We start from the raw sequence: 114,873 nt of genomic DNA, 5'->3' as shown, positions 1-114,873 counted from the left end.
CTGTGACGCTGGGCGATTTCATCAAGGCCTACGAGAATGTCCCCGCGTGAGATTGTTGCGCTGCGCAACTATCTCGCAGCCGGCCTGAGCGACCGCACGCTCTCCGATGGAACCGACACCCTCGCGATCGGCGAAATCGCGTACGCCACCGCGCTCGGCGGCCGGCTGGCCGAACTCGCAGGCCGATCCGTGGTGTTGTCGCTGTCGACGCAGCTGATCAGCGGCGTCGCGATGATCGAGATCGACGGCGTCGCGCGGCAGATGCTGCTGTGTCCGCCCGATTTCGACATGAAATACGCCCCGACGCTGATCGCCGATGCGCAGATCGACGCCATCGTCACCGACGATCCGGCGCGCTGGCAGGGGCTCGGCGTCGACCTGATCGTGCCGGCACGCCTCCCGCTGCAGCCCGCTGCGCCGGTCGACCGGTTACATACGACACACTGGCTGATGCTCACCTCCGGCACCACCGGCGCGCCGAAAATCGTGGCGCATACGCTGGCGGCGCTGACCGGCGCGATCGTGGCGGATGCACCGGCGAAAGGCGCGCCGCCGACCTGGGCGACGTTCTACGACATCCGCCGCTATGGCGGACTACAGATCTTCCTCCGCGCCATCCTGGGCGGCGGATCGATGGTGCTCTCCACGCCGGGCGAGTCGATCGCCGATCATCTGGCGCGGCTCGCCGCACGCGGTGTCACCCATATCTCGGGCACGCCGTCGCATTGGCGCAAGGCGCTGATGAGCGCCGCACTCTCGACCTTTCGGCCGAACTACGTTCGGCTATCCGGCGAGATCGCCGATCAGGCCGTGCTCGACAGTCTGCGCCGCGCGTTTCCCGAGGCCTCGATCGGCCATGCCTATGCGTCCACCGAGGCGGGCGTCGGCTTCGCTGTGAATGACGGCCGCGAGGGCTTCCCCGCGGCGATGATCGGCGCCAACGCCAACGGCGTCGACATGAAAGTGATCGACGGCTCGCTGCGGATTCGATCCGGCCGCACCGCCCACACCTATGTGGGGCGTAGCGCGCCGCAATTGACCGACGCGGACGGCTTCGTCGATACCGGCGACATGGTGGAGCTTCGCGACGATCGCTATTACTTCGTCGGCCGCCGCGACGGCATCATCAATGTCGGGGGCCTCAAGGTGCATCCGGAAGAAGTCGAAGCCGTGATCAATCGCCACCCGGCGGTGCGGATGTCGCGAATTCGCTCGCGGCGTAGCCCGATCACCGGCGCGCTGGTAGTCGCCGACGTCGTGCTGGCGAGCGTCTCCGACGCCGGTCGTACCGCGGAGATCCGCGAGGCGATCCTCGCCGACTGCAAGCAGTCTCTGCCGCCGCACAAGCTGCCGGTCATGATCAGCTTCGTCGAAAAGCTCGACGTCACCGCCTCCGGAAAGCTGGCCCGCCATGCGTAGGGTCGTGGTCACCGGCGGCAGCCGCGGTATCGGGCTTGGAATTGCGCAGCGGCTCGCCGCAGCGAGCTATGGGGTGATCGCGGTCGCACGGCGCGAGAGCGAGGAACTGACGGCGGCGATCGCGGCGGCCGCGCCCGGCCCCGGCGCGATCGCCTTCAAGGCGTTCGATCTCGGCGAGATCGACGCCATTCCCGACTTCGTCAAATCGCTTCGACGGGAGTTCGGCTCGATCTACGGACTGGTGAACAATGCCGGGATCGGCACCGAGGGCGTGCTGGCGACGATGCACAACACCCAGATCGATGCGCTGGTGCGGATCAACGTGACCTCGCCGATCGTCCTGACCAAATACATCGTCCGGCAGATGATGGCCGACGGCGGCGGCCGCATCGTCAACATCTCGTCGATCATCGGCTCGACCGGCTACAACGGGCTTTCGGTCTATGGCGCGACCAAGGCCGCCGCTCTGGGCTTCACGCGCTCGTTGGCGCGCGAGGTCGGCCGGCTCGGCATCACCGTCAACGCGATCGCGCCGGGCTTTATCGATACCGAACTGACCAAGGGCCTCGCCGGCGAAGGCCGCGACAAGATCGCCAACCGCAGCGCCCTGCGGCGACTGCCCGAGATCGATGACGTCGCCCGCATGGTCGAGTATCTGCTCGGCGACGGCGGCCGCAATATCACCGGCTCGGTGCAGACCATCGACGCGGGGAACACGGCGTAATCACGCAGCGATTAATTCCCTCTCGTCATTCCGGGGCGCGCGAAGCGCGAACCCGGAATGACCGACGCAAGCCTTCTTACAGCCCCAACGTCTCGCGCACCGACGCCGGCCAGGATGCGAGATCGATGCCGTGGGTGTGGAACAGCGCCACCGCCAGTCTGTCCATGCCGAAAGCGACGCAACCGGTGTGGGCGGGTTTGCCTTCGGCATCGTCGATGCCCCAGGTCACGCCGAAATGCTCACGGTGATAGTTGAAGCTCATACACGCGGTCGGCTGCTCTTCCGAACGCAGCGGCACCAGCAATTCGAATTTCAACGCCTGCTGAACCTGACTGATCGCTTTCATCTGACCGACCCGGCCGAAGAACGGATCGGACGCGTGATCGACCTTGAACGCGAGACCGAGATCATGCGCGATCGCCTGGGCCTTCACCATCCAGCGCTCGCGGAACTCGGCGACGTCCTGCGGCGTGCCGATGCAGACATATTCGCGCATCCGGAACGACTGCAGACGATCGAGCTGCTTGGACGGTTCGCGGCGGAAGCAATCGGCGGCGACGTCGAAACGAAGGCCGCCCACGGGCAGCGGCCCGCGGCTCGCAGCGATCGGATACACCGGGTAACAAGCCGCGGGCGACAGCACGAGATCGGCCGGCGACAACGATGTCGTCCAGTCGCCGCCGGCATCGAACCGGCTGATCGCCGAATTGATCTCCTGCTCGGTGCCGTGCAGACCGCAGACGCAACCCAGCAAGTTCGGGAAGCTCTTCAGATAACCCGACTTCTCCAGCTGACTGCGGCTCATCACCGGAGGGAAACGCATCATCTCGGTGCCGGCTTCGCGATGACTCGAGATCAGCGCCGCGAGCTTCTCGACCACCCCCTCGTACAACGCGGTCCGGGCATAGACGCCATCGGCGCCGAGGCGATGGAACAGATGCTCGGCGAGGTGATCGAGCGGATCGATCGGTTGAGCGTGGGTCTCGGACGGGACATTGCGGATCGCAACGTTCATGAGGTGGCCTCCTCGGTGGTTCGTTGACGCTGAATTCAGTCGCGCAGGCTCGACGGCACCGCGCTCATCAGACTGGCGGTCGCGATGTTGGCGAGGATGCGATCATTGTTGATCATCAGCGGCGCGGACAGCAGGTCGCGCAGGTGACGCCCCACGGTGAAATCGCCGTCGTTGCGATAGCCCGACAGCCCGCAGGCCCGCATCGCGCTCATCGCCGTCGCTACGGCGAGATCGGAGGCTTCGACCTTCAGCAGATTGATCGCCGACTGGAACTCCAGCGAGCCGAGACCGCGATCGTCGTATTCGTGCGCGGCGTAGGCGTCGAGATTCGCGGAGATCAGCGCACGCAGCTTCAGCAGCGACATCTTCGCGCTGTTGTAGTGGGCCGCGCCCGGCGGCATCTGGCCGTCCGCGCCGCGCGCCGCCTTGCGGATGAACGCCTGCGCGCGCTCGACCGAAGCCGCCGCGATCCCTGCCCAGGCCGACGACCAGGACAGATGCGCAACCGGCGTCATGGTCTGCGCGTGAATGCGATCATACGGCTCCGCGAACACCTGACCGACGACACCGTTCGCCTTCAGCTCGAAACCCGCGCTGCAGGTGCCGCGCATACCGAGCGTTTCCCAGCCGAGCGTCGGCGTCAATGTGTAGTCGTCCTTGGTGAACACGACCAGCACCTGATCCGACGCAGAAGCGTCTGACGCGCGGCGCGCGATCGTCATCACGCCGTCGGCCTCGGCACCGTAGGAAATCACTGTCGCATTGCGTACCAGCGACACCCCTTCGGCGGTCACCTCGATCGCCGCGGCGCTGGCGCGGATGTTGCCGCCATTGTTGCCTTCGGTGGTCGACGACGCCAGCAGCATCTGCTCGCCGGCGATCCGGCGCATCAGTTGTTCATGCCAAGCGCTGCCGCGGCCGTGCCGCACCAGGCAGGCGACTTTGGTTTGATGCATCGCCACGATCATCGCGGTCGAGGCGCAGGCCCGACCGAGCGCGTAGCACATCTCGGTGATGTCGTAGATCGAAGCGCCCTCGCCGCCGAACTCGACGGGAATCTGAGCGCCCAGCAAACCGTGCTGGCGCGCCGCGTCGAGCGCGGCACGCGGAAACCGCGACTCTTTGTCGACGCTGTCTGCGTCGGCAGAGGCGATGGCGGCAACCTGTGCCACACGCTGGGACAACGGGACAATATCGTGCCGGAGCGGGACGGCCGCAGCCGGGGTCATATCGCGAGCACTGCTATCGGTGACGATCGCCATGGCGTCCAAAGCTCCTCGGTCAAGCACGGTACTGACTGAAATGATGCGGCGATGCGCGTTATCGCCCGTGCTGATAGTTGTCGGCAAATTGCAAGTGAGAAGCTATGGAAAGGAACCCGGTGCGTCGAGCAGTTTCAAAGTGAATCAATTTGGATTCGAATTCGACGGTTAATCCGTGATTGCGGGATTACCGAAGATTTTCGGATTTCCCGTTAGCGTTAAGATTCAAATGGGCGACGTGGACGAACTGCCGCAATTGTTTCCGCAATCTTTCTGCGATTACATCGCGACTGATAGAACGCGCCGTCGACGTCAATTAGTTAAGACGCCGGATAACGACAAACGATACGGAGGCTGCAATGCAGGCTGGCTCTAACGCCGCGGTTCAAACCAAAATCCTCGCGCTGGTCGAGACGATCCTGGCGCAGAATGCGATGGCGGGCGGCGTGAAACCCGACACCCGCCTTGCCGACGCCGGCCTCACCTCGATGGAAATGGTTAATCTGATGCTCGGAGTGGAAGCCGCGTTCGATATGACGCTGCCGCAATCGGACATCACGCCGGAGAACTTCACATCCGTCGAAACCATCGAGCGCCTCGTGCTCAAGCGCCTCCAACTGCAGGCCGCCTGATAGATGCAGGCTGCCTGATCGGATCATCAGTCTTCGCCCCCATCACAACACGCGTAGCGCATATCACCAGGAGCCGACCCGATGTCCACGAACCTGATCCTCACCTCCAAGACCGATGTCGAACTGAAGCCGGCGCCGATCGAGCCGTCGTGGATCATCGAGGGCACCCCGACCGCGACCAACGCGACGCTGTCGCGCAGCGCCGATGGCATGGCGTCGACGATCATCTGGCAGTGCACCGAAGGCAAGTTCAACTGGCACTACGACATCGACGAGACGATCTGCATCCTCGAAGGCTCGGTGGTGATCGAGAGCGAGGGCATGCCGGCGACCCGCTACGGACCGGGCGACGTGATTTTCTTCAAGGACGGGGCCAGCGCGCGCTGGCATGTCGAGGGTCACATCCGCAAGATCGCGTTCTGCCGTCGCACCCAGCCGAAGCTGGTCGGGTTGGCGCTGCGGGTGTTCGCCAAATTGCGATCGTTGCTGATGCCGTCCCAACAGCGCCCGACGCAATCGCTGCTCGGCGCTAATTGAGCTTCTCGACGCTCCGGCCTTCAATGGCGGGCTGAACAAACAGCCCGCCTCGTCTCGCTCGACAACGAATCGCCGAAACGGACGTTGTTGCAACGCCAACCCGCGTATCTGCAGTCTTTCCAACGCCCGGGCTGCGACGCGACTGGGATTGATTTGCCGCAAAGCCGGGGCCCGCTGATTCTGGCATTCGATTATTCGAAAGTCGTATCGAAGCGCGGCGGGGACAGTGATGGGGCCCAATTTCGGCAGGTCTGGCAGACCTTCAATACTCGGTGTTGTGTATTCGGATGGCGCCGCCGCCTGCCGCATGATTTCCGATCTCGGCTATCGATTGCGGGACGCTGGCGCGATGGTCGCGGGAATCGTCCCGTATCACGCGACGCGTGACGGCACCCCGCGTTGCGACATGGAAGTCGAGGAACTGTCCTCGCGGATCATCCTGCAGCTCGCCGAGGACCAGACTCCGCAAGCTTCCGGCTGCCGGGTCGATCCCACAGCGATGCAGGACGCCGCCGCACTCATCTCGGCCGCGTTTCAGAAATGCCCCGAGCTGCTGATCATCAACAAATTCGGTCGACTCGAGGCCGAAGGTTACGGCCTCGGCGAGGTGATCACCGAGGCGGTCGACCTGGGCATTCCGGTGCTGATCGGCGTTCCGGAGCGCCACATCAAGCAATGGCGCGAATTCAGCAATGGCCTCGCCGAGGAAGCGATGATCGATTCGCCGCGCGTTCAGCAATGGTTGGCGCGGCGCGGGTTCGTGTCTCAGCGGAACCGAGTCGGACTGGAGCGCGCGCTCAACACGGCGGCCTGAGCTGATCTCCGAAGACGATCTCGAGCCTGGTCAGGCGTGGCAACGGAGTCGCCACGCTCCCTGCGTTTGATATCCGGCGATCAGCCGAACTTGAACAGCACGCCGTAGCCGCCGCGCGGGTAGTTCCATTCGATGTCGCCGGAGCCCTCGGCGATCACCCTGCAGGTCCCGCATTCGACGCAGCCATCGGGCGTCAGCTCCACCTGACCGTTCGTATTCAGCTCATAGCAGTGGGCAGGACATACCTTCAACAGCGCAAGTAGCGCCGCCGACGGCTTGGTATGCGGCTTGACCTTGATATGGGCGTTACCGACATCGACCAGATAGCGGTTCTGGAACAGCTTATCCTCGACCCGAATAGGAGCTTCGGTGGTCATGATTTGAGTCTCCGCGCTTGAGATTTCCGATGTTGCCCGCTCACCGCCAGGCCCGTGCGAAGCGGAAGGCGTCGCCGAACAGGCCGCCCCACGATCGGGCCGACACGAATGATTTGATCGTGACTTTCTCCTTGTCGACCTTGGGCGTGCCGTCGACCCGCACGAAATTCTGCAGCGCCTTGTTGACGAGTTGCGGATAGGTCAGGAAAAAGTTCTTCGACTGGATGTGCAACAGATCGGGCATATCCTTGTATTTCTTCAGATCCTTGATCACGAAAGAGGCGTCGAGCATCTTCTTGTAGAGCGCGAGATTTTCCTTGGTCATCGGATCCTTGCGGGATTTGACCTGAAAGATCGCCTCGCCGGCGATTCGGCCGGAGGTCATCGCCAGGTTCGAGCCTTCGCGATGCAGCGCATTGTTGAGCTGCGCCGCGTCGCCCACCACAACCCATCCATCGCCATAAAGCTGCGGGATGGCCTTGTAGCCGCCCTCGGGAATGAGATGGCCGGCATATTCCTTGACCTCGGAGCCTTCGATCAGCGGCGCGACCGAGGGATGCTTCTTGAAACGCTCGAGCAGACCGTAAGGCGTCTCACCAGTCTTCTGGAAATCGGCCACCAGGCAACCGATCCCTACCGAGATCGACTCCTTGTTGGCGTAGATGAAGCCCATGCCGGTCATGCCGTGCGAGATGGTGCCCGCCGCCTCGATGACCACGCCTTCGTCGCCCTTCAGGTTGAAGCGCGCCTCGATGGTCTCGCGCGGAAGGAAGTGCATCTCCTTGACCGCGAGCGCGACGTTCTCGGCCGAAGGCCGCTCGCGCAGATCCGCCTTGGTGCCGAGCAGACCGTTGACGCCTTCGGCCAGCACGACGACGTCGGCGTGAACCTCGCCGCCGTCACGATCGGTGAGCACACCGATCACCCGGCCATAGGCGTCCTTGACCAACTCCTTGACGGTGGTCTCGCACAGCACGATTGCGCCGGCCTCCTGCACCTTGCTGGAAAACCACTTGTCGAACTGGGCGCGGATGATGGTGTAGCGGTTCGGCTTCTCTTCGTTGAAGTCATCCGAGCGATAATGCAGGCCGGTGTGCGCCCTCTCGTCCATCATCCAGAACCGCTGTTCGACCAGATGCCGCTCCAGCGGAGCATCCTCACGGAAGTTGGGGACCAGCTTCTCCAGCATCTCGGCGTAGAGGATGGCGCCCTGGACATTCTTCGAGCCGGGATACTCACCGCGCTCGATCTGCAGCACCTTCATGCCGCGGTTGGCCATTGTCAGCGCGGCGGCGTTTCCGGCCATGCCGGCGCCGACCACGATCGCATCGAAACGTTCCTCGATCATGGCGAGCTCCTTCAGCTTGCGATCCGGTCTCGGGTGTGCGGCGACAGCCGCTTGCGGAATGCTTCGGTCAGCGCCGGCAACAGCCGGATCGCGTCGGTGACGATCGCCAGATGCGCGAAGTCGAAGATCGGCGCATTCTTGTCGGTGTTGATGGCGACGATCAGATCGGCGCCGTCCACGCCGACGCGATGCTGGATCGCTCCGGAGATGCCGGCGGCGATGTAGAGCTTCGGGCGGATGGTCTTGCCGGTCTGGCCGATCTGCCGGTCGGCCGAGACCCAGCCCTTCTGGACCAGCGGCCGCGAGCAGCCATATTCGGCGCCGAGCACCCCGGCGAGCTGCCGAACGAGCTGGAAGTTCTCCGGCGAACCGAGCCCAATGCCGCCTGCGACGACGATGTCGGCGTAAGCCAGGTTCGAAGTCGCCTTGTCACGGTCCGGCACGAACGCCAGCACCTTGGTGACGATGTCGGCTTCGACCATGCCGAGCGGAAATTCGATGATGCGGCCGACCGGCTTCTCGACGCGGTCCGGCATCTCCATCACCCGCGGCCGCACCGTCGCCATCTGCGGCCGGAAATTCAGCGTGTAGATCGTGCAGAGCAGCGAGCCGCCGAAGGTCGGCCGGGTCGCGGCGAGCGAATTGTCGGCGTCGACCTCGAGTTCGGTGCAGTCCGCGGTGAGTCCCGTCAGCAGCGTGGTGGCGACGGCGCCGGCGAGGTCCCGGCCGAGCGTGGTGGCACCGAGCAGCAGGATCTCCGGCTTGTAGGTGTTGACCAGATCGGTCAGCGCCTTGGTGTACGATTCGTTGCGATAGTCGGCGAGCACGTCATCGGCGACGATGTAAGCGAGATCTGCGCCGTAGCAGAACGACTCCGCCGCCGCGACGCGTGTGGCGTCGCCGGCGGGCCCGATCACCACCGCCGCGAGTTCGACGCCGAGCTTGTCGGCGAGTCGGCGGCCGGAACCCATCAGTTCCCAGGAAACCGGATGGACGTGGCCTCGCTCCTGTTCGACGAACACCCAGACGTGTTTGTACTGCTTGAAGTGTTCGGACAGCTCTTTCTTGGCGTTGGCGCGTCCGGCGGGCTGCGGGGCAGGCTTGGCTGGCTGGCTCATCGAAGCGGCTCTCTGTTGGTGTTGTCAGAATCCACGCGCAAGCTCGAACATGTCGGCCTCGAGCTTCGGCCGGACCTTGAAAATCTCGTCGATCAGCGCGTCCGCCGGCGGCAGACCGGCCGGCTCGACGACGATGGCCTTCTCGGAACGGGCCGTCGGTGCGAATACGCGCTTCACCACGGTCGGTGATCCGCGCAGGCCGCATTTCGAAATGTCCTCGACGCCGGCGTCCTGGGCACTCCACTTCACCACCTCGGCGCGCGCGGCGTTCAACGCATTCAGCATCGAGCCGCGGCGCACTTCATTGGTGCCTTCGAGCATGGTGATCAGGCAGGGCAACCGGCTGCGCAGCACCTGCACGCCGCCTTCGGACCGACGCTCGACCTCGATGGTGCGGCCGGCGAGATCGAGCGACGCCACCTTGGAGACGTAGGTGAGCTGCAGGAAGTCGAGGCGCTTGCAGATGCCCGGGCCGACCTGGGCGGTATCGCCGTCGATGGTCTGCTTGCCGGTGAACACGATGTCGGCCTCGCCATAGGTCGCGCCGATCTTGCGGATGGCGGAGGCGAGCGCGTAGCTGGTCGCCAACGTATCGGCGCCGGCAAAGAAGCGATCGGTGAGCAGCACTGCGCGATTGGCGCCGAAGGTGAGCGCCTTGCGCAAGGAGTCCTCGGCCGAGGGCGGCCCCATCGTCAGAACGGTGACTTCGCCGCCGAATTTGTCGCGCAGCCGCAGCGCCTCTTCGAGCGCGAACAGATCATAGGGATTGATGATCGTCGGAACGCCCTGACGCATGATCGTGTTGGTGACCGGATGGACGCGGATCTGCGCCGAGTCCGGGACCTGCTTGATACAGACGACGATGTGCATGGTGTGCTCCGCGCTTGCTGACACCAGAACATCAGCAAGCCTCGTACCAACTTTCGATCAGGAGAAATTTTGTCGACGAGGCAATGGCTTGGGCGCCATCGCCGAGCTTGCGCTGTTGGCGGCGCTTGAACGCGACCCGACAAGTCGAACACTTGTCAGGAAGGCGACAGCGCACCGGCGAACAGGTGATTTCGACGTCTGAGAGAAATGTTCAGGTCATGTGACGCGCATGCCAGAAAGCAACCTCGGCCGACCGCGTGGCGGGCCGAGGTTGCGAAACGATCGATGCGGCAGGAAGCGCGCGAATTACTTCAAATTGTCGAGCGAGACAAAAGCCGGCCGACGCGGCGATTTCGGCGCGACCGCATCCTTGAGGACCTTGAAGACGCGCTGATCCAGCGGCGACGATTCCACGAAGTCCGCGTAGGCGCGCTCCAGCACTGTCTTGCAACGGGCCTTTGTCTCCGCCACCGGCAGACCGTCGAGATCCTCGCTGGCGAGATACTGCCCCATGCGCTTGAGGATATGCAGCCGGGCGACGTTGACGACCTTCGGATCGAAGTCGACGTCGAGCAACTCGAAGAAGTCTTCGGCCGAGGCCGCGCGTTGCAATTGCCCGACGATGTCGGCGGGTTCTGTGGTTTCCAACTGGGACGCGCTCATCTCGATCTCCTTCGCATCTTGTTCGCCGCGCAGCGTCGCGTTGCGCTCAGGCGCAGTTCGGCAGCGCGCGGTCACGAACCTCACGCCAGATTGCCGTCAATGTCTCGTTTCCGACCGCGCCCTTGTTGGCGACCGCATGAATCCGCACCCGCGCCAGAACGCCCTGCGCCTCCTCCGCCGTCGCCGGCAAATTGAGCTTGGCCAACGATGACGTGATCGCCGACAGGCCGGAATGCTTACCGATCACGATGCGGTTGGAGCGGCCGAGCAGCCGCGGATCGAGCGACTGATAGGTGCGCTGGTCTTTGAGGAGGCCGTCGACATGAATTCCGGACTCGTGGGTGAAAACGTGCTCGCCGACGATTGCCTTGTTGAGCGGAATCGTGCGCGCCGCGGCCTCGGCGACGACATCGGCGACATGGCCGAGTTCAGACAACACGATTCCTGTGTCGCGCCCGTAGAGCTGCTTCAACGCGACGGCGACCTCTTCGAGCGGGGCGTTGCCGGCGCGCTCGCCGAGCCCGATCACGGTCACCGAGGCGTGGCTAGCGCCGGCCTGCAGCGCAGCCAGCGTGTTGGCGGTGGCGAGGCCGAGGTCGTCATGACCGTGAAATTCAAGTTCGAGATCGGTAGTCGCGCGCAACGACGCCAGCAATTTGTGGCTGCTGAAGGGGTCGAGCACGCTGAGCGTGTCGGCGATCCGGAACCGCCGTGCGCCAGACTCCTTCGCCGTGGCGATCACCTGTGCGAGGAACTCCGGATCGGCGCGCGAGGAATCCTCCCCGCCGACTGCGACCTCGAGACCCTTGTCGCGGGCATAGCCGACCACCCGCTTCACCGTTTCGATGGCGTTGGTGCGCTGGCCGCCGAGCTTGGCCGCGATCTGCACATCCGACACCGGCACCGAGACGTTGACCATCGGCACCCGGGCCGCCAGCGCCGCGTCGACGTCTTCGGTGCGCATCCGGCACCAGGCGATCGTCGTCAGCGGCAACCCGGCCTCGACGATGGCGCGGATCGCGGCGATCTCGTCGGGACCCATCGCCGGCGTTCCGGCTTCGATCTCCGGGACGCCGGCCCGCGCCAGCGCGCGGGCGATCGCGAGCTTCTCGGCAGCAGAGAACGCGACGCCCGGCGCCTGTTCGCCATCGCGCAGCGTGGTGTCGTTGAGCACGATCGACTTTGCCGTCGAGGTCGTCGTGACTGGGTCGCGTGGGGTGATATCAAGCATGGGAACGCCCGAGCAATGGTCCTGCATCGGCATCGAACGGCGAGATTGCGCGCAGCTTCGCGACCACGCCCGGGATCACGGCGAGCGCCCGATCGACGTCGTCGTCGGTGTTGTCGCGCGACAGCGAGAACCGCACGCCGCCGCGGACGGTGTCCTCCGCGACTTTCATGGCCATCAGCACATGCGATGGCTCGAACGAGCCGGTCGAACACGCCGAACCCATCGAGGCGGCGATGCCGGCGCGGTCGAGCAGCGTGACGATGGCCTCGCTGTCGATGAAGGAGAACGCGATGTTCGACGTGTTGGGCAGCCGCTCGGCCCGGGCGCCGATCGCCACGCAATGGTCGACCTGCGCGAGGACCCCGCGCTCCAGCCGGTCGCGCAAGCCTCGCACCCGGATGTCCTCATCGGCCATCGCTTCGGCGGCGAGTTCTGCGGCCATGCCGAGACCGACGATGCCCGGCACGTTCTCGGTGCCGGCGCGGCGGCCGCGCTCGTGCTGGCCACCCTTGATCTGCGGCTTGAAGCCGACGCCCGTGCGGACATACAGCGCGCCGATGCCCTTCGGCCCATGCAACTTGTGTCCGGACAGCGACAGCATATCGATCGCGGTGGATTGCAGGTCGATCGGACATTTGCCGACCGCCTGCACCGCATCGGTGTGAAACAGCGCTCCGACGTCCTTCGCAAGCTCGGCGAGATCGGCGACCGGCGCGATCACGCCGGTCTCGTTGTTCGCCCACATCATCGAGACCAACGCGACGCGATCCGACAGCGCCTCGCGATAGGCGGCGATGTCGAGGTGGCCGTGACGATCGACCGGGATGACGTGGACGCGGATGCCCTTGGTCTTCTCGAGCCAGGCGCACAGCGACAGAACGGCGGGGTGTTCGACCGCGGTGGTGATGATCTCGCGCCGCCGAGGTGCTACTTCCAGCGCCGACAGGATCGCCGCATTGGCGCTTTCAGTGCCGCCCGAGGTGAGGATCAGTTCGTGCGGATGCGCAGCGCCGAGCAGCGCCTGCAATTGCTCGCGCGCACGCCTCACCGCCATCGCGGCGTGGGCGCCGAGCGCGTGCTTCGACGACGGATTGCCGAAATAGCCGGAGAAGAACGGCAGCATCGCATCGACCACCCGCGGATCGGTGCGCGTGGTGGCGTTGGCGTCGAGATAGCAAATATTCGCCGGCTGCGGCGGGACGCGGGTCTGGTTCATGGCACGGGCACCACACGCAGCGGCCGGCCGAGCCTGTCGGCGAGCCTGGCCTGAACGCCGGACAGCGTCACCGATGACAATTGGCAGCCGACGCAATTGCCCGACAGCCTGACGTAAACGACATTGCCCTCGACATTGACGAGTTCGCAGTCGCCGCCATCGCGCTTCAAATGCGGCCGCAGCTCGTCGAGCGCTTCGGCAATCAGCGTCGTCTGCGACGGCGCATCGACCCCGACCGCGGCAGGCGCAGGTGCCGGACGCGACGGCGCGCTCTTCGGCGCGGCGCGCAGATGCGCCGGCGCGGCCTTGGCGGCAAAGATATTGGTCGCCGGCTGCGGCGCGCCGTGCGGCTTCAGATCGATCGCGCGCGGCGACGTCGAACCGAGCTGATAGGCGTCGCCGGGCCCGATCAGCCCATCCTCGGCCATCTCGGCATTGACCCGCGCCAGCAGGCCTTCGACCTGCTTGAAACAGGCGCTGCAACTGCCGGCCGCCTTGGTGTGGTGGGTCACCTGCTCGACGCTGGTCAGCCGATTGAAACGGATGGTGCGCTCGATCATCATCTGGCTGACGCCGAGGCATTTGCAGGACGGCGCCGCATCGGCTTCGCTCAGCTCGGCCTCGCCGCGATAGGACCCGATCGCCTTCTGCAGGGCCTCATAGGTCATCACCGCGCAGTACATGCGTTCCAGCGGCAGACCGCCGAGATAATCCGCGATATCGGCAGCGCTGATCCCGACGGCTTCGTCGAGCGTCCTGCCGGTGATCATCTCGGTAACCGCCGAGGACGATGCGATCGACGAGCTGCACCCGAAGGTCTGAAACCGCGCCTGTTCGATCCGATCGGTTCGCGGATCGACTTGCAGCATCAGTTTGACCGCGTCACCCCAGCGGATGGCGCCGAACGAGCCGACCGCATTGGCGTGCGGCAGCACACCGGCATTGCGCGGGCTGGAGATGTGTTCGTCGAGCCTATCGAGATTGTCGAGCATGACGACGCTCCGTGGCTTGCAGGGGGCCTCAGCCGAATGACTTGCCGCAGCCGCATTTGTTCTCGGCGTTGGGATTGTCGAAGGTGAAGCCCGAGCCCTCGAGACTCTCGACGAAGTCGATCGTCATGCCGCTCAGCAGCGGCTGCGAGTCGGGATCGACGAACACCCTGACGCCAGCCGCTTCGACCACCGCGTCGTCGGACCGCGGCTCGGGGTCGAGCCCGATCAGATATTTGTATCCGGCACAGCCACCCGCTTCGACCATGACCCGCAGGCCAGCTTCAGTCTTGCCAGCGCGGGACATCGCAGCCTTGACGGCGTTACCGGCTTGTTCGGTCAGGATGATCATGATCGGCCTCCGTGGATTGGGTCCGACATGAGGGTTTGCAACCGCTGTGCCATTCTTCGGTAGAGCAGCAAGACACTGAATTTACTAATTAAATTGAACCATTGGGAAATGTAGGAGTTGCGACATGGTCGCTAACGCGACGGTTTCCGACAACCGCTCGCAGCTCACTCTTCACCCTCCCCTTGAGGGGGAGGGTCGGCGGGTAACGCGCGAAGCGCGGTGCACGCCGGGGTGGGGTGAGCCGCGGGCACGGCGGACAAACTCTTCGCCACCCCACCCCGCTCGCTACGCTCGCGACCCTCCCCCTCCAGGGGAGGGTGAAGCCCGTCTTACGACACGCCCGCCGCGCGCTGTTCGATCTCTCGCCGGCGGCCGGCCATCCGGCTTTCGCCGCTCTCGTCGCCGAAGCATTCGGCGAAGTCGTTGCACTGCGAACACACCGGCGCGCTGCACATCACCATGCCGTCGTCCTCGCAGAGCTTGCGATAGAAGAACCGCTTCCAGCGCATGTTGCGGGTGTTGTCGCGCGCCAGCGGGCCGAAGTGCCGCATCAACAGCCGCGTCAGCTCGGTGCGGTCGCGCAGGCCGAGATCTTCCCAAAGGTGATCCGGCTCCATCGCCCGGCGCGCCACCATCGTGGCGAGCCAGCGTCCGACCTCGCCCGGCGTCGAGCGATGCGCGAGCAGGAGGTCGCGCACCATCGCGGCCTCCTCGTCGACGTCAGGCTCGCCCGAGGCGAGCACCGACAGCAGCACCGAAATGTGCGGGAAGAACGACGTCACCAGCGCGACGAAATCGTCGGCGCCGAGGCCGCAGCGCGCGTTGATCGGGCCGGGCTCGGCCATCGCCGCCGACAGGATCGACGCCAGCACGTGGCGATCGAACGCGTGGTCGTCATCGATCAATGCATCGGCCGGCAGGCCGCCGGTCAGCGCCCGATACACGATCGCCGGCGACGACGCGAAGCCGGACGCCGCGACGCGCAGCGGCAGCTTCGCCGCCGACGCCACGCCTGCCTCCTGCTTCGCCGCGCCGATCATGATCGCTCCTAGAGCCCGAGTTCGCTGGCCTTGACGTGGGTCTGACAATCCTTCGGACAGACCCGGTTGCAGGCCGAACAGCCGATGCAATTGCCGGCCTTGTCGAGCACCATCACCTTGCGGACGAATTCCTCGTCGTCATCGTCGTCGTTCTCGAGGCTGCAGCCGACCAGTTCGCCGTCCTCGTTGACGCCCATCAGGTGCATCACGTCGCGCGAGCAGACCTTGTAGCAACGGCCGCAGCCGATGCACTTGTCGCCATCGATCGCGGTGATGTAGGTCGGTTCCCACGGCTTGCCGTCGCGGCTCGAAAAGATCGTCATCGTCATCGCTCCTGGCGCGGCCTTCGCCGCGCGGTTCGGACTGGCGCTGCGGCCGCTTAGGCGGCCTTGTCACGCAGCCTTGGCTTCCAGTTCCTTCAAGGTTGTTCGCGCGGCTTCGAGCGCCGCGAAAGCATCGTGGGTCTGCTGCGCCACCGTCATGATGGTCTGCCAGTTGATCGGCAGTTCCTCCGACAGATCGTGTAGATTCATCTTCATTGTCGTCGCGCGCGCGGACAGCTTCTTGATTTCGGCTTTCAGCGTGTCGATATCTGACATGGTGATTTCCTTCAGAGCGCCGCGACCTCGGGAAACTTGCGGATCATCTCAACGCCGGCGTTCACCAGTCTGTCGCCGTCCTCGGCGAGCTTGCCGAGATTGTCGAAGCCGAAGCGATGGACGTCGCGCATGTGCTTGTTGACGACGATCAGCCGGCCGGCGCTGAGGATCATCCGGCCGAAGCCTTCGTGATGCATCTTCATCATCGGCGACACCATGATCTTGGTCTCGCGCTCGATCGACAGCGCCACCGCGTTGTAGAACAGCTCGAGCCGCCACAGCGTCTCGGGATCAGGATCGCCCATCAGCGGGATCTCTCGGCGCTTCGCCTTGTCGATGATGAACGGCTCGAGCAGCTTGAGATCGGACTTGCTCTCCCAGACGCCGTGGGTGTCCTGGGCACGGAGCTGCTTGACCAACTCCTTGACGAACAGCGAGTCGATCGTAGCGTCACTGGCGGTTGCCGTTGCGTCGGTCATCTCACACCTCATCCGCGAAATCGAACTTGCGCTCTTCGCCTTTCAACAGCGCCTTGCGCAGCCACGGCGGCGGCGCGCCGCGCAGCACGCCTTGCAACTTGACGATCAGTTCGGTGATCGGCTCCGGCTGTGCGAGCTTCAGCGGGTGCACCTGCGCGGCGACCACGCGCGCCGCGCCGGAGCCGCCGATCGCCGCGCAATACACGATCGCGCAATCCCGGATCGCATCGATCTTCGCCGCCAACTTGTCTTCGTTACCGTCTTCCTTCTCCTCGGCGAACTGCACCGCCTCAATGAAGCGATAATCCTCCGCGGTGACTTCGTAGATGGCGATGTTCCTCGCCCAGCCGAAATGCGCGTCGACGCGCTTCATATCCTGAGTGGCAAAAGCGACCTTCATGCCGCGCCTCCGTTGTTGTGCATCGACGCTCTCCTTCGCTTCCGTCTTAATGAGTCGTAACCGACGCATCGACTTGATCCGGACCGCCAGCAGCGGTGCTGCGCCAAGTGTCGACGTCCGGTTCCTTGATGTTGGAAATGAACAGATTTCCGATCGCGAAGATCAGATCGCGGGTGCCGCGATAGCCGACCGCGACCTGATGCGCGGCGCCGAGCCGGTCGAACATCGGCAGCCCGACGCGGAACAGCGGAACGCCGAGCCGTTCCGCTGCCTGACGACCATGCGAATGCGTCACCAGCAGATCGCAATCCTCAGCGCGTTGCTCCAGATCCTCCAGATCACCAATCAGCACGTCGTCAGACGGCGCCTGCGCGAGCGCCGGCGAGTGCGTCGTGGTCACCGCAGCAGCAATGGTGCACCCCATGTCGGCGAGCCAGCCGCCGATGTTGAGCAGCATGTCGGGCTCGGCGCCGATCGCGATTCTCTTGCCGCCGAAATAGAAGTGGCCGTCGAGCATGGCGTCGACGAGCTGGCTGCGCTGGCGGCGATACTTCGGCGGCACCGGGCGGCCGCTGATCCGCGCCAGCGTCGCCATCAATTCGTCGCTCGGCGCAAGCCCGGTGAGGCGCTGCAGCAGCGTGAACGGCACGCCGACTTTGGCCTCGAGCGCGGCCGCCGCCTTGCGCATCTGTTCGCCGAGCGCGAGCGTGTGCGCCGCGCGCCCCATCGCCGCGACCTCGGCCACCGACACGCCGCCATGGGTGGTCGGGGTGAAGTCGTCCGGCAGATGGCCATCGAGCGAGCCGGAAATGTCGGGAAGAAACGTCGGCTGCAGGCCGAACGCCTCGATGATGTCGCGTAGTTCGTCGATATCGCCCGGCGTCAGATGGCTGCCCGCCAGCACGTTGAGCTTCGCCGGATCGCGCGCAACGCCCGCCGCTGGCGCCTCGACCAGTGTCTCGACGATCTTCGCGACCGTCGTCGCGAAGCCGTCCTCGAATGCGCCCTTGAAGTCGGGCGTCGACACCGGCACCAGCGCCACATTCGCGAGTTCGGGATGCTTGCCGCGCACCAGCTTGATGAAGCCGTCGAGGTCGTCGCCCTTGATCTCTGTCACGCCGGTTGTGCAGATCCCGATCACGTCGGGCTTGGTGCGGCCGACGATGTTGACGATCGCCTGTTCGACATTGTCGAAGCCGCCGAGCACGGTCGCGACTTCGCTCATCGCCGTGGTCTGCAGCGGAATCTGTTCGCGGAAATGGCGCACGAACAGCACCAGGCCGAACGAGGTGCAGCCCTGCGAGCCGTGCAGCAGCGGCATCGAATTGCGCAGCCCCATGAAGGCCAGCGCCGCGCCCAGCGGCTGGCTCATCCGCAACGGATTGACGGTGCAGGATTTTGTCGATGTCACCACCTTCGCCATCTCACGCAACCTTTGCGGCAGGCGTCGCCTCGGCGGCGCGCTGCGCGTCGTCGGCCGCATTGGCGGCGTCGGCGCGGGTTTCCCAGCTGATCTCCTCCCACGGCGGGGCGGAGCGGACCTGCTCCCAGATCGGGTTGAACAGCGCCTTGTCGATCTGCCGCACCATTTCGACAATGCCGACATAGCCGCAATAGGCGTAAGTACGCTCCTGGTTGATGTCCATCCAGGGCATCCGCGCCTTCAGCGCGACGAATTGCGAGCGCCCGCCGGACAGCATGATGTCGGCTTGCGCCTCTTTCAGCATCTTGTACATTTCGCGCGGTCGCAGATCGTCGATCAAATGGACGTCCGGGCTCATCTCCTTGAGCCGTTCCTTGTCTTCCTTGGTCGATTTCTTGACGCTGGTGCCGACGATAGTCAGGCCGGCCTCCTGCAGCGCCAGCACCACCGACCACGACTTCACACCGCCGGTGATCAGCAGAACCTTCTTGCCTTCGAGCCGCGGCGTATAGGCCTTGATCGCGGCCCAGGCCTTCGCCTCCTCGCGTTCGATCAGCGCCTCGGTGCGGCCCATCAATTCGTCCGGCGCGCCGCGCGCGATCAGCAGCCTGGCGATCTGGCGCAGCGACTCCGAGGTGTCGGTGATGCCGTAGAACGAGCCTTCGAAATACGGAATGCCGTAGCGGTCTTCCATCTTGCGGGCGACGTTGATCATCGCGGTCGAGCACACCATCATCGCCGCGCGGGCGCGATGCGATCGCGCCACTTCGTGGTAGCGCGAGTCACCCGACAGGCATGACAGAATGCGGATGCCGAGTTCGTCGAGCAGCGGCTTCACCTGCCACAATTCGCCCGCGACATTGTATTCGCCGATGATGTTGATGTCGTAAGGGGTGGTGAAATCCGGCTCCTGGGTGCCGATCACGTAGTCGAGCATCGCCTCGCCGGCGAGCTTGTTACCGAGGTTCTTCGGGCCGACGAAGCCCGGCGCGATGATCGGAACGCAGGGCGTGCCGAGCTTCTCGGTCGCCACCTTGCAGACCGCGACGATGTCATCGCCCATCATCGCCGGCACGCAGGTCTGATACACGAACACCGCGGGCGGATGATACTTTTCGATGATCTCCCTGATCGACCGGAACAGCCGCTTCTCGCCGCCGAACACCACGTCGTTCTCGCCCATGTCGGTGGTGAAGCCGGTGCGATACAGCTTCGAGCCCGACGACTTGGTGCCGCGATTGTCCCAGGACGAGCCTTCGCAAGCGATCGGGCCGTGCACCAGATGGGCGACGTCGACGATCGGCTGCAGCGCGATCTTGGCGCCGTCGAAAGCGCAGCCACCGGCCGCGCCGCCGGGCTGCAGCGGTTTGCTGCAGCCCTTCTTGCGCTGTTTCTCGGACTTGGCCTGATTGTCCGCGCAGCCGGGCTCGTTGAAGACATCTTGAATCTTGTCTGCGAGGCGGCTCATGCGGCGCTCCTGAGGGTCAGGTGGTCCGAGACTTTGGTATCGACTTCGGCATCAGCGGATGATGTCGAAGGAGAGGTCGGTCTTGCCGGCGATGTTGGTGGCCTTGTCCATCTCGTCGAAGATCTTGTCGAGGATCTTCACCAGGACGTTCATCGTGCCCTGATATCCCCAGATCGGCGAGCGGTGGTGATGGTGGCGATCGAACACCGGGAAGCCCATGCGGATCAACGGCGTGCCGGTGTCGCGCTCGAGATACTTGCCGTAGGTGTTGCCGATCATGAGGTCGACCGGCTCAGTGAACAGCAGCGAGCGTAGGTGCCAGAGATCCTTGCCGGCGTAGACCTTGCAGTTTGTGCCGAACGGCGAGGACGCCAAGAGCTGGTTGACCTTCTCCTCCCAGTTCTTGTTGCCGTTGGTGGCGAGAATGTGGGTCGGTTCGCCGCCGAGCTCGAGGATGAATTCGGCCAAGCCGTAGCACAGGTCCGGATCGCCGAAGATCGCGAACTTCTTGCCGTGGATGTGCGCGCTCGAGTCGCCGATGGCGTCGACCAGCCGGCCGCGTTCCTTGGTCAGCGCTTCGGGGATCGCCTTGCCGGTGATCCGCGACACCGCCTGCAGGAAGCGATCGGTGCCGGTGATGCCGATCGGTGAGTTGAGCGCGACCACTTCCTGGCCGTGCGCCGCGATCGTCGCCAGCGTCTTTTCCGTGCAGAATTCCTGCATCGAGATCGTGCCCTTGGCGTGGATGGCGTTGGCGGCCTGCTCCAGCGTGGTGCCGCCGTCATACATCCGGAACTCGCCGTCGGCCGGGGTGTCCCAGACGTCGCTGTTGTCGCCGAAGATGGTGTAGTCGACGCCCATCAGTTCGAAGATCCGCTTGACCTCGCGGATGTTGCCGACGGTGTTGCCGTCGAAGCCGCCAAGGAAGTTGATCGAGCCGTTGGGCTGGCGCTCGAGCTTCGGCACGGTGCCGGACTTGCCGTCCCAGAAGTGCTCCACCACGCCCTTCATCGTGTTGTCGTAGCCGGTGATGTGGCTGCCGACGAAGGCCGGGGTGTGGGCGTAGGTGACGTCGAACTCCTGCGGAACGGAGCCCTTCTCCTTGGCATTCTTGATGAACGCGTTGAGGTCGTCGCCGATCACCTCGGCCATGCAGGTGGTCGAGACCGCGATCATCTTCGGCTTGTACAGCGCGTAGGAATTCGCCAGGCCGTCGATCATGTTGTTGAGGCCGCCGAACACCGCGGCGTCTTCGGTCATCGACGAGGAGACGCAGGAGGTCGGCTCCTTGAAGTGCCGTGAGAAGTGGCTACGATAATACGCGACGCAGCCCTGCGAGCCGTGCACGAACGGCAGCGTCTTTTCGAATCCGACCGCGGCGAACACAGCGCCGAGCGGCTGGCAGGCCTTGGCCGGATTGATGACCAGGGCTTCACGCGCAAAGTTCTTGTCCTGGTATTCCTTGGTCTTGGTCCAGTCCGCCACGCGCTCGACTTCGGCTTCGCCGACGGCGTTTTCGAACTGCTTGCGCTTGTTGTCCATCATGTCCGCGTATTCGGGCTGATGGAAGAGATCGAAATGATCCCGGATCTTTTCTACGGTCTCGGTCATGTTGATGTTCTTTCGCAAGGAATTCGGGGACACGGCGCTTCCGGTGGATCGCACCGGAAGCCCGCGTGACGAGTGGGCTCAGCTCCGAACTTCAGCTCCAAGGTGCCTTGGTCAGCTTCCAGATCGGGGCGTTGATGGCGATGTCCATGTCACGGGCGAAGATGGCGAAGCCGTCATAGCCGTGATACGGGCCGGAATAGTCCCACGAATGCATCTGGCGGAACGGCACACCCATCTTCTGGAAGATGTACTTTTCCTTGATGCCGGAGCCGACCAGATCGGGCCGCACCTTCTCCACGAACTTCTCGAATTCGTAGCCGGTGACGTCGTCGTAGATCAGCGTGCCGTCCTTCACGTAGTGGGTAGTTCGCTGATAGTCGTCGTTGTGGCCGAATTCATAGCCGGTGCCGACCACTTCCATGCCGAGGTCTTCATAGGCGCCGATCACGTGGCGCGGACGCAGGCCGCCGACATAGAGCATCACCTTCTTGCCTTCGAGGCGCGGACGATAGCGATCGACGATCGCCTGCATCCGCGGCTTGTACTTGGCGATGACGCGCTCGGCGCCTTCCTTGATCTTGTCGTCGAACTTCGCGGCGATCTCGCGCAACGAGGCTTCGATCTTGGTCGGACCGAAGAAATTGTACTCGACCCACGGGATCCCGAACTTCTCTTCCATGTGCCGCGTGATATAGTTCATCGAGCGGTAGCAGTGCAGGATGTTCAGCTTCGCTTTTGGAGTGTTCTCGAGCTCGGCGATGGTGCCGTCGCCGGACCACTGCGCGATCACGCGGAGCCCCATCTCCTCGAGCAGGATGCGCGAGGCCCAGGCATCGCCGCCGATGTTGTAGTCGCCGATGATCGCGACGTCGTAGGGCGTCGATTCGAACGTGGCGACCTTGTCGCCGGCCTTGTCGAACACCCAGTCGCGGATCACGTCGTTGGCGATGTGATGGCCGAGCGACTGCGACACGCCGCGGAAGCCCTCGCAGCGTACCGGGATGATAGGCTTGCCGTCATACTGTTTCGTCTTGGCCTTGGAGACCGCCTCGATGTCGTCGCCGATCAGACCGATCGGGCATTCCGATTGCACCGAGATGCCGCGGTTCAGCGGGAACAGGTCCTGAATTTCGTCGATGATCTTGCCGAGCTTCTTGTCACCGCCGAAGACGATGTCCTTCTCCTGGAAATCGGAGGTGAACTGCATCGTGCCGAAGGTGTCGATGCCGGTGACGCCCTTGTAATAGTTGCGGCGCGAGCCCCAGGAATACTGGCCGCAGCCGACCGGGCCGTGGCTGATGTGGACCATGTCCTTGATCGGACCCCACACCACGCCCTTCGAGCCGGCGTAGGCGCAGCCGCGGATCGTCATCACGCCCGGGATCGACTTGATGTTGGACTTGACCGAGCACTCGGCCTTTTCGGCCTCATAGGTGTTGAGGTGCTTGGCGCGGCGCTTGGCGGACTTGTCCGGATAGGCTTCCAGGACTTCGCCGATCAGCTGCTTGTTGCGTTCCTTGAGGTCCGCGGGAGATTCTGCGACTGCGGTGCTCATCGTTGTTCCTCGTTTAAAGGGGCCGCCGGGGAGCCGGCCGCGTGAGGCGGCCGGCCCGGCTGATGGATCAAGCGGTGGCGGCCGCCGCCTTGGCGGCTTCCTTCTCGGCGAGTTCGGCGAGCGCCTGCTCGTCGGTCTTCATGATGCCGAAATCGAGCAGCATGCCTTCCAGCTCTTCCATGGTGATCGGCGTCGGGATGGTACCGTTGCCGGAGTTGGCGTGGATCTTATTGGCGAGCTGCCGATATTCCTGCGCCTGCTGCGAGTCGGGCGCGTATTCGATCACGGTCTGGCGGCGCAGCTCGGCGTGCTGCACGATGTTGGCGCGCGGCACGAAGTGGATCAGCTTGGAGTTCAGCCGGGCAGCCAGCGCTTCGGCGAGGTCGAGCTCGCGGTCGGTCTGGCGCTCGTTGCAGATCAGGCCGCCGAGGCGGACGCCGCCCGAGGAGGCGTATTTCAGAATGCCCTTGGCGATGTTGTTGGCGGCATACAGCGCCATCATCTCGCCGGACATCACGATGTAGATTTCCTGGGCCTTGTTCTCGCGGATCGGCATCGCGAAGCCGCCGCAGACCACGTCGCCGAGCACGTCATAGGAGACGTAGTCGACGTCTTCATAGGCGCCATTCTCTTCGAGGAAGTTGATCGCGGTGATGACGCCGCGGCCTGCGCAGCCGACGCCCGGCTCGGGACCACCGGCTTCGGTGCACTTGATGCCCTTGTAGCCGATCTTCATCACGTCTTCGAGTTCGAGATCCTCGACCGAACCCGCTTCAGCAGCGAGGCTGAGCACGGTGTCCTGCATCTTGGTGTTGAGGATCAGGCGGGTGGAGTCCGCCTTGGGGTCGCAGCCGACGATCAGGATCTTCTGACCGAGCTCGACCAGCGCCGCGAGGGTGTTCTGCGAGGTGGTCGACTTGCCGATGCCGCCCTTGCCGTAAAATGCGATTTGCCGAAGTGCCGCCATGTTCTCTCTCCGTTGATCTTGAGCCGTTGATCGATTTGCGCGAACCGCGCAGTCTCATTGCGTTAAAACCGTCGCACGGCTCAGAAGCGGATGTTGCCCTTCGCAATCATTGCTCAGCCAAACATCCCTCGCCTTGCTGATCCCTGTTTTGCAACGACCGTGCCAATCTCGGCTCCGACCGAAAAAGTGGGCGTTTACTTGCGGATAGCGCCAAATCGGGTGGTCGCAGGGAGATGTTTCAAATCCGACATCACGGCTTCGCGGCCGACATCGCGGGGCATGGCTGTTGCAAACGAAACAACTGATACCGTCAGCAAGAGGTCGTGGTCGCAGCGGCCTCCGACTGCGCGCGCAGACTTCGTCATTGCAAACGCATCAAAGCAATCGAGGACGCGCGGAGCTCCGGAATTGATTCGGCCGCGGAGCCTTGCTCCGACGGCGCGGAGCGCCGATCCGGGCGCTCCTCGCAATCACGATGTGCCGGCGCAGTGAAGAAAACGCGTCAGAACAAAAGAGAGCTCCGGTTCTGGTCGATCAGAACCGGAAAAGCTCTAAGCCGGCAGGCTCTGGCACTGCAGCATCGGGGCAAGAGACGCAACGAACTTCGACAGCGGCCATTCGATCCGCTGGATGTTCTGCTCTTCGAGGAAGCGCTCTTCGTTGCGGGTCAGCGTGTCGGGCAGTACCGCCCAGTGCCGCGCGGACGAGCGCTTCATGATCTGGCGTGCGAACAAACGATCAAGCTGGTTGTCGAAGCGGCAACCGAGGAACAGGAAATGCCGATCGCGCCGCAGTTCCTGGACCGACAGCGGAATCGGCGTCTGGATGTCGATCTCGGTCAGGACTTCGACAAAGTCGCTGTCGGACACCAGATAGTTCGCGGCCGGCGCGACCGAGCCCAGAGGCTGATACAACAGCGTCGCCCAGGCGCGCGCCTCGTCCGGCGTCGCCGCGAACAACGGCATTTCATCGGCGACGATGCTCGGATCTGGTTCGGTCACTTCGCTGCCGTCGGGGCGATAGTAATTCACCCATCGACCGTGATGCTCGGTCTGGCTGACGCCCTGCGCCATGCCCCAATCGGCGCGGCCCGCGAACGCTCGTTGCGGCACGTCGTCGTACCAGGCATGGACCAGCAGCGGCAGCTTGGGGAGAGCCGCCAGCATGTTGTGCAGGTCGTTCGGCGCGGCCGAAGCGCGGAATGCTTCCGACATCAGCGACGACAGCGTCTTGCGATGCTTGAAATTCTCGATGTACTGCGCCGCGCCGGTGAGATTGGTGCGAACCTTGTGCGGCACCGTCGTCTTCGCGGTCAGACGCGCAACCAATTCGATCGGCGACGCCGGAATCGGGCCGCTCCCGCCGCCGAGCGCGAGCGCGCCGCAGCCGAGATAGGGAATGACCTTCGCCTGCGCGAAACCTGCGGCAACGTCCTCGAGCAGTTGGGCCGGCATAGCGGTCTCCTTCACGACGCCAGGGATGTCGCGGCGGCTTTGTGGTGCGCGACGACGAGACCTGTCGCCTGGGCAGGATTGCCGGTGATCGCCCAGCAATGATCGGAACGGTCGACCAGGTAAACGTTGAACCGCGGATAGATCCGAAACGGCTGTTCCTGGTCGATATCGGACGCATCACATTGCGTCAGTGACAGGCCGGGAAATTGCTGCCGAATCAGCGACAGCGTTCCGACATGCGCATCGGCACCGCCGAGCAGCGCATCGAGCTTGGTGAGATCATCTGTGGAGAGCGGCATCGTCAATCGCTCAGCTTGCGGGCTTCGACGGTGATCGGCAGCCTCGTGTCGGCCGCCATCGCCGGCAGTTCGAGCTGCCAGCCATTGGCCAGCGTGATCTTGCCTCCCCACAATTCGGGGTTCTCCATCTCGACGATCGCTTCTTCGAGATCCTTCTTGGCGACATAGGCCGAGAGCTGGCCCTGATCTGATTTGCGGATCATCACTTTCATCGGATCGAGTCCTTACGGTTGGCCGGCGAGCGACGGCTCGACCGGCGCGATTTCGTCCTCGAGACAGCCGACGACGCGATGGCTTGCGAATTCCACCAGATAGATCGGGCGGTTGGTTTCGGTGTGCAGACCGATCCGAACGATTTCACCGGGATCGCCGCGCTTCACCAGCAGCGCGTCGAGCGGCTGATCCGGAAAACTGCCGTCGTTGAACAGGTCGATCTCGGCGAGGACCGGCTGGCCCCATTGATATTTTGGCTCCGGCGTCATCACGCGACCTCCCGCGAGACGGGCTGCTCGACTTCGGCCGAGACCAGCTCCTTCCGCTTCATGCCGACGATGCGGCCTTGGGCGACGAAGTCGACGCCGTAGATGTAGAACTGCTGCAGGAAGGTGCCGATGCTCACGACGTACCCCTCATCGCCCTTCTTCACCAGCACATCACCGATTTCCTTACCGGGAAAGGTGCCGTCGTTACGGACATTGATCCGCGCCCGCACCTTCTGGCCGTATTCGAACGCCGGGGGACCGTCGAGTTCGACGATATCGCTGTCACGGCTGATATTCATGGTGATGACTCCGTCACGGGCTTTTTATGGGGACCGGTTGAAACTGACCGCGCCGGTCCGGTGAAGCCGGTGCGGCTGCGGACCAGCTCCCGAACCAGCGGATCGGGATCGTCCAGCAATCCGCACAGTTCGTAAGTGTCGACGCGGCTCGCCGCTTCGTAGCGGATGCGCCAGTCGGGATCGTCGATCATTGCCAGCAGACGGCCGGGCGACATTCGCCGCGCCGCTTCGAGGCGGACGTCACCATCTTTGTCCATGGCTATCTGCGCCAGCCATTCGAGGCCGATCCGGCGCGCGACCTCACGGCGGACGCCGCTGTCGGGATCGAGCACCAGCAGCGGCAGCAGGCCGGGCGATGCTCGCTTCGCCACCACTTGGCGGACGTAGTAATCCTCGTCATTGACCATCGGGCGCAAATCTTCATCCGCGAGCACCGAGGCGATGCGGATTCGCACCTCGCGATGCGGATCGGCGCGAAGCGGCAGCAAATAGCGCTTCGGCAGCCGCCGCGCCGCGCTCCAGCGCACGGTCTCGTCGGGATCCTGCAGCAGCCGCGGCAGCAGAAACACGGCGGCATAGCCCGCCGCCACCGCCCGCACCTCGAAGTACGGATGTGTCAGATAGTCGTCGGCGAGAGCTCGATTGCGCTGAAAGAAGTGCTCCAACCGCCGCGCATAGCGATCCTGCACACAGGCTTTCTTCAACTCGCAGCGACCGGCCGACAGCAGCTCGCGATGCGGGCAAGACGCGCAATCGACCTCGTTGCCCTGCCAGTCGCGGGCTTCGTCGATGTCAGTCGTCATCGACTTGCCCTATCCGTCGCCAGACGTCGTGCAGCACGCCGGCATTGACCTTGTCGGAGGGATCGAGCTCGAGCAGCTTCTCGATCGCAGCATGGCCCTCGTCGATGTCGCCAACCCGCATCCGCAGATAGGCATAGGCCTTCAGGGCGAACAGATAGAACCGCGGCAGGATGGCGGCGAAGCTGGAGAACTCAGCGTCGCTGCGCCGAACCTTGCGCCAGTTGGCGTCGAGACCATTATCGCGCGCGGCTTTCGTCAGGCAGATTTCGGCGACCCGCAACGCCTCATCGAGGCGGCCTTTGTAGAAATAGAAGCGATACAGGCCGATCAGCACCGCGGCATGATCGGGCGCCAGAGACTGCGCCTCGCGCAGATGTTGCTCCGCGAGTGCATCGCTCTGGAAGTCGCGGCCGGCGAGTTCCAGATGACGCTGCGCCTCGGCCGGCAGGCCCGCACCGAGCAGCGCGCCGCCGAGCATGGACTGTTCGGGTCCGGACATCGTCAGTTCACTGTGCAGGACATGCGGCATGTCAGAAATCCCGCAACTGATGCAGGTTGGCTTTAGGCGCCTCGGCGGTACCGCCGGAGCATTGGCAGCTCGACGGCCTGGGATCGTGAAAGATGAATCCGCTCGATGTCGGCGTCTCCATGAAGTCGATGGTGACGCCTTCCAACAGCCTGCAACTATCTTCCGGGACGAACAGCCGGAGGCCCCCGTGATTGATGACCCGATCGCCAGCACGCGGCAGCGCCTCGATATCGAACGCCGCCGAGAGGCCGGAACAGCCGCCGGGCGTCACCGCGAGACGGAAACCGCCGGCGCCGCCGCTGAACTGCACCATACGGTGGATGAACTTCTCGGCCGAGGGCGTCAGGATCAGATCCATCATCTCACCTTATGCCGCGCGAGCGCGTGGGACGGAATTGTCGATCACGCAGGTGCCGTCGACCGGACACACCGCAACACATTGCGGCCCGTCGAAATGGCCGAGGCATTCGGTGCATGTCGACGGGTCGATCATGAACACGCCGCGCTTCTCGGTGATCGCGACGTTCGGACACTCGGGCTCACAAGCCGAGCAGGAGGTGCATTGCGACGCGACGATCTTGTAAGCCATGGTCTGTGCCCGCCGCTTCGGCCTCAGCTCGTGACGAATGCGCCCTGGCGAATGTCGGCATCGCCACGCTGGACGTGACTGATCTCCGATTTTCCAACGCGTTCGAGGTAGTCCTTGAAATAGGCAATCACCGATTGCTCGATATAGTCGAAGGCATAGGTCTCGACCGCCTCGATGCCGGCGCCGGCTAGCGAATCCTTCGGGCAGAGGCCGATCTTGGCGACCAGCACCGCGGCGCAGTCGTTCAGCGCCTTGAGAATCGGCTCGATCCCTGCGTCGCTGGCGTAGCCGCCTTCGCAATACAGATCGACGCGGCGATGGCCGATGAACTTGGCGCCGGCGGTCGAGACCTCGTAGATCTGGAATTCATGAGCATGGCCGAAGTGCTCGTTGATCACGCCGCCGCCCTTGGTCGCGATCGCGACTTGGATCTTGATCGAGGCGGTCTTATCGGCGAGCGTCGCCATCTCGCGCTGCTTGGCGACAGCGATGGCGTCGCGCTCGGCCTCGACTTTGGCCTGATAGGCCTGGCGCGCGGCGAGATTGTATGTGACCTCCATCTCCATCACCTTGTCGGTGGTGAATTCGGCGCTGCGGTCTTCGCCGAGCAGGCCGACCGCGTCGGCGCGGCATTGCCGACAATGCCGCATCATGTTCATTTCGCCCTCGCAATCGTCCTGCAGCGCTTTCAGCTCCTGCGCGGACGGGCCGCGGCGGCCTTCGAGGCCGAACACCGTGCCGTGCTCCGGCGCGGAGATCAGCGGCATGATGTTGTGCAGGAAGGCGCCGCGCGATTTCACCGCTTTGTTGACCTCGATCAGATGCCGATCGTTGATCCCCGGGATCATCACCGAGTTGACCTTGACCAGGATGCCGCGCGCGGTGAGCATCTCGAGCCCGAGCAATTGCCGCTCGCTGAGGATCTTCGACGCCTCGACGCCGGTGATGCGGCGATGGTCGTAGAAGATCCACGGATAGATCTGCGCGCCGATCTCCGGGTCGATCATGTTGATCGTGATGGTGACGTGATCGACTTTCATCGCGACGATGCGCTCGACGTGATCGGGCAGCGTCAGGCCGTTGGTCGACAGGCACAGCTTGATGTCGGGCGCCGTCTCGGACACCAGTTCGAAGGTCTTGAAGGTTTTAGCCGGGTTTGCGAGCGGATCGCCCGGGCCGGCGACGCCGAGCACGGTCATCTGCGGAATCGTTGAGGCGACCGCGACCACCTTGCGGGCCGCCTGCTCTGGCGACAGCTTTTCGCTGACCACGCCCGGACGGGATTCGTTGGCGCAATCGTATTTGCGATTGCAGTAGTTGCACTGGATGTTGCACGCCGGCGCGACGGCGACATGCATGCGGGCGAAGTGGTGATGCGCCTGCTCGCTGTAGCAGGGATGGTTCTTCACCTTCTCCCAGACGTCGGGCGGCAGGTCGCCCTGGCTCGCCGCCGAGCCGCAACCGGACTTGCCGCTACCACCCGTGCTGCTACAGCCGGACTGCGCGGCGCTGCGCCGCAATTCATCGAACGACGTCGCACCTGGGGCGCCGAAATCGTGCAGCGTGAGAAGTTTCTTTTGCATGTCCGGCCCTCGTTCGAGCGCCGCGCGACGGGCGCGGCTGTCCGTTGGAGACTGCGCATTGACCGAGCCAGCAACAGATCTGGCGCGGCGATCAATTGGCGAGGGCAGATGCCGCCGCCGCCGTGACGGCAGCGGCCGCAGTGCCGTCGTCATCCTGTTCTGGATGTCGCTTGATAGCTTCGATACGGAAGGCGAACCGCGACATCGAACAGGTCGATCAGGCCGGCACGCAGGTGTTGTCGACCGGGCACACCGCGACGCATTGCGGCTTGTCGAAGTGACCTTCACATTCGGTGCACTTGACTGCGTCGATCACATAGGTGCCGCGCTTCATCGCGATCGCGGCATTCGGGCACTCGAATTCGCAAGCGCCGCAGACGGTGCACTGAGAGGTGATGATCTTGTAGGCCATGTGGAGCTCCTGGGTTCGCAGACGTTGCGCTGAGCAACTGTCTTTCAAGCCCCGTGCCAATTGGCCTTGTAGTTGATTTTGAAGGGTTATCGCTCGGAAGGGGAAAACTGGCGGTGTCGCGGGACTGACACTTGTCGCAAGTCTGACAGGCCGGGCCGAAGCCGAACCGGCCTGTCCTCGAGGCTAAAAATGCTTGAGTTCGATATCGTGCTTCTTGAGCGCGTAACCGATCTGACGCGGCGTCAGTCCGAGGAGGCGTGCGGCCTTCGCCTGCACCCAGCCGGATCGTTCCATCGCGTTGATCAGGCGCTCACGCTCCGGCATCGCAGCGTCGTTCGACGCGGCCCGCACCGCGGTTTGGTCCGGCTCCGTCGGTGCAGTGAATACCTCGCGCGGCGTGACGACCTCGACCGGGACCTTGCGCGGCAACACCTGCAGCGGGATTTGTGGCCGCGGCCGCTCCGGCGGCGGCTCGGCGTGGCCTTTCCAAAGGATCGCGGACAGGCACTCGTCCTGGTGACAGGCGAAATCACTGTCGTTGATGGCCGGTCCCGCCGCCAGCGTCGCCGTTCGCCGCACGCAATTCTCGAGTTCGCGAACGTTTCCGGGGAACGAGCAGGCCTTCAACAATTCCAGCGCGTGCGGCTCGAATGCCAGCTCGCGATCGTTTTCCTTGTTGAAGTTCTTCAGAAACTCGGTCGCCAGCAACGGAATGTCGCTCGGCCTGTCGCGCAGTGGCGGCAGGATCATCGGCACGACGTTGATGCGATAATACAAATCGGCGCGAAACTCCTTGCGCGCCACCGCTTCCTCGAGGTTGCGGTTGGTCGCAGCAACGATGCGGACGTTGACCTTGATGGTCTGGTTGCCGCCGACCCGCTCGAACTCCTGCTCCTGCAGAACGCGCAGCAGCTTGGCCTGGAATGCGGGGGAGATCTCGCCGATCTCGTCGAGGAACAGCGTGCCCTTGTCGGCGAGTTCGAACCGGCCCTTGCGCGAGGCGATCGCACCGGTGAACGCGCCCTTCTCGTGCCCGAACAATTCCGATTCGAGTACCGATTCGGGAAGCGCCGCGCAGTTGATCTTGATGAACGGCCCGTTGCTACGCGCCGACAATTCATGGATCGCCTTTGCGATCAGTTCCTTGCCGGTGCCCGACTCGCCGCGCAGCAGCACCGGTGATTGCGATTTGGCGATGATGCTGACTTTGGCAAGCAACGTACGAATCGCCGGACTCTCGCCGACGATGCCATCGACGCGAACGCGCTTGCGCTCGCGCTGAGGCTTTAACTCGGACAATTCTTTCTGCAGGCGATGACTTTCCGCCATCAGCCGTTCGCGATCCCGCGCCACTACGCGGTGCAGTTTCACGGTTTGCCCAATCAGATTGGCAACCATGGTCAGGAAACGCACATCGGCGTCCATCCTGAAGTTCGACTGCCCGTCGCGAAGCCGGTCGATCGTCAGCGTCCCGACCACGCGCGAGTCGATCCGGATCGGCACGCCGATGAACGACACGCGGGTCTCGTCGGTCGCGCCGAGCGCAAGAGCGTCCGCTGCAGAGAACATCGGATGTGTGGACACATTGTCGGCGACAAGCGGAACCGAGGTCGCGACGATCTGGTCGATCGCTTTTTGCGGCAGCCTTGCGCGATAGCGGTTGTCGCTGCCCTCGTTCCAGCCGACCCCGACCGTGATGTCCGGAACGCTGTCGTCAGCCAGTAGTGAAACGACACCGTTGCGCATCTGCAGAAAGGACTGCAGCAAATTGACCACATTGGCGAGCGTGACTTCGAGGCGCGCCGGCGCGGTGAGGATCTTCGAGATTTCGAAGATGCCGGTGAGCGCAATCTCACTCAGCGGTATCGGGTTCTGGTTCATCGGCTGCCGCGATTGCTCGCTCTCGACAAGACGTACTTCGCGCTGAGCCATAGCTATCTCCATCGCTCCTGAGACTTCCCCCCTTAGTTCCGGAGCATTACGAGATTGTGTATGATCCTCAACCAGATGTCGTGCTCAACTTGGCTGCATCACTGAGGAAGTTGATAGCGTTAGCTGCACAGTTCGTCGCCAGAGCAGAAGTGTCTGAATATGCACTGATTACTTAGTTACCAGCGAAAACGGCAACGTCTCGCATTGATGCAGCGCAAAACAACCCGATGAAAAGACACGCAGTTAGGCTCGGCTGACGGCATCTCAGATCGGACTAATTGCGAACTATTCGCTAGACCCGCTGCCCGCCATTGATGTGAATTTCTTCGCCGGTGACGTAACTGGCGGCATCCGAGCACAGGAAGAACATCACCTTGGCGACTTCTTCCGGTGTCCCGATACGGCGCATTGGAATTGTCGGCGCCAGCATCGCCTCCGTTTCGGGCGAGAGAATATCGGTCTTGATCTCGCCCGGCGCGATCGCATTCACCCGGATGCCATAGGGCGCGTAGTCGTGCGCCATTTCGCGGGTGAGGCAGGTCAGCGCCGCCTTTGACGTCGCATAGGCGCTGCCGGCGAACGGATGCACGCGTGAGCCGACGATCGAGGTGACATTGACAATCGAGCCGCTGCCGGCGCGCAGTTCGTCGAACAATCCCTGCGCCAGCATCACGGGCGCCAGCAGATTGACGTGAAACACGCTCATCCAGGTCCCGACCGGCGTATTCAGCGACGTCAGTCGTTCGCCTTCCTGGCTCTTCGGGGAGATCGCCGCGTTATTGATCAACGCGCTCAGCGGGCCGCCCGCCAGCTTCTCCTTGAGTTCGTCAATCGCACGCGGCAAGGCCCGATGATCCGCCAGTTCGACGGCGACGTGGTTTTCGACGCCGGTGCTCCACGGGCAGCGATCATCGGCGAAAGGCTGGCGTGAACAGGTGATGATTCGCCATCCGGCATCGGAGAACAGCTTCCCGGTAGCGTGACCGATGCCGCGGGAGGCGCCGGTCAACACCAGTGTCTTCTGCTTGCCGGAACGAGCCTCGCGCTGATCGTTGTGAAACGGACAGGCGCCACCGGAAGCCGGCATTCCCGGCCCGTGGCTTCCCGGTCCATCGTTTCCCGGTCCATGGCTTCCGGGATGTCCTGGCCGTTCCGCCTGCAACGGCTCGCTATGCACTGGCGATCTCCATCGCTTGTTTCAATCAGGAGACCTGCAGGAAACGGGCCAGCGCGCGCTAATAGCGAACTAACGATGGTTACAGCCATGTCACGAGTTTCGGCTGCCAGCGAATGTCATGTGCCCGACACCGCTCCTGACCGAGCCGACAAATCGTGACCTTCCCGACACCGCCGTTCGAATCCGGCGCTGCTCACCGACGATTCCGGCGAATTCGCACATGGTCCAAGCCTTGCTTGGCTGTCGAAAGGTCAACCCTTGCGACAGTCGAGATCCGGATGCATCAGCCGACCGACCTGAGCCGACGCCGCTTCGCGATCGTGCTCGGAACCAGCGAGATTGCGTCCGCCGTTGCGGTGCATCTGCATCGCGACGGCTACGGCGTGGTGATGTCGCACGATCCGTTTCCGCCGGTAATCCGACGCAAAATGGCGTTTCACGACGCGCTGTATGGCGATCAGGTGTCAGTTGATGGCATTGCCGGCGAACGGGCCGATGACGGCGTACAGATTCTCAAGGCGCTTCGATACTCACCCGCGGTCCAGGTGTCGTGGCTGTCATTGACTGATCTTCTTCCGGTCGGTTCGGTCGATGTTCTCGTCGATGCGCGGATGCAGAAGCAACGCATCACCCCGGATCTTCGCCGGCTGGCGGGATTGACCATCGGGCTTGGTCCGGGCTTTTCGACGCGGATCAATTGCGACGTCGCGATCGAGACCCGTCCCGGCCGCAGCGGGCTGGTGGTCACGCAAGGCTGGACTGACGCCGCCGACGGCGTCGCCAATCCTCTCGGCGACGCCGGAGCGGAGCGCTTCCAATACTCGCAGGCGAGCGGCCGCTGGCACACCGCGGTGGAGATCGGCAGCCGGGTGTTCAAGGGCTTCATGCTCGGCCACTTGTCCGGCGATGCGGTTCGCGCGCCGTGCGACGGCATCGTTCGCGGCATCGTTCGAGACGGCTGCGAGGTGCCGGAAAAAGTGAAGCTGCTGGAAATCGATCCGCGCGGTCGCCACGCGCAATGGACCGGGATCGATGGCCGCGGCAGGACGATCGCCAATGCGGTCTGCCGGGCGATCGCAGCTCACGCGCCCTCGCAAACCGACCATGACGTCGGTCCGTTCCAGCCGGTGTGAGGCGAAGCCTCAGCCTGCGCCGAACGCGACCGCCACGTTGTAAGTGATAAGGCTCGCCACATAGGCCAGGGCGAACATGTAGATGAAGGTGATGCCCATCCAGCGCCAGCTTCCGGTCTCGCGCTTGATCACCGCGAGCGTCGAGGCGCATTGCGGCGCAAACACGAACCAGGCCAGCAGCGACAGCGCAGTGGCGAGGCTCCATTTGGTGGTGAGCATCTGCCCGATCTGCTCGGTGGCTTCCTTGCCGCCTTCGATCGCATAGACCGTGCCGAGAGCGGCCACGGCAACTTCGCGCGCGGCCATGCCGGGAATGAGGGCGACCGCAATCTGCCAATTGAATCCGAGCGGCGCCAGCACCGGCTCGATTGTATGGCCGATGATCGAGGCCAGGCTGTAATCGATCGCCGGTTCAGTCGCGCCGGCCGGCGGACGCGGAAACGAGGCCAGAAACCAGATCAGCACCATCATCGAGAAGATCGTGGTGCCGGCGCGCTGCAGAAACATCTTGGCGCGGATGTAGATGCCGATCGCAACGCTGTTCAGCCGTGGCAGCTTGTAGTCCGGCAGTTCCAGCATGAACGGCGCCGGCTCGTAATCGCGCCACATGAAGAACTTGATCAGCGCCGACACCGCGAGCGCGCTGACGATGCCCGCGGTGTACAGGCCGAACATCACCAGGCCCTGCAGATTGATCCAGCCGAACACCTGCCTCGCCGGAATAAAGGCGGAGATGATCAGCGTATAGACCGGAATCCGCGCAGAGCAGGTCATCAGCGGCGCGATCAGGATCGTCGTTAGCCGGTCGCGGCGATTGTCGATCACCCGCGTCGCCATGATCCCGGGGATCGCGCAAGCGAAGCTCGACAGCAGCGGAATAAAGGCGCGCCCATGCAGGCCGGCGCCGCCCATGATGCGGTCCATCAGGAACGCGGCGCGGGCCATGTAGCCGAAATCTTCCAGAAGCAGGATGAACAGGAAGATGATGATGATCTGCGGCAGGAACACGATGACGCTGCCGACGCCGGAGATCACGCCGTTCTGCAGGAAGCTCTGCAGCAGCCCTTCCGGCAGGATGGTGTGGACGAACGCGCCCAGCGCGCCGAAGCCGTCCGAGATCAGTTCCATCAAGGGCTGCGCCCAGGTGAAGACTGCCTGGAACATCACGAACAGAATCAGCAGCAGGATCGCCAGGCCGGCGACCGGGTGCAGGACGACCGAATCGACCTTTGCCGTCACCGTATGCGGCCGGGCCGGCAGGCTGACGCAATCGGCGATGATGCGGTCCGCCTCGCGCTGAAGCGCGCGCAGTTCGGCGGTGGTCAGCGGCCGCCAATTGTCGGCGGCGGACGTGACCGGCGTGCGCGCCGCCATTTCATCGGTGCGCTTCAACAGATCGGCGGTGCCGCCCTTGCGCACCGCGATCGAGGTGACGACCGGGACGCCGAGCTGTTCCGACAGCTTGTCGACATCGACCTCGACGCCGCGCCGCTTCGCGATGTCGTACATGTTCAACACCAGCATCAGCGGTCGGCCGGTCGCCTTCAGTTCGAGCATCAGCCGGAACGTCAGCCGCAGATTGGTGGTGTCGGCGACGCACAGCACGAGGTCGGGAACGACCTCATCCGGATAGCGGCCGAGCACGATGTCGCGGGTGATCTCCTCGTCAGGGCTGCGGCCGCGGAGCGAATAGGTGCCCGGCAGATCGACCAGGCTGACCGTGCGGCCGGCCGGCGTTGCAAACACGCCCGCCTTACGCTCGACGGTAACGCCGGGGTAATTCGCAACCTTTTGGCGGCTCCCGGTCAGCGCGTTGAACAGCGAGGTCTTGCCGCTGTTCGGCGTTCCTACCAGAGCGAGATTGAAGGGCTGACTTTCGATAGAGCTCATCGGGTAACCGTCACATCAATACGACGGCCATCGCCTCGCGTCGTCGGACCGCGATCGTGATGTTGTCCACACGCACGGCGATCGGATCGCGCCCGATGATGCCTTCGTGCAGAACTTCGACTTTGGCGCCTTCGACGAAACCCAGCTCGATCAGCCGGCTTTCAAGCTCCACCGGCTGCAACGCGGAGGCCACCCGCTGGGAGTCGATCGCCTGGACGATGCCGCGATAACCGCGCCGGGCGTTGCCGAGCAGGATGGGCTGGTGGCCGTTGTGATGCAGGTTTGAAGTCATTGGCTGTTCTTCCAATCGTCGCCGCGGAGGTCAAGAGATTCAGCACTGCGCCGATCGGAAATTAGAACGATTGTAACAGGCGCTATCAATTCGCATGTAAGACGGAATCGATTGCAACAGGTTTGATCTGGCACAAAATCCTACGGCCAGCTTTCATCATTCTCTGCAGCGTGGCCGGCGGGTGTCAGTAGAGGTTTGCTGTCGCCCTGGCGCAGCCGCCGTGCGGCCGTCAATGCAGCCTTCAATCGGGGCCTCGGGGCGGAAACTCGTAAACCATGCGTAGTGAATACGAATGGGCGGCCCGCCACATTAAGATATCCAACAGCCGGGCATGCGAGATTTGAGCGAAAGCGGGCAAACTTGCCCGCAACGCGCGCCGCCTAGCAATGCGGCGGGGTGTTCACTCAATCAAGGCCTGACATGACGTCGAAGAAGCCGGCTCCTCAGAACCGACGAAAGGCTGCGCCTGCTGTGGAACACGCCACGTCGCTGGCGATGGTGATCACACAGAATCTGGCGAACATGGCGACGGTGTTCGCATCGTCGGGATCGGTGCTGCTCTGCTTGCTGATCGCCAAACGATTCTGAGAGATTCGCTACGCGACCGGCACTTTCCCTCAACAATGCACGCAGATCGGCTCGGCTCTGCCGAAGCGATCCAGCACCCTGTCCAACAGGCTCTTGCGGCTGTGCGGCGCTTCCTGGGATGGCGCCGGCTCGGATTCGGCGATCAGGTTCTTGGCAATGCCGACCGCACAGGCCCGCGGCGGATTCGCCCCCAAACCTTCGGTATGCTTCTTTCCCATCGCCATCACCGTGATCAATCGATTGTCGGTGAGAAAGAACGAGCAATCGTAGATGATGCTGTGCTGCTCGATCTGAAACGGATAAATGCTCGAATGGTCATGGGTCATGTCCCGTCTCCCGCTCGTTGGCTGAGCTTCGATGGCACATTTGCCCAAGGCGAAAAAGCGAACGCTGTGGCGAGAGTTAGGCAGTAGCTAATCCGCTCGCCGCAAGCTGACGCGGCCGATTAGCCCGAAATCAATCCAGCAAAAAATACCGCTACGCCGAATTGCGGATGGCGGCGTAGCGCACCCGACAACCAAAAAGGAACGGCCCGCGCAAGGCGGGCCGCTCGCAATCAGAAGTGATCCGGACAGCTCACGCGGCAGCGAGCTTCAGCATGTTGCGCCAGTTCGGATACAGCTTGTCGGCGTCGTTAGGGAAGCTCTCGAAGGCGCGGGCGAATTCGCGGTGGTCCTTGGCGAAGGCGACCGGATCGGCGCCCTGCTTCCAGCACTGCTCGGCCTGCCGCAGCGACCTGGCGCCGGCCGCACCGCCGTCGATATGACCGAAGGCGCCGCCGCCTGCAGTCATGATCAGGTTGGAGTGGCCGAGATTGGCGAAGAAGCCGGGCATCCGCAGCGCGTTCATGCCGCCGGAGATGATCGGCGTGGTCGGGTTCATGCCGAGCCACTCCTGCTTGAAGTACGGACCCTCGGCGGAATCCTGGGTGATCATGAAAGCGGAATCGCGATCGGAAGCTTCGCCTTCCATCTTGCCATAGCCCATGGTGCCGACATGGATGCCGGAGGCGCCCTGCAACCGCGCCATCTTCGACAGCACGAAGGCGGTGTAGCCGCGCTTGCTCTGCGGCGAGGTCACCGCGCCATGGCCAGCGCGATGATAGTGCAGATACTGCTTCGGGAACGCACGGCGCGCGGTGGTCACCGCGGCCGGACCGGCGACGTAACCGTCGACCAGGAAGGCGACGTGATCGGCGTTCTCGCCGAACGTCTCCAGGATGTACTCGCCACGCGCCAGCATCTCGTAGTGATCATCGGCGGTGATGTTGAACGAGAACAGCTTGGGCTGACCGGTCGCATCCTGGGCGCGGCGCATCGCGTCGTTGACCGCGCGCACGGTGTCCTTGAACGGCGCGAACACCTGATTGCCCTGCGGCTCGTCGTTCTTGATGAAGTCGCCGCCGAGCCAGAAGTCGTAGCAGGCGTCGGCGAACGGCTGCGGGCGCAGGCCGAGCTTCGGCTTGATGATGGTGCCGACGATGAAGCCGCCATCGACCACCGGCCGGCCGAGCACGCGCCACAGATCCTTGATCGTGGTCGACGGACCGTCGAACAGCCGCAGATAGGCCGGCGGCACGTAGAAGTCGTGCATCTTGGCGTATTCGACGTCGCCCATGCCCTGGTTGTTGCCGATCGTCAGCGTCAGGAACGAGGCGATCATCGCGCGGCCGTCGATCACGTTGCGGTCGAACAGCTCGATCGGATAGGCGATCTTCATCAGTTCCTTGGCTTCGTCGACCTCGTAGACGAGCGCGTCGACGCCGCGGGTGAAGTCGTCGGTGGTCGAGACTTCGACATTGGTTCCGGTGGAGGACTCGGCGGCGAAATGCGCCGCCGTTTCCACGAAATTACCGAACCCGGCCTTCGGCTTCATGATGTAGGCGCACAGCACATGCCGCCCGCCGGCGATCAGATCGCTTTCTTTGAGGTTGAGGTTGGCGTAGCGGTTCGATTGGTCCATCGTGGTCTCCTGAATGGCGAGTGCAGGCGGCCGGCGGCCGCCGCTGATTCCGTCAAATTATTCCGCGGCCTTCGCGACCTGACCGATCTGCGGGTCGAGCGCACCGGACTTGTAGCGCTTGGCCATCTCCGCGAGCGGGATCACCTTGATCTTGCTGGCATTGCCCGCAGTACCGAACTGCTCGAAGCGCAGACGGCAGATGTCGCGCATCGCATCCATCGCCGGCTTCAGGAACTTGCGCGGATCGAACTCCGCTTTGTTCTGGGTCGCGATCTTGCGGAACACGCCGGTCATCGCCAGGCGGCAATCGGTGTCGATGTTGACCTTGCGCACGCCGTGCTTGATGCCGCGCACGATCTCTTCGACCGGAACGCCGAAGGTCTGCGGCATCGCGCCGCCGAACTCGTTGAAGATGTCCTGCAGTTCCTGCGGCACCGAGGACGAGCCGTGCATCACCAGATGGGTGTTCGGCAGCCGGCGATGAATCTCCTCGACCACCTTCATGGCGAGAACATCGCCGTCGGGCTTGCGGGTGAACTTGTAGGCGCCGTGCGAGGTGCCCATCGCGATCGCCAATGCGTCGACCTTGGTGGCGCGGACGAAATCCACCGCCTGATCCGGATCGGTCAGGAGCTGCTCGCGGCTGACCTTGCCCTCGACGCCGTGGCCGTCTTCCTGCTCGCCGCCGCCATGCTCGAGCGAACCCAGCACGCCGAGTTCACCTTCCACCGAGGCGCCGACCCAATGCGCCATGTCGGTGACGCGGCGGGTGATGTCGACATTGTACTCATAGTCCGCGGCGGTCTTGGCGTCGGCCTTGAGCGAGCCGTCCATCATCACCGAGGTGAAGCCGTATTTGATCGCGGTGGCGCAGGTCGCTTCGTCGTTGCCGTGGTCCTGATGCATACAGAGCGGAATGTCCGGATACATCTCCGCCAGCGCATCGATCATCTTCGCCAGCATGATGTCGTTGGCGTAGGAGCGCGCGCCGCGCGAGGCCTGGATGATGACGGGCGCGTCGACCGCGGCCGCCGCTTCCATGATCGCGAGCCCCTGCTCCATGTTGTTGATGTTGAATGCCGGCACGCCGTAGCCGTGCTCCGCGGCGTGATCCAGCAACTGCCTCAAGGTGATACGCGCCATGATGGCTCCTGTGTTAGGTTTCGGGCGACAATCTCGGGGTGACGAGCGTCGTCGTGATCAATGTTTGCTGCGAGCGATCGCGGCCTTGGCCGCGTCCGTGACCGCATCTGCGGTGATACCGAACTTCTGGTACAGCACCGGCGCCGGCGCCGAGGCGCCGAACCCGGTCATGCCGACGAAGGCGCCGCCATCGCCGATCCAACGCCGCCAATCGATATCGCGCGCCGCTTCGACGCCGATCCGCGGCGCAGTCCCAAGCACGGTCGCGCGGTAGGCCTCGTCCTGTTCGGCGAACAATTCGAAACAGGGCGCCGAGACCACCGCCGCCTTGATGCCTTCGCCCTCGAGCTTGCACGCCGCTTCCAGCGCCAGCGAGACTTCCGAGCCGGTCGCGATCAGCGTGACGTCGCGCTTGCCCGGATCGATCACCAGATAGGCGCCGCGCCCGACCGGATTGTCGTTCACGCCGTTCGGGCGCGGCAACATCGGCAGCGCCTGCCGCGACAGAGCCAGCACCGAGGGCCGGCTCGCCTGCTTCAGCGCGCAGTCCCAGGCCTGCGCGGTCTCGATCGCGTCCGCCGGACGAAACACCAGCAGGTTCGGGATCGCCCGTAGCGACGAGACATGCTCGACCGGCTGATGGGTCGGGCCGTCCTCGCCGAGGCCGATCGAGTCGTGGGTCATCACATGGATCACCCGCACCCCCATCAGCGCCGCGAGCCGAATTGCCGGACGGCTGTAGTCGGCGAACACCAGGAAGGTGCCGCCATAGGGAATGAAGCCGCCGTGCAGGGCGAGGCCGTTCATCGCCGCTGCCATGCCGAATTCGCGAATGCCGTAGTGCAGATAGCTGCCGCCATAGGCGCCGGGCTTCACCGAAACCGAACCCTTGGCGTGGGTCAGGTTGGAATGGGTCAGGTCAGCCGAGCCGCCGAGCAGGTTCGGCGACGCCGGCACCAGCGCGTTGATGGTGAGCTGCGAAGCCTGCCGGGTGGCGATCGACGGCTGGTCGGATGCGAAATTCGCGATCAGCGCTTTCAGCGCGGGCTCGTAGTCGGCCGACAGCTTGCCGGCGAGCACGTTCTCGAAGCCGGCGCGGGTCGCCGCATCGAGATTGCCGAGCCGCTCGGTCCACGCCTGATGCGCGGCCTTGCCGCGGCTGCCCGCCTCGCGCCAGCGCGCAAGAACCGCGTCCGGCACTTCGAACGGAGGGTGCGGCCAGTTCAGCGCAGCGCGGGTCTTCTCGACCTCGTCGGCGCCGAGCGGCGCGCCATGGGCTTTCTCGGTGCCCTCGACCTTGGGCGAGCCGAAGCCGATCTTGGTGCGGCAGGCGATCAGGGACGGCCGGTCGCTTTTCCTGGCCTGCTCGATCGCGGCCTCGACCGCCTCCGGATCATGGCCATCGACGCGGATGGTGGCCCAGCCCGACGCGGCGAAGCGCGCGAGCTGATCATCCGAGCACGACAGTGAGGTTTCGCCGTCGATCGAGATGTGGTTGTCGTCCCACAGCACGATCAGGCGATTGAGCTTGAGATGACCGGCGAGCGAGATCGCCTCGTGGCTGACGCCTTCCATCAGGCAGCCGTCGCCGGCGATCACATAGGTGAAGTGATCGACCAGCGCATCGCCGTAACGCGCGTTCAGCATCCGCTCGGCGAGCGCCATGCCGACCGAGGTCGCGAGCCCCTGCCCGAGCGGGCCGGTGGTGGTCTCGACGCCTTCGGTGTGGCCGTATTCCGGATGGCCGGGCGTCTTCGAGCCCCACTGCCGGAACGCCTTCAACTCGTCGATCGTGACCTCTTTGTAGCCGGTCAGATGCAGCAGCGCGTAGAGCAGCATCGAGCCATGGCCGGCCGACAGCACGAAACGATCGCGGTCGGGCCAGGTCGGATCGGCGGCATCGAACTTCATGAAGCGGGTGAACAGCACGGTGGCGACGTCGGCCATGCCCATCGGCATTCCGGGGTGGCCGGACTTCGCCTTTTCGACTGCGTCGATCGCGAGGAAGCGGACCGCATTGGCCATTTCGCCGTGGCTGACTTCGTCGTGGATATCGCGTGCAGAGATGTTCAAACCGTCCTCCCGGGAGTGGAGTTGCCTTGCATGATTACTTCACGCCGCGCTTGCGTTCGATCAGCTGCATGATCAACGGCGTCAGGATCAGCTGCATCGCAATATCCATCTTGGCACCGTGAATCACGATCGAGTTGGCGCGCGACATGAAACTGCCCTGGATCATCGACAGCAGATAAGCGAAGTCGATGCCACGCGGGTCCTTGAACCGGATCACCACCATCGACTCGTCGGGCGTCGGAATCCAGCGCGCGATGAACGGGTTCGAGGTGTCGACCGTCGGCACACGCTGGAAGTTGATGTCGGTCTCGCCGAACTGCGGCACGATGTAGTGCACATAGTCGGGCATCCGGCGCAGAATGGTGTCGGTGACGGCCTCGGTCGAATAACCGCGGTCGGCGCGGTCGCGGTGCAGCTTCTGGATCCACTCCAGATTGATCACGGGCACCACGCCGATCTTGAGGTCGGCGTGCTGGGCGACGTTGACCGTGTCGGTCATCACAGCGCCGTGCAGGCCTTCATAGAACAGCAGATCGGAATCCGACGGCAGCGACTGCCACTCGGTGAAATTGCCCGGCGGCACGCCGTGAACCAAGGCTTCCTTGTCGTCGTGCACGTAGTAGCGGGTCTTGCCGGTGCCGGTCGCGGCGTAGTCCCGGAACGTGGTCTCCAGCTCCTCGAACAGATTGGTCTCGGGACTGAAATGGCTGAAGTGCTTGTTTCCGCGCTCGGCCTCCTCGGCCATCTTGGTCCGCATATCGACGCGGTTGTAGCGATGGAACGCGTCGCCCTCGATATAGGCCGCGTTGACGTTCTCGCGGCGGAAGATCTGCTCGAAAGTGCGCTTGACGGATGTCGTGCCGGCGCCGGAGGAGCCGGTGATGGAGATGATCGGGTGCTTACGGGACATAGGGTTCAGACTTCCAAATATGCTGGTATCAGGTCCGGAACAGGCCGCGGCGCCCGAACAAGGGCGCGGTGCGAGAGGCCGCGCTCGGATCGAGGTGCAGTTCGACGATGCGATTGACCTTGTCGCTCGAGCCCATGATCAGCGGCGAGCGCTGGTGGGTCGAGGTCGCTGCGGCCGAGAGATCGAGCACGCGTTCGCGGCCGGTCGAGGCGGCGCCGCCGGCCTGCTCCATCACGAACGCCATCGGATGGGTCTCGTACAGCAGCCGCAGCCGGCCATCGCCGTAGCCCGGGCGCGAGTCGGCCGGATACAGGAAGACGCCGCCACGGGTCAGGATGCGGTAGGCTTCCGCCACCAGCGAGCCGATCCAGCGCATGTTGAAGTTCTTGGCGCGCGGACCGTCGGCCCCCGCGAGGCACTCGTCGACGAAGTCGCGGACCGGCTGCTCCCAATGGCGATGGTTCGAGGCGTTGATCGCATATTCGGCGGTGTCGCCCGCGACTTTCACCTTCTCGCGGATCAGCCGGTAGACGTGATCCTTGCGGTCCAGCGTAAAGATGTCGACGCCGTCGCCGAGCGTCAGGACAAATGATGTCTGCGGTCCGTAGACGACAAAGCCGGCGGCGAGCTGGCAGCTCCCCGGCGCGGTGAACGGCGCCACGCCCGGCTCGTTCGGGATGATCGAGAAGATCGTCCCGACCGTCATGTTGGTATCGATGTTCGATGATCCGTCGAGCGGGTCATAAGCGATCGAGATCGGCGCCTGCGGGTCTCCCATGAGCAGCGCCTCGGCCTCTTCGGAAGCCAGCGCCGCATAGGGCACGTTCTTCAGGGCCGCGACGATGGCGGCCTCGGCGCGGACGTCGAGATCCTTCTGCACGTCGCCATCGGCATTGCTTGCGCCATGCGCCGCGCCGGTGATCCCCGCCAGCGCCCCCTGCCCGATCAGTTCAGAAATCTCGATCGACGCCTCGGCGATCGCGCCGACCGCCGCCGCAACCGCCCGCTTTCGCGGGTCCGTCGCATAAGAGTCCAAGAGCCGTGCTAGCGTCTGACCCTGATCCATTCATCCCCCCAAAACGCAACCTGGCATACTGCCACACGGAGCCCGCCGCGGGCAGCTTGTGAGCCGGGCGACAGCCTAAGAGAAATTGCATTTTCCTTGTTACCGCAAAAGTAAATCTTATATCGCGAACCGCCACACCCAGATACCATGCCGGCGAAGCAGTTCGCAGACATCCTGCACGGCCAGAACTGGCCTGCCGTGATTTAGATCAGAAGCGGGAGGTCAACACGCGCCTGATCTCGTCATCGGTCAGCACCACCGGATTGGTCTTCATGCTGGAGCCGCGGCTGGCCGCGACGATCCGATCGAGATCGTCCGTGGTGACGCCGAGCGCGGATAGCTTCGGCAGCGACAGCCGCCGCGTCCAGTCGTCCAGCGTGCGCACGAGATTGTCGCGATCCTCCGCGAGGCCGGCGCCGCTGCGCCCGGACAGCAGACGGCCGACCTCGGCGTATTTCTCCAACGCAGGATGGTGCGGCGCACGCATATCCATCGCGTCGATGTTGACGCGCGTCGCGGCCGCCACCAGCGTGCCGCAGACGACGCCATGGCCGATCGGAAAGAACGCGCCGAGCGGCGACGCCAGCCCGTGGACCGAGCCGAGCCCGGTCTGCGCGAGACAAATGCCGGACTGCAGCGACGCATAGGCCATCTGCGCCTGGGCGGCCCGCGCCGCGTCGCCGCCTTCGTACCAGGCGAGCAGTCCGTCGCGGACGGCGTGCAGGCCGGACAGCGCCAATGCGTCGGTGAGAGGATTGGCGCGGGTCGAGACGTAGGATTCGAGCAGCTGGGTCAGCGCATCCATGCCGTTGGCCGCGATCAGCGCCGGCGTGCACCCGGCCAGCAGATCCGGATCGACCAGCGCGATCTCGGCCACCAGCGCCTCGTCGCGGAACGACTTCTTGAAGCCATGGGCGCCATGCCGCGACAACACCGCGTTCTTTGTCGCCTCGGAGCCGGTGCCGGCGGTGGTCGGCACCGCGATGAACGGCGTCGCCGGGCCGCGATACGGCAATTCCGGCCCGACGCCTTCGAGATGATCCATCACCGAATTGCCCGGCCGCAGCAGGCCGGCGATCGCTTTGGCGGCATCGAGCGCGCTGCCGCCGCCGACCCCGATCACGGCGTCGATGCCGGAGCCATGCCAGTCGCGCACCGCGGCGTCGACCGCCTCCGGCGATGGTTCGCCGCCGATCATCACCCTGTCCCAGTTCAGGCCATGGTCGCGAAGCCCCGCGAGCAGCGCTGCGGCATAAGGAGCGCGGTCGAATGAATGCGCGCCGGTGACCAGCAGCACGCGCCGGCCATAGCCCGCGGCGAGTTGCGGCAGCCGGACCACCGCGCCCGCGCCGAATTCGATGCGGGGCAGACGGGCGATTGAAAAAGCGGGGATCATCAGGCGCTCAACAACAGGCCACGCGCCGACGATTGCCTTGCGCGGTCGGGACAGCATTGGCGCGAGGCGTCGCGCCACGCCGCATCATGCAGCGTTTGCGCAAGCTAGAGCGTTTTCGAGCGAAGTGAAATCCGGTTCGCGTGAAGAAAACCCGTCAAAACAAAAAGTCAGAGCTTCGATTCTATTAGAACCGGAAAAGCTCCGGCAGGTTTGGCCGCGCCGCGGCTACGGCGCGAGATATTGCAGCAGCCGGGGGTCGTTGCGGACGTCGTCCGCGGCGCCGGTCAGCGCGACGCGGCCGCGGTCGAGCACGTAGGCGCGATCGGCGACGCGCAGCGCCAGGTCGAGATGCTGCTCGACGATCACCACGGCGATCTCCTGCGCCAGCGCGATCAGCCGGTCGGTGATCTCCTCGATCACGCCGATCCACACCCCTTCGGTCGGCTCGTCGAGCAGCAGCACGCTTGGCTCGGACAACAGCGCGCGGCCGATCGCCAGCATCTTGCGCTCGCCGCCGGACAGCGTCCCGGCGACCTGATCGAGCCTCAGACCGAGCTTCGGGAACATCTCCAGCACGCGGTCGACCGCGCCGCTGTCTTTGTTGGTCAGCGCGCCGACCGCGAGATTGTCGCGCACCGACAGCCGCGCGAACACCGGATGGTCCTGTGGCACATAGCCGAAGCCGGCGCGGATGCGTTGCTCGGTCGGCCATCTGGTGACGTCGCGGGCATCGAGCGAAACCTGCCCGCGCTTGACCGGCAGTTCGCCCATGATCGCCTTCATCAGCGTGGTTTTGCCGGCGCCGTTGCGGCCGAGGACGGCGACGCCGCCGCGCCACGGCACGGTCATCGACACACCGAACAGCACCTGGCTGCGGCCGTAGCCGGCCTCGAGATCGCGAATGTGAAGATAATGATCCTCAGGCACGGCGCAGATAAACCTCCTGGACCTTCGGGCTCGCCTGAATCTGCTCGATCGAGCCGGTGTCGAGCACCGCGCCCTGATCGAGCACGGTGAGGCGGTCGCAGATGTCGCGGATGAAATCGAGGTCGTGCTCGACGATCACTAGCGAGCAGCGCGACTTGATCGGCGCCAGCAATTCGCCGGTGACGCGGCGCTCCTCCAGACTCATGCCGCCGGTCGGTTCGTCGAGCAGCAGTAGCTTCGGCTCCGGCGCAAGCGCCATCGCGATCTCGAGCCATTGCTGCTGGCCGTGCGACAGCGCTCCCGCCCGCTCACCGGCGCGCTCGACCAGCCGGAACTGCTCCAGCATCGCCATCACCTTGTCGTGCAACAGCCCGCGGGTGCGCGAGAACATCAGCTTCGACAACGCGGTCTGGCCCTGCAGCGCCAGCAACACGTTGTCATAGAGCGTCAGCGCCGGCAGCACGCTGGTGATCTGGAATTTCAGGCTCATCCCGCGGCGGGCGCGCTCGGCCGGCGATGCCGCGGTGATGTCCTGACCGTCGAAGCTGACGCGGCCCTGCGTCGGCACTTCGGCGCCGGCGATGCATTTCATCATCGTGCTCTTGCCGGAGCCGTTCGGACCGATCAGGCCGTGGAACTCGTTCGGCTGGATGATCAGCTCGGCGCCGTTCAGGGCGGTGAGCTTGCCGAAGATCTTGATCAGGCCCCGCGCCTCAAGCAGAGCCATGATCGCGCTCCTTGTCGTGCAGCCTGGGCGGGCGGCCAAAATTGCCGATCCGCTCGCGCTCGCTGAGGATCAGGCTGATCAGCCCGGCCGGACGGAACAGGATCACCAGCAGCATCAGCGCGCCGAGGATGATCGGCCAGATCTCCTGATAGCTGTTCGACAACCAGAACGACACGATTTCGATCACCACGGCGCCGATCACCGCGCCGATCAACGTGCCTGAGCCGCCGAACAGCACATAGAGCACCACCTGAGTCGACATCACCACGCCGAGCATGTTCGGCCAGACGAAACCCTCGTGGAAGGCGTAGAGGCTGCCGGCGAGCCCCGCGATCGCGCCGCCGAGCGAAAAAATGATCGCCTTGATGTGCTGCACCTTGTAGCCGAAGAACGCGATGCGCTGCTCGTTCTCGCGCAGGCCGGCGAGCGCCAACCCGAACTGCGACCGCACCAGGAAGCGGCAGGCCAGATACACCAGCAGCAGGATCGCGAGCACGACATAATAGAAGACCGGCCCCTCGGTCAGATCGTAGCTGCCGATATGCATCGGCGGAATCGACGGGATGCCGTTCTGGCCGCCGAGATAGTACCAGCCCCGCGCCAGCCGGTCGAAGGCGTAGGAGCCGGTCAACGTGCCGAGCGCGACGAAGATCACGCTCGACGGATTGCGGCCCAGCAGCAGGAAGCCGCCGATCAGCAATGCGATAGAAAACCCTATCAGCACCCCGGCGGGGATCACCACCAGCATCGAGGTGACGCCAAGATCGCGCGCCAGCAGCGCGACGCCATAGCCGGCCGATCCGAAGAACACCGCCTGGCCGAAGCTCATGATGCCGGAATAACCCCACACCAGATCGAACGACAGCGCGAACAGGCACAGGATCAGCACCCGCGTCCCGAACACCGTCAGATAGTCCTGCAGCACCAGCGGCAGCAGCAGGCCGATCGCGAGCACCACCAGCTCGATGATCGGCAGCACCCGCCGGCGTCGCTTCCGCGGCGCCGACAAAGCGTGGCTCAGCCCGGATTCGGCCGCGTCCGTCATCGGCGGACCCGGCGGCCGGCACGGCGCCGCGCCGGTCGTGCGGTGCATAGGGAGATCTGCATCAGCATTCCTTCGGATCGACCAGGCCGTTACTGCGGGCGATGATCTCGTAGCTGCCGTTCTTGGCCACCGCGGTGTACATGTTCATCTTGCAATGCCGTTTGCCCGGCACCATCTCAGCCGGCCCGCCCGGGCCGTCGGTGATCTTGGCGTGATCCATCGCCGTGGCGACGCCGTCGCGGTCGATCTTGCCGGCTTCCTTCACCGCAGCCTCCCAGAGCTTCAGGCCGCGATAGGTACCGGTGGCGGCGCTGCCCGCGGCAAACAGGAAGTTGCCAGGGTAGGCCTTGTCGTATTCCGCCTGGATTTTAGCGCTGACCGGATCGGTCTTGGCGACGGCCTTGAAGTAGTCGAGGCAGCTCGCGAGGCCCTCGATCTCCGCAGGCTGATTGATGCCGAGCGTATTCTCGTCGTAGTAGACGCAGGCCAGCCTGCCGCCGTTCTTGAGGAAGCCGGCCTCATAGAGTTGCTTGAAGAACGGACCGACGCCCGGCGGGATCACGGTATTGAATACGACGTCGACCTTGTTGGAGATGATTCGGTTGACCGTCGATGAGAAGTCGATCTGGTCGAGCGGGTAGTATTCCTCCAGCACGACCTCGCCGCCATTGGCCTCGATCACCTTGCGGGCATAGACATTGAGCGTGTGCGGCCAGACGTAATTGGCGCTCGGCAGCGCGAATTTCTTGCCGCCGTTCTTGATCAGCCACGGGATGAATTCATCGCACTGCTTCGCCGGGGTCGGTCCGGTGCAGAACAGGTTGGGCGTGCATTCCTTGCCTTCGTAAAGCTGTGGATAAATGTACAGCGTCTTTCCGCGTGCGACGATGACGTCCTTGATCGCATTGCGCATCGACGAGGTGATGCCGCCGAGCACGAGATCGACCTTGTCGCGCTGGATCAGCTTGCGGACGTTGCCGACCGCGACCGCTTCGTTGGAGGCGGTGTCCTCGATGTAGAGCTCCAAAGGACGGCCGAGCAGGCCGCCGGCGTCGTTGATCTGCTTCAACACCATCTTGGCGACGTTGGCGTCGGCGTTGCCGGCGTAACCCATCGGGCCGGTCAGGTCGGTGGCGATGCCGACCTTGATCGCGCCGGCGGCGGCGTTGGCCCAATCGGGCCGCACCACCCAGCTGCCGACGCCGGTCGCCAGCGCTGTGCTCGCGAAGGCGAAGTTGGAGAGGAAGCGGCGGCGGGTGAGATTGTGGGGTGAGTCGCTGGACATCAGACTAGATCCCTTTTCCCGAAACGAGGCCCTGCGGCCGGAACTTGATGAAGATGATGGCGAGGACGAAGACGAGAACGTCGGCGATGACAGGCTGGATCACCCAGGGCAGCGCCGCCGAGAGCGTGCCGATGACGCCGGCGCCGGCCACCGGGCCCGCGAACGAGCCGATGCCGCCGACCATGACCGCGACGAAGCCCTGGATCAGGAAGCGCAGGCCGAGATCGGCGAACAGCGAGAACACCGGCACGATCAAAGCCCCGGCGAGGCCGGCCAGCGCCGCGCCGAACGCGAACGTCGCGCCGTAGATCGCGCTGGTGGAAATGCCGGAGGCGCGCGCCAGCGCCGGATTTTCCAGCGAGGCGCGGACGCGCAGGCCGAACGAGGTGCGCGACAGCAGCAGATAGCTCCCCACCATCACCAGCGCGGTGACGACGATGATCACCAGCCGCCAGATCGAGAAATGCATCGAGCCCAGCGCGACCGAGCCGCCGATCGGCTCCGGCACCGAAATATACAGACCGCCGATCAGGCCGCGGACGATTTCGCGGATGATCAGGCCGAGCGCATAGGTGCCGAGCATCGCGACGATCGGCGCGGCATAGAACCGGCGCACGACCAGTCGTTCGAGAACGAATCCCAGCGCACCGACCACGAACGGCGCCGCGAGCATCCCGGCCCAGACCGGCAAGCCGGCGGTGTAAGCGAGATAGGTTGTGTAGGCGCCGAGCAGGACGAACTCACCCTGCGCGAAGTTGAAGATGCCCATCATGCTGGCGATGATCCCGAGCCCCAGCACCACCAGCACGACGATGGCGCCGAAGCTCAGGATTTCGAACAATGCGACGATCAGGTTTTCCATTCGGCCTTACCGGCTGACGATGACCAAGGTCAGGATGCGCCCGTCACATCGTCTTCCAGTCGCCGGACCGCTCGAAGGCGTGCGCCGCGCGGTAGATTGTCGGCTCGTCGAAATGCTTGCCGACCAGCATCAGGCCGACCGGCAGGCCGTCGACCATGCCGCACGGAATCGACATCGCCGGGTGATGCGTGATGTCGAACGGCGCGGTGTTGCTGATCATCTCGAAGGCGCGGCCGATGATTTCCTCACGGCTGGCGCCGGGCGACGGCAGCGGCGTCGCCTTCATCGGCGTGGTCGGCATCAGCAACAGATCGAAACTCGCCAGCGCCTGATCATAGGCCGCGCCGATCCGCCGCGAGATGTTCTGCGCCTTGCCGTAATAACGCGGGCCGAAGGTGTTGTTGATGTAGGTGCCGAACAGCAGCATCATCTTGGTGGTCTCGGACAAGGAGTCGGCCTGGCCGCGCCAGCCGCGATGCGCCTTCATCAGCGCGGTCGAATAAAGGTCCGGCCGGCTGAGGCCGTAGCCGTCGCCGAACATCATGGTCTGGGTCATGCCCTCGGTGCCGATCGGCATCCATACCGCGCCGGCAAGATTGTGCGCCGGAATCGAGATCTCCTCGACAGTCGCGCCGAGGCCGGCGAGCCGCTTGGCGGCTCCGCGCACGCTTTCGTTGACACCGGGTTCGGCGCCGGCCTGCTCGAAGCCTTCCCTGACGATGCCGATCTTCATGCCCTTGATGCCGCCGCCCAGCGCCTTGGTGTAGTCGTGCAGCTTGGGCGCACGGATCCGCGGATCGTAGCCGTCGTCGCCGGCGAGCACTTCGAGCAGCAGCGCGTTGTCGGCGACGTTCGCGGTCATCGGACCGGTGTGGTCGACGAACACCTCGATCGGCATGATGCCGGTGTAGGGCACGAGGCCCCAGGTCGGCTTCATGCCGTAGATGCCGCTGAACGACGCCGGCATCCGGATCGAGCCGCCCTGATCGCCGCCGATCGCCATGTCGGCCTCGCCGAGCGCGACCACGACGGCGCTGCCGGACGACGAACCGCCGGCCGAGTAACCCATCTTGTGCGGGTTGTGCACCGGACCGTTGGAGCCGGTGTGGCTGCCGCCGGACATGCAGAAATGCTCGCAATGCACCTTGCCGAGGATCTCGCCGCCGGCATCGAGGATGCGGGTGACGACGGTGGCGTCGAAATCCGGAACGAAGCCTTCGAGCGTCGAGGAGCCGTTCATCATCGGCACGCCGGCCAGCATGATGTTGTCCTTGAGCGCGATTGTCTTGCCCTTGAGCTTGCCGGCGGCCGCGCCCTTCACGCTCGCCTTGCGATACCAGGCGTTGCGCGGATTGTCTTCGGGGCCGGGCTGATAGCCCGGCGTTCGCGGATACTTCACAAGCGGGACTTCGTCCGGCAGAGCCGCCACCACATTGTAGGCTTCGACCGAGGGCTGCATCAGCGCGCGAAACGACGCGACGTCCTCGTCGGTGAGCGACAGGCCGCATTGTTCGGCGACATCGAGTAGCTGCATGGGTGTGGGAAGTGAAACTGCCAAGGCTCGTTCTCCTGCGCGTGGGCGGATCATCGGCAAGGGCCCGGGGAGGACCGACCGGTGTTGCGGGGCCGCCGCGTCACGCAGATACTACATACGGAAATATTTTCTGTTTCAAGTATTATTTTGCGAATGTTCGTCGCGGCGTTGTGCAGGCGCTCAGAACCGCCGGATCAACCTGAAGTCGAGGCCGTCGGCTTCGGCGAGATGAATCGGCATCAGCGCGCGGCCGTCGCGGATCGTCACCGGCCCGCGCGCGCCGTGATAGACGATGTTTTTCGCGGCCTGCAGCAGCGGACGCGCGACGAGCGTCTGCGCCTTGTCGGCGACGGCTTCGAGAAATCGCAAGCCTTCGTAGTTGGATTGTCCCACCGAACCGATCGGCGGCGCGGTCGGCCCGAACGCGCGAACGCAGGCCGCGCGAAACTCGTCGTTGGCGCTGGACGCGTGACAGCCGAAATAGCCGGATGCGCAGAACATGTTCTCGGTGTTGTCGGCGCCGATGCCGAGCATCACCGTCTCGTCCATCGCGCCCGCGAGCCGCAGGATGCGGCCGGCCAGCCCGCATTCGGCGAAGGCGCGGTTGAAGGTGACGCTGTCGGTGCCGATCAGCGAGATCAGCACCACGTCGGGTCGCGCGGCGCGGATGCGCGCCAGGTGTCGCTCGTGATCGTCCTCGCCGAGCGGCACGAACTCCTCGCCGACCACCTGGCCGCCGGCGTCGTTGATGTATTTCTTCACGGCGCGATGCGACAGCCACGGCCAGACATAGTCGCTTCCGATCAGATACCAGCGCCGCGCCTTCTTGACCTGGGCGAGCCAGTCGATCGCCGGCCGGCTCTGCCAACGCGGCGTCTCGCCGATCGCCATCACGCCGGGCGTCCGCTCGCCGCCCTCGTACACCGGCGTGTAGATGTACGGCACGCGACCGCGGATCGCCTTGCGCAGCGCGACCCGGACCGCGCTGATATGCGAGCCCATGACGATGTCGACGTCGTCGCTGTCCACGGCCTCCGCGACCCGCCGGGCGACGTCGTCGATCGGGCCGCCGGCGTTGCACATCACCAGTTCGATTTCGCGGCCGAGAATGCCGCCGCGCTTGTTGATCTCAGCCGCCGCAAGCAGCGCGGCGTTGCTCGACGCCGGGCCCCAGATCCCCGGTGCGCCCTGGAAGGTGACGAAGTTCGCGATCCGCAACTTGTTGCGCGCCCGGCGCACCGCGGCGCCGAAGCCGTCGCCCGGTCCTTGTGCCCATGCCGCATCCGGGAGCGAACTCGCTCTCTCCAGCATGCAGAGCGGCAGCGGAACTCCGGCGCCTCCGCCTCCGAGATCCCCGATCGAAAGCACACTCCCTCCTTTTTTGGCACGGAGCGTCCCGCGAAAGTCCTCCCCCGCACGATTTTGGATGCTATTCGAAAATATTGAACATTCAAGGATTGATGTGCATATAGATGCAGCAAGCGCAGCATCCGATTCATTCAAATCGAACGATAAAGTCTCAGCCCGTGGCCAAATCGCCAAGCCGCAACCCGCCGATCACCGAACACCTCGCTTATCTGCTCGCCCAGGCCAACCGGGAGATCAACCGGCAGCTCGAGGCGCGACTGCGCGACGAGGGCGTTCCGGTCGAACAATGGCGCATCCTCAAAGTGCTGTCCGACGGCAAGGGCCATTCGATGGGCGACCTCGCCGACGAGGTGCTGCTCAACCATCCGACACTGACGAAGATGATCGACCGCATGGTGTCGGACTCGCTGGTGTATCGCGTCCAGGATCCGGACGACCGCCGCAAGGTCCTGATGTACAGCTCGGAACGCGGCAAAGCGCTGACCCAGCGCCTCAACGCGCTAGCGCTCAGTCAGGAAGCGCACATCGCCGAGAGCTACGGCGACAAGGCGACCGCGGAATTGAAGCGGCTGCTGGAGAGTCTGATCGACACCGCGACCTGAACGTCGCGGGCGCGCGCTGCGCGCTCACACCACCGTGCCGAACAGCTTTCCGATGCCTGCCGTCAGCGCCATCGCCAACGCGCCCCAGAACGTCACGCGGATCGTCGCGCGCCAGATGTTTGCGCCGCCCGCTTTTCCGCCGATCGCGCCGAGCACGGCGAGAAACGCCAACGACGCCGCGGACACGACAGGCACGAGCACATTCGCGGGCGAGACGACGACCATCAGCAGCGGCATTGCCGCGCCGACGGAGAATGTCGCGGCGGAGGTCAGCGCGGCCTGGATCGGCCGCGCGGTGGTCATTTCCGAAATTCCCAGCTCGTCGCGCGCGTGCGCGCCCAGCGCATCCTTCGCCATCAATTGCCCGGCGACCTGCAGCGCAAGCGCCGGATCGACGCCGCGCTCGACATAGATCGCGGCAAGCTCCTCCTGTTCGAACACGACGTTGTCGCTCAGCTCCTTGCGTTCGCGCGCGAGATCCGCCTTCTCGGTGTCGGACTGCGAGCTGACAGAGACATACTCGCCGGCGGCCATCGACATCGCGCCGGCAACCAGGCCCGCCGTTCCGGTAATCAGGATATCGCCGGGGCTCGCGGCTGCGGCGGCAACGCCGACGATCAGGCTCGCGGTCGAGACGATGCCGTCATTGGCCCCGAGCACCGCCGCTCTCAGCCAGCCGACGCGGACCACGAGGTGGGCTTCGGGATGCACACGGAGACGACTCATGGCTTCCTCTCGATCAAGGCGCTCGGTCCGGCCACCCGCCGGACAATCTACAGGATTTCGGTGGAACGGCCCGGGTTTTCCGCACCCGGAAGCGCTGCCCATCAACGGCCTATTCCAGCACCGCCTCGAACAGCAGTACCGGATTCATACTTCCGAATTTGACGACGACACGTGGTGTCGATTCGTGTTGCATCGTGTTCTGCCTTAGCCTCACGGAGGCGCGATGTTGCGCAGTCGCGATCGCCTTCACTTCCGGCCTATATGGTCGCCCTGGCTGTCGCGCGGAGGATCGATCATGAAGCAAGGTCGTCAGATCTCGACCGGCATCAGACCGCTGACGAACGACGCCGACCAGGTCGGACCGCATCCGGCGAAAGGGATAAACCGATGAGCACGAGCGCGGCGGGGAAAATGACTGCCCTGGTCACAGGCGCGAATTCGGGGCTGGGCAAAGCCATCGCAGCAGCGCTGGCGGCCGATATGCGCGTCGGGCTGGTGGTCCGCGATCGCGCCCGCGGCGAGCAGGCGCTGGAGGACATCCGCGCCGCCACGGGCAACGACGATCTGCATCTTTTCGTCGCCGATCTGGCCGATCAGTCAGCGATCCGCGCCCTCGCGCAGTCGGTGCATGAGCGCTTCGAGCAGTTGCATCTGCTGGTGAACAATGCCGGCACCGCCTTCGCCGAGCGACGGCTCAGCCCACAGGGTATCGAGCGTGCGCTGGCGGTGAATCACCTCGGCCCGTTTCTGCTCACCAACCTGCTGCTGGATTTGCTCAAAGCGAGCGCGCCGGCGCGGATCGTCAATGTCGGCACCCGTATCAACACGGCGCTGGATTTCGATGATCTGAATTGGGAGCGGCGCCCCTACGGCCTGATGCAGGCCTATGGCCAGTCCAAGCTCGGCAATCTGCATTTCACCTTCGAGCTGGCGCGCCGGCTGCAGGGCAGCGGCGTGACGGTCAATTGCGTCTTTCCGGGCGTTTTCAGATCGAACCTGGGCGGCACCGATGGCGCGCAGGGCCTACTGTTGAAGCTGTTTGCCCGGCTGCTGGGCTGGGCGATCCCCTCCCCCGAACGGGCGGCGCGGCGGGTGCTGTATGTCGCCAAAGCACCGGAGCTGGCGAACGTCAGTGGTCAGTATTTCGGCTATCGCAAGACCATCCCGGCGCCCGCCCAGGCGCTCGACGCGCAAGCGAACCGCCGCCTGTGGCAAATCAGCGAAGCGCTGACGACTCCCACCCAGCCCGGCCACGCCGACGCCTGACGATGCGCCTCGGGCGTTCGGGCGCGATCCCGAAACCGGGATACGTCATCCTGCTTCAGGCTCCGGCTTGTCGATGCCGTCGAACAACCGCGTGAGGACGTCGATCACACGCCGGTCCAACTCGTCGACCGAAACTGCGAGGTCGCGGGCGAGCACCTCGCGGTACAAGCCATAGCCATAGGTCGCAGCCGCATAGGCGGCGTGCAACGCCGGCAAATCGTGTTCGTCCGGCAGCAGATTCAACGCCTGATCCCGCTGCATCAGCGCCAGCGTCAGTTCGGCATTCGGCATCAGGCGCGGCGCGGTCGAGCCGTCGAGATGCAGCAGCGTGGTCAGCGCCAGCATGTCCTTGTTCTTGATGGTCGCGCGGATCGCGTGGGCCACACGCGCGCCGAGCCGCATCGGCTCGCTCGGCGTCTGAAACGAGTCGCGTTCGGAGGACATCCGGCGCTTGAGAGCCGCACGCAACAGACCCCGGCGTGAACCGAAATGATGATAGACCAGCCCGCGCGTCACGCCCGCATGTTTGGCGACCTCGTTCAGATTGAGGCCGGCGAGAACGCCTTCCCTTGCGATCATCGCAAGCGCGGCTTCCTCGACCTTCTCGGCGGCTGTCGATTCCTGATCGGCCGAAACGTCGTCGACCGCCCGGTCCGGCTGTTTGTCTTTGGTCTTCGTCATTTCGGGTCCTTTCAACGGCCGGCCGCGAAACGATGGTAAGCCCCGCCCCGCAATGCCGATAGCAGAAGTTGGCCGTCGCATGTGTCGGGATCGCCCACTACCATCGAGGTCGCCGGCGCGCGAACAGCAGTTTCGTCGGCCGCGCCGATCACGGCCGCCGGTCTCCCAGGCTCTGCGACTGTTCGAGCAAGACCATGTCGGTGGCGCGCCGCGCCCGCGCGCGATCCGCCGGCACGGTGCCGGGCGCCGGCACGATCGGCTGCGCCGCCGCGGGTGTGAAGACGTCGGCGCCGCCGAGCGCACTGAAGCCGATACGCGCGGCGCCGAGCGTCGTCGCTTCGAGGTGAGCGGCGCGGACCAGATCGCGCCCGAGCGTCGCGGCCAGGATCGAACAGAACGCACCACTGGCGGCCAGCCCACCATCGACGCTGATCCGGTCGAGCCTGCGACCGAGTTCGGTTTCGAGGCCGTCCAGCGCGTCCGCCGTCGCGCAGACGATGCCGTCGAGCACGGCGCGCACCAGTGCTTCGCGTCCGTCGGCGGCCGACAGGCCGAGGAATGCGCCGCGCGCGCCCGTCTTCCAGTGCGGCGCGCCGAGTCCGTGCAAAGCCGACACGAAAACCACCCGCTCGGCGCGCTTGCCTGGATCGACAAGGTCGTCGATCGCGGCGGGATTCGGCAGCACGCCGATCTCGACCAGCCACTCGATCGCCGAGCCTGCGGATTGGATCGAGGTCTCGGCGCCGTACACGGCGCCGCTTCGGTCGCTATAGGCAATATTGGCGAATGCCACGCGGCTGCTCACGGTCGTCGGTCGATCGCCGACAACCACGTTGAGCGCGCCGACCGTCCCGAAGGTCAGCTTGGCCTGTCCGGGCTGCGTGCAGCCCTGCCCCAGCAGCGATCCCTGCTGATCGCCGATCATTCCGAGGATCGGAAGATGCGGATCGATCGCGGCGGCGAATCCATACGGCCCGACCGACAGCGCGGGCTGCGGCAGAATCGACATCGGCACGCCGAGCAGGTTCGCCAATGCTTCATCCCAGCGCAGCGTGTCCTGGCGCAGAAGTCCGGACTGAGCCGCATTGGTGAAATCGGTGACGTGCAGGCGGCCCTCCGACAGCACCCAGACGATGAAGCTGTCCAGCGTGCCCGCACGCAGCGTTCCTGCCGCGACGGCCTGACGATCCGGATCGACGCGATCGAGCAACCAGCGCAGCTTGCTGCCGGTGAGATTGGGGATGTGGCCGCTGCCGGATTTTCGCAGCGCGCGGTCGAGCGTCGCGGTGCGCGCGTCCGACCACGACAACACCGGGCCCTGCGCGCGGCCGCTCGCGGCGTCCCACAGCAGACAGCTGACACGCTGGTTGGCGATCGCGATCCCGAGCGGCTGCCAGTCTTCGGCGAGCCGTCGGGTTTCCGCCAGCACCGTTGCGGCGATGAGATCACCGTCCCAGGCCACCTCGCCCGCCGTACCTGCGAGCGTCGGCAGCACCACCCGCCGCGCTTCCAGAATGTCTCCAGTGGCGGAGACAATCGAAAAGCGCAGGCTGGTCGTGCCGAAATCGATGACCAGAACGGAACGGGTCACGGCGCCTCGGTCTTGGGCGGAACGGTCACGTCATCCGACCACACCGGTGGCGGACCGAACGGACTGTCGAGGCCCATCTTGCCAGGGTTCAAAATCCGGTTCGGATCGAGCGCCGACTTCACCCGATCCAGAACATCGAAGCTGCTGCCCAGCGCGGACCGCATGAAACGTCCGCGGCCGAGGCCGATGCCATGATGGTGGCTGAGATTGCCGCCATTCTGCAGCACGGTGGTGGCGGCCGCGTCCCACACCTGACGGTACCATCCCGGACGCGCGTTCAGTTCGGGGCGGCCGCCGAACATGAAATACAGCCCGACCCGATCGGAATAGACGTGCGAGATATGCGCGGTCGCAGTGCGCGAGCCGTCGATCGCCGAAATGGCGGCGGTGGTCTTCTCGTAGATTTCGACCACCCGCGACCACGGCGCGGCGACTTCCATCGTATCCGGCGCGCGATCGGCGATCAGTTCGCCCATCGTGCTGACGTTGTTACGATGCGACATCCATTGCTTGACCAGAGCATCGCCGAGCGCCTCGCCGTCGCACGACTCCAGAACGGCTTGCCAGGGTCCGTCGATCAGGGCCGGATCGCCCTCGTCGCGCAAGATCAACACGCATTGATTGGTGGTTCCGAAATTGCGCCGCGATTCGACCTGGTCGTAAAGCCGCACGATCGCAGGCGACATCCCTCGGCGTACGAAGCGGCGGATCGCCGCCACCCCCGCCGCGAAACTCGGGAAGGCGAACGCCGCATTGCGGGCGTGATCGGACTTCGGCGAGATCCGCAGGCGGGCCGAGGTGATGACGCCGAGCGTGCCCTCCGAGCCGACGAAGAGTTGCGTGAGGTCGGGCCCGGTCGCGGAGTGCGAATAGTCGCTGGTGTCGATGACGCTGCCATCGGCGAGAACGGCCGTCACGCTCATGGTGATGTCGGAGATCGTGCCGTATCGGCTCGACATCTGCCCCGCGCCACGGCAGGCGATCCACCCGCCCACGGTGGACAGTGCGATCGACTGCGGCCAATGCCCCGCGGTGTAACCTGCGGCCTGCATCGTGGTTTCGAAATCGTCGCCGAACGTGCCGGCCTGGACGTCGACCACGAGATCGTCTTCCCGCAGATCGAGGATCCCAGACAGCTGCGTGGTATCGAGCACGACGCCGCCGAAAACCGGAAGCGAGTTTCCAAGCACGCCGGAGCGCCCACCGGCCGCGACGACCGGAATGCGCGCCTCGTTGCAGATCCGCAGCACGGCTGCGATCTGGTCGACGGTCGACGGCATCACCACGGCCGACGGCAGCCGCGCCACATGACCGCTCGTCGACCAGACCAGACCCAGAGGCCACCAGTCGCGCGCATAGTCGAACAGGCTGTGGTCATCCACGCGGGTCGGGCAGATGGCTTCCAGCTGTCGGATCGTGGCGTCGGACACCGCGACGGCGCGGCCGCTGAGCGTCTCGCCGCGGAATTGCGCGCGCGTCATCACGCCTCCCGGCAGCGCCGGCGGCTGTCGCGATGAAATGGGCAGGGCCTTTGGCATCATGTATCCTTTACTTCAATCGGGGGAGTGACGGCGGACGAAGCCGCAAGGGGACCAAGCTCACGCCGCAGCACCCGGCGCGTCGCGTCGATTTCTCGCTGTCGGCGATCAGGGGACCAATCCGTCCAGTCCATGATCTGGCCGCCCAGAACATCGAGATCTTTCAAAACGGCGCGGCCATCGAACAGGCCGACGCGCGTCCGCCGCATCAGCACATCCTCGAGACTTCCGGCCATTTCGGCGTGAAGTCCCCAAACGGCTTCGGCGACCAGGCTCTCGGCGTTTTTGGTGATCGGGCGCGCCAGCGCTTCGTCGCGCGCCGCGAGCGCGGCCACCTTGGCGCCCTGAACGCCGTAGCGCGTGAGCCGGCCGATCGGCGCGGAGAATTTGAAATCGGAGCTGGCGCCGTGAAGGCGCAGCTTGCGGGTGCGGCAAGCGCGGCCGCCGCCGAGCGCTTTCGCGGCGACATCGACGGCCTCTTCGGCCATCGCCCGATAGGTCGTGAGCTTGCCGCCGGTCACCGATACGAAGCCGTCCGCATCGTGCGTGATGCGATGCTTGCGCGACAGGTCGGCGGTTCTCGCCTTGCTCTGATCCGCGAGCAGAGGCCGAAAGCCGCTCCAGCCGCCCGTGATGTCGTCCTCGCTCAGCGGCCGCGTGACGTTGCGGTTGATGCCCGCCAGCACATAGTCGATGTCCCGCTGCGTGATGCCGGGCTCATCGATCGCGCAGTCCGCCGTCGTGTCGGTCGATCCGACATAGCTGAAGGCGCCTGCATCGACGACCGACATCGTGCGCCGGTCTGTCGTGGGCAGGCTGACCGCCACGTCGTTGCCGAACACGTGTCGCGGAAACACCAGATGCGTGCCCTTGGCGGCGACCAGCCCCTGCGCAGCGGACAGTCGCGCGTGGCCGAGCAGCTCTCCCGCCCAGATGCCGGTGGCGTTGATCACCATCCGCGTCGCAACCGTGAACTCGCCTTCCGCCGTCTTCACGGACACCCGGCGCAATCCGGCCGTGACATCCGAGATGCCGACGCATTCAGCGTGATTGGCGACCGCTGCGCCGTGCGCCGCCGCAGTGGCGGCGATCGCGAGCGTCAGCCGCGCGTCATCCGTGCGCAGATCGTGAAACAGATAGCCTTCGCCGACCTTGTCGGGATCGAGCACCGGCATATGCGCCAGCACCTCCGACGCCTTGAGCCGGCGATGGCGACGACCGATCCGCCACGAGCCGGCGAACTGATAGCTCCACAGCGCTGCGCCGAGCGCGCGCGACACTTTCGGGTTGATCAATCCCCCTTTGAGAAACAGCGGGATCAAGAACGGAAGCAGCGACACGAGATGCGGCGCGTTCGACTGCAGCAAGGTGCGCTCGCGCAGCGATTCCCGCACCAACGCGACGTCGCCGGTCTGCATGTAGCGAAAGCCGCCGTGGATCATTTTCGACGAGCGCGACGAGGTGCCCGAGGCGAAGTCGGCCTTCTCGATCAGCCCGACCGAGAATCCGCGCGTCACCGCATCGAGCGCGACGCCCGCACCGGTCGCGCCGCCGCCGATCACCAGAATGTCGAACGTGCTATCGGCCAGACGGCGCAGATGCGCCGAACGGTCGGCGAGCGGCTCGCCCTGCGCCAGTTGCGCGATCTGCTGGAGGCGCGCGTCGCTCATGGCCGGGCTTCGCTGGCGACGATACGCACGTCCTCGACGGACCAGACGAAATTGACCATCTCGCCGATGTGGAGGGTCGAACCGTCGGCGACCCGCGCCAACAATGTCCGGCCATCCGAATCATGCCCCTCGACCCGCCAGGTCGAGCCCGAGAACGTCACGTCGGTGAGCGTGGCGGCAACGCCGTCCTCGCCTGCGCCGGCGACGTCCTTCTTCACCCGCATTTTTTCCGGGCGCACCATCGCCGACAGCGGACCGGGCGTGGCCGGCGCGGGCAGCCGGATGTTGAACGCGCCGCAATTCAGATGCTGGTCCTCGACCCGGCCGCGGAAGATGTTCGAGTCGCCGAGAAAGCGGGCGACGAACTCAGTGGCCGGCTGCCCGTACAGCTGCTGCGGCGTGCCGACCTGCTCGATGCGGCCCTCGTTGAACACCACGATGCGATCCGACAGCGTCATCGCCTCGTCCTGGTCGTGGGTGACGAAGATGACGGTGACGCCCAGCTCACGATGGATGCGGCGCAGCTCCAGTTGCAGGCTTTCCCGCAACCTCTTGTCGAGCGCGCCGAGCGGCTCGTCGAGCAACAGCAATTTCGGTTCGAACACCACCGCACGCGCGAGCGCGACGCGCTGCTGCTGCCCGCCGGACAATTGATGCGGCCGGCGGTCGGCGTATCCGGCCATCTCGACCAATTGCAGGACGTCGCTGACCTGCGTCTCGATCGCCTTGCGGTCCATCCGCGGCCGGCGCTGTTCGAGCGGATAGGCGATATTCTGCCGCACCGTCATATGCGGGAACAGCGCGTAGCTCTGGAACACGACGCCGATGCCGCGCTGATGCGCCGGCACATTGCCGAGATCGCGTCCGTCGAGCGTGATCCGGCCGGCGCTGGCCTCGGTGAATCCGGCGATGAGATTGAGCGTCGTCGTCTTGCCTGAACCGCTCGGCCCGAGAAAGGTGACGAACTCGCCCGGCGCGACAGTGAGCGACACATCTCGGACCACGGCGAGCGAACCGTAGGTCTTCGCGAGATCTTTCAGGACAAGTGCAGCGCCGTTGGTTCTGATGTTCGTCATGGAGCACGCTGAAACTTCTTTGAGAGCATGGAGCTTCCGATCACCAGCACCATTGTGAGGAGCAGAAGCATGGTCGATGCCGCCGCGATGGTCGGATCGATATCGGTGGCGACGGACCGATACATCTGGACGGGAAGCGTCCGCAGTTCGGTTCCGCTGATGAAGAGGGAGACGACGACCTCGTCGAACGAGATGACGAAGGCGAACAACCCGCCCGTCAAAAGTCCCGGCGAAATCAACGGCAACATCACCCGGAACAAGGTTTTGGTTCGTCCGGCGCCGAGGCTCGCCGAAGCCTGCTCGAGCCGGGTATCGAATTGTTCGAGCGCCGTCATGATCGGAATGAAGGAGAACGGCAGCGCCAGAACGGTGTGGGCGATCACGAAGCCGGCGGTGGTCGCGGTCAGACCCCATGAGAGAAACAGACCATAGATCGCGATCGCGATGATGATGCCGGGCACGATGCGCGGCGCCATCACGAAGGAGCGCAGCACGATGCGGAACGAGGGCGGCAGCCGGCGGATCGCCAGCGCAGCGCTGACGGACAACACCACGGCGAGCACCATCGTGATGACGGCGACCTGCAAGGAGGCCAGCAGCGCGCCGAACCATTCGTCGCTGCTGAAGAACCGCTCGTACCATCGCGTGGACCAGGAGGTCGGCGGAAAGGCGAAGCTGGCATTGCCCGGAAAGCTCAGGGGAATGACGACCAGGCTCGGCAGCAGCAGCGCAACGCCGACCACGATCGCCCAGACGTAAAGCCACGCGGAGCGACGATCGGTCGTGTCGTTGACCTGTCCGGCCCGCGCCGTCACGCCGGCCGCGACGTCGAACCGCGACATCGCCGGCAGCACCACCGCGAGCGCCATCAGCAACAGCAGCATCGACGCGGCCGAAGCGAGCGGCAGGTTCAACACGGTGTTGATCAGCGTGTAGATCAATTGCGAGAGCAGCTGCTCCTGCGGCGAACCGACCAGGCCGGGGATCACGTAGAAGCCCAGCGAAGTGATGAAGACGATGACCCAGCCACTGACCACGCCGGGCAGCGACAGCGGCCAGTACACCCGCCAGAATGTGGTCCAGCCATTCGCGCCGAGCGACTTGCTGGCGACATTGAGACGACGATCGATGCCGACCATCGTGCTGTAGAGCGGAAAGATCATGAACGGCAGCATGATCTGCACCATCGCGATGGTGACGCCGAGGGTGGAGCCGCGCAGCACCAGCGAGTCGAAGCCGAGAGACTGCGCCAGACGGTCGACGATGCCGTTGCGCTGCATCACCACGATCCACGCGAAGGATCGCACCATCACGCTGGTGAAGAACGAGATCAGCACGACGCCCATCAGCACCGTGAGCATGTTGCCGCGCACCTGGCTCATCAGATACGCGTAGGGATAGGCGATGATCAGGCACAATGTGCTGACGAGGCCGGCCATGACCAGCGTGCGCAGCAGGATGCGCACATAGCCCGCGCTCGACAGGAACATGGTGTATTGCGACAACCATCCGCCCTCGCCGAGCAAGCTCTGCGAGACGATCAGAATCGTCGGCCAGACGAAGAACAACGCCAGGAATGCCGCCGTCGGCAGCATCAGCTGGATGCCGACAAGAACCGACAGGCCGTTGGGATTGCGTGCGGGGTTCATGGCGAAACTCTGGACACGACAGCTGATTTCAATCCGAGCGGGAGACGGGCGGGCGGCGAGTGCCGCCCGCCCGACGAGGTCAGGAGTTCAACCACTCGATCCAGCGCTTCTGGATCACTTCGGAATTGTCGGCGACCCATTTCAGATTGAGGCGGATCGCGGTTTTGGCCCGCTCAGGCGTGCCGGCGAAGACTTTCATGCCCGCCTCGTCGAGCTTCGGAGCGGCGCCGATCAGCGCCGGCGTGACCGGATAGAGTTCGGTGATGCGGGCCTGCTGTTTGTCCTCGAGCGCATGCCGAATATAGGCTTCGCTGGCGGCCTTGTTCGGCGCGCCCATCGGAATCGCCAGAACGTTGTTGTAGATGATGTGCTGGTTCCACACCGGCTCGAACGGCGCGCCGTTCTTCAGCGCCGGATAGGCGCGCGACGACCACGCCATGATCATGTCGACTTCGCCGCTTTCCATCATCTGGGTGGATTGCGCGCCGGTTCGCCAGAACACGATATGCGGCTTGAGTTCGCTGAGCTTGCGGAACGCGCGATCGAGATCGAGCGGATACAGATTCTCCGGAGCGACGCCGTCGGCCAGCAGCGCGATTTCGAGGTTCACGCCCTCGGCGCCGTCCCACAGGCCGCGCTTGCCGGGAAACTTCTTGACGTCGAAGAAGTCGGCCCAGTTCTGCGGGCCGCCCTTCGCGAACTTGGTCTTGTTGTAGAGCATGATGTTGGCGTAGCCCGCATCCGGCACGCCGCATTCATTGCCGAAACCCGCATTGACGCGCGCCGCGTCGACGAGGCCGGGCGTGAGCTTTTCGAACAGCGTGCCGCAATGGCGCATCGTGAACACCGGCGGCACTTCGACGACATCCCACGACACGTTCTTGGCGCCGACCATCTGCTGGATCTTCGGCAGGCTCTGCGGGGAGTCGCCCTTCACCTTGATGTTGGTCTTCTCGGTGAAGGTCTTGCCCCAGGCCTCCAGCGTCGCCTCGAGATAGGGGCCGCCCGGATTGACGATGGTGATCGACGCCGGTTGCGCGACGAGGGCCGACGCGGTGCCGACAACCGCCAGCGCCACGACGCCTGATATGATTCTGCGAGACATCTGGTTTCCTTCCCTGGGTTGCATCGTTTTTTTACGCCGCCGGTCAGGCGGCGGCCGTCGGGTGATGCGGTTCGACGACGATGAGAGCATCCAGCGCGATGAGACCGCCGTCGGGCGTTCGCACCATCGGATTGATATCGATCTCGGAAATAGTCGGCGTCGCGAGCAGCCGCTCGAGTCCGGCGACGACCGGCCCGAGCGTTCCGGGCGCGAGGCCGTAAGCGTCTTCGACACGGCTCTGGTAAGCCGCGCGCGCTTCATCGGACGCGCTCAGCAGCAGGACGTGCCGCTCGCCCGAAGCCGCCTCGATGCCGACGCCGCCGGGCCCGATCAGGATCGCGGGGCCGTAATTCGGATCGAGCAGAGCGCCGACGCCGATTTCCTCCTCGAAGGCGATCATCGGCTGAATCAGCAGACTGCGCTGCGGATCGGACGACACCTCGTCCAGACGCCGCTCGAAACGCGCCAGGACTTCGGCGAGCCGTTCGACCGGCACGCCGACTTCGACCAGGCCGACACGGTTGCGATGCAGGACGTCGGCGGCGTTGCCCTTGACGACGCAGCGCGTCCATCCCTTGGCGCCGACTTCGGCGATTGCCGCGGCAGCCTGTCCGCGCGCGGACACGACCGCATCGACGACGCCGATCCCGAGCTTTCGCAGGACGGCGCCCGCGTCGAGCTCGGCGATGGTGGACTGGCCCGCCTGCACCACCGGCAACGCCACGGCGGCGACATCGCGGCGCTGCCACGCGACCTCGCCGGCGGAGGCCAGAGCCATCTGCGCGACGACCGCGCGCACCCCGCCGCCGATCGTCCCGGTGAGAACGTCGCGCGCCGTGACGCTGGCATAGAATTCCGACGGCGCGGCCTGCCAGACGAACACCGCCGGCTTCGACATCGCCGCGCAATAGTCGGCGATCGGCGCGACCTTCGCGCCGATGATATCGCCGAACGCATAGTAGACGACGACGGCGTCGACCTCTTCGGCGTGGTCGAGAACTTCGAGACACGGCTCGACGCGATCCAGCAACGCTTCCCAACCGCCGCCGATGTCGAGCGGATTTTGATCGCCGGCCTCGACCAGCCCGGTCTGGCGGATCGCCTGCCGCAACGGCTCGGAAAACGCCTCGACGCGCGCACCTTCCGCCACCAGCCGGTCGGCCAGCAGCGCGCCCGCGCCGCCCGAATTGCTGAGGATCGCGACCCGCGGCTTCGGCGGCATGACCCAGTCGCGCCGGAGCGCGGCCAGCACGGGCTGAACGCCTTCGTCGTCGCGAATGCTGACGATGCCCATGTCGCGCGCAAGCGCCCCGAACAGCGTGTCGTTGCCCGCAATCGCCGCGGTGTGCGACAGCGCCGCGCGCCGGCCCGCGTCGGAGGCGCCGGCCTTCAACACGATGATCCGCTTGCCGAGCGCATGGGCGCGCGCGGCGGCTTCCGCCAGCACCTGCGGGTCGCGCAGCGTCTCGAGATAGATGAAGACGATCCCGACATCGTCGCGCTCGACGAGCTGCCGCGCCAGCATCGACGCCGTCACCACGCATTCATTGCCGACGCTGATGAAGTGCGAATAGCCGACGCCGCTTTCCTCCACGCATTGCGCAAGGACGAGGCCGAGCGCGCCGGATTGCGCCACCAGCGCAACGGGACCGGGCGGCAGCAACGGCCGATTGAGAAACGGCGCCACCGACATCTTCACCGACGCGGTGCGATTGGAAAAGCCGAGACAATTCGGCCCGAGAAACGGCATGTCGCCGGCGGCCTCGATCAGCTCACGCTGCAGGCGGACGCCATCCTCGCCGATTTCGGCAAAATTCGACGCGAAAACGATCGCGGCCTTGGCGCCGATCTCCCGCGCCTCGCGGACCACATCGACGGCCTGCTCGGCGCGCACGCAGACCGCGACCAGATCGGGCGCCGGCTTGTCGCGAAGCGAGCGAACGGTCTCGAAACCGGGAACGGTTTTGGTCGGATGCACGGCGTAAAGCGCGCCGGTATAGCCGCCCTCGGCCAGCACCCGCATGGTGCGGAACCCCCATGAATTCGGTGCACCAGGAGACACACCGACCATTGCGATCGATTTCGGCTCGATCAGGGCATGGATATCGAAATCAGTCATCGCCGACACGCCAACCCCTCGCACGTTCACTCTCCCCAAAATACCGTTGCCATTTTGATAGCATCGACTGACGTTTTGTCAATCGGGGGTGGGTGGGGGTTTCCGGGGGCTGGATGCTCATCCATCCGAGTGGTCTCGGCCGTCCTCCCCCGCCTCAACAACCCCAGCAACGGTGCTGCCCAGCAGGCGGAGACGCTTCAGGAAGCAAGCACGCAGCCATCATTTGTTGCTAACGCCTGAACATCGGCCGGGCATCCTACCGATTTCCCGTGGTAGGCTTCGATCTCGAAGATCGACCAGAGCAAGTCGGCCGTGGCTTCCCTACCGATTTCCCCGTGGTAGGCTGGATGGCGTCGCCGAGCGCCGCCATCGCGCGCCGTGGCTTCCCTACCGATTTCCCCGTGGTAGGCTACCACCACGTTAGGCGTCGCCGCGTTGTCTGCCGTGGCTTCCCTACCGATTTCCCCGTGGTAGGCTTGATGGCGAATGCACGACTCGTCGCCGAAAGCCGTGGCTTCCCTACCGATTTCCCCGTGGTAGGCTCGCAAGCATCACATCCACCACATGCAGAAGGCCGTGGCTTCCCTACCGATTTCCCCGTGGTAGGCTCGCCGAGCGCGACCGCGTATTGGCCGATCAGCCGTGGCTTCCCTACCGATTTCCCCGTGGTAGGCTTCGCCGGATCAGGCGCCGTCGTGTAGGGCCGCCGTGGCTTCCCTACCGATTTCCCCGTGGTAGGCTTTCGCGACGATCCGCTGCAGTCCCCATTGCGCCGTGGCTTCCCTACCGATTTCCCCGTGGTAGGCTTGCTGCGGCCGTTGGCGAGATTGGTGATCGGCCGTGGCTTCCCTACCGATTTCCCCGTGGTAGGCTGCGGACTTGCTCGGGTCTGCCATGCAATGTGCCGTGGCTTCCCTACCGATTTCCCCGTGGTAGGCTCGGCCATCGCGAGGAGTTCGTCGAGGCTGTGCCGTGGCTTCCCTACCGATTTCCCCGTGGTAGGCTGGCTTTTTCGACGCGCTGCTCGATCATCTGGCCGTGGCTTCCCTACCGATTTCCCCGTGGTAGGCTCTAGCGATTGCACTTGTGTTGTGCGCGAACGCCGTGGCTTCCCTACCGATTTCCCCGTGGTAGGCTAACGCTCCAGCGAGCACGACACAGGTCTGGGCCGTGGCTTCCCTACCGATTTCCCCGTGGTAGGCTCGGCGGCGCCTGCGCTCGCGCCTAAACAGGGCCGTGGCTTCCCTACCGATTTCCCCGTGGTAGGCTTGGCGCGACGGCGCCGTCGACCGTCATTGCGCCGTGGCTTCCCTACCGATTTCCCCGTGGTAGGCTGTTGAGCGGCAATCTGCAGCGCCTGGCGCAGCCGTGGCTTCCCTACCGATTTCCCCGTGGTAGGCTGCGAGTGAAACAAGCGGCTGAAACTGCTCTGATTTCCGCGTGATTCGACAGGCGGAAATCAGAGCAGAACCAATTGTTGAGGTGCTTTTTTCTCATTGAAGGTCGCTTCCCCAAGTAACAGCCTCATACGCGCGTACTGACGATCCGTGACCTGAAGGGTACGAACACTTCCGCGCGGCGGCAAGTTTTTCGTCACCCGTTGCCCATGTTTTTCCGCCGCATCGTCGCCACGACAAACGCGTGAATACACCGACCATTGCAGCATCATAAATCCATCGTCCTTGAGGAATTTCCTGAAGCGGGTCGCGTTGCGGCGATCTGACTTCGTGCCGACAGGCAAATCGAAAAAGACAAACATCCACACGAAACGCACCTCCTCGCTTTTCACGAATCGCGCTCCAATTCAGGCAACTCAAGAAATGCCGGCTTTTCAAACTCCAGGGCACGACAGAGACTGGCTGCGGCCATTTCCGCTGCGACTAGAAGCGACACGCTCCCTGCGCCGACCTTGCCGTTGAGGAGAAGTACGCCGGCCATCGCGCGACGATCTTCGAGTGTGAGATCGCCTTTCCTGTCGACGCGATCGCCGAGAGTCTTCCACGCGAGGACATCGACAAACGGCCGGAACGGCTCGACCAGATCGTCCGCCAGATTGAAGGCATTGGCCGCGCCATCGTGCTTGAGGCCGAACGCCGGGAGAAATCCCGAGGCGACCAGCGCACGGGCGACGCCGGCGCGTACCACGGCATACCCGTAATTCAACATCTTGTTGCGAAGATCGCCATCGTCGTCGCGCACGAAATCTTCAAAAAGACGCCCCCAATAGAACCGCGCCGCGCGCGCCTCGACATTCTCGGGATCTCCCGGTTCGACATGGCGGGCAATTTCCCTGAGAGTCTCCGCATTGTTGCGGTCAAGAACCGCGAGCGAACTGGCCTGATTGAGAATCTTGCGGCGAACAATGGCCTGCCACAGCCGCTTCTTCACGCCGTCCTTCGCATCCATCTGAAGTCTTGCGATTCCGCCTTGTCGGTGGTGACGATGAAACGGCAAGGCCATGCCGGACGGGATGTGGCGCTCGTCGGTGAAGACCAGCACGATGCCCGTCTCCATGCACGCGCTCATCAGCGCGCTCGTCAGCGTGGCCTGCGGCGTGTCGATCACGATCCAGGCGATGTCCTCCAGCGCGAGCCGGACTTCGCCGGCGTCCTGCTTGACGCAAACCTGACTGTCGGCGAGCGACAATCGCGCCGCCTGCGTCAGGTGCAGGCCTCGCCACGCCATGTACGCACCTAACGCTGGATTTCAAATTTTCGTCCGAGACGGTCGATGGTGAACTTGCGAAAACTGGACAGCGTCTTGACGCCGATGCCTTTGCGAATAATCGCATTCGTCGTTTGAGGTGAGACCGTGATCGCCGCCGTATTGCGATCAAGGCTACGGAAATAGCCCTCAATCACCTCTCCGCCAGAATTGACTAATTCGACCAGACTCATGGCATGTAACGACCACAGAAACTCAGCTTCACCGCCGAGCGGATACCAGTCCGACTCCTCTCCGCCGCCACCTTTCACCGCCAGATTTGGTGGACGTTCCAGTGAGACAATCTGATGCGGATATATCGGAGTGACATAGAATTCCCATGCACCCTTCTTGTTCTTCTTTCGGAACACATCGACCCGCGCCATATTACCGCGATCGACGGTCCCACCGTTTAGTTCAAATGCAACCTTCTTGTCGGTCGCGATCCGCACCTTTCGAATTACGTCGCCACGCATCGAGCGCGGCGGATTGTCTTTCGGCTTTCCTTTTCTGATCCACTCGCGCAAATTCTCGACCATTTCGTCACGCATCTTCTTCGGATCAGCAACCTTTCCATAGGGCTCAGGATACGGAATTTTTTCGAGATCGCTTTCCTTGAAATTCTTGTCAAAAACGTCTTTTCGCTCGTAAACGATCTTCCCTCCGGCGATCTCGTGAGGTTGCGTGTTGAAGCGCTTTTTGCCGTCATCTCCCCGGACTTGTCGAACTGTTGCGTCATGCGCCTTGCCGCGGGCGCGGCGACGTTCGGCGCGCGAGACCAAAACGCCCGGCATGGTCTCGGAGCCATAGACCGTGCGTTGCACGTCGGCCCGAAAACCCGGCCACGGCTGGCTGCAATGGAAGATGTCGTCCGGCCGTCCCTCGCGTTCGCGTTTCTGGACTTCGACCGTCAGACGATTCATTAAGCTCTCGGTCGTGGCGGCCAGCACCAGCGCGTCCACGGCGTGGTGCCGGTCATCCTCGATGCGCTTTCCATCCTGCTTCTTGAGTCCCTCGAGTCCCCATGCGCGCCGTAGCTTTGACGTGATAGCTCCGGGGCGCGTGAACACCCGGCGCTCCTCCACGATCGATAGACCATCGTTGCCGCCGTCCGCTCGGACAGTCACCACCCGCTCGCACTCCCGCGGTGGAAACATCCGCTTGAGTTCGTCGGCGAGCAACCGGGTCGCCCATTGCGTGTCGGTGAGATTGCGCGCCTTGAACTTATCCTCGACGCTCGCCGCATCCTTGATGCTGTAGTTCCGTTTCTTGCGTCCCTTGACCTCCTTGAGGTCCTCGACGCGGGCTGAATACTCCATCCATTCAGCTTCGGTCTTGTCGGCATCGAACCATTCGAACGGCGTTCGGCCACGCTTATTCTGATTCGATCTGGCGGTGCAGAGCGTCTTGTTCACATAGGAATCGTCGCCGAAGCGGCTCCATGGCAGAATGTGATCGACCTGATAGCGTGTGTCGTTCGCCGAGATGCCTGCCGGGTCGATCGGATCACCGGAATAGATGCATTTGAAGTTCTGTTCCTTGGCGAGTTCGTATCGCAACAGTTCATCGTCGCTCGGCGCGCGGCCAAGGTGTTCCGCGGCCTCCTTTCGCCGCTTCTCCTTCTCGACATTCCTCGCTTCGATGCCGTCCGTCAGCTTCTTGCGCTCCTCGGCACTTTTGCCGACGGAGCGTGCAAGTTCGATATGAAAGTAATCGATCGGACCATATTCACGCACCACGGCCCTCACTTGCTTGAGCGCCTCGCTCAGCGCCTTTCGGGTCACCGGGCTGCCGATCTGACTGAGGGGGACCGCGAGCCGAGCGGCATGATCGTAACCAACGCGCGTGCAGGCGTCCGAATAGACCAGCCCTTCGCGCAATCCGGGAATGATATTCCGCGCCGCCAGCGCCGAGATGTGCGCGGCCCGCGTAAAGTCCTTGAAATCACCGTTGGCCGTGGCCTGCATGAGGGCATCGACAACAAGGCCATCGAGCCCGATTTCTTCAAGTCCGTTCCGGATCGCTTTCATGTCCTCGCGGAATGACAGTATCTCTGCGATGCGATCGAGTTTTTCAGGCACTCGCGATAACGATCGCCACGGCGCATCGCCCAGCGCATCCTTTAGCGTCTTGGTTCCGTAGGCGGCACCCCCGGTGCGCGCGGCGACATCGAGCGTACTCTCCTTCTCCTTCGCGACGCCGGAAAAGCGCGCGTTCGGATCGAGATCGAGCGCCTCGCGCAACGATTTGAACGTAATGCTCTTCTTGGTCTCGCCGAAGCCTTTGGCGGCCAGTGCAATTTCATCCGGCGTCAGCCGCCGTTCCGGCGCTCTGCCGACGGTCAGTTTGAGATTGGCCAGACGGGAGAGGAAACGGAACAACTCAAATGAAGGTGCGCGGCGTGCGGTCCGCTTCTGTCCCGGCTCGAACGGGCAAGAACCCACCATGTCTTCGCTGTCCTGCAGCGGACGCTGGAAGAACGCCGCATCCGCAAACGCCTGCGACAGTTTTTCACTGGCAACCAAGCTGCCGAACCGGGTTTGCGACCGAAAAATCGTGCGAACCTCGTCTTCCAGATCGGAGCGCTTCGCTGTGTGTGAATAGTCCTTGTCACGGTTGCGCTTTCGATCGGCGAATTTCGGATCGCTGGCGATCATGGCGCCGAACGAATGATATCTCGCGAGACCTTCGCGCGTGGTCTCCATCGCTTTTTTCATCTTGGACGTTTCGTCCGCGGCATTCGCGCCGCCATCGTTCTTGGAGTTCGAGCGGAAGCCGCGGTGCCGGGCGATATGACCGAGAACAACTGCCAATTCGTCATTGGTCAACTTACGCTCATGCGCGGCCGCGCGAAGCGTCCACGGCGTGACTTGTGATCCCGCAACGCTTTGCGAGATTCTGAGCAGTGCCTGATGTAGGGCATCCGGTGACCGCCCCGTAAGCACACCAAATTCAGCAAGCAGGCGCCGGACGGCGTTCATGCGCTGCCGACGGCGGCGAATAATTCGCCGCTGCCCCCGCGCTGTGCGCCGCGTCGCGCTCTTCGGCTCACCGGTCTTGTCGATCAATGGCGCGTCGAAGCACCGAACGCCGGAGGCAATGATACTTCCGCTAGCCTCGCCAACCTCGATGACCCCCCATCCGCAAGATGCAATACCGAGGTCAATTCCAAGAATTCGCCGAGCAACACACTCACTCATCACGCCACCTGAAAAGCACGCACAACCAGAAATTGATTATTGACCGTCCTGCGCAATTCAGCAATCATGGGGTGGGAAATCGGTAGGAAAGCCACGGCAAGCAACGGAAACCTTGGTTTTCGTTGCGACGGATTACCCCCGTTGCGGAGACGCAACGGGGGGATTCACTACCAATGGTGACAGGGCTTGTCGGTGCGAAGAATCTCGTTCTCGCCCGATACCATTCAAGCACTCAAGGTTGCCAGCAGATCTGCCTCAGGAACGACATTCGTAAGCCCCGGAGATTGTTCACGCGGGGTGCATTTCCACCGCAAATTTTCCAAGATCGCGTCGCGATGCTTCCAAAATCAGAAGCCTTCCCCGCGCCTCTTCTTAAGTGGCGGACAAGCCTGCAAGAAGGATGGGTCGCCGGAGAACCCATTGGAAAGTGCTGAGTTCAAAGCACATTTTTGGACAACTGGCGGAGAGAGTGGGAACCTCCCCCACAAGCACCTAAAGACCAATTAATCCTTGTTTATCAGAGCCTCTGAGGATAGCAAGGTGTGGTTTTCGGGTGTGGTTTGGTTGGATGGCGGACACCAAATATCTACAGAAGAAGGGCAACACGTGGCGTGTTGTGGTCGAGATACCCAAGCCGCTCCGCCCGGCTTTGGAAGGCAAGCCGCGCTTCATCAAGTCGCTGGGCACTGAGAGCCTGACCGACGCCAACCGGCTCAAGCATCAGCATGTTGCCGAGTTTAAACGCCGGATCAAATTGGCCGAGAAGGGCCAAGCAGACCCGCGCGCCGCCGCTATGCAGGCTGCCTTCGCCTTTCGAGAGGCCTTCGCTTCCGCCGACAACGATTATCTGGAGCATGGCGACCAGGAGAGCACGGCAGCGTCCGAACTTTTGGCTGTGGTGAACCGTGAGGCGGAGGCCCTTCTGGAGACGGAAGGCCCAGAGGCTGCGCGGCTGTTTCGCAGTCTTGCGACTGGCAAGGCCACCCTCATTCGGGACCAATACCCAACGTGGCTCACGATCTGTAACGGCACCGAGCAGACCAAGGCTCAGCACAAGTCAACCATCAAGCGCTATCTCGCTTGGGCTGGCGAATACATGTCGATCCAAGGCACCGACAGGCGGAAGGCAGGCGAATACGTTCAACTCCTGCGAGACGATGGGCTATCGTCCAAAACGATCCAACGCCACCTGTCCACGCTGGCCTCGCTATGGTCATGGCTGATGAGCAAGGGCCTCACTGACCCATCCGAACGGGACAATCCATGGCGAGGGCATGGGGTTGGCAAGAGGTCGAGCGGGTCCAAACGGAAAGCCGTTCGGAAAGGACTGACCAACGACAAGCTCCTGAAGCTTCTCAAAGGCCGCTACAAGACACCGCGCTATGCGAACGTCCTTTCCGACCTCACGAGGCTCGCGCTTCTCCATGGCACGCGCCTGGATGAGCTATGCGCCCTCAAGAAGGCGGACGTTGAGAAGTTGAAAGACGGATACTGGTTCTCCATCACGGAAGGCAAGACAGAGGCCGCCATTCGGCAAATCCCGGTTCACACACTTGCCGTCCCGATAATCCAGCGTCGTTTGGCTGGCGCTGACGAATACCTGTTCGCGGGATTGGTGCCGGGTGGTCCGGACCTCAAGCGGTCATGGAACGTCAGCAAGGCTTATGGCCGCTTTCGGAAACAGGTTGGCGTCTCTGCCCCCTTCGAAGATTTCCACGCCCTTCGCAAGACGTTTGCCGACCTCATGGAGAGCCTTGAAGTCCCCGAGAGCACCGTGCAGTTGATCATCGGTCATGAACGCGGTTTCACCTACGGCGTTTACTCGACAGGCCAGCGCATGAACTTGCGCAAGGTGATCGAAAAGGTGGACTACGGACCTGACGTTATGAAGGCTCTAGCATCACCCTAGGGGTCTCTTGGCGCTTGACGAGAACGGGTGCCGTCATCATTGCGCGCGCGCGCGCTTCCGTCAAAGCCGTCCTCAGGTGGACCAAAGGCCGCGCAAGGGTCGAAGTCTTCAGAGAGTTTGATGACACGCACGGCGTCCGGAAAGAGGCTAACGCCCCGCTTCTCACCCTTCTCCCATGCCGCGATAACGCCAGCGATACGGAGTTGAGTGCCCCCACGGATGACCGTGCCAGCATTGAGCAACCTGCCCTTCGCGTCAGTCAGCTTTGGCTGTTTCCTCGGAGATTTGAACTTGAACGCGATGACCCCTTCCTTGGTCTTCCACCAAGGCAGGTGCACGTTCTTCTTGCGCGCGAAGTGGGTGTCTGCGACCGCTTGGATTTCGGCCTTCAAGCGCTCTGTGTATTCCTTACAGGCAGTCGCCTCGGTCTTATACTTGCCGTCCGCGTATTCGCCCTCGGTGTCGGGTTCGGTCAAATGCACCTCGCGTGCCGTCATGACCTCCGTGACGAACGGGTTATACTTAAATTTCTTGTCATTCATCGAAGGTCGAGCGCCCTTGCTAGAGTTTCGAATGCTTCAAGGTCGCACAGCTTCGTAGTTTGCCCTAATGATTACTGTTGCAGTTGAACTACAGGAATGACGGCTGAGCAAACATCATTGCACCGCGCTCCTATGAAGCCATCGAGTGCGTCCGCCTAAGGCCTATTTCAGCCTCCAGGCTGTCCAAACGGCACAACGCTGAGGCCACGTCTTCAGCCAACTGTTGCGCTTCGGAGGCTTCGATCCTGTTGCTCAATAACCACTCCAGACGCGCCGCTGCCTTGCTGCCCTGCACAAGCTCCTTCTGCACATCGCTCAGTTCTCTTTTGATGTCACTAAGCTCCTGCGTCATTCGGTCCACCGGACCAATCGCCTTTTCGGCCCCTCTGAGCTTCTTGCCAAGATCGTCCACCGCGCCAAGCGCGATCAACGTCAGCATCACGGCGCTCACGACCGGCGACACATCGTTGTAGCTCAGGACCCCTGCAGCGACGAACAGCAACCCGTACTTGAACATCTCACCCCCCCTATTCATTCCGCTTCACAAGATGCCCATTCCCGCTCCCTGAAGCCATGCAAAACGGAATCCCTGCGATTCCAAAATGTGCATTGAGCCATGTACACAAATTCACGTAACGTCCGATAGAAGGAAACGTGTAAGCAGGAATATTGTCTTGGCCTCTGGAAAGTTCGTCTCTTATTTGCGCGTCTCGACCGATAAACAGGGCAGGAGCGGCCTTGGGATCGAAGCGCAGCGTGAAGCCGTGGCCAGCTATCTCAATGGTGGCCGCTGGACCCTCGTTGCCGAGTACGTCGAGACTGAGAGCGGGCGGAAGTCCGACCGTGCCAAGCTGGCCGCTGCGCTCTCCCACGCCAAAGCCATTGGGGCCAAGCTGGTCTTCGCTAAGCTGGACCGCCTCACGAGGAACGTGGACCTCCTGCGCTCCCTGGTGGCGAGCGACGTAGACCTTGTGTTTTGTGACCTGCCGAGTGTGCCTCCCGGCCCCATGGGCAAGTTTTTGCTGACACAGATGGCCGCCGTCGCGGAGCTTGAAGCAGGGCTGATTGGCGAGCGCACCAAGAAGGCCCTAGCGGCTGCAAAGGCCCGTGGCGTGAAGCTGGGCAACCCCAACGGCGCTCGTGCGCTCAGGGGCAAGCAGACTGGCAATGCTGAGGCGGTCGCCAGGATCAAGCAGAAGGCCGCACAGCGCGCTATCGACCTACAGGGGCTCATTGATGGCTTCAGGCGTTCCGGCATCACCAGCGTGCGCGCCATCACCGACGAACTTAACCGGCAAGGCATCAATGCGCCACGAGGCGGGCAGTGGCACCCAACAGCCGTTGCGCGCCTGCTCAATCGCCTTCCCAAAGCCGCCTAGAGTCCGCCCGTAAGGAGAACGCCCGTGCTCGTCCAAGTCACAACATCAATATTCATTCTCGCCGTCCTATCAGGATCAGAGCGGTTCATGCTTGGCTCTTTGGCTCTTTGGATCGGGGCACTTTGCATGTGAGAGGGCACCAGGCCTCTTAAGGCCTAGAATTCGTCTATCTCCCTTGGACTACAGTGGGTTACGCGCTTTCTCCTACCCCTATAAGGGAAGGGCGCTTCTCAGACCGACCAATGCCTGAAAACTATCGCCCGAAATTCCAATCCTCATTGAGAAATCGCTAGGCCCTCAGCACGCACGCGGCGCTTCGCTCTTGGCTTGGCTTCTTCGCCAGTGAGCGCGAGTCCGCAAGCGCCATAGGGTCCCCCGGCGCTCCCCGATTTGACGGGCTTCTCTGGAAATGGATTTCGAAAACGAGGCCTAAAGTCGCCGTTGTTGTTAGACGAAATCGCTATGTGTTGGCTCGGGTCCCTTCCGATCCTCTGGACCACCAAAACCAACAGAAGCGGCGAAAAATCCGTAGCTTACGGTTTTATTGCACTACCTATACACAAGAGGCGGTCTGGACCGTGCAACTTTCACAGAGTCGAACGTAGCAGCTAAAGGGCCAAAACGAGGGTCTTTGCTCAAGGACTCAATGGGTTAGGGGTTTTCTAGACTGCCATAAGGGAAAGGCGCTCCCAAACCCTCAAGAGGAGACACGACGACACGACCGAGCGCCACGAGCGCCTAAGAGAGTTCCTGCCGATCTTCGACGCCTGCAAAGACGACAGAGGGCACCATCTGCCTGCACCGTGATCAGAGACGGCATATCGTTTGACGACTTCACTACGGCTTTCGGCTTGGTCCCTACAACGTCACGGACTTCATCAACGATCCAAGTCTGAGCACTTCCCCATTTTCCTACACTTAGCCTCAGACCACCCTTCTCAACATCCTAAAATCAACAACAGCGAGCTAACATCATTTTCCGAGACCATTACGGAACTACGCTTCACACTTCACTCCGCATGACCACCCCAACGAGGTGCGCAAAGTGCCGGTAGAGACTTTCAGCTACCTTGACAGCCTCGAAACGGCCAACCCGGGCGTTAACGATGGCATCGTCAACGGTGACGACCACATCCGTGGGATCAAGTTCACCCTCAAGAACACCTTCCCTGGAGCCTCAACGGCCCTCACGAGAGCCATGGGCGGCACGGTAGGCTGGCTGGCTGCTGACGGAAGCGCTAAAGGTCCGAGCTATAGCTTCAACAGCGAAGGAACACTTGGTTTCTATAGGATCAAAGCGGGCCTCATTGGCGTCGCCGGAGGCTCCTTGCGAGGCACCGTTCCACCTGGAGCCATCATGGACTTCGCACTGCCTGCCGCACCTGACGGCTGGCTTGCCTGCGATGGCCAGTTGGTGAGTACGGCCGACCACCCTGATTTGTTCGCCGCCATTGGCTATCTATGGGGCGGCTCTGGTTGGCAGTTTCGAGTCCCGCCGCTGATCAATAGATACCGACGCCACCGCGATAGCGCTTCTGTCTCAGGCGAAGTTGGTAATCTTCAAAGTAGCCAACTCGGCTCCCACGCGCACACTGCGCACGCCGAAGCTCAAGGGGGACACGCTCACAGCTTCAGTGGGACGACAGGAGGGATGAATGCCAACAATCCCCATAGCCACGGCATGAGCGCTCTTAGTGGCACCGGCAATTCTATGCTTGCGGGCTTTGGTTATGACAACCAACTTGGCACCCGTACAGAAACAAATGCTGCTGATATCAATCACGGCCACGCCTTTAGCGGGACAACTGAAGCCCAGGGAAACCACAGTCACAACATCACAGTTCTCGAGACAGGCGGTAATGAGACGCGACCGGAGAGCGCCACAGTGCTAACCTGCATTAAGGCCTGACGCCTTCAGCCTAGGAAGTATGACGTAGGTGTCGCGGTCGGTGCCGAGGCACGCTGGACCCGCTCCGGGTGTGGCACCAATGCTTCTCTACGATCATCCTGACGGGCACCTACGATCATGATCAATGGTGATTGTTTAGGGTGCCCTCAGGACTCCTTGGGAGGCCACAGACGCGCTTTCCCGCCTTGAGGCTGGTTGGGGAGCCGAACGGCTCAAGACGGCTCTATAGAGTCCGCAACGGCCCCTGAAGCCGAACTGGTTATGATCAATAAAGGCACCCCTCAAAGCCCCTAAGAAGATCCTCTATAGGGGATTTTGGGGGTGCATTTCCCTGCCGTCACGTCGCGCAAAGAGCGTTCTGACACAGCACGGCATCCTCAAAGACAACCTCAACGGTCAATCAATGCAAACCACCAAGGGTCTGCACGGGCATCTCTATGCTTTCGTGCCGCCGCAAGAGTTCTCTAAGCGAATGACGGAACTCTGGACTAACAATCATGCCCTCTGCTCCTCAGGCCCTCTTGAGCGCCTATGGAGCACTATGGCTGAGACTTTCAATGATGCTATCTGTGACACAGCCAACAGTGTCAACGGTCCTTGGCGCATCCTTCAGCCTGCTACGGGGTCGGGAAAGACCACGGGGGCATGCCTGTTCGCTGCCATGCAGGCAGAGCGCAACAGAGTTTCTGAAGGCGTTCTGGAGCCCGTAGGTATCGCGATAGTTACGAGGCTGATAGAGGACGCTGAGGGGATTGCCGCCAAGATCAATGATCATGCTGGACGTGCCGTCGCGATAGCTCATCATTCCGATGATCCCAAGCCGCAAGAGGCTCTTGCAGATCATGACACCATCGTCATTACCCACCAAGCCTATCTCAACGCCTCTCAGGCGGGCGGTGACCGTTGGGAGAGGCTAACGACATGGAAGGGGGGCATGCGCCTTCTGACCATCGTTGACGAGGCACTGGCAAACGTGGTCACGAGCTTCAAAGTCACCTCCAGCGATATTGCTCAAGTGCTGAGCTACGTCACGCCAGAGATGGAGCGAGACCACCGGACCGAGTGCGATGCTCTCCGTTTGCTAAAGCACGAGGCAGATAAGTGTGCACTGGCGTCCGATACCGACGGTGTGTTTGCTCGCGGCTTGTGGTCTGAAGGTGTCAAACAGGCTGGAGTTGCCCCACCGGTGGACTTCGGTTTGCTTCGGAGGGGCCTAAAGGGGGTGGCGTTTGATCGTCTTGGGGCATTGGAAGATAGCACGATCACGAGACATCGAATTGGTAAGAAGGTAGACGAGACGCTGGAGCACGCACAGGCGCTCCTGGACCAATGGGCCTACTATGCCAAGAACGGCAACGAGCACGCTTTGCACTCATCGGCGCTTGTAGTGCCTCTGGACGCTCCCGGCCCTGTCGTCCTTGACGCAACAGCACGAGCGGACTTCCTTTGGGACTTGTTCGGTGGTCGGGCACTGCGGATCGAGACGCCAAGCCGCGTCCGCAACTACAGCAACGTGACCCTGCATGTCGCGCGCTCCTCTGGCGTCGGGAAGCGGACCATGAAGGCAAACTTCAGCAAGCGCTTCCCTCGATTGATCGATGATCTTGAAAGCCGCCTGCCACCCGATAGGTCCGTGTTCGTATGCGTGCACAAAGACAATCGGCCTCTTGCTGAGGACTACGCACCAGCCTTCTCAAGGTTCTCCATAGGGCATTGGGGCAAGGTGGACGGCAGCAACGAATGGAAGGATTTCGATACAGCAGTGATCTTCGGCATGCCGTACAGGGATCAGGTGTCACTCAACAACACCTTCTTCGCTCTGCAGGGCTTTAAAGGTGACGATTGGTTCGATGACCCTCAGTGGAAGACCTATCTCGACGTTCGCCGAGTCATGAGGCAGCGGCAGTTGTCCGTGTCGATCATTCAGGCAATCGGGCGTATTCGGCTGCGGTGCGCTATTGACGAGCACGGCAATTGCCCTCCCTCGGATGTTTTCATCGTGCTTCCAAAGGGCCAAGAGGGTGATGAGGTTCTGCAAGACATCCGAGCCGATCTGCCGGGGCTGAGGCTTGCTGATTGGGATTTCTCGATAGACGGCCCGAAGGTCCGGAAGCCTCGCAAGGGATCGAAACACGAGGCTATCATTGCCTATATGGCGGCCCGGTTGCCCGGCAGGGAGCCGATAACGAAGGTATTGAGAGCACTCGACATCGATCAGGGCTCCCTCAAGAAGATCAGAGAGAAGCTTAACGAGCCCAGTAGCGCCCTTTCTGAGGGCCTATGGAGCATCAACGTGGAATACGTTTCGGGCAAAGGACGGGGCGCTAAGAGCTACCTCGTGAAGCACCAAGCCGCCTAAGAGGCTGGTGGGATAGACTTGGCCGGTGGGGCTGCTCAAGACGAGTGACCCATCGGTTTTTGTCTAACAACCACCCCAAGCGGCCTCGTTCCCGTCGTGTCACCTCTATTACACTCAAACGATCGCTGGCGCACAAGGGAAAGGCCCATGGCAAAACCATGAGGCCCCCTGGTCCTTCGCGGATATCTGACGGCGAAGCGATGGCGGACTGATGACCCTCAGGGCCCTCAGGTCCGCGCAGTGGCTCGTTTGGTCTTGCGGGGCTTCCGTGCGGGTGGTCGCAGCCCTGAATAGGCTTGGTGGACCTCAAAGAAGGGCACGCCAGCCGTTTCGGCGATCTGCTCCAGTGACCCTCCAACCTCGTTGGCCAAGGCGTCGAGTTCGCTGCTGAGCTTTGCAGCGGTCTGCATGAGCCCCAGGAGGGTGGCTAGGGCTGCAAGCTGTCGCTTATTGCGGGTGTGGTTGGCGGGTGTGGTTGCAGATTTCTTGCTCATCACGAAGTCCTTGTTTTATAACAACAAATTGGACTTCATGGAGACTGGCGGAGAGAGTGGGATTCGAACCCACGGTACGGTTTCCCGCACACACGCTTTCCAAGCGTGCGCCTTAAGCCACTCGGCCATCTCTCCGGGCGCCCTCTCATGACCGCCCCGGGCGGTTTTTGCAAGGGATCGCGTGAGCGGCCGGGGGATTTCACCTCAATTATTGGTTTGATGGGCTGTTCATAGGCCGCGCATGGCCGGAAAAGCCTCGCGATGCGGGCTGCGGGCGCGGCGGGGCTCTGCGGGCTGGTCGCAAGACGCAAAGGCACCGGCGGACGAGGTCCGGCGGATCGGCGGACAATGTGCTCCGGCCTCCGGGGCGTTGCCCCGATCATCGTTGCCCCGGTCAGCCTATCGCAGGATCGCTCCGCTGAACGCCACCGGCGAGCGTCGCGACCAGCCGCCGGCCATCTTCAGCGCCGGCGCTGTGCTGGCGATCGCGCCGACGGCCTCGCTGTTGGCGTCATTGGCGCTTTCCAGCGACGTCACGAAATCCGAGAACCAGGCTTGTACGCTGCCGCGCCGCAGCTTGGCCATCATCGCCTCCCAGCGCAGTCGCCGCTCGGTCACCGGCATCGACAGCGCGGTGTCGATCGCCCGCGCCATCCCTTCGACGTCGTGCGGATTGACCAGCAGCGCGGTGTCGAGCTCCTGAGCCGCGCCGGCGAATTTCGACAGCACCAGCACGCCCGGATCGATCGGGTTCTGCGCGGCGACATATTCCTTCGCCACCAGATTCATGCCGTCCTGCAGTGGCGTCACCAGGCCGACCTGCGCGGTCCGATACAGCCCCGCCAGCACGCCCTGGCGAAAACCCTTGTTGAGATAGCGGATCGGCGTCCAGTCGGCCTCGCCGAGCCGGCCGTTGACGTCGCTGACGAGCCTGGCGAGTTCGCCCTGCAGATTGCCATAGGCCTCGATCGCGCCGCGCGACGGCGTTGCGATCTGCAGCAGCGAAACGGTTCGCTGCCAGGACGGCCGCGTCGTCAGCAGGCGATCGAACGCATTGATGCGGTTGATCAGGCCCTTGGAATAATCCAGCCGGTCGACGCCGATCACCAGCTTCTCGCCGTTGAGGCTCTTGCGCAGCCGGGAGACATCGGGATGCGCTGTCGCCTTTTGCGCCTGTTGCGCAAAAAGATCGGCGTCAATGCCGATCGGAAACACTTCGCATCGCGCGATGCCGCGCGCCGTCGTGACGACGCCGTCGGTGACGACGAAGCCGAGTTCGGCTTTGACATAGGACAGGAAGTTTGACCTGTCCTCCTCGGTCTGGAAACCGATCAGGTCATAAGCCAGCATCGCTTCGATCAGATCGCGATTATGCGGCACACAGCCCATCGTCGCCGGCGACGCCCATGGCGTGTGCAGAAAGAAGCCGATCGGCTGGGTCACGCCGAGCGCGCGCAATTCCGCGCCGAGCGCAAGAAAGTGGTAATCCTGAATCCAGAACGCGGTGTCCGGCTTGAGGAACCGCATCAAGGCGCGCGCCATGAAGCCGTTGACTTCGCGATAGGAGTGATAGTCGTCCTGCGAGACGCGGATCAGATCGGCGCGGGAATGCAGCGCCGGCCACAGCGCGGAATTGGCGAAGCCTTCATAGTAACCGCCATAATGCGCCGCGGGCAGATCCAGCATCGCAAGTGCGCCGGAACCGAGCTGTTCGATTTCGGCGAAAGGTTCCCGTTGTGCGCCATCGCGCACGCGGCCGCTGGAGCCCACCCAGATTGCACCGGATTTCTCCACCACCGGAAGCAGAGCGGCGGCCAAACCGCCCGTCATCGGCTCATTTGCCGAGGCCCTCGCCACCCGGTTAGAAACGACAACTAGGTTCACGTGTCCCTCCGACGCCCTATTTGTTGTCGGAATTAACAACCGTTCATCAAGTTCGTTCCATGGCTCAAATCGAACAACTTTGCGGCCGCGTCATGATCCGAGACGGAACCTGTGGATTTGACTTAAGTTGCGGAAGCCTGCTGCGGATCGAGCAGACGCGCGAGCCACGCGCGCACGTCGCGCGGCTCGTCGAAATGTCCCGCGACCATGTCGCTGTGGCGTCCGACCGAAAACGCCAGGCCGCGTAGTTCCGGCATGATCGCAAACACTGTTTCGTCGGTGACGTCGTCGCCGAGGAACACCGGCCGGCGCCCCTTGAACGGCTCGTGCTTCATCAGCTCGATCACGCCGGTGGCTTTGGTGAAACCGGAATGTTTGATCTCGCACACCGACTTGCCGGGCAAGACTTCCAGTGGCGCGTGCGGATTCTCGGCGCGGATCGCGGCGACGGATTCGTAGATCGCCTTCTCGGTGTGGGGCGCCAGACGATAGTGCAACGCCAGTGAGTAGCCCTTGTCTTCCAGCAAAATACCGGGGCTGATCCGCGCGATCGCGGCGAGACGGTTCTTCAATTCGGGATCCATCGGCGGCGCGTGGGTCGATACCAGATCGCCGCCGGACAACAGTCGCATCTCCGCGCCGTGGCCGCCGACCGCGGGCAGCTTCAGTGGCGCGAAGATCAGGTCGATGTCGTTGATCGACCGGCCGCTGACCAGCGCCAGCGCGCCGGAGGTTCGCGCGTGCAGCCCGCGCAGCGTTCGCTCGAGTTCCGGTGGAACCCAGACTTCGCGCGGCGTCGGCGCGAGATCGAGCAGGGTGCCGTCGATGTCCAGCAGCATCGCGCACTGATCGAGATGCGGCACCAACGCGCTCGGCACCGGCACGGAATTGGTCGTGGGCCGCGATGAAGTTTCGGCGAGCTTCGAAGTCATCGGCTTTCCTCTACGGCGGCCAGCGGCCGCGCAATGTGTTCAAGCGACCGGCGTTCAGCCGCAATACCATAACGCCAACCGACCATAGCGGCGATCATCATCAGACTCGCGCCGAGCAGATAGCCGGCAAACACGCTGGTGCGGGAACCGGTGTCGATCAGCGCCCCGAACAGCGCCGGGCCGGCGACGCCGCCGATTCCGGTGCCGAATGCGTAGAACAATGCGATCGCCAACGCGCGGACCTCCAGCGGGAAGGTCTCGCTGACGGTGAGATAGGCCGCACTCGCCGCCGGCGACGCGAAGAAGAAGATCACCATCCAGGCGATGGTCTGGCCCTGAGCGCTCAGGGCGCCGATCGAGAACAGATAACCGGACACGGCGAGCAGGATTCCAGAAGCGCCGTAGGTGAAGGCGATCATCTTGCGGCGTCCGAGCGTGTCGAACAGCCGGCCGAGCAGCAGCGGTCCGAGGAAGTTCCCGGCCGCGAACGGCAGGATGTACCAGCCGACGTCGCCGGACGGGATGCCGAAGAAATCGGTCAGCACCAACGCGTAGGTGAAGAAGATCGCGTTGTAGAAAAACGCCTGCGCCGCCATCAACGTCAGCCCGACGATCGAGCGCTGCCGGTATGTCGTGAACAGCGTATGGGCGACCTCACGCAGCGGCGTGTGGCTGCGCATCTGCAACCTGATCTTCGACGGGTTGCGATGCTCGGCCTCCGGCGCTGCGCGCGCCGTCTTCTCGATGTCGGCGACGATCGCTTCGGCTTCCTCCGGACGGCCATGGATCATCAGCCAGCGCGGACTTTCGGGAATCCAGAACCGCATCGCGAACACGATCAGTCCGAGCGACGCTCCGATCAGATACGCCAGACGCCAGCCGAGTTCGGGATCGATCACCGCCGGATCGAGCAGCACGATGGCGCTGATCGCGCCGATCGCCGCACCGATCCAGAAGCTGCCGTTGATCACCAGATCGGTCCAGCCGCGATAGCGCGCCGGCATCAGTTCCTGGATCGTCGAGTTGATCGCCGTGTATTCGCCGCCAATCCCCGCCCCGGTGAGAAAGCGAAACAGCGCGTAGCTCCAGAGATCCCACGACAGCGCGGTCGCCGCGGTGGCGGTGAGATACAGCGCAAGCGTGATGAAGAACAGTTTCTTGCGGCCGATCCGGTCGGTCAGCCAGCCGAACCCGATCGCGCCCAGCACAGCGCCCGCCAGATAGGCGCTGGTGGCGAAGCCGATGTCGAGATTGGAGAACTGAAGCTGCGGGCTGGCTTTCAGCGCGCCCGACAGCGAACCCGCCAGCGTGACTTCGAGGCCGTCGAGGATCCACGTGACGCCGAGCGCGAATACCACGCGGGTGTGGAAGCCGCTCCACAGCAGGCCGTCCAATCGCGCCGGAATATCGGTTTCGATGACACGGCCACTGACAGCCTGCGGCGGCGGCTCTCTCATCACGGCGCTGTTCGGACTGGCCATTCACCTCGCTCCGGCGTTTGATCCACGCCGCAAGCGCCGAACGTGGCGATCCGCCGCTGAAGGCAGACCGGTCGCCAAGCTAACGAGGGTCGACCGGATCGGTTCCCGATGATTCGGGTGCGAGGACCGGGAACGATGCCGGAACGGCGGCGGCGGGATTGATCAGGCCGCGCGGATGTTCGCCATGAAGCGATCGAGCTCGGTGCGCAGCCGCGCGCTCTCCGACGACAGGCTGCGCGCCGAGTGCAGCACCTCGGCGGAGGCAGCGCCGGTGTCGGAGGCGCCGCGATTGACCGCGGTGATGTTGCTCGCCATCTGCTGGGTGCCGCGCGCGACGCTCTGCACGCTGTCGGCGATTTCGCGCGTCGCCGCGCCCTGCTGCGACACGGCGCTGGCGATCGAGGCGGAGATCGTCGAAATCTCGGTGATGGTGTCGCCGATCCTCTTGATCGACGCCACCGAGTCCTGGGTCGCCTGCTGCATCTCGGCCACCTGCGACGAGATTTCGTCGGTCGCCTTCGCCGTCTGGCTCGCCAGCGATTTCACTTCGGCGGCGACCACCGCGAAGCCGCGGCCAGCCTCGCCGGCACGCGCCGCTTCGATCGTGGCATTGAGCGCCAGCAGATTGGTCTGCTCGGCGATCGCGGTGATCAGCCGGATCACGTCGCCGATCTGTTGCGCCGCCTGGGTCAGCTTGCCGATCCGGCCGTCGGTCTCGTTCGCCTGTTCGACCGCGCTGCCGGCGATCTGGCTGGACTGGCCGACCTGACGGCCGATCTCGCCGACCGAGGCCGACAGCTGTCCGGTGGCCGTCGCCACCGACTGCATGTTGGATGACGCCTGCTGCGACGCGCCGGCGACTTCACTGGACAGGCTTTGCGTGGTCTCGGCCGTCCGGGTCAGCGTGTCCGCAGCCTTCTCGAGCTGCTCGGCTGCGTCGGAGACGTGCGACACGATCGCGCCGACCGCGGCCTCGAACTCGCTGGCGAAGCCGATCAGTTCGGCGCGCCGCGCCTCGCGACCGGCGCTCGCCTCGATCTCGCGCTCCGAGGCGTCGTGCTCGGCCTTGCGGGCGGCCTGGACCTTGAACGACTCCACCGCGGCGGCCATGTCGCCGATCTCGTCCTTGCGGCCGAGGCCGGGCAGAACCACGTTGAAGTCGCCATCCGCCAGCTTGCGCATCGCACCGCACATCGTCTGCATCGGCCGCGAGATGCCGCGCCCGAGCAGGAGCGCCAGCACGGCGCCGAGCAGGAAGCCGCCGACGCCGAGCATCGCCACGAGGCGCTTGGTCGAGGCGACGGTGGCGTCAGACTCCCGTTCCAGCCTTTGCTGAGCGGCCAGCAGATCGGCCTTCATCGCCGCCGAATTCCTGGTGATCGCCTCGGCCGCCTCCAGCATCTGCGCGACGCGGGCGTCGATCGCTTTGGAGTTGTCGACGAGCTTGATCAGCGTCTGCCTGTAGTCATCAAGCAGGCCGGACAGCTCCGTCAGCCGGGTGAGGATGTCTGCATTGTCGGTCGAAATCGCTTTCAGCCCGTTCTCGACGAATTTGAGCCGCGCCAGCGCGCTGTCCGAGGCGCGGCGATCGAAATTGATGACGAAGGTGCTGACCTGCGTCGTCGCCGCGAGAAACTGACCGGCCACCTGCTTGGCGCCCAGTTCGACGGCCGGGAGTTCGTTTTCACCGGCCGTGCTGGCGAGGTCGTCGACCTTGTAGCGCAGATTGTTGCCGCCGCGGGCGAGCCGGTTCTGTACCAGCATCGCGCTCTCGGTCTTGAGCGCCTGAACTTCGCCGAACAGCTTGGCGAAGCCGTCGAACTCGCCGGCCAGCCGGACAATCCGCTCGCGCCGCTCCGGCTTGGTCGCCGCCAGCAGCGACTGATCGATCGCGTCCTTGAGTTCCTGTTGCGCCGCAACCGCCGCTTTGGCGTCGTCGTCCTTGCCGGTCACCACATAATAGCGCGCGAGGGCCTGATAGGATGTCAGCGCCCGATCAATATTGCGGGCGAGATCGGATTGCCCGACGCCGTCGCGGTAGCTGACGACACCTTCGGAGACCCGCTCGAAGCCCACATAAGCGAGGCTCATGCTGATCGCCGTGATCCCCAGCACCACCGCGAAGCCGAGCGTCACCTTGCCGCGAAAACGCAATGACGGCATCGCCGCGGTCCAATGCCGCGGTCCGTCAGCTTTTGTATTACCCACCTGTCGCCCCCGCCTTCCGCGCCCCTGCGCGCCCCGTAAAAGAACCGGGCGCAGTGAGCGTACACTGGATTGCTGAAGAGCCTGTAAACCGGGAACTTCTCCGAATGGTGGTGGGGTGCGGCGCGGACTGTCATCGCGCCGTCTTGGGTCCGCCGTCGCCACCCAACAGGCGTCACAAAAATCCCAGTTGCAAACTGCGACGGCCGTGCTTCTAATTGGAACAACTATAAATTCATCCGGGAGGACTGCGCGTGTCCAAAGTCTCACTGACTGTCAACGGGAAAGCCGTCACGGCGGAGGTCGAGGATCGTACCCTCCTCGTCCATCTGTTACGCGATCATCTGAACCTGACCGGCACCCATGTCGGCTGTGACACCAGCCAATGCGGCGCCTGCATTGTGCATATCGACGGCCGCGCGGTGAAATCCTGCACCACTTTGGTCGGCCAGGCCAACGGCGCCAACATCACCACCATCGAAGGCATTTCGAAAGGCGACGAGCTGCACCCGATGCAGGCCGCGTTCCGCGACAATCACGGCCTGCAATGCGGTTACTGCACGCCGGGCATGATCATGTCGGCTATCGACATCGTCAATCGCCACCATTCTTCAACTGGCGGCGACCTCGACGAGGAGACCGTCCGGCAGGAACTCGAAGGCAATATCTGCCGCTGCACCGGCTATCATAACATCGTCAAGTCAGTGCTCGACGCGGCCTCCCGCATGAAGGTGGCGCAGGCCGCCGAATAGGCCGCCGCCCGCGCTTTTCGTCACCGTTCACATCCAACAAGGACTGCGACCCGCGTCGCGAACGTCGCGCGGCCAATGCAGTCGGACAGGGAGACATTCCAATGGGCATCGAGGGTATTGGCGCCAGCGTCGTACGCAAGGAAGACCGACGCTTCATTACCGGCAAGGGCCGCTACGTCGACGACATCAAGATTCTCGGGATGACCTATGCGCATTTCGTGCGCAGCCCGCACGCGCACGCCAAGATCAAGAGCATCGACGTCGAGGCGGCGAAGGCGATGCCGGGCGTGGTCGACGTGCTCACCGGGCAGCAGATCGTCGACGACAAGGTCGGCAATCTGATCTGCGGCTGGGCGATCCACTCCAAGGACGGCTCGGCGATGAAGATGGGCGCGTGGCCGGCGATGGCGCCGGAGACGGTGCGCTTCGTCGGCCAGGCGGTCGCGGTGGTGATCGCCGAATCGAAGAACCTCGCGCGTGATGCCGCGGAAGCCGTCGTGGTCGACTACGAGGAGCTTCCCGCCGTCGCCGACATCAAGGCGGCGATCGCCCCCGGCGCGGCGCAGCTTCACCCCGAGGCGCCCGGCAACATCGTCTATGACTGGGAGATCGGCGACCAGAAGGCGGTCGACGAGGCGTTCGGCAAGGCGGCCAATGTGGTGTCGTTCGAGCTGACCAACAACCGGCTGGTGCCGAACGCGATGGAGCCGCGCGCGGCGATCGCGGACTACAATTCGGCGGAGGAACACTTCACACTCTACACCACGTCGCAGAACCCGCATGTCGCGCGGCTGGTGCTGTCGGCGTTCTACAACATCGCTCCCGAGCACAAGCTGCGGGTGGTGGCGCCCGATGTCGGTGGCGGCTTCGGCTCGAAAATCTTCATCTATCCGGAAGAGATGGTGGCGCTGTGGGCCTCCAAAAAAGTCGGCCGCGCGGTGAAATGGACCGGCGACCGCTCCGAGGCGTTCCTCACCGACGCCCACGGCCGCGACCACGTCTCCAAGGCCGAACTGGCGTTCGACGCGGACAACAGGATGCTGGCGCTGCGGGTGAAGACCCACGCCAATTTCGGCGCCTACATGTCGCTATTCTCGTCCTCGGTGCCGACCTATCTGTACGCGACGCTGCTGTCGGGCCAGTACAACATCCCGGCGATCTACGCCGAGGTGATCGGCGTCTACACCAACACCACGCCGGTCGACGCCTATCGCGGCGCCGGCCGCCCCGAGGCCTGCTATCTGGTGGAGCGGCTGGTCGAAACGGCGGCGCGGCAGTTGAAGGTCGATCCCGCCGAGCTGCGGCGCAAGAACTTCATCACCCAGTTCCCGCATCAGACCCCGGTGATCATGGCCTATGACATCGGCGACTTCGGCGCGTCGCTCGACGCGGCGCTGAAGGCCGCGGACTATTCCGGCTTCGCGGCGCGCAAGGCCAAGGCGAAAGCCGAAGGCAAGCTGCGCGGCCTCGGCTTCTCCTGCTACATCGAGGCCTGCGGCATCGCGCCGTCGAAGGCGGTCGGTTCGCTCGGCGCCGGCGTGGGTCTGTGGGAATCCGCCGAAGTCCGGGTCAACCCGGTCGGCACCATCGAGATCCTGACCGGCTCGCACAGCCACGGCCAGGGCCACGAGACCACCTTCGCGCAATTGGTCGCCGATCGCCTCGGCATCCCGATCAATCAGGTCTCGATCGTGCACGGCGACACCGACAAGGTGCAGTTCGGCATGGGCACCTACGGCTCGCGCTCGGCCGCGGTCGGCATGTCGGCGATCTTCAAGGCGATGGAGAAAGTCGAGGCCAAGGCCAAGAAGATCGCGGCGCATCAGCTCGAAGCGTCGGAAGGCGACATCGTGATCGAGAACGGCGAGTTCAAGGTCACCGGCACCGACAAGTCGATCGCGCTGCCGATGGTCGCGCTCGCCGCCTACACCGCGCACAATTTGCCGGACGGCATGGAGCCGGGCTTGAAGGAAAGCGCGTTCTACGACCCGACCAACTTCACCTTCCCGGCCGGCGCCTACATCTGCGAGCTCGAAGTCGATCCCGGCACCGGCAAGACCTCGTTCGTCAATTTCGTCGCGGTCGATGATTTCGGCCGGCTGATCAATCCGATGATCGTCGAAGGCCAGGTCCATGGCGGGCTGGTCCAGGGCATCGGCCAGGCGTTGCTGGAAAACGCGATCTACGACGAGACCGGCCAGCTCGTCACCGCGTCGTTCATGGACTACGCGATGCCGCGCGCCGACGACGTGCCGTCGTTCAAGGTGTCGCACACCGAGACGCTGTGTCCGGGCAATCCGCTCGGCGTCAAGGGCTGCGGCGAGGCCGGCGCGATCGGCGCTTCGGCGGCGGTGATCAACGCCATCACCGACGCGATCGGCCACAACAGACTGGAAATGCCGGCGACGCCCGACCGGGTGTGGCACGCGATCCACGGCAACGCCTGAGGGGAGGACACACGATGTATTCTACCAATTATCACCGGCCCTCGACCGTCGAAGAGGCCGTTGCCCTGTTCGGCAAAGGCGACGACGCCAAATATCTCGCCGGCGGCCATACCCTGCTTCCGGTGATGAAGCAGCGCCTCGCAGCGCCGAGCGACGTCATCGACATCGCCCGCATCCCGGGGCTGATCGGGATCGAAGCGAGCAGCGACGCGCTGACCATCAAGGGAGCGACGACTTACTACGACATCCTCCGGAATGCCGATGTGAAGCGGACGATCCCCGCGATCGCCCATCTCACCTCGGTGCTGGGCGATCCGGCGGTGCGCTATCGCGGCACCATCGGCGGCTCGGTCGCGACCAACGACCCGGCCGCGGACTATCCCGCCGCGGTGCTGGCGCTGAACGCCACGGTGAAGACCAACAAGCGCGAGATCCCGGCGGATCAGTTCTTCAAGGGCCTGTTCGTGACCGCGCTCGAGGACAACGAGATCATCACCGCGATCTCGTTCCCGATCCCGGCCAAGGCCGGCTACGCCAAGATGCGCAACCCGGCGTCGCGCTTCGCGCTCACCGGCGTGTTCGTCGCCCGGCACAAATCCGGCGAGATCCGCGTCGCCGCCACCGGCGCGTCGCAGAACGGCGTGATGCGGGTCGGCGTGATCGAGGATGCGCTGAAGGCGAACTGGTCGGCCGCAGCGCTCGATAACGTCAAGGTCTCCGACGAAGGCCTGATGGCCGACATACACGGCACCTCGGATTACCGCGCCAACCTGATCCGGGTGATGGCACAGCGCGCCGTCGACGCCGCCGGCTGAGAGTTCATTCCACCTCACGGAAAACGGCGCGCGTTCTGCGCGCCGTTTTGCTATCTGCGGCGCGGAAGCATGGCCGCATGCAGCGCTGCGCTGAAATGCTGCTTGCTCTGCACGGGGCCGCCGTGGTGATTTCCCGGCAACGACCACCGCTCCGCACGATGCGGACAACAACAAATGGACACCCAAGGTGCAAGACACAACGACCGCTTCCGCCCAGCCGCAAACCGCCAGCCGCCCCAGCGGACCGCTGTCCGGCATTCGCATCGTCGAATTCGCCGGCATCGGACCCGGACCGTTCGGCTCGATGCTGCTGGCCGACATGGGCGCCGAAGTCATCACGCTGGTGCGCGCCGGACAGACGCCGCGTGGCGCCGCTGCGCGCGGACGCAAGATCGTCACGGTCGACCTCAAGGACAAGGATTCGGTCGCCGGCGTGCTGACGCTGCTCGACAATGCCGATGCGCTGATCGAAGGCTATCGCCCGGGCGTGATGGAACGACTCGGCCTTGGTCCCGACGTCGTGCTTGGCCGCAATCCGCGGCTCGTTTACGGCCGGATGACCGGCTGGGGCCAGAGCGGCCCGCTCGCCCAGGCCGCCGGGCACGACATCAACTACATCTCGATCACCGGCGCGCTCGCGGCGATCGGCCCGGCGGAGAGGCCGGTGCCGCCACTCAATCTGGTCGGCGATTTCGGCGGCGGTTCGCTGTACCTCGTGGTCGGCCTGCTCGCGGCGCTGCTCGAGGCGAAAACGTCCGGCAAGGGCCAGGTGGTCGACGCCGCGATGTGCGACGGCGCCGCCTCGCTGATCACCATGTTCTTCGACATGGTGGCAGCCGGCCGCTGGAAAGAGAGCCGCGAAAGCAACATGCTCGACGGCGGCGCGCATTTCTACGGCGTCTACGAATGCGCGGACGGTCACTTCATCTCGATCGGCTCGATCGAGCCGCAGTTCTACGCACTGCTCCGCGAACTCGCAGGCCTGACCGATCCGCAATATGACGGCCAGATGGACCCGAAGAACTGGCCGGCGCTGAAACAGAAGCTGACCGCTTTGTTCAAGACCAAGACGCGCGACGAATGGTGCAAGCTGATGGAAGGCACCGACGTCTGCTTCGCACCGGTGCTGACGATGTCGGAAGCGACGCAGCATCCGCACATGGTCGCGCGCGAGGTGTTCATCAAGCAAGGCGGCCACACCCAGCCCGCGCCCGCGCCGCGGTTCTCGCGCACGCCATCCTCGGCACGTCTGCCGATCGAAGCCGATCTCGCCGGCGTCGCGAAGGAATGGAGCGGGCGATAAGGCCGCAGCGCCAGATCGCAACGCGGCCGTCATTCCGGGGCGCTCACGAAGTGAGCGAACCCGGAATCCCGAGGTTGTCGCAAAGAGAGATTCCGGGTTCACGAGCTTCGCTCGCGCCCCGGAATGACCCGCGGAGATTTTGCTAGAGCGTTTTCGAGCGAAGTGGAAACCGGTTCGCGTTAAGAAAACGCGTCAGAGCAAAAAGTTAGAGCTCCGGTTCTGATTCTATCAGAACCGGAGCTCTAATTGCCCGCCGGCTGAATCGTCCCTTCGACTTCGCCGAAGCCGATCCGATAGCCGTCGCCTTGGCACCAGCCGCGCATCAGCAGGGAGTCGCCGTCTTCGAGAAAGCCGCGCTGCTCGCCGTCCGGAAGCTGGACCGGCTCCGCGCCGTTCCAGCTCAACTCCAGCAGACTGCCGAGTTGATCCTTCTCCGGGCCGCTGACCGTGCCGGAGCCGAGCAGATCGCCGATATTCATCGCGCAGCCGCTCGAGGCGTGATGCACCAGTTGCTGCACCGAAGACCAGTACATGTATTTGAAATTGGTGGCGCTGATCCGCGCCGGCGTAGCCATCGCGGGTGTGCGCAGGCAGACCTCCAGCGCGATATCGTAATTGTTGGCGCCCTTCTGCTGCAGATAGTCCAAGGGTGTCGGTTGCTGCTCGGGGCCGTGCACGCGAAACGGCTCCAGCGCCTCGCGCGTCACGATCCACGGGCTGATCGAGGTCGCGAATGCCTTGGCCTGGAACGGCCCGAGCGGGACATACTCCCATTGCTGGATATCACGCGCGCTCCAGTCGTTGAGCAGCGTGAAGCCGAAGATCATCTGCTCGGCCTGCGCCTCGGTCAGCATCGTGCCCATCGCCGACGATTGCCCGACGACGACGCCGATCTCCAGCTCGAAATCGAGCCGCTTGCACGGGCCGAAGCTCGGCAGCTCGGCGGAGGGCGGCTTCAACTGTCCACGCGGCCGATGAATCTTGGCGCCGCTGACGACTACGGTCGAAGCGCGGCCATTGTAACCGATCGGGATGTGCAGCCAGTTCGGCAGCAGCGGATTGGTCTTGTCGCGGAACATCGTGCCGACATTGGTGGCGTGCTCCTTCGACGAATAGAAATCGGTGAAGCCCTCGACCCGCAGCGGCAAATGCAGCTTCGCTTCGCGCAGAGGGATTAACGCCTGCTGCCGCAGCGCGGCGTTGTCCCGCAGCTCGGCGTTGTCGTGCCTTAGCAACTCGCTGATCCGCGCTCGCGTCTTGCTCCACTGCTGCGGCCCGAGCGCCATGAAAGCGTTGATCGAGGGCTGCGCGAACACGCCATCCGGCAGATCGATCAGGCGTGCGGCCTGCAACGCGGCGAGATCGAGAACGTATTCGCCGATCGCGACGCCGACACGCGGCGTCGGCGTGCTCGCCGTCGAGAACACACCATAGGGCAGATTCTGGATCGGGAAATCCGAGGTCGGATCGACGTCGATGAAGGAGCGCAAGCGCGGATCATTGGGATGCATCAAGAGGGTCCTGAATGACTTCTTAGTTCAGCAACGAGTCGAGATCGCGCCGTGACGGCACTTATTCGGCATCCGGCTGCCTGCCCGGCTCGGCGGCGACGAAGGCCTCGAGCTTCATTGCCTCCGCCTCGATCTGGCGAATACGTTCGAACGGCGCGAGGTCGGCGTCGAAGCGGCGTGCGTTGAACAGCTGCGGCACGATGCAGAGATCCGCGAGCGTCGGTTGCGCGCCATAGGCGAACGGACCCGGCGTCTGTGCGAGCCGCGCCTCGATCGCCGCAAAGCCCTGCTCGATCCACTCTTTCGACCAGCGCGCACGGTCGATCTCGTCCACGCCGAGTTCGGTGAGCCGTTTCAGCACCCGCAGATTGCCGATTGGATGGATGTCGCAGCACACCGCATAGGCGATCTCGCGGACGATCGCGCGCGCCCTCGCGTCTTTCGGCAGCAGCGGCGGTTCGGGATGGGCTTCGTCGAGATATTCGATGATCGCCAGCGACTGCGCGAGGCCGAAATCGCCCTCGCGCCAATACGGCACCAGCCCGGCCGGATTGATCCAGCGAAACGCTTCGAGGTTCTGTTCGCCGTTGCGCAAATGCACATATCGCTGCGCGACGATGATGCCCTTCAGATTGAGCGCGATCCGCACCCGATAGGCCGCGGACGAGCGGAAGTAACCGTACAGCACCGCGGCGTCGTGATCGGCGGCCTTGCTCATGGCCGGCTCGGATCGAAGCGCTTCTCGAGGCCGCGCCAGCAATCGGCGTAGTCATCCTGCAAGGTGTCGGCGGTCGCCGCGTATTCGGTGACGCGCTGCGGATAGCGGGTCTCCAGCATGAAGGCCATCGTGCCGGTGAGCTTGACCGGCTTCAGCTCACCGTTCGACGCATGATCGAATGCCTCGCGGTCCGGCCCGTGCGGCAGCATCATGTTGTGCAGGCTCGCGCCGCCCGGAGCGAAGCCCTGCGGCTTGGCGTCATAGACGCCGTAGATCAGCCCCATGAACTCCGACATGATGTTCATGTGATACCAGGGAGGGCGAAAGGTGTTTTCAGCCACCATCCAGCGCTCGGGAAAGATCACGAAGTCGATATTCGCCGTGCCCGCGGTCTCCGACGGCGAGGTCAGCACGGTGAAGATCGACGGATCGGGATGGTCGAAGCCGATCGCGCCGACCGGCGAGAACGTTCGCAGATCGTATTTGTACGGCGCGTAGTTGCCGTGCCAGGCGACCACGTCGATCGGCGAATGCGGTAACGTCGTCCGCCACAGCGCCCCGCCCCATTTGACGAACAGCTCGGTCGGCGTGTCCTTGTCTTCGTAGGACGCGACCGGCGTCAGGAAATCGCGCGAATTGGCGAGGCAATTGGCGCCGATCGGGCCGCGCTCCGGCAGGGTGAACGCACCGCCGTAATTCTCGCAGAGATAACCGCGCGCCGGACCATCGACCAGCTCGACGCGGAACTTGACGCCGCGCGGGATCACAGCGATCTCGGCCGGCTCGATCGCGATCACGCCGAATTCGGTGACGAGCCGCAATCGACCTTGCTGCGGAACGAACATCAGCTCGCCATCGGCATTGTAGAAATGCTGATCGACCATCGACCGGCTGATCAGGTAAATATGCGCGGCCATGCCGGCTTGGGTACTCACATCGCCGGCCGTGGTCATCGTCCGCACGCCCTGCACGAAGGTCACCTCCTCGGTCGGCATCGGCGGCGCATCCCACCGGAGCTGGGCGATCGGCATGTCGTGTTCGAGGCAGGGCGCCGAGCGCCACAACCCCATATCGGCTTTCGCGAACCGGCCGGAATGCTTCACCGACGGTCGGATGCGATACAGCCACGAGCGCTCATTGGCGCCGCGCGGCGCGGTGAAGGGCGAGCCGGACAGTTGCTCGGCATAGAGCCCATAGGCCGCACGCTGCGGCGAATTGCGGCCGACCGGCAACGCGCCGGGCAGCGCCTCGGTCTCGAACGAATTGCCGAATCCGGACATGTAGCCCGGCGTGACGCCCTGCGAAGCACGGCCGACGATCTCAGGCGCGGCGTTGACGTTCATGTCATCCTCCCTCGTTGTTCGTCGCATGATCTCGACCGGAAGCAGACGTCCTTGTCCGAGCTTGTCCGAGATCATCACCCTTGCAGGGCCGCCCACATCTCGCGATCGCGCTCGGCGGTCCAGATCACCGGATCGTCGATGCCGGAGGCTTCGTCGAAGGCGCGCGAGACGTTGAACGGCAGACAGTGCTCGTAGATTGCGAAGCTCGAAAATTTCGGGTCCATCTTTTCGCGGGTCGCGTCCCAGGTCTCCTTCAGGCTGCGGCCCTTGGCGGCGGAAATTTCGGCGGCGCCATACAGCGTGCCGACGAAATCCCGCGTCATCGCGATCGCCTCGCGCGTCGTCTCCAGGCCTTTCAGCGCATCGCCACGGCCCGGCGCGATCGCCTTGGGATTGAACTCGCGGATTTCGTTGAGCGTCATCGGCCATTCCCGCAAGTAAGCGTCGCCGCAGTAACAGGCCGAGTGGTACTCGACGAGGTCGCCGGTGAACATCACCTCGGCGTCGGGCACCCAGGCGACGATATCTCCCGATGTATGACCGGCGCCGAGCTGCATCAGGCGCACTTCACGCTTGCCGAGATAGATCGACATCTCGCCGTCGAAGGTGAGGGTCGGCCAGGTCAGGCCGGGAATGCTCTCGGCGTCCTGGAACAGCCGCGGAAACCGGCCGTATTCGGAATCCCAATCCTGCTGGCCGCGCTCCTCGATCAGCCGCCAGGTCTCCTGCGAGGCGACGACGCCCTCCGCCTGATAGGCCGATGCGCCGAGCACGCGCACCGCGTGATAATGCGACAGCACGACGTATTTGATCGGCTTGTCGGTGACGGAGCGGACCCGCTCGATCACCTTGTTGGCCATCGCCGGCGTCGCCTGCGCGTCGAACACCAGACAGCCGTCCTCGCCGACGATCACCGCCGAATTCGGATCGCCCTCTGCGGTGAAAGCGTAGAGGTCGGGACCAATCTCGGAGAACGTCACGTTCTTTTCGGCGAGATCGGTGGTGGAGGCGAAACCTTTAGCCATTTGGTGGTCCTTGTTGCTTGTCCTGGGGTGGTCATTCCGGGGCGCTCACGCAGCGAGCGAACCCGGAATGACGAATGTGAGGCGCGGCATTTCTTTCCGAGAGGTGCAGCATCTTCTCGGCAATCGCATCACCCCTGCCCTTCACTCACCACGCTCCGCTTCGCCAGCGTCACCGCCTCGCGCAGCAGATCGAGATCGCCGATGTGGTTGGCGAGGATCAGCACCAGCGCCGCGTCGAGCGCCGCGCTCTGCTCGTCGCTGACGCCGCGATGCGCCTCGACGATCATCCGGTAGGCGGCGTCGGGATCGGTGAAATTGCTTCTGGTCGACAGTGCTGCGGTCATCGTGCTGCTCTCCCGCTGGCGCGCGCCAGCGCCGCGTCGAGCGCGGCTTGTGTGGGGTGCCGGAAGCGCGCCGCGACATAGCCGTCCGGGCGCAGCAGATAGGCCGCCCCCGGCGTCGCATCATAGCGCTTCGTGAACAGCCCTTCCTCGTCCCGCAGCGGCGCATCCTTGCCGATGCGCAGGCTGCGCACGCCCTGCGGCGCAGGCGCTGCCGCGCCGTTGGCGATTTCCAGCAGCACGAAGCCGCAGCCTGCGGCTTTGAACGCGTCGGTCAGAAACACCGGCCCGCCATCGGCTGCCTTCAGCGGCGCGTCGAGCAATGTGGCGCCCGGCTTCGGTCCGGCGTTCCAGGCGTCGGCGTCCGGGGTCGATAGCGGACTGTCATACGCCGTCGGCGTCGACAGCCGGCCGGCATTGACCATGCGCTTGGCGAACTCGACGTCCCGCGCGAGCGCCAGCGCGACGTCGCGCAGCCGGCGCTCCTGTTTCGAGTGCGGCGCGATGAAATCGGTCGAGCGCGTCGAATGCCGGATGTTGTCATCCGCCGCCTGGCTGCGTTCGATCTCGTAACTGTCGAGTAAACTCGCGGGCGCGTCACCGCGCAGCACCATTGCGAGCTTCCAGGCGATGTTCTCGCCATCCTCCAGGCCGGAGTTGGCGCCGCGGGCGCCAAATGGCGAGACCTGATGCGCGGAGTCGCCGGCAAAGATCACCCGCTCGTGCAGGAAGCGCTGCATCCGGCGACACTGGAACTTGTAGATCGAAATCCACTCGAAGCTGAAATCGCTATTCCCGAGCATCCGCTCGATCCGCGGCCGGACATTCCCAGGCAGTCGTTCCACAGCCGCGTCGGCGTCGGCTCCGATCTGCAGATCGATCCGCCAGACATTGTCGGGCTGGCGATGCAGCAGCGCAGACTGACCGGAATGAAACGGCGGATCGAACCAGAACCAGCGCTCGGTCGGGAATTCCGCATTCATCCGAACGTCGGCGATCAGGAACTGATCCTCGAACACCTCGCCCGCAAATTCCGCGCCGACCATGCCGCGCAGCGCCGATCGTGCACCGTCGCAGGCGACGACGTAGTCGGCGGCGAGGCGATACGACCCATCGGGCGTCTCGATCGTCAACACCGCGTGGTCGTTATGCTGCGCCAAGGCCGTCACCTTGTTGCGCCATCGCAGATCGATCTGCGGCAATTGCTGGACGCGCTCGACCAGATAGGCTTCGGCGTAATATTGCTGCAGATTGATGAAAGCCGGCATCTTGTGCCCGGTCTCGGGCAAGAGATCGAATTGATAGACCATCTCGTCGCGGCGAAAGATCTTGCCGACCTGCCAGACCACGCCCTTCTCGACCATCCGCGCGCCGACGCCGAGCCGATCCCAAACTTCGAGCGCGCGCTTCGAGAAGCAGATCGCGCGCGAACCCTCGCCGATCCTGTCGGCGTCGTCGAGCAACACCACGTTCTCGCCGCGCTGCGCGAGATCGATCGCCAGCGACAGGCCGACCGGGCCGGCGCCGACCACCACCACCGGATGGCGGGCCGGGTCGTTGTCGCGATCCTGATCGGGATGACGACGGTAGCCGAAATGAAAGTGCTCCTGGTGATGGGACATCGGCGTCAGCCTTTTTGACCCGGGAGGTCCGGCAAACCGCTGGTCAAGGCTTCCTCCTGCATGATAGTTTCATTTGCAACCATCTAAGCCGCAGTCGCCGCGACGCGCAACCCGAGCTGGAGATTTTTTTGAGCAAGCTCGATCTGTTTTCGTTCGTGCCGTTCCAGCTCAACCGGCTGGCCGCCGAGGTCAGCGCAGCGCTGGCCAGCGAGTATCAGCAGCGCTATGGGCTCGATATTCCGGGCTGGCGGATCTTGGCGACCCTCGGCTTCCGCAACGACGCGTGCACGGCACAATTCATTGCGCAGTGCACCAGAACCCACAAATCGACCATCAGCCGGGCCGTCACCGCGTTGCTGCAGCGCGAACTGATCGAGCGGGTCGAGAACGAGGACGATCGCCGCGAACTCCGCCTGCGGCTGACGCGTAAGGGGCGCGCGCTCTATCACGAGCTGGTGCCGCGGCTGAAACGCAGGGAACAGCAGATCCTGTCCTGCCTGTCCGCATCAGAGCGCGACAATCTCGCGGAGGCGCTCGGCAAGATCGAGCGGCACCTCAATCTGATCCAGGCCAACCACGATCAGGAGGCTCCGCATCACGACGACCTGCCGGCGGCAAAGTCACGGGTCTCGGTCGGCTGACTTCGGCGGAGTGTGGCTCTGACGCGATCCGATCGCGATCGCGATCGTACGCTTGGAGTTTGTTCGGTTCTGGTTGCGCCAGAGCCGAAGCTCTCACTCGATGTTCGTCCCAGATCTTCTTGATGCGAACCGGGATCCATTTCGCTCGAAAACGCGACGAACTCGGCGTCAAAACGACATAAGCCCCGGCGCGAGCCGGGGCCTATTCGACAGATCAAGCGATCCGCGATCGATGATCAGTATTTCGCGACCAGCGCCGTGGGCGCGAAGCGATAGTTGAGGCCAACGGTCGAGATGAAACCGGTTTCCTTGACGTCGATGGTCGAGGTCGGCAGCGTGTAGCGCTCGTTACCCATGTCGAAATAGTTGGTCTCGGCGCGCACCGTCCAGTTCTTGCTCAGCGCGAACTCCGAACCGAACCCAATGGTCCAGCCGGCACGGTTGCGGCTGGCGCTTTCGCCGCAACCCGCCACGACGAGGAATGCCGGATTGGGAACCACCGGACCGGTGTTGCAGTTGGTGGTGACCTTGAGATCGCCGAAGGCGCCGCCGCCACGGACGTACCAGAGCGAGCGATCCCAGAACGCGTAGCCGAGCTTCGCAGTCGCGGTGCCCATCCAGCTCACATTGTTTTCACACGTGAAGAACACGCCATTCGGGCAGGGACGAGCGCCGTTGGCATTGGTCGCGAACAGGTTGCCTTCGACGCCGACCACCCACTTGCCGAACTGATGGTCGTAACCGATCTGGCCGCCGCCGATCGCGCCGGCGAAACGCGGATCGGTGCGCGTGCCGACCGGCTGGAATGTCCAGTCGGTCCGGCCATTCAGCGCGCCGAAGCTGCCGCCGATGAAGAAGCCGGTCCAGTTATAGGCCGAGCGGACCAGCACCGGAGCCTTCGCGGCCTTGGTGTAGAGCGGCGCAGCGACGATCGCGTCGGGCGCGAACTGGTAGCGGACGCCGCCGTTCAGGCTGTAGCCGTCGATATGATCACCCGTGCGATAGTCGGCACGGACGTAGCCGAGCAGGCCGGTGTTGACGAGCTGGCCGGCGACGCCGAGCCCGAATTGGCCGTAGGTGCCGAGGTTGGTGCTGGAGATCGTGCCGGTCGCCGACGGGATGCCGGTCGCGTTGAACGCCGCATCGCCGTTGAAAGTGGAAGTCACCGCCCCGCTGAATTCATGATAGACGCTCGCAATGGCGAAGGGCTGCCAGATCATGTTGCCGGATGCGATGCTGGTGCCGCCGCGCAAGCTGAGGCGACCGAGCGTGCTGTTGATATCGTCGACCTGCAACTGGCCGGGGAACGTGACGCCCGGCGTGAAGGTCGCGGGCAACACCAGCGAGCCGGTCACGTTGAGCGGATCGACCTTGACCTTCGAGACCACGATACCGGCCGAAGGCTCGATGAACCAGTTGTTCTCCAACGCGTGGTTGTAGCCGACGTTACCGGTGAAGGAGAGGCCACGGGCATCCAGCTTCTGGCTGAAGATACCGCCGACGATCGGATCACTCAGCGAGTTCTGATAGTAATCAAGGCGAACCTGGCCGTCGGCGAAGAAACCGCCTTTGGTGATCGCGACATAGACGCCCGCAAACGGCACCTGCAGCGTGTCCTCGAAAGTGCCGCCAAGCGGGTTGAGTGCACCGGCCGACGACTTGTCGCGGGACTTGGCGCCGAGATAGCCGACGGTCGAGCCGAGGTGCATATTCCAGCCGTTGTAGTTCAGAATCGAGGTATCCGCCCCGACCTGAACGCCAGCGAAGCTGAGCTTGTTCTCGTTGTTGCAGTTCACCGAGCCCGGCAATCCGACACCCCCGAGCGACACGTTGGAGGTCGTGCTGGTCGATTTGGTGGTGACTTCACCGCCGATCGCACGGGTCCAGACGCCGCCGCCTTCCTGATTCGGCGCCGGATTGCGCGGGGCGCTCACGAAGGCGGTCGATTGGGTGAGGAATGCCGTGTTGGCGGTGTTGATCGCCGAAACGAGCGAATTCACCGCACCGCCCGCGGCGAACGGCAAGAGCGCGCTCGGACTGAAATTGGTGCCCGGAATCACGGCGCCCGGAACGAAGCTGCCTGTGCCGGTACATTCGGCCAAGGCGCCGGTGGAAACGGAGGCGGCCATCGCGAAAGCGAAGCCTGCCAGAATTCGGGTCCGCGCGTGTTGCATACTTATCGATCCCCTATCGACTCAATCAGAAATCTAAAATGCGCCACGCGACATCAGCCCCAGCGCGTTGCTTGGCGTAATTTCTACGGCACCGAAATCAGAGCGAGCAAGGATCGCGGCTACGAGGAGGGGTGCAAACCCCGATAATTCCAAACCATGTGATCCTGCAGCAACAAATGTGACGTCGGTTACTATCCGGGTTGGTATGATCGTCCCGGCCTGTCAGTTCAGCGTGTTATCACCGGTAAACGGCGCTTCTGCGATTACTTGTAGGAAGCCGAGCGATTCGAACCAAATTTATGAACCGCTTGAACATATCGTGCCCAGCCGACGTCCAAGCCCGAGGGGAGATACGTCTGCCCTGCTCTTCCGGACAAGACCTCATCCCGGCGACTGAGTGACCAAGGTCACAGCGGGACGGGGCGCCAGGAGCAAAACTGATCACCAAGAGGCCGACCAGCCGCTCAGCAGCCGGGGCCAAATGGAGCTAACCATGATGATTCGACGCATGATCATTCGACTCAGCGATATCAGCCTGGCGCTCGCCGCCTTCGTTCTGGTGAGCGGCCTCGCTATCAACCCGAACGCGGCCCAGGCCGGTGAGGTCTCCGCGCAACAGATTCGCGATCAGCTCAAGGGCGCCAAGACCCGCAGCCTCAGCGGCGCCCGCGCGGCGGTAAGCCCGGAAGAACTCGCAACCGTCAAACGGATCAGCCAGACCCGCTCTGTCGGCGGGCGATCGGGAGCAAATGGCGGCAATCGCCGCCAAACGGCCCGCGATCGACCTCGAAATCAACTTCGACTACAATTCCGCGGCGCTGACGCCCCGTGCCGAACCGCAGCTCAAGAGTCTCGGCGACGCGCTCATCAGCAGCGATCTGAAGGATTCGATCGTCATGCTGGCGGGTCATACCGATGCCAAAGGTGGGGACGACTACAATCAAACCTTGTCGGAGCGCCGCGCCGAGTCCGTGAAGCGTTATTTGATAGATCGGTACAGTATCCGGCCGGACCACCTGGTCGCGGTCGGCTATGGCAAGAAGCAACTGAAGGACCCTTCCGATCCGCTCGGCGCCGAAAACCGGCGCGTCCAGATCGTCAACATGGTCGAGCACGACGAAGCGACGAAGTGAAGTCATCAGCCGGGCGGTGGACGAGGCCGCCCGCGCTACCTGGCGTCGACAATTGATCGGACGTCGGGTCGGCGATAGGATAGGCTGGTCAGCACGTGCTTTTGAAACGGTTGGAACGTCCACCCAACTCGCTTTCCTTTCTTGTCAGGAAGTCGCTGCGGCGAACGACCCGGGAAAAACGATGTTCGAGCGTCTCGGTCCGATTGGGGCGAAGATCGGCGCAGCCATCCTGGCGGTGGTGATGTCGTCCGGTCTCGCGTTCGCGGACGGCAAGCGCGTCGCGATGGTGGTCGGGAACTCGACCTATCAGAACGTTCCGCAGCTACCAAACCCGTCGCGTGACGCGAACGCGGTCGCGCAGATGTTCAAGGGCGCCGGCTTTGATGTGACTTTGGTGGTCAACGTCGGCAATCTGGATTTCAAGCGCGCGATCCGCAAATTCGAGGCCGACGCCGATCAGGCCGACATCGCCGTCATCTATTATGCAGGGCACGGCATCGAGATCAGCGGCAGCAATTACCTGATCCCGGTCGATGCCCGGCTCGCCAGCGACCGCGACGCCGAGGACGAGGCGATCCCGCTCGATCGCATGGTATCGTCGGCCGATGGCGCGCAGCGGCTGCGCGTAGTGATTCTCGACGCCTGCCGCGACAACCCGTTCACAGTAAGGATGCGCCGCGAGCGCAAAGTTGCGAACCGCGCTGTCAGCTCTGGCCTCGGCAAGGTCGAGCCGACCAGTACAGACACGCTGATCGCCTATGCGGCGAAGGCCGGCTCGACCGCCGAAGACGGCCAGGGCGACCATAGTCCTTTCACGTCCGCCATTCTCAAGAACCTCACCGTGCCCGGGCTGGACATCCGGTTGGCGTTCGGCCGCGTCCGCGACGAGGTAATGAAGTCGACCGGCAACAAGCAGGAGCCGTTCGTGTACGGCTCGCTCGGTGGCGGCAATGTCTCGCTGGTGGCGGCGCCGGCGGTGACGCAGGAAGCCCATGCGAACGACGTCAAGGCGGACTACGACTTGGTCGCCAAGATTGGGTCCCGCCGCGCCTGGGAAGTGTTCCTCAGCACCTACAAGACCGGCTTCTATGCCGATCTGGCCCGCGCCCAGATCGCGAGCCTGACCGATCAGGCTCCTAAGAGCGAGCCGTCGTCGGCCGCCGGCAACGTCAAGACGGCGGCGGTCGAGCCGAGCACGATGGCGCCGGGGCGCGAGGCCAACTCCAAGGAAGCGCTGGATTGGGACCGGGTAAAGGATAGCAACGACATCTCGGCGTTGCAGAAGTTCATCAAGCGCTATCCGGATTCGCCGCTGTCGATCACCGCGCAGACCCGGGTCGATCTGTTGCAGCGGATTGCGCGCGAGCGTGACGACCGTGCGCGCGCCGAGCGCGACGCCGCCGCAAAGGCCGCGGAACTGGCCAAGCAGCAGGCCGCCCAGAAGAAAGTCGAGGAAGCCGCCGTTCGGAAGCGCGAGGACGACGAACGCCGCGCGCAGAAGGCCGAGGTCGACGCCAAGGCCAAGGCGGACGAAGCCGAACGCAAGGCAGCCGAGGCAAAACGCAAGGCAGAGGATGCCGACCGCCAGAAGACCGCGGCGGAAGCCGCAGCGCTTCGCGCCGAAAGCGAGCGGCGAACCAGGCTAGCCGAAGACGAGCGGCGCAAGGCGGCGGAAGCGACCATCCAGGAAACCGTCTGCAAGGATCAGCAGGCCAAGTTCGACGACCTCAACGGCAAGAGCAGCGCGACTTCCGCGCTCGACGACATGAAGACCTTCGCCAAATCGATTACCTGCAGCCGGCTGCAGCCGATGGTCGCCACGGCGATCGATCGCCTCAAGCTGGAAGCGGACAAGCGTGCCGCGGCGATGCCGAATTCGCCGCAACTCGTCCGCTCGGCACAAAGCGAATTGACGCGTATCGGATGCCTGACCGAGAAGCCCAGTGGCGAGCTCGGCGCCGCGACCAAATCTGCGTTGAGCCGCTATTTGAGCATCAAGGGGCGCTCGTCGGACGACGCGAGCGTGACCGAGGATCTGGTATCCGATCTCGGCAAGCAATCCGGCCGTGTTTGCCCGATCGAGTGCAAATCGGGGCAAATCGCCAAGGGTGAGAGCTGCATCGCGAGCGAGAAGTCCGAGGAGCCGAAAGCGGCGACCCGGCGTCCGCGCGACGACGATGCGGACGAGCCCGCGACACGCCGCAAGCCGGCGCGCCGCGAAGCACAGCAGGAGCGCCGCCCGTCCCGTCCCGAGCCGCGCGCGCGCCAGCAGGCATCGTCGCGGCCGAGCGGCGGCGGTCACGGTGGCGGCGCCGCGATGATCGGCGTCGGCTTCTGAGCGCCGATCGCGATCATCCGGCGCGACGCCGGACGAATGATGATACTCAAGGCCGCCGTTGTGGCGGCCGATCGCGGCGTGTGTCGCCGGGAACAGATGACGAGGTGATCGATGGCCTATTCTCTACACCTGACGCGACGGACCATCACTGCGGCCGGCTTCGTGGCGGCGCTCGCGGTCACGCAGGTTTCCGCCACGCAAGGCGCTGTCGCGAGCAACGAAACGATCGCCGCTCCGGTGAGCCTCGGCACGCTGGCGCAGGGCGTCGCCACGTCGAACACCGAAGCAGCCAACACGGCGACCGGCAGCAGGGACGCGCCCGCAAAGTCCGAGCCGGTATCAGCCAGTTCGGCGCCAAGCGCCACAACACCGGCTGGGACCGCAGGCGCTTCGGCTTCGACCGCGAAAGCGTCGGCCGCGCCTGCCAAGCGCACGAGTGTCGCCACGGCCCCGCGAAACGTCCGCCGCGTGGACAGCGGCGATGCGCGCTGCGGCAGCTGGTGCCGACGTGACTTCGTCCTGATGCTTGGCATCGGATACTGAACGCCGAATCTCCGCACCGGCAGCGTCAGCGCCTTGAATGAAGGTTGGCCTGCATCATTCGACGGCTCGCGAGGCGCTCGTGTTCCACGATCCGCGATCGCGACGACTACATGATGCCTGCCGTCCCTGGCGCACTCGTCATGGCAACGAAAGCCGACGTCGCGGCTGATTGACAGTGGCGACCCGCGCGGTTTGATAATATGAAGATCGTTGATTGAAGTCAGGTCGCCGTCCCGGCCCCGTCTGGATCGGCGCCCCATCTCAGGACTGGCGCCGAATGAATATCCGCATTGCGTTGTTCGTACTCCTCACTTTGCTGATGGCGCCGGCAACCCGATCGCAGGCCGATGATGCGCGCGGCGCGCGCGTCGCGCTGGTGATCGGCAACGCCAAATATCCCGACGCCGAGAAGCCGTTGACTCAGCCGGTGAACGATGCGCGCGATCTGGCCGACGAGTTGAAGCGCGACGGCTTCGACGTCGACGCCGGCGAGAATCTCAACGGAGACGCGATGCGGCGCGCCTTCGATCGTCTGTACAATCGTGTCAAGCCGGGATCGGTGGCGTTGGTGTTCTTCAGCGGCTTCGGCATCCAGTCCGGACGGCAGAGCTACATGATTCCGGTCGATGCCCAGATCTGGACCGAGCCGGACGTCCGCCGCGACGGCATCAGCCTCGAGACCGTGCTCGGGGAACTGAACAGCCGCGGAGCAACCGTCAAGATCGCGTTGATCGACGCCTCGCGGCGCAATCCGTTCGAGCGCCGGTTTCGTAGCTTCTCGGCGGGCCTCGCCCCGATCATCGCACCCGGCGGCTCGCTGGTGATGTACTCCGCCGCGTTGAGTTCGGTGGTCAGTGACAATGGCGGCGACCACAGCCTGTTCGTCAGCGAACTGCTCAAGGAAATCCGCGTTCCCGGCCTCGGGGCCGAGGAAGCACTCAATCGCACCCGGGTCGGCGTCACGCGGGCGTCGCGCAGCGAACAGGTGCCGTGGATTTCGTCGTCGCTGGCGGAAGACTTCTCCTTCGTGCCCAGTTCCAAGACCGCTGCGGCCGATACCTCCAAGGCAAATCCCGTTGTCGATCGCACGCCGCCGGAACCGGCGGCGAAAGCCAACCCTGCTCCGGTCGATACCAAGCCCGCCGTGGCGGTTAGTCCGCCCGTGGCGAAGCCTTCCGCCACCGTCACCAAGTCTGCTCCGACGGCCGCCGCCGAACCTGACAAGCCCGCTGAACTGGCCAAGCAGATCGAACTTCCGAAGCCGATCGATGTGCCGAAGGAGCTCGCCAAGGAACTCGGCTCGATCACAGCTGAACCGGTCTCCGGTGACGCCGGGCAGGACAACGAGAAGGTGAAGCTGTCGCTGCGGGACGATCCGACCGTCCAGAGCCTGAGTAACCGGATCGAGGAAAACCCGGCCGACGCCAATGCGCTGTACCGGCGCGGTCAGGTCTACGCCAGCAAGGGCGCCTACTGGTCAGCGATCAAGGATTTTGACGACACGATCCGGCTCAACCCGAGGGATGTCGAGGCCTACAACAATCGCTGCTTCGTGCGCACCATCGTCAATGAACTGACCGCAGCGCTCAAGGACTGCAATGAAGCACTGCGTTTGCGCCCCAATTTCGTCGATGCGCTCGACAGCCGGGGGCTGCTCAATCTCAAGAACGGCCAGAACAAGAATGCGATCGCGGATTTCGACGCGGCGCTGAAGATCAATCCGCGGCTCACTTCGTCGCTGTACGGACGGGGACTCGCCCGTCTGCGCTCCGGGATGAAGTCCGAAGGGGAAATCGACATCACAACCGCCAAGGGATTGGACCCGAATATAGTGAAGGAGTTCGCTGGCTACGGGGTGCGCTGATACAGCTTCGCGACCGCTTCGACGCCGCATTGAACCTCCGCCGCCCTCGAAGCGACGATGAGTCGAGACGGCTTTTCGGAGACTTCGCAACCTTGTTGCTTGTTGCACAAACGCCCGAGGGCGTGGGGGGTATCACAATGTCGAACACATCCAGCCTCAACTTCATCCGCGCCATCGTCGGTATCAGCGCAGCATTGTCTTTCGGGACCGGCATGGCGCTGGCCGCCGACGATGCGACCGAGGATCAGATCCTCCGGGCGTTGGCGCCGAAGAAACCGCTGACCCGCAGCCTCTCCGCGTCGCGACCGGCGGCCGATCCCGCCGAGCGGCAATTCGTCGACACGTTGCGCAACCGCACCACCCGGTCGCTGTCGTCAGGCGAGCGTGAGCAGATCGCAACACTGGCGAAGGACAAGCCGAACATCGATCTCGAGATCACCTTCGACTACAATTCCGCAAATATCAGCCGCAAGGCCGAGCCGGCGGTCGACGCGCTCGGCAAGGCGCTGTCCAATCCGGACCTCAAGGGATCGACCTTTGTGGTTGCGGGCCACACCGACAGCATTGGCGGCGACGCATATAATCAGGATCTGTCCGAACGCCGCGCTGACACGATCAAACGTGTACTCGTCGAAAAATATGGGATCGCCGGCAGTGATCTCGTTACCGTCGGCTATGGTGAGAACAAGCCGAAGGATGCGGTGCGTCCCGCCGATCCGTCCAACCGGCGCGTGCAGGTGGTCAACATGACCAGCCAGACCACCGCCTCCAAGTGATACCGAAGAAATTGTTCGGCGCCCACGCGTATCAGCATTTCGGCGCTCCGCCATTCGCGGGGCGCTTTTGCTCTTTTGCCAATTCATCACCGTGTGTAGATTGCCGCACGCGGCAGCGCACCGAAGGTTTTGTTTTCAGTGTTCGTTGATTCGAATTCGCTGAACAACCGAACTGGTGAAGCGAACATCCGAATCGAGACCTGATTGAGTACGCTCATGACCAAGGTGTGGATCGAGCTAACCGCCCTGTCCCGCGTCACGACCACCATCGTTTCGGCCAGAACGCGCTTGGCGCGCGTTCGGATTGCGGCCCTCAATGGCGCAGCTTTTGGCTTGGCGATCGTTGGGTTCGCCGACTCCCTTGTCGCCGCCGAAAAAGCCGAGCCTGCACCGTCCGGCGTGCAGGTCACCGTCGCCAAGGCGACCAACGCCTGCTTCTCAGACATGGTGCGGATCACCGGCTTCGTGGTTCCGCGCAAGGAAGCGGTGGTGATCGCCGACAGCGACGGCAAGGTGACCGATGTGCTGGTGCGCGAGGGCGATGTCGTCACCGACAACCAGGAGCTGGTGCGCATCATCGGCGCGACCGGGCCGAAATCGCTGCGCGCGCCGGCCGCGGGACTGATCACCGAACTGCGCACCATCGCCGGCGCGCCGGCTTCGCCGCTGGCGGGTCCGGTAGCGCGGATCGCCGTCAACAACGAACTCGAGATCGAAGCCGAGGTGCCGAGCATCCACGCGCTCAAGGTCGCGCCCGGCGCCCCGGCGCGCATCGGCCGGGACGACGGTTCGGATCTGGCCGGCAAGGTGCGGTTGATGGCGCCGCAGATCGACCGCAAAACCCAGCTCGGCAAGGTCCGGCTGTCGGTCACCAATTCGCCTTCGCTCAAGGTCGGCATGTTCGTCCGGGCGACGATCGATGCGCGGCGGAGCTGCGGCGTGGCGATCCCGCGGCAGGCGATCGATCACCTCAAGGTGCAAGTCGTGAAGGGCAACACCGTCGAGACCCGCAAGGTCAAGGTCGGTCTGGTGTCCGATAGCAGCATCGAGATCCTCGAGGGCGTGCGCGAGGGCGAGGTTGTCGTCGCCGATGCCGGCACCTCGTTGCACGACGGCGACCTGATCAAGCCGATCTTCCAGGACGAATTCGACCGATCGCGAGTACGCTAATGGGCCTCAACGTCTCCTCCTGGTCGATCCGGCATCCGCTGCCCTCGATCGTGTTTTCGATCATCCTGCTCGCGCTGGGCTGGATCAGCTTCACCAAGCTCGCGGTCACGCGGCTGCCGAGCGCCGACATTCCGGTGATCTCGGTCGCGGTGGCGCAGTTCGGCGCCGCGCCGGCCGAGCTGGAAGCACAGGTCACCAAAACGATCGAGGACGGCGTGTCCGGCGTCGAGGGCGTCCGGCACATCGCCTCGTCGGTCACCGACGGCCTCTCGGTCACCACGATTCAATTCGCGCTCGAAACCAATACCGACCGCGCGCTGAACGACGTCAAGGACGCCATCACCCGGGTCCGCAGCAACCTGCCGCAGAACGTCACCGAACCGCTGATCCAGCGCGTCGACGTGATCGGGCTGCCGATCGTCACCTACGCCGCGATCTCGCCGGGCAAGACGCCCGAGCAGCTCTCCTGGTTCGTCGACGACGTGGTCAAGCGCGCGCTGCAGGGCGTGCGCGGGGTGGCGCAGGTCGAGCGCATCGGCGGCGTCGAGCGCGAAATTCTGGTGTCGCTCGATCCCGACCGGCTCAAGGCCGCGGGCCTCACCGCGCTCGACGTGTCGCGGCGGCTGCGCGGCACCAATGTCGACCTCGCCGGCGGCCGCGCCGAGATCGGCAAGAACGACCAGGCGATCCGCACGCTGGCCGGCGCCAAGACGTTGAACGATCTCGCCGGCACCATGATCAGCCTGTCGTCGGGCGGCGAAATCCGACTCGACGACCTCGGCACCGTCACCGACACCATCGCCGACCGCCGCACCTTCGCCCGCGTCAATGGCGAGCCGGTGGTCGCGCTCGGCATCAAGCGCTCCAAGGGCGCCAGCGACGTCGTGGTCGCGAGCGCAGTGCAGAAGCGGATCGACGCGCTGAAGGCGGCGCATCCGGATGTCGACCTCAAGCTGATCGACACCTCGGTCGATTACACCAAGGGCAATTATGAGGCCGCGATCTCGACGCTGTTCGAGGGCGCGATCCTCGCGGTGATCGTGGTGTTCCTGTTCCTGCGCGACATCCGCGCCACCGTCATCGCCGCGATCTCGCTGCCGCTGTCGATCTTCCCGGCGTTCTGGGCGATGGACATGCTGGGCTTCTCGCTGAACCTGGTCAGCTTCCTCGCCATCACGCTGTCGACGGGTATCCTCGTCGACGACGCCATCGTCGAGATCGAGAACATCGTCCGCCACATGCGGATGGGCAAATCGCCCTACCAGGCGGCGATCGAAGCCGCCGACGAGATCGGCCTCGCGGTGATCGCGATCAGCCTCACCATCATCGCGATCTTCGCGCCGGCCAGCTTCATGTCCGGCATCGCCGGGCAATTCTTCAAGCAGTTCGGCATCACCGTCTCGGTGCAGGTGTTCTTCTCGCTGCTGGCGGCGCGCTTCGTCACGCCTGTGCTCGCCGCCTATTTCCTCAAGCACGTCCCGCATGAGGAGAAGCCGCCGGGCCGAATCCTGCGGGGCTACACCCGGATGGTGACGTGGTCCGTGAAGCACTATTATCTCACGGTGCTGATCGGGCTCGGGGTGTTCGCGGCGTCGATCTGGAGCATCGTGCTGCTGCCGCAGGGCTTCCTGCCGGCGCAGGACACCTCGCGTTCGGTGATGGCGATGGAGCTGCCGCCCGGCACCCAGATCGGGACCACCGAGAAGATCACCGAAACCGTCGTGACGATGCTGCGCAAGCGGCCTGAAGTCCGCAGCGTGTTCGTCGATGGCGGCCGGGTGCCGCCGGGCATCCACGAGGTGCGCCGCGCCTCGCTGATCATCAACTACACGTCGAAGGGCGATCGCAAGATCACCCAGCGCGAACTCGAACTCGCGATCAGCAAGGATCTCGATCAGGTCCCCGACATCCGCTACTGGTTCCTCGACGAGAACGGCCTGCGCGCGATCTCGCTGGTGGTGACCGGCGCCGACAGCAACATCGTCAACAACGTCGCCCAGGAACTGGCGGCGCAGATGAAGCGCATCCCGATCCTCTCCAACGTGATCTCGGAGACTTCGCTCGATCGCCCCGAACTGCGAATCCTGCCGCGCGCCGATCTCGCCGCCCGGCTCGGCGTCTCGACCGAAAGCCTGTCGGAGACGATCCGCGTCGCCACCATCGGCGACGTCGGCCCGGCGCTCGCCAAATTCGACGCCGGTGATCGGCTGGTGCCGATCCGGGTCCAGCTCGAGGACGGCGCTCGCGGCGATCTCAGCGTGCTCGAACAGCTCCAGGTGCCAATCTATGGCGGCCGAGGCTCGGTGCCGCTGTCGGTGGTCGCCGACGTCAAGTTCGACCAGGGACCGACCAGCATCAATCGCTACGACCGCGAGCGCCAGGCGACGGTGGCCGCGGACCTCGTCGGCAATGCCGCGCTCGGCGACGCCCAGAAGCGCATCAACGATCTGCCGGTGATGAAGTCGCTGCCGAAGGGGGTCCGGGTCAGCCCGTCCGGCGACGCGGAAAGCCTGAACGAACTTTCGGACGGCTTCGCCACCGCGATCAGCGCCGGGCTGATGATGGTCTATGCGGTGCTGGTGCTGCTGTTCGGCACCTTCCTGCAACCGATCACCATCCTGTTCTCGCTGCCGCTGTCGATCGGCGGCGCGATCGGCGCACTGCTGATCACCGGCAAGCAGCTCACCACGCCGGTGTGGATCGGCATCCTGATGCTGATGGGCATCGTCACCAAGAATGCGATCATGCTGGTCGAGTTCGCTCTGGAGTCGATCCGCGACGGCAAGAATCGCGAAGAGGCGATGATCGACGCCGGCCAGAAGCGCGCCCGGCCGATCGTGATGACGACCATCGCGATGGTCGCCGGCATGATCCCGAGCGCGCTGGCGTTCGGCGCCGGCGGCGAATTCCGCTCGCCGATGGCGCTCGCCGTGATCGGCGGCCTGATCTTCTCGACGGTGCTGTCGCTGATCTTCGTGCCGGCGATGTTCATGATGATGGACGATGTCGGCCGGGTGTCCTGGAGCCTCGGCAAACGCCTGCTCAGCCATCATCACGACGACGACGGCGACCCGAAGCCACGCCCGCCGGCAGCAACGCCCACTGCCGCGCCCGCAACCGCGACGCCGTCGAGCCCGGCGCCGGAGAAGGGCTTCTCGTTCTGGCGGAGCAAATAGACGGACGGAGAGTTCGGTCATTCCGAACCGAGGATGACGACTGCGGCTGCTACGCCCTCGCGTAGGATGGCGCTGCGTGTGCGGATAGGCTGGCACGCAAACGATCTTCAAATTTCAAACAGCCAAATGATTGCAGACATGGGATCGCGTTTCCGCGACGCATCTGCGCCCGGGCTTTGCGAGGAACGTTCCGCCCTCTCGAAGAAGAGGGCGTGCGGAACGCCGGACGCACGACGCGTCCGCGGCCTCGTGTGCATAGTAAAAAAGCACACGAGCGTAGTCACCACGGTCA

At 63.9% G+C, this 114,873-nt stretch carries 102 protein-coding genes, 1 tRNA gene and 1 CRISPR repeat array (1 of these 104 only partly in view); of the genes, 26 read left to right on the top strand and 77 right to left on the bottom strand.

From position 1 onward, the window contains the following. The 3 genes in view from BMY71_RS03895 to BMY71_RS03885 are tightly spaced (each overlapping or abutting the next) and all read left to right on the top strand, a layout consistent with a single transcriptional unit that may run on beyond the window. A protein-coding gene (locus BMY71_RS03895; RefSeq protein ID WP_041805155.1) for a phosphopantetheine-binding protein crosses the window boundary here: on the top strand, positions 1-50 show its final stretch. The gene continues 196 nt to the left of window position 1, outside the view; the window shows 50 of its 246 coding nt (coding positions 197-246); its start codon lies beyond the left edge, outside the window; its stop codon occupies positions 48-50. Further along, on the top strand, positions 37-1,419 hold the full coding sequence (locus BMY71_RS03890) for a class I adenylate-forming enzyme family protein (protein ID WP_092681880.1): 1,383 nt from the start codon (positions 37-39) through the stop codon (positions 1,417-1,419). The genes BMY71_RS03895 and BMY71_RS03890 overlap by 14 nt, the downstream gene beginning before the upstream one ends. Further along, positions 1,412-2,143 (top strand): SDR family NAD(P)-dependent oxidoreductase, encoded by a 732-nt coding sequence (locus BMY71_RS03885; protein ID WP_092681878.1) that lies wholly within the window; start codon positions 1,412-1,414, stop codon positions 2,141-2,143. Before BMY71_RS03890 ends, BMY71_RS03885 begins: the two co-directional genes overlap by 8 nt. Positions 2,144-2,219: 76 nt before the next feature. Here the strand turns inward: BMY71_RS03885 and BMY71_RS03880 are convergent, their stop codons facing one another. Together BMY71_RS03880 and BMY71_RS03875 are read right to left on the bottom strand one after the other, a co-directional pair. Further along, the gene (locus BMY71_RS03880) at positions 2,220-3,158 is read right to left on the bottom strand and encodes an amino acid--[acyl-carrier-protein] ligase (protein ID WP_092681876.1); all 939 of its coding nucleotides are present in this window, start codon (positions 3,156-3,158) and stop codon (positions 2,220-2,222) included. 35 nt (positions 3,159-3,193) lie between these two features. Further along, complete coding sequence (locus BMY71_RS03875) at positions 3,194-4,387, bottom strand: acyl-CoA dehydrogenase family protein (protein ID WP_244525989.1); 1,194 nt, start codon at positions 4,385-4,387, stop codon at positions 3,194-3,196. 392 nt (positions 4,388-4,779) lie between these two features. On the opposite strand from BMY71_RS03875, the gene BMY71_RS03870 reads away from it, so the two are divergent. The 3 genes from BMY71_RS03870 to BMY71_RS03860 all read left to right on the top strand — a co-directional run bounded on the left by BMY71_RS03870 (position 4,780) and on the right by BMY71_RS03860 (position 6,403). Next, positions 4,780-5,052, top strand: coding sequence for a phosphopantetheine-binding protein (locus BMY71_RS03870; protein WP_011501516.1), 273 nt, complete (start codon positions 4,780-4,782; stop codon positions 5,050-5,052). An 81-nt stretch (positions 5,053-5,133) separates the two neighbouring features. Further along, positions 5,134-5,589, top strand: a complete 456-nt coding sequence (locus BMY71_RS03865; protein WP_011501515.1) for a cupin domain-containing protein — start codon at positions 5,134-5,136, stop codon at positions 5,587-5,589. A gap of 229 nt (positions 5,590-5,818) precedes the next feature. Continuing rightward, positions 5,819-6,403, top strand: coding sequence for a DUF2478 domain-containing protein (locus BMY71_RS03860; RefSeq protein ID WP_092681874.1), 585 nt, complete (start codon positions 5,819-5,821; stop codon positions 6,401-6,403). Positions 6,404-6,483: 80 nt separating this feature from the next. On the opposite strand, the gene BMY71_RS03855 is transcribed toward BMY71_RS03860, so the two are convergent. From BMY71_RS03855 to BMY71_RS03700, 32 genes are all read right to left on the bottom strand, one after another. Then, the gene (locus tag BMY71_RS03855) at positions 6,484-6,780 is read right to left on the bottom strand and encodes a ferredoxin family protein (RefSeq protein ID WP_011501513.1); all 297 of its coding nucleotides are present in this window, start codon (positions 6,778-6,780) and stop codon (positions 6,484-6,486) included. A 40-nt stretch (positions 6,781-6,820) separates the two neighbouring features. After that, entirely contained in the window at positions 6,821-8,128 is a 1,308-nt protein-coding gene (locus tag BMY71_RS03850; RefSeq protein WP_011501512.1) for an FAD-dependent oxidoreductase, read from the bottom strand. A gap of 11 nt (positions 8,129-8,139) precedes the next feature. Beyond that, positions 8,140-9,246 (bottom strand): electron transfer flavoprotein subunit alpha/FixB family protein, encoded by a 1,107-nt coding sequence (locus tag BMY71_RS03845; protein ID WP_011501511.1) that lies wholly within the window; start codon positions 9,244-9,246, stop codon positions 8,140-8,142. 24 nt (positions 9,247-9,270) lie between these two features. Next, entirely contained in the window at positions 9,271-10,116 is an 846-nt protein-coding gene (locus BMY71_RS03840) for an electron transfer flavoprotein subunit beta/FixA family protein (protein WP_011501510.1), read from the bottom strand. A gap of 306 nt (positions 10,117-10,422) precedes the next feature. Beyond that, positions 10,423-10,779: a nitrogenase stabilizing/protective protein NifW gene (nifW, locus tag BMY71_RS03835; RefSeq protein WP_092682430.1), complete on the bottom strand. Its 357-nt coding sequence runs from the start codon at positions 10,777-10,779 to the stop codon at positions 10,423-10,425. 46 nt (positions 10,780-10,825) lie between these two features. After that, positions 10,826-12,010, bottom strand: a complete 1,185-nt coding sequence (gene nifV, locus BMY71_RS03830) for a homocitrate synthase (protein ID WP_092681872.1) — start codon at positions 12,008-12,010, stop codon at positions 10,826-10,828. Then, entirely contained in the window at positions 12,003-13,226 is a 1,224-nt protein-coding gene (nifS, locus tag BMY71_RS03825) for a cysteine desulfurase NifS (RefSeq protein ID WP_092681871.1), read from the bottom strand. Before nifS ends, nifV begins: the two co-directional genes overlap by 8 nt. Then, the gene (gene nifU / locus BMY71_RS03820; RefSeq protein ID WP_092681869.1) at positions 13,223-14,218 is read right to left on the bottom strand and encodes a Fe-S cluster assembly protein NifU; all 996 of its coding nucleotides are present in this window, start codon (positions 14,216-14,218) and stop codon (positions 13,223-13,225) included. Before nifU ends, nifS begins: the two co-directional genes overlap by 4 nt. Positions 14,219-14,246: 28 nt before the next feature. Further along, entirely contained in the window at positions 14,247-14,567 is a 321-nt protein-coding gene (locus BMY71_RS03815) for a HesB/IscA family protein (protein WP_011501505.1), read from the bottom strand. A 329-nt stretch (positions 14,568-14,896) separates the two neighbouring features. After that, on the bottom strand, positions 14,897-15,607 hold the full coding sequence (locus BMY71_RS03810; RefSeq protein WP_092681867.1) for a nitrogen fixation protein NifQ: 711 nt from the start codon (positions 15,605-15,607) through the stop codon (positions 14,897-14,899). Between the two features lie 8 nt (positions 15,608-15,615). After that, complete coding sequence (gene fdxB, locus BMY71_RS03805) at positions 15,616-15,930, bottom strand: ferredoxin III, nif-specific (RefSeq protein WP_011501503.1); 315 nt, start codon at positions 15,928-15,930, stop codon at positions 15,616-15,618. A gap of 69 nt (positions 15,931-15,999) precedes the next feature. Further along, a complete protein-coding gene (locus tag BMY71_RS03800; protein WP_011501502.1) occupies positions 16,000-16,206 on the bottom strand; it encodes a CCE_0567 family metalloprotein in 207 nt (68 codons plus the stop codon). Positions 16,207-16,217: 11 nt separating this feature from the next. Further along, a complete protein-coding gene (locus tag BMY71_RS03795) occupies positions 16,218-16,685 on the bottom strand; it encodes a NifX-associated nitrogen fixation protein (RefSeq protein WP_092681866.1) in 468 nt (155 codons plus the stop codon). 1 nt (position 16,686) lies between these two features. Continuing rightward, on the bottom strand, positions 16,687-17,085 hold the full coding sequence (gene nifX / locus BMY71_RS03790) for a nitrogen fixation protein NifX (protein ID WP_092681864.1): 399 nt from the start codon (positions 17,083-17,085) through the stop codon (positions 16,687-16,689). Between the two features lie 46 nt (positions 17,086-17,131). Continuing rightward, positions 17,132-18,508 carry a nitrogenase iron-molybdenum cofactor biosynthesis protein NifN gene (gene nifN / locus BMY71_RS03785; protein ID WP_092681862.1) on the bottom strand — a complete coding sequence of 459 codons (1,377 nt, stop codon included), beginning with the start codon at positions 18,506-18,508 and terminating at the stop codon, positions 17,132-17,134. A gap of 1 nt (position 18,509) precedes the next feature. Then, entirely contained in the window at positions 18,510-19,976 is a 1,467-nt protein-coding gene (gene nifE / locus BMY71_RS03780) for a nitrogenase iron-molybdenum cofactor biosynthesis protein NifE (protein ID WP_092681860.1), read from the bottom strand. Positions 19,977-20,027: 51 nt separating this feature from the next. Then, positions 20,028-21,587, bottom strand: a complete 1,560-nt coding sequence (gene nifK, locus BMY71_RS03775; RefSeq protein ID WP_092682428.1) for a nitrogenase molybdenum-iron protein subunit beta — start codon at positions 21,585-21,587, stop codon at positions 20,028-20,030. A 91-nt stretch (positions 21,588-21,678) separates the two neighbouring features. Then, positions 21,679-23,142, bottom strand: coding sequence for a nitrogenase molybdenum-iron protein alpha chain (gene nifD / locus BMY71_RS03770; RefSeq protein ID WP_011501496.1), 1,464 nt, complete (start codon positions 23,140-23,142; stop codon positions 21,679-21,681). A 67-nt stretch (positions 23,143-23,209) separates the two neighbouring features. Beyond that, complete coding sequence (gene nifH / locus BMY71_RS03765) at positions 23,210-24,109, bottom strand: nitrogenase iron protein (protein WP_011439868.1); 900 nt, start codon at positions 24,107-24,109, stop codon at positions 23,210-23,212. A 551-nt stretch (positions 24,110-24,660) separates the two neighbouring features. Further along, on the bottom strand, positions 24,661-25,563 hold the full coding sequence (locus tag BMY71_RS03760; RefSeq protein ID WP_092681858.1) for an SIR2 family protein: 903 nt from the start codon (positions 25,561-25,563) through the stop codon (positions 24,661-24,663). 11 nt (positions 25,564-25,574) lie between these two features. Then, a complete protein-coding gene (locus BMY71_RS03755; RefSeq protein ID WP_092681856.1) occupies positions 25,575-25,862 on the bottom strand; it encodes a DUF6129 family protein in 288 nt (95 codons plus the stop codon). A gap of 2 nt (positions 25,863-25,864) precedes the next feature. Then, entirely contained in the window at positions 25,865-26,074 is a 210-nt protein-coding gene (gene nifT / locus BMY71_RS03750; RefSeq protein WP_092681854.1) for a putative nitrogen fixation protein NifT, read from the bottom strand. A gap of 12 nt (positions 26,075-26,086) precedes the next feature. Beyond that, positions 26,087-26,344, bottom strand: a complete 258-nt coding sequence (locus BMY71_RS03745; RefSeq protein WP_092681852.1) for a nitrogen fixation protein NifZ — start codon at positions 26,342-26,344, stop codon at positions 26,087-26,089. After that, entirely contained in the window at positions 26,344-26,643 is a 300-nt protein-coding gene (locus BMY71_RS03740) for a nitrogen fixation protein NifZ (protein WP_011501491.1), read from the bottom strand. The genes BMY71_RS03745 and BMY71_RS03740 overlap by 1 nt, the downstream gene beginning before the upstream one ends. Beyond that, complete coding sequence (locus BMY71_RS03735; protein ID WP_011501490.1) at positions 26,640-27,446, bottom strand: 4Fe4S-binding leucine-rich repeat protein; 807 nt, start codon at positions 27,444-27,446, stop codon at positions 26,640-26,642. The genes BMY71_RS03740 and BMY71_RS03735 overlap by 4 nt, the downstream gene beginning before the upstream one ends. Further along, positions 27,436-27,975, bottom strand: coding sequence for a hypothetical protein (locus BMY71_RS03730; RefSeq protein ID WP_092681850.1), 540 nt, complete (start codon positions 27,973-27,975; stop codon positions 27,436-27,438). The genes BMY71_RS03735 and BMY71_RS03730 overlap by 11 nt, the downstream gene beginning before the upstream one ends. Position 27,976: 1 nt before the next feature. Further along, positions 27,977-28,333, bottom strand: coding sequence for a HesB/IscA family protein (locus tag BMY71_RS03725; protein WP_011501488.1), 357 nt, complete (start codon positions 28,331-28,333; stop codon positions 27,977-27,979). A gap of 9 nt (positions 28,334-28,342) precedes the next feature. Continuing rightward, positions 28,343-28,564 (bottom strand): 4Fe-4S binding protein, encoded by a 222-nt coding sequence (locus BMY71_RS03720; RefSeq protein WP_092681848.1) that lies wholly within the window; start codon positions 28,562-28,564, stop codon positions 28,343-28,345. Positions 28,565-28,587: 23 nt separating this feature from the next. Then, positions 28,588-30,147, bottom strand: coding sequence for a nitrogenase cofactor biosynthesis protein NifB (gene nifB / locus BMY71_RS03715; protein WP_092681846.1), 1,560 nt, complete (start codon positions 30,145-30,147; stop codon positions 28,588-28,590). Positions 30,148-30,364: 217 nt separating this feature from the next. Further along, positions 30,365-30,559: a 4Fe-4S dicluster domain-containing protein gene (locus BMY71_RS03710; RefSeq protein WP_011501485.1), complete on the bottom strand. Its 195-nt coding sequence runs from the start codon at positions 30,557-30,559 to the stop codon at positions 30,365-30,367. A gap of 183 nt (positions 30,560-30,742) precedes the next feature. Then, positions 30,743-32,491, bottom strand: coding sequence for a nif-specific transcriptional activator NifA (nifA, locus tag BMY71_RS03705; RefSeq protein WP_092681844.1), 1,749 nt, complete (start codon positions 32,489-32,491; stop codon positions 30,743-30,745). A gap of 292 nt (positions 32,492-32,783) precedes the next feature. After that, entirely contained in the window at positions 32,784-33,578 is a 795-nt protein-coding gene (locus tag BMY71_RS03700; protein WP_049760672.1) for an SDR family NAD(P)-dependent oxidoreductase, read from the bottom strand. A gap of 368 nt (positions 33,579-33,946) precedes the next feature. Here BMY71_RS03700 and BMY71_RS03695 point away from each other — a divergent pair, with 368 nt between their 5' ends. Further along, entirely contained in the window at positions 33,947-34,801 is an 855-nt protein-coding gene (locus BMY71_RS03695; protein ID WP_092681840.1) for a xanthine dehydrogenase, read from the top strand. Positions 34,802-34,810: 9 nt separating this feature from the next. Here BMY71_RS03695 and feoB read toward each other — a convergent pair whose 3' ends face one another. Next, complete coding sequence (feoB, locus tag BMY71_RS03690) at positions 34,811-36,691, bottom strand: ferrous iron transporter B (RefSeq protein ID WP_092681838.1); 1,881 nt, start codon at positions 36,689-36,691, stop codon at positions 34,811-34,813. A gap of 10 nt (positions 36,692-36,701) precedes the next feature. Then, complete coding sequence (locus BMY71_RS03685) at positions 36,702-36,983, bottom strand: FeoA family protein (RefSeq protein ID WP_011501480.1); 282 nt, start codon at positions 36,981-36,983, stop codon at positions 36,702-36,704. Between the two features lie 420 nt (positions 36,984-37,403). Between BMY71_RS03685 and BMY71_RS24775 the strand changes: the two genes are divergently transcribed. Then, a complete protein-coding gene (locus BMY71_RS24775) occupies positions 37,404-37,571 on the top strand; it encodes a hypothetical protein (protein WP_175557607.1) in 168 nt (55 codons plus the stop codon). 29 nt (positions 37,572-37,600) lie between these two features. Here BMY71_RS24775 and BMY71_RS03680 read toward each other — a convergent pair whose 3' ends face one another. The 14 genes from BMY71_RS03680 to BMY71_RS03615 all read right to left on the bottom strand — a co-directional run bounded on the left by BMY71_RS03680 (position 37,601) and on the right by BMY71_RS03615 (position 53,869). Next, complete coding sequence (locus BMY71_RS03680; protein ID WP_011501478.1) at positions 37,601-37,897, bottom strand: hypothetical protein; 297 nt, start codon at positions 37,895-37,897, stop codon at positions 37,601-37,603. A 250-nt stretch (positions 37,898-38,147) separates the two neighbouring features. Beyond that, the gene (locus BMY71_RS03675; RefSeq protein ID WP_011501477.1) at positions 38,148-39,533 is read right to left on the bottom strand and encodes a ribulose-bisphosphate carboxylase; all 1,386 of its coding nucleotides are present in this window, start codon (positions 39,531-39,533) and stop codon (positions 38,148-38,150) included. Positions 39,534-39,590: 57 nt separating this feature from the next. Beyond that, positions 39,591-40,676 carry a class II fructose-bisphosphate aldolase gene (gene fba / locus BMY71_RS03670; RefSeq protein WP_011501476.1) on the bottom strand — a complete coding sequence of 362 codons (1,086 nt, stop codon included), beginning with the start codon at positions 40,674-40,676 and terminating at the stop codon, positions 39,591-39,593. 57 nt (positions 40,677-40,733) lie between these two features. Further along, positions 40,734-42,749, bottom strand: a complete 2,016-nt coding sequence (tkt, locus tag BMY71_RS03665) for a transketolase (RefSeq protein ID WP_092681836.1) — start codon at positions 42,747-42,749, stop codon at positions 40,734-40,736. A gap of 34 nt (positions 42,750-42,783) precedes the next feature. After that, entirely contained in the window at positions 42,784-43,659 is an 876-nt protein-coding gene (locus tag BMY71_RS03660; protein ID WP_011501474.1) for a phosphoribulokinase, read from the bottom strand. A 28-nt stretch (positions 43,660-43,687) separates the two neighbouring features. After that, positions 43,688-44,725 carry a class 1 fructose-bisphosphatase gene (locus BMY71_RS03655; protein WP_011501473.1) on the bottom strand — a complete coding sequence of 346 codons (1,038 nt, stop codon included), beginning with the start codon at positions 44,723-44,725 and terminating at the stop codon, positions 43,688-43,690. A 208-nt stretch (positions 44,726-44,933) separates the two neighbouring features. Continuing rightward, positions 44,934-46,121, bottom strand: coding sequence for an iron-containing alcohol dehydrogenase (locus BMY71_RS03650; RefSeq protein WP_092682426.1), 1,188 nt, complete (start codon positions 46,119-46,121; stop codon positions 44,934-44,936). 225 nt (positions 46,122-46,346) lie between these two features. Further along, positions 46,347-47,048, bottom strand: a complete 702-nt coding sequence (locus tag BMY71_RS03645; RefSeq protein WP_092681834.1) for an ABC transporter ATP-binding protein — start codon at positions 47,046-47,048, stop codon at positions 46,347-46,349. Then, the gene (locus tag BMY71_RS03640; protein WP_011501470.1) at positions 47,041-47,775 is read right to left on the bottom strand and encodes an ABC transporter ATP-binding protein; all 735 of its coding nucleotides are present in this window, start codon (positions 47,773-47,775) and stop codon (positions 47,041-47,043) included. Before BMY71_RS03640 ends, BMY71_RS03645 begins: the two co-directional genes overlap by 8 nt. Then, on the bottom strand, positions 47,762-48,820 hold the full coding sequence (locus tag BMY71_RS03635) for a branched-chain amino acid ABC transporter permease (RefSeq protein WP_092682424.1): 1,059 nt from the start codon (positions 48,818-48,820) through the stop codon (positions 47,762-47,764). The genes BMY71_RS03640 and BMY71_RS03635 overlap by 14 nt, the downstream gene beginning before the upstream one ends. Positions 48,821-48,881: 61 nt before the next feature. After that, positions 48,882-50,105, bottom strand: coding sequence for a substrate-binding protein (locus BMY71_RS03630; protein ID WP_092681832.1), 1,224 nt, complete (start codon positions 50,103-50,105; stop codon positions 48,882-48,884). A gap of 4 nt (positions 50,106-50,109) precedes the next feature. Then, on the bottom strand, positions 50,110-50,967 hold the full coding sequence (locus BMY71_RS03625; RefSeq protein WP_011501467.1) for a branched-chain amino acid ABC transporter permease: 858 nt from the start codon (positions 50,965-50,967) through the stop codon (positions 50,110-50,112). 43 nt (positions 50,968-51,010) lie between these two features. Continuing rightward, positions 51,011-52,525: an amidase gene (locus BMY71_RS03620; RefSeq protein WP_092681830.1), complete on the bottom strand. Its 1,515-nt coding sequence runs from the start codon at positions 52,523-52,525 to the stop codon at positions 51,011-51,013. 156 nt (positions 52,526-52,681) lie between these two features. Next, complete coding sequence (locus BMY71_RS03615; RefSeq protein WP_092681828.1) at positions 52,682-53,869, bottom strand: substrate-binding domain-containing protein; 1,188 nt, start codon at positions 53,867-53,869, stop codon at positions 52,682-52,684. A 158-nt stretch (positions 53,870-54,027) separates the two neighbouring features. Here BMY71_RS03615 and BMY71_RS03610 point away from each other — a divergent pair, with 158 nt between their 5' ends. Next, complete coding sequence (locus BMY71_RS03610) at positions 54,028-54,471, top strand: MarR family winged helix-turn-helix transcriptional regulator (protein WP_041805154.1); 444 nt, start codon at positions 54,028-54,030, stop codon at positions 54,469-54,471. Between the two features lie 24 nt (positions 54,472-54,495). Here the strand turns inward: BMY71_RS03610 and BMY71_RS03605 are convergent, their stop codons facing one another. Then, positions 54,496-55,197, bottom strand: coding sequence for a VIT1/CCC1 transporter family protein (locus tag BMY71_RS03605; protein WP_092681826.1), 702 nt, complete (start codon positions 55,195-55,197; stop codon positions 54,496-54,498). A gap of 387 nt (positions 55,198-55,584) precedes the next feature. Here BMY71_RS03605 and BMY71_RS03600 point away from each other — a divergent pair, with 387 nt between their 5' ends. Next, positions 55,585-56,463: an SDR family NAD(P)-dependent oxidoreductase gene (locus tag BMY71_RS03600; protein ID WP_092681824.1), complete on the top strand. Its 879-nt coding sequence runs from the start codon at positions 55,585-55,587 to the stop codon at positions 56,461-56,463. A gap of 45 nt (positions 56,464-56,508) precedes the next feature. Here BMY71_RS03600 and BMY71_RS03595 read toward each other — a convergent pair whose 3' ends face one another. From BMY71_RS03595 to cas9, 11 genes are all read right to left on the bottom strand, one after another. Then, complete coding sequence (locus BMY71_RS03595; RefSeq protein ID WP_175557606.1) at positions 56,509-57,144, bottom strand: TetR/AcrR family transcriptional regulator; 636 nt, start codon at positions 57,142-57,144, stop codon at positions 56,509-56,511. 148 nt (positions 57,145-57,292) lie between these two features. Continuing rightward, positions 57,293-58,735, bottom strand: coding sequence for an FGGY family carbohydrate kinase (locus tag BMY71_RS03590; protein ID WP_092681820.1), 1,443 nt, complete (start codon positions 58,733-58,735; stop codon positions 57,293-57,295). Next, positions 58,732-60,273 carry an FAD-binding oxidoreductase gene (locus tag BMY71_RS03585; protein WP_175557605.1) on the bottom strand — a complete coding sequence of 514 codons (1,542 nt, stop codon included), beginning with the start codon at positions 60,271-60,273 and terminating at the stop codon, positions 58,732-58,734. The genes BMY71_RS03590 and BMY71_RS03585 overlap by 4 nt, the downstream gene beginning before the upstream one ends. After that, the gene (locus BMY71_RS03580; RefSeq protein WP_092681816.1) at positions 60,273-61,943 is read right to left on the bottom strand and encodes a glycerol-3-phosphate dehydrogenase/oxidase; all 1,671 of its coding nucleotides are present in this window, start codon (positions 61,941-61,943) and stop codon (positions 60,273-60,275) included. The genes BMY71_RS03585 and BMY71_RS03580 overlap by 1 nt, the downstream gene beginning before the upstream one ends. Then, entirely contained in the window at positions 61,940-63,019 is a 1,080-nt protein-coding gene (locus BMY71_RS03575) for an ABC transporter ATP-binding protein (RefSeq protein ID WP_092681814.1), read from the bottom strand. Before BMY71_RS03575 ends, BMY71_RS03580 begins: the two co-directional genes overlap by 4 nt. Then, positions 63,016-64,668: an ABC transporter permease subunit gene (locus BMY71_RS03570; protein WP_092681812.1), complete on the bottom strand. Its 1,653-nt coding sequence runs from the start codon at positions 64,666-64,668 to the stop codon at positions 63,016-63,018. The genes BMY71_RS03575 and BMY71_RS03570 overlap by 4 nt, the downstream gene beginning before the upstream one ends. Positions 64,669-64,747: 79 nt before the next feature. Continuing rightward, complete coding sequence (locus tag BMY71_RS03565; RefSeq protein WP_175557604.1) at positions 64,748-65,773, bottom strand: ABC transporter substrate-binding protein; 1,026 nt, start codon at positions 65,771-65,773, stop codon at positions 64,748-64,750. 43 nt (positions 65,774-65,816) lie between these two features. Next, entirely contained in the window at positions 65,817-67,892 is a 2,076-nt protein-coding gene (locus tag BMY71_RS03560) for an acetate--CoA ligase family protein (protein WP_092681808.1), read from the bottom strand. 309 nt (positions 67,893-68,201) lie between these two features. Next, a CRISPR array of direct repeats spans positions 68,202-69,293; the repeat unit is 36 nt; unit sequence GCCGTGGCTTCCCTACCGATTTCCCCGTGGTAGGCT. A 58-nt stretch (positions 69,294-69,351) separates the two neighbouring features. Further along, positions 69,352-69,681 (bottom strand): CRISPR-associated endonuclease Cas2, encoded by a 330-nt coding sequence (cas2, locus tag BMY71_RS03555; RefSeq protein WP_092681806.1) that lies wholly within the window; start codon positions 69,679-69,681, stop codon positions 69,352-69,354. After that, positions 69,678-70,577 carry a type II CRISPR-associated endonuclease Cas1 gene (gene cas1 / locus BMY71_RS03550; RefSeq protein ID WP_092681804.1) on the bottom strand — a complete coding sequence of 300 codons (900 nt, stop codon included), beginning with the start codon at positions 70,575-70,577 and terminating at the stop codon, positions 69,678-69,680. The genes cas2 and cas1 overlap by 4 nt, the downstream gene beginning before the upstream one ends. Positions 70,578-70,585: 8 nt before the next feature. Next, the gene (gene cas9 / locus BMY71_RS03545) at positions 70,586-73,795 is read right to left on the bottom strand and encodes a type II CRISPR RNA-guided endonuclease Cas9 (protein WP_092681802.1); all 3,210 of its coding nucleotides are present in this window, start codon (positions 73,793-73,795) and stop codon (positions 70,586-70,588) included. 568 nt (positions 73,796-74,363) lie between these two features. Between cas9 and BMY71_RS03540 the strand changes: the two genes are divergently transcribed. Then, positions 74,364-75,704, top strand: a complete 1,341-nt coding sequence (locus BMY71_RS03540) for a tyrosine-type recombinase/integrase (protein ID WP_092681800.1) — start codon at positions 74,364-74,366, stop codon at positions 75,702-75,704. On the opposite strand, the gene BMY71_RS03535 is transcribed toward BMY71_RS03540, so the two are convergent. Further along, complete coding sequence (locus BMY71_RS03535; RefSeq protein ID WP_092681798.1) at positions 75,701-76,246, bottom strand: hypothetical protein; 546 nt, start codon at positions 76,244-76,246, stop codon at positions 75,701-75,703. The genes BMY71_RS03540 and BMY71_RS03535 overlap by 4 nt on opposite strands. Before the next feature lie 130 nt (positions 76,247-76,376). Continuing rightward, complete coding sequence (locus BMY71_RS03530; protein ID WP_139202594.1) at positions 76,377-76,763, bottom strand: hypothetical protein; 387 nt, start codon at positions 76,761-76,763, stop codon at positions 76,377-76,379. 157 nt (positions 76,764-76,920) lie between these two features. On the opposite strand from BMY71_RS03530, the gene BMY71_RS03525 reads away from it, so the two are divergent. The 3 genes from BMY71_RS03525 (at position 76,921) to BMY71_RS03515 (ending at position 81,893) form a co-directional block, all read left to right on the top strand. After that, a complete protein-coding gene (locus tag BMY71_RS03525) occupies positions 76,921-77,625 on the top strand; it encodes a recombinase family protein (RefSeq protein ID WP_092681794.1) in 705 nt (234 codons plus the stop codon). A 1,045-nt stretch (positions 77,626-78,670) separates the two neighbouring features. Continuing rightward, positions 78,671-79,534: a phage tail protein gene (locus BMY71_RS03520; protein WP_092681792.1), complete on the top strand. Its 864-nt coding sequence runs from the start codon at positions 78,671-78,673 to the stop codon at positions 79,532-79,534. 541 nt (positions 79,535-80,075) lie between these two features. After that, positions 80,076-81,893: a DEAD/DEAH box helicase family protein gene (locus tag BMY71_RS03515; RefSeq protein WP_139202593.1), complete on the top strand. Its 1,818-nt coding sequence runs from the start codon at positions 80,076-80,078 to the stop codon at positions 81,891-81,893. A 227-nt stretch (positions 81,894-82,120) separates the two neighbouring features. On the opposite strand, the gene BMY71_RS03510 is transcribed toward BMY71_RS03515, so the two are convergent. From BMY71_RS03510 to BMY71_RS03485, 6 genes are all read right to left on the bottom strand, one after another. Next, the gene (locus tag BMY71_RS03510; protein WP_092681788.1) at positions 82,121-82,387 is read right to left on the bottom strand and encodes a hypothetical protein; all 267 of its coding nucleotides are present in this window, start codon (positions 82,385-82,387) and stop codon (positions 82,121-82,123) included. Between the two features lie 45 nt (positions 82,388-82,432). Continuing rightward, positions 82,433-82,522, bottom strand: a tRNA-Ser gene (locus BMY71_RS03505). 264 nt (positions 82,523-82,786) lie between these two features. After that, complete coding sequence (otsA, locus tag BMY71_RS03500) at positions 82,787-84,271, bottom strand: alpha,alpha-trehalose-phosphate synthase (UDP-forming) (protein ID WP_011501451.1); 1,485 nt, start codon at positions 84,269-84,271, stop codon at positions 82,787-82,789. A gap of 122 nt (positions 84,272-84,393) precedes the next feature. Continuing rightward, positions 84,394-85,203, bottom strand: coding sequence for a trehalose-phosphatase (gene otsB, locus BMY71_RS03495; RefSeq protein ID WP_011501450.1), 810 nt, complete (start codon positions 85,201-85,203; stop codon positions 84,394-84,396). Beyond that, positions 85,200-86,684: an MFS transporter gene (locus BMY71_RS03490; protein ID WP_092681786.1), complete on the bottom strand. Its 1,485-nt coding sequence runs from the start codon at positions 86,682-86,684 to the stop codon at positions 85,200-85,202. The genes otsB and BMY71_RS03490 overlap by 4 nt, the downstream gene beginning before the upstream one ends. Positions 86,685-86,846: 162 nt before the next feature. Next, positions 86,847-88,847 (bottom strand): methyl-accepting chemotaxis protein, encoded by a 2,001-nt coding sequence (locus BMY71_RS03485; RefSeq protein ID WP_175557603.1) that lies wholly within the window; start codon positions 88,845-88,847, stop codon positions 86,847-86,849. Between the two features lie 296 nt (positions 88,848-89,143). On the opposite strand from BMY71_RS03485, the gene BMY71_RS03480 reads away from it, so the two are divergent. From BMY71_RS03480 to BMY71_RS03465, 4 genes are all read left to right on the top strand, one after another. Next, positions 89,144-89,641 carry a (2Fe-2S)-binding protein gene (locus BMY71_RS03480; protein WP_011501447.1) on the top strand — a complete coding sequence of 166 codons (498 nt, stop codon included), beginning with the start codon at positions 89,144-89,146 and terminating at the stop codon, positions 89,639-89,641. Between the two features lie 101 nt (positions 89,642-89,742). Then, positions 89,743-92,088: a xanthine dehydrogenase family protein molybdopterin-binding subunit gene (locus BMY71_RS03475; RefSeq protein WP_092681782.1), complete on the top strand. Its 2,346-nt coding sequence runs from the start codon at positions 89,743-89,745 to the stop codon at positions 92,086-92,088. A 14-nt stretch (positions 92,089-92,102) separates the two neighbouring features. Further along, positions 92,103-92,903, top strand: a complete 801-nt coding sequence (locus BMY71_RS03470) for an FAD binding domain-containing protein (RefSeq protein ID WP_011501445.1) — start codon at positions 92,103-92,105, stop codon at positions 92,901-92,903. 187 nt (positions 92,904-93,090) lie between these two features. Next, the gene (locus BMY71_RS03465; RefSeq protein WP_092681780.1) at positions 93,091-94,206 is read left to right on the top strand and encodes a CaiB/BaiF CoA transferase family protein; all 1,116 of its coding nucleotides are present in this window, start codon (positions 93,091-93,093) and stop codon (positions 94,204-94,206) included. 242 nt (positions 94,207-94,448) lie between these two features. On the opposite strand, the gene fahA is transcribed toward BMY71_RS03465, so the two are convergent. The 6 genes from fahA to BMY71_RS03435 form a co-directional block, all read right to left on the bottom strand. Next, positions 94,449-95,717: a fumarylacetoacetase gene (gene fahA, locus BMY71_RS03460; protein WP_092681778.1), complete on the bottom strand. Its 1,269-nt coding sequence runs from the start codon at positions 95,715-95,717 to the stop codon at positions 94,449-94,451. A gap of 61 nt (positions 95,718-95,778) precedes the next feature. Continuing rightward, positions 95,779-96,435 (bottom strand): maleylacetoacetate isomerase, encoded by a 657-nt coding sequence (gene maiA / locus BMY71_RS03455; RefSeq protein ID WP_092681776.1) that lies wholly within the window; start codon positions 96,433-96,435, stop codon positions 95,779-95,781. Beyond that, the gene (gene hmgA / locus BMY71_RS03450; RefSeq protein WP_092682422.1) at positions 96,432-97,778 is read right to left on the bottom strand and encodes a homogentisate 1,2-dioxygenase; all 1,347 of its coding nucleotides are present in this window, start codon (positions 97,776-97,778) and stop codon (positions 96,432-96,434) included. Before hmgA ends, maiA begins: the two co-directional genes overlap by 4 nt. 74 nt (positions 97,779-97,852) lie before the next feature. Then, positions 97,853-98,803 carry an MBL fold metallo-hydrolase gene (locus BMY71_RS03445; protein WP_092681774.1) on the bottom strand — a complete coding sequence of 317 codons (951 nt, stop codon included), beginning with the start codon at positions 98,801-98,803 and terminating at the stop codon, positions 97,853-97,855. A 128-nt stretch (positions 98,804-98,931) separates the two neighbouring features. After that, complete coding sequence (locus BMY71_RS03440) at positions 98,932-99,147, bottom strand: DUF2783 domain-containing protein (RefSeq protein ID WP_092681772.1); 216 nt, start codon at positions 99,145-99,147, stop codon at positions 98,932-98,934. Next, positions 99,144-100,766 carry an FAD-dependent oxidoreductase gene (locus tag BMY71_RS03435; protein ID WP_092681770.1) on the bottom strand — a complete coding sequence of 541 codons (1,623 nt, stop codon included), beginning with the start codon at positions 100,764-100,766 and terminating at the stop codon, positions 99,144-99,146. Before BMY71_RS03435 ends, BMY71_RS03440 begins: the two co-directional genes overlap by 4 nt. A 128-nt stretch (positions 100,767-100,894) precedes the next feature. Between BMY71_RS03435 and BMY71_RS03430 the strand changes: the two genes are divergently transcribed. After that, positions 100,895-101,407 (top strand): MarR family winged helix-turn-helix transcriptional regulator, encoded by a 513-nt coding sequence (locus BMY71_RS03430; protein WP_092681768.1) that lies wholly within the window; start codon positions 100,895-100,897, stop codon positions 101,405-101,407. Between the two features lie 236 nt (positions 101,408-101,643). Here BMY71_RS03430 and BMY71_RS03425 read toward each other — a convergent pair whose 3' ends face one another. Next, complete coding sequence (locus tag BMY71_RS03425; RefSeq protein WP_092681766.1) at positions 101,644-103,581, bottom strand: autotransporter outer membrane beta-barrel domain-containing protein; 1,938 nt, start codon at positions 103,579-103,581, stop codon at positions 101,644-101,646. Between the two features lie 749 nt (positions 103,582-104,330). Here BMY71_RS03425 and BMY71_RS25175 point away from each other — a divergent pair. From BMY71_RS25175 to BMY71_RS03390, 7 genes are all read left to right on the top strand, one after another. Beyond that, positions 104,331-104,714 (top strand): OmpA family protein, encoded by a 384-nt coding sequence (locus BMY71_RS25175; RefSeq protein ID WP_244525972.1) that lies wholly within the window; start codon positions 104,331-104,333, stop codon positions 104,712-104,714. 181 nt (positions 104,715-104,895) lie between these two features. Then, positions 104,896-107,052: a caspase family protein gene (locus BMY71_RS03415; protein WP_092681764.1), complete on the top strand. Its 2,157-nt coding sequence runs from the start codon at positions 104,896-104,898 to the stop codon at positions 107,050-107,052. A 111-nt stretch (positions 107,053-107,163) separates the two neighbouring features. Continuing rightward, positions 107,164-107,595 carry a hypothetical protein gene (locus BMY71_RS03410; RefSeq protein ID WP_092681762.1) on the top strand — a complete coding sequence of 144 codons (432 nt, stop codon included), beginning with the start codon at positions 107,164-107,166 and terminating at the stop codon, positions 107,593-107,595. Positions 107,596-107,872: 277 nt separating this feature from the next. After that, a complete protein-coding gene (locus BMY71_RS03405; protein WP_092681760.1) occupies positions 107,873-109,459 on the top strand; it encodes a caspase family protein in 1,587 nt (528 codons plus the stop codon). Between the two features lie 137 nt (positions 109,460-109,596). Continuing rightward, on the top strand, positions 109,597-110,235 hold the full coding sequence (locus tag BMY71_RS03400; RefSeq protein ID WP_092681758.1) for an OmpA family protein: 639 nt from the start codon (positions 109,597-109,599) through the stop codon (positions 110,233-110,235). A gap of 216 nt (positions 110,236-110,451) precedes the next feature. Next, on the top strand, positions 110,452-111,405 hold the full coding sequence (locus BMY71_RS03395; RefSeq protein WP_092681756.1) for an efflux RND transporter periplasmic adaptor subunit: 954 nt from the start codon (positions 110,452-110,454) through the stop codon (positions 111,403-111,405). Further along, positions 111,405-114,581, top strand: a complete 3,177-nt coding sequence (locus tag BMY71_RS03390) for an efflux RND transporter permease subunit (protein WP_092681754.1) — start codon at positions 111,405-111,407, stop codon at positions 114,579-114,581. Before BMY71_RS03395 ends, BMY71_RS03390 begins: the two co-directional genes overlap by 1 nt. The last annotated feature ends 292 nt before the right edge of the window (positions 114,582-114,873 follow it).

Origin of the sequence: Rhodopseudomonas pseudopalustris (assembly GCF_900110435.1) — a bacterium.
Classification (GTDB): Bacteria; Pseudomonadota; Alphaproteobacteria; order Rhizobiales; family Xanthobacteraceae; genus Rhodopseudomonas; species Rhodopseudomonas pseudopalustris.
The sequence above is the reverse complement of the archived record's forward strand: the minus strand, read 5'-3'. Positions and strand labels throughout refer to the sequence as shown.

Excerpts from the sequence above, each read along its gene's own strand:
- BMY71_RS03445 (WP_092681774.1), bottom strand. The coding sequence starts at position 98,803 with ATGGCTAAAGGTTTCGCCTCCACCACCGATCTCGCCGAAAAGAACGTG.
- BMY71_RS25175 (WP_244525972.1), top strand. The coding sequence starts at position 104,331 with ATGGCGGCAATCGCCGCCAAACGGCCCGCGATCGACCTCGAAATCAAC.
- BMY71_RS03845 (WP_011501511.1), bottom strand. The coding sequence starts at position 9,246 with ATGAGCCAGCCAGCCAAGCCTGCCCCGCAGCCCGCCGGACGCGCCAAC.
- BMY71_RS03730 (WP_092681850.1), bottom strand. The coding sequence starts at position 27,975 with ATGCCGCATGTCCTGCACAGTGAACTGACGATGTCCGGACCCGAACAG.
- BMY71_RS03700 (WP_049760672.1), bottom strand. The coding sequence starts at position 33,578 with ATGCCGGCTTCCGGTGGCGCCTGTCCGTTTCACAACGATCAGCGCGAG.
- nifW (WP_092682430.1), bottom strand. The coding sequence starts at position 10,779 with ATGAGCGCGTCCCAGTTGGAAACCACAGAACCCGCCGACATCGTCGGG.
- nifK (WP_092682428.1), bottom strand. The coding sequence starts at position 21,587 with ATGACCGAGACCGTAGAAAAGATCCGGGATCATTTCGATCTCTTCCAT.
- BMY71_RS03710 (WP_011501485.1), bottom strand. The coding sequence starts at position 30,559 with ATGGCCTACAAGATCATCACCTCTCAGTGCACCGTCTGCGGCGCTTGC.
- nifU (WP_092681869.1), bottom strand. The coding sequence starts at position 14,218 with ATGCTCGACAATCTCGATAGGCTCGACGAACACATCTCCAGCCCGCGC.
- cas1 (WP_092681804.1), bottom strand. The coding sequence starts at position 70,577 with ATGGCGTGGCGAGGCCTGCACCTGACGCAGGCGGCGCGATTGTCGCTC.
- BMY71_RS03760 (WP_092681858.1), bottom strand. The coding sequence starts at position 25,563 with ATGCCGGCCCAACTGCTCGAGGACGTTGCCGCAGGTTTCGCGCAGGCG.
- BMY71_RS03415 (WP_092681764.1), top strand. The coding sequence starts at position 104,896 with ATGTTCGAGCGTCTCGGTCCGATTGGGGCGAAGATCGGCGCAGCCATC.
- otsB (WP_011501450.1), bottom strand. The coding sequence starts at position 85,203 with ATGACTTCGAAGCTCGCCGAAACTTCATCGCGGCCCACGACCAATTCC.
- BMY71_RS03585 (WP_175557605.1), bottom strand. The coding sequence starts at position 60,273 with ATGCCAAAGGCCCTGCCCATTTCATCGCGACAGCCGCCGGCGCTGCCG.
- nifT (WP_092681854.1), bottom strand. The coding sequence starts at position 26,074 with ATGAAAGTGATGATCCGCAAATCAGATCAGGGCCAGCTCTCGGCCTAT.
- nifN (WP_092681862.1), bottom strand. The coding sequence starts at position 18,508 with ATGGCGAAGGTGGTGACATCGACAAAATCCTGCACCGTCAATCCGTTG.
- BMY71_RS03725 (WP_011501488.1), bottom strand. The coding sequence starts at position 28,333 with ATGGATCTGATCCTGACGCCCTCGGCCGAGAAGTTCATCCACCGTATG.
- BMY71_RS03755 (WP_092681856.1), bottom strand. The coding sequence starts at position 25,862 with ATGCCGCTCTCCACAGATGATCTCACCAAGCTCGATGCGCTGCTCGGC.
- BMY71_RS03535 (WP_092681798.1), bottom strand. The coding sequence starts at position 76,246 with ATGAATGACAAGAAATTTAAGTATAACCCGTTCGTCACGGAGGTCATG.
- maiA (WP_092681776.1), bottom strand. The coding sequence starts at position 96,435 with ATGAGCAAGGCCGCCGATCACGACGCCGCGGTGCTGTACGGTTACTTC.
- BMY71_RS03855 (WP_011501513.1), bottom strand. The coding sequence starts at position 6,780 with ATGACCACCGAAGCTCCTATTCGGGTCGAGGATAAGCTGTTCCAGAAC.
- BMY71_RS03885 (WP_092681878.1), top strand. The coding sequence starts at position 1,412 with ATGCGTAGGGTCGTGGTCACCGGCGGCAGCCGCGGTATCGGGCTTGGA.
- BMY71_RS24775 (WP_175557607.1), top strand. The coding sequence starts at position 37,404 with ATGACGTCGAAGAAGCCGGCTCCTCAGAACCGACGAAAGGCTGCGCCT.
- BMY71_RS03565 (WP_175557604.1), bottom strand. The coding sequence starts at position 65,773 with ATGTCTCGCAGAATCATATCAGGCGTCGTGGCGCTGGCGGTTGTCGGC.
- BMY71_RS03795 (WP_092681866.1), bottom strand. The coding sequence starts at position 16,685 with ATGACCGACGCAACGGCAACCGCCAGTGACGCTACGATCGACTCGCTG.
- BMY71_RS03675 (WP_011501477.1), bottom strand. The coding sequence starts at position 39,533 with ATGGACCAATCGAACCGCTACGCCAACCTCAACCTCAAAGAAAGCGAT.
- BMY71_RS03395 (WP_092681756.1), top strand. The coding sequence starts at position 110,452 with ATGACCAAGGTGTGGATCGAGCTAACCGCCCTGTCCCGCGTCACGACC.
- BMY71_RS03860 (WP_092681874.1), top strand. The coding sequence starts at position 5,819 with ATGGGGCCCAATTTCGGCAGGTCTGGCAGACCTTCAATACTCGGTGTT.
- BMY71_RS03400 (WP_092681758.1), top strand. The coding sequence starts at position 109,597 with ATGTCGAACACATCCAGCCTCAACTTCATCCGCGCCATCGTCGGTATC.
- BMY71_RS03890 (WP_092681880.1), top strand. The coding sequence starts at position 37 with ATGTCCCCGCGTGAGATTGTTGCGCTGCGCAACTATCTCGCAGCCGGC.
- BMY71_RS03875 (WP_244525989.1), bottom strand. The coding sequence starts at position 4,387 with ATGACCCCGGCTGCGGCCGTCCCGCTCCGGCACGATATTGTCCCGTTG.
- fba (WP_011501476.1), bottom strand. The coding sequence starts at position 40,676 with ATGGCGCGTATCACCTTGAGGCAGTTGCTGGATCACGCCGCGGAGCAC.
- BMY71_RS03630 (WP_092681832.1), bottom strand. The coding sequence starts at position 50,105 with ATGTCCAGCGACTCACCCCACAATCTCACCCGCCGCCGCTTCCTCTCC.
- BMY71_RS03440 (WP_092681772.1), bottom strand. The coding sequence starts at position 99,147 with ATGACCGCAGCACTGTCGACCAGAAGCAATTTCACCGATCCCGACGCC.
- fdxB (WP_011501503.1), bottom strand. The coding sequence starts at position 15,930 with ATGACGATCTTTTCGAGCCGCGACGGCAAGCCGTGGGAACCGACCTAC.
- BMY71_RS03560 (WP_092681808.1), bottom strand. The coding sequence starts at position 67,892 with ATGACTGATTTCGATATCCATGCCCTGATCGAGCCGAAATCGATCGCA.
- BMY71_RS03635 (WP_092682424.1), bottom strand. The coding sequence starts at position 48,820 with ATGACGGACGCGGCCGAATCCGGGCTGAGCCACGCTTTGTCGGCGCCG.
- BMY71_RS03470 (WP_011501445.1), top strand. The coding sequence starts at position 92,103 with ATGTATTCTACCAATTATCACCGGCCCTCGACCGTCGAAGAGGCCGTT.
- cas9 (WP_092681802.1), bottom strand. The coding sequence starts at position 73,795 with ATGAGTGAGTGTGTTGCTCGGCGAATTCTTGGAATTGACCTCGGTATT.
- nifE (WP_092681860.1), bottom strand. The coding sequence starts at position 19,976 with ATGAGCCGCCTCGCAGACAAGATTCAAGATGTCTTCAACGAGCCCGGC.
- nifA (WP_092681844.1), bottom strand. The coding sequence starts at position 32,491 with ATGGCTCAGCGCGAAGTACGTCTTGTCGAGAGCGAGCAATCGCGGCAG.
- BMY71_RS03695 (WP_092681840.1), top strand. The coding sequence starts at position 33,947 with ATGCATCAGCCGACCGACCTGAGCCGACGCCGCTTCGCGATCGTGCTC.
- nifV (WP_092681872.1), bottom strand. The coding sequence starts at position 12,010 with ATGCTTGATATCACCCCACGCGACCCAGTCACGACGACCTCGACGGCA.
- BMY71_RS03510 (WP_092681788.1), bottom strand. The coding sequence starts at position 82,387 with ATGAGCAAGAAATCTGCAACCACACCCGCCAACCACACCCGCAATAAG.
- nifX (WP_092681864.1), bottom strand. The coding sequence starts at position 17,085 with ATGAAGGTCGCTTTTGCCACTCAGGATATGAAGCGCGTCGACGCGCAT.
- BMY71_RS03570 (WP_092681812.1), bottom strand. The coding sequence starts at position 64,668 with ATGAACCCCGCACGCAATCCCAACGGCCTGTCGGTTCTTGTCGGCATC.
- BMY71_RS03660 (WP_011501474.1), bottom strand. The coding sequence starts at position 43,659 with ATGTCCCGTAAGCACCCGATCATCTCCATCACCGGCTCCTCCGGCGCC.
- BMY71_RS03680 (WP_011501478.1), bottom strand. The coding sequence starts at position 37,897 with ATGACCCATGACCATTCGAGCATTTATCCGTTTCAGATCGAGCAGCAC.
- BMY71_RS03655 (WP_011501473.1), bottom strand. The coding sequence starts at position 44,725 with ATGGATCAGGGTCAGACGCTAGCACGGCTCTTGGACTCTTATGCGACG.
- BMY71_RS03870 (WP_011501516.1), top strand. The coding sequence starts at position 4,780 with ATGCAGGCTGGCTCTAACGCCGCGGTTCAAACCAAAATCCTCGCGCTG.
- BMY71_RS03605 (WP_092681826.1), bottom strand. The coding sequence starts at position 55,197 with ATGAGTCGTCTCCGTGTGCATCCCGAAGCCCACCTCGTGGTCCGCGTC.
- BMY71_RS03475 (WP_092681782.1), top strand. The coding sequence starts at position 89,743 with ATGGGCATCGAGGGTATTGGCGCCAGCGTCGTACGCAAGGAAGACCGA.
- nifS (WP_092681871.1), bottom strand. The coding sequence starts at position 13,226 with ATGAACCAGACCCGCGTCCCGCCGCAGCCGGCGAATATTTGCTATCTC.
- BMY71_RS03600 (WP_092681824.1), top strand. The coding sequence starts at position 55,585 with ATGAGCACGAGCGCGGCGGGGAAAATGACTGCCCTGGTCACAGGCGCG.
- nifH (WP_011439868.1), bottom strand. The coding sequence starts at position 24,109 with ATGGCGGCACTTCGGCAAATCGCATTTTACGGCAAGGGCGGCATCGGC.
- BMY71_RS03390 (WP_092681754.1), top strand. The coding sequence starts at position 111,405 with ATGGGCCTCAACGTCTCCTCCTGGTCGATCCGGCATCCGCTGCCCTCG.
- BMY71_RS03580 (WP_092681816.1), bottom strand. The coding sequence starts at position 61,943 with ATGAGCGACGCGCGCCTCCAGCAGATCGCGCAACTGGCGCAGGGCGAG.
- BMY71_RS03530 (WP_139202594.1), bottom strand. The coding sequence starts at position 76,763 with ATGTTCAAGTACGGGTTGCTGTTCGTCGCTGCAGGGGTCCTGAGCTAC.
- BMY71_RS03850 (WP_011501512.1), bottom strand. The coding sequence starts at position 8,128 with ATGATCGAGGAACGTTTCGATGCGATCGTGGTCGGCGCCGGCATGGCC.
- BMY71_RS03515 (WP_139202593.1), top strand. The coding sequence starts at position 80,076 with ATGGCTGAGACTTTCAATGATGCTATCTGTGACACAGCCAACAGTGTC.
- BMY71_RS03595 (WP_175557606.1), bottom strand. The coding sequence starts at position 57,144 with ATGACGAAGACCAAAGACAAACAGCCGGACCGGGCGGTCGACGACGTT.
- BMY71_RS03810 (WP_092681867.1), bottom strand. The coding sequence starts at position 15,607 with ATGATCGGCGCGGCGAAGCAGGAGGCAGGCGTGGCGTCGGCGGCGAAG.
- BMY71_RS03720 (WP_092681848.1), bottom strand. The coding sequence starts at position 28,564 with ATGGCTTACAAGATCGTCGCGTCGCAATGCACCTCCTGCTCGGCTTGT.
- BMY71_RS03410 (WP_092681762.1), top strand. The coding sequence starts at position 107,164 with ATGGCCTATTCTCTACACCTGACGCGACGGACCATCACTGCGGCCGGC.
- BMY71_RS03435 (WP_092681770.1), bottom strand. The coding sequence starts at position 100,766 with ATGTCCCATCACCAGGAGCACTTTCATTTCGGCTACCGTCGTCATCCC.
- feoB (WP_092681838.1), bottom strand. The coding sequence starts at position 36,691 with ATGAGCTCTATCGAAAGTCAGCCCTTCAATCTCGCTCTGGTAGGAACG.
- BMY71_RS03425 (WP_092681766.1), bottom strand. The coding sequence starts at position 103,581 with ATGCAACACGCGCGGACCCGAATTCTGGCAGGCTTCGCTTTCGCGATG.
- nifD (WP_011501496.1), bottom strand. The coding sequence starts at position 23,142 with ATGAGCACCGCAGTCGCAGAATCTCCCGCGGACCTCAAGGAACGCAAC.
- BMY71_RS03540 (WP_092681800.1), top strand. The coding sequence starts at position 74,364 with ATGGCGGACACCAAATATCTACAGAAGAAGGGCAACACGTGGCGTGTT.
- BMY71_RS03735 (WP_011501490.1), bottom strand. The coding sequence starts at position 27,446 with ATGACGACTGACATCGACGAAGCCCGCGACTGGCAGGGCAACGAGGTC.
- BMY71_RS03625 (WP_011501467.1), bottom strand. The coding sequence starts at position 50,967 with ATGGAAAACCTGATCGTCGCATTGTTCGAAATCCTGAGCTTCGGCGCC.
- BMY71_RS03880 (WP_092681876.1), bottom strand. The coding sequence starts at position 3,158 with ATGAACGTTGCGATCCGCAATGTCCCGTCCGAGACCCACGCTCAACCG.
- BMY71_RS03740 (WP_011501491.1), bottom strand. The coding sequence starts at position 26,643 with ATGAATATCAGCCGTGACAGCGATATCGTCGAACTCGACGGTCCCCCG.
- BMY71_RS03840 (WP_011501510.1), bottom strand. The coding sequence starts at position 10,116 with ATGCACATCGTCGTCTGTATCAAGCAGGTCCCGGACTCGGCGCAGATC.
- BMY71_RS03865 (WP_011501515.1), top strand. The coding sequence starts at position 5,134 with ATGTCCACGAACCTGATCCTCACCTCCAAGACCGATGTCGAACTGAAG.
- BMY71_RS03405 (WP_092681760.1), top strand. The coding sequence starts at position 107,873 with ATGAATATCCGCATTGCGTTGTTCGTACTCCTCACTTTGCTGATGGCG.
- BMY71_RS03745 (WP_092681852.1), bottom strand. The coding sequence starts at position 26,344 with ATGACGCCGGAGCCAAAATATCAATGGGGCCAGCCGGTCCTCGCCGAG.
- BMY71_RS03640 (WP_011501470.1), bottom strand. The coding sequence starts at position 47,775 with ATGGCTCTGCTTGAGGCGCGGGGCCTGATCAAGATCTTCGGCAAGCTC.
- BMY71_RS03490 (WP_092681786.1), bottom strand. The coding sequence starts at position 86,684 with ATGGCCAGTCCGAACAGCGCCGTGATGAGAGAGCCGCCGCCGCAGGCT.
- fahA (WP_092681778.1), bottom strand. The coding sequence starts at position 95,717 with ATGCATCCCAATGATCCGCGCTTGCGCTCCTTCATCGACGTCGATCCG.
- BMY71_RS03800 (WP_011501502.1), bottom strand. The coding sequence starts at position 16,206 with ATGTCAGATATCGACACGCTGAAAGCCGAAATCAAGAAGCTGTCCGCG.
- BMY71_RS03650 (WP_092682426.1), bottom strand. The coding sequence starts at position 46,121 with ATGATCCCCGCTTTTTCAATCGCCCGTCTGCCCCGCATCGAATTCGGC.
- BMY71_RS03815 (WP_011501505.1), bottom strand. The coding sequence starts at position 14,567 with ATGATCATCCTGACCGAACAAGCCGGTAACGCCGTCAAGGCTGCGATG.
- BMY71_RS03685 (WP_011501480.1), bottom strand. The coding sequence starts at position 36,983 with ATGACTTCAAACCTGCATCACAACGGCCACCAGCCCATCCTGCTCGGC.
- BMY71_RS03575 (WP_092681814.1), bottom strand. The coding sequence starts at position 63,019 with ATGACGAACATCAGAACCAACGGCGCTGCACTTGTCCTGAAAGATCTC.
- BMY71_RS03485 (WP_175557603.1), bottom strand. The coding sequence starts at position 88,847 with ATGCCGTCATTGCGTTTTCGCGGCAAGGTGACGCTCGGCTTCGCGGTG.
- nifB (WP_092681846.1), bottom strand. The coding sequence starts at position 30,147 with ATGCAAAAGAAACTTCTCACGCTGCACGATTTCGGCGCCCCAGGTGCG.
- hmgA (WP_092682422.1), bottom strand. The coding sequence starts at position 97,778 with ATGAACGTCAACGCCGCGCCTGAGATCGTCGGCCGTGCTTCGCAGGGC.